Genomic DNA, 87,473 nt, shown 5'->3' on the forward strand with positions numbered 1-87,473 from the left:
CCGGTGACCAAGGTCGGCATCGTCGGCGCGGGCCTGATGGCCTCGCAGATGGCGCTGCTGTTCGCCCGTCAGCTCAAGGTGCCGGTGGTGCTCACCGACATCGACCAGGCGCGGGTCGACAAGGGCGTGTCCTACGTGCACGCCGAGATCGACAAGCTCGCCGCCAAGGGGCGGCTGTCGGCCGACGGCGCGAACCGGCTCAAGGCCCTGGTCGGCGGCTCGCTGGACAAGGCGGCCTTCGCCGACGCGGACTTCGTCATCGAGGCCGTGTTCGAGGAGATGAAAGTCAAGCAGCAGGTGTTCGCCGAGGTCGAGGCGCACGTCAGCGAGACCTGCGTGCTGGCGACGAACACCTCGTCGCTGTCGATCACCGAGATGGCGTTCCGCCTGAAGCACCCCGAGCGGGTCGTCGGCTTCCACTTCTTCAACCCGGTCGCGGTCATGCCGCTGCTGGAGATCGTCCGCGCCGAGCGCACCGACGACGCCACCCTGGCGACGGCGTTCTCGGTGGGCAAGTCGCTGAAGAAGTCCTGCGTGCTGGTCAAGGACGCCCCGGCGTTCGTGGTCAACCGCCTGCTGACCCGCTTCATGGGCGAGATCATCCGCGCGGTGGACGAGGGCACGCCGTTCGAGGTCGCCGACAAGGCCACCGAGGACCTCGGCCTGCCGATGAGCCCGCTGGTGCTGCTGCAGCTCGTCGGCCCCGCCGTCGCCCTGCACGTCGCCGAGACGATGCACCGAGCCTTCCCCGACCGCTTCCCGGTGAGCGACAACATGAAGCGGTTCGTGGAGGCGGGCAAGACCGCGGTGTGGACGTGGGACGCGGCGGGCAACCAGACCGTCGACCCCGAGGTCGCCGCGCTCTGGCAGTTCGGCGACACCCCGCTGTCCTCCGACGAGGTGCGCCAGCGCGCGCTGGAGGGCGTCGCCGAGGAGATCCGCATCATGCTCGACGAGGGCGTGGTCGCCGAGGCCCAGGACATCGACCTGTGCATGATCCTCGGCGCTGGCTGGCCGTTCTGGATGGGCGGCGCGACGCCGTTCCTCGACCGCGAGGGCATCGCGGAGAAGGTCAACGGCAAGCCGTTCCTGGCCCCGGGCGTCGCCTCCGTCCCGGCCTGACCCGCTCCGCTGCCCCCGGTTCGCCTGAGCCGGGGGCAGCGGCGTGTTCGGCCCGGCTCCCCCAGCGGTGTCATCATGGGCCGGTGGCAGGCACCGTCCGGATCGGGACGTCGGGGTGGGTGTACCCGCCCTGGCGCGGTGTGTTCTACCCGAAGGGCGTGACGCAGAAGCGGGAGCTGGCCTACCTGGCCAGCCTGCTGGACTCCGTCGAGATCAACGGCTCCTTCTACTCCCTGCAGCGCCCCAGCAGCTACGAGTCCTGGCGGGACCAGACGCCCGACGACTTCGTGTTCGCGGTCAAGGGGTCGCGCTTCATCACCCACATGAAGCGCCTCCGGGACGCCGAGGCGGCCATGGCGAACTTCTTCGCCTCCGGCCTGCTCGCGCTCGGCCCCAAGCTCGGCCCGCTCCTCTGGCAGCTGCCCGCCACCTTCCCGTACGAGCGCGACGTCATCGAGGACTTCCTCAAGGCGCTCCCCCGCAGCACGGCCGAGGCCGCCCGCCTGGCCGCCAAGCACGACCACCGCGTCGACGGGCGCGCCCACACCACCACCGACGAGGACCGACCGCTGCGGCACGCCGTCGAGCCCCGCAACCCCGGCTTCACCTCCCCGGAGTTCACCGACCTGATGCGCGCGTACGGGACGGCCATCGTGGTCGCCGACGCCGCCGGGGACTGGCCCAACATCGAGGAGATCACCACCGACTTCGTCTACATCAGACTGCACGGCGACGAGGAGCTCTACACCAGCGGGTACACCGACGCCGCCCTCGACCGCTGGGCCGCCAAGATCCGCCGCTGGCTGCGGCACGGCGACGTCTACGCCTACTTCGACAACGACGCCAAGGTCCGCGCCCCCGTCGACGCGCAGGCCCTCAAGGCCCGCCTCACCCCGCCCGCATGACGGGGAGGCGGACGGTCACCACCAGCCCGCCACCCGGCACCGCCTCCGCGGTGACCCGCCCGCCGTGGGCGCGCACGACCGCCCGCACGATCGACAGCCCCAGGCCCGTGCCCGTCTGCGCGGTCCGGTCGACCCCGCCCCGGCGGAACGGCTCGAACAGCTCCCCCACCCGCTCGGGGGCGACCACCGCGCCGGACGATGCGACCCGCAGCACGCTCCACTGTGGATCGTGACTGGTCCTGACCTCGATCCAGCCGCCGTCGTGGTTGTGCCGCACGGCGTTCTCCAGCAGGTTCCCCGCCACCCGCTCCAGCAGCGGCGCGTCGCCGATGACCGGGGCGGGGGCGGTGTGGAAGGTCGCGGTGACCGCCCGCGCGTCGGCCTCGGCGCGGATGGCGCGCCACGCGCTGGCGACCACGGCAGCCAGGTCGACCGGACCGGTGGCCCCGACGCCCAGGCCGTCCGTGCGGGCCAGCACCAGCAGCGCCTCCACCAGCCTGCCCGCCTTCAGCGTCGCGGTCCTGGCCACGTCGCCCATCCGCCGCAGCTCGTCGACGGAGGCGTCCGGGTCGGCCAGGGTCACGTCCAGCTCGGTGCGGATCACCGCGAGCGGCGTGCGCAGCTCGTGGCTGGCGTTGGCGACGAACTGGCGCTGCGCGGCGAAGGCCGCCTGCAGCCGGTCGAGCATCGCGTCGAAGGTGGCGGCCAGCTCGGCGACCTCGTCGCGGGGGCCGCGGTGGTTGATGCGCTGGCCGAGCGACTCCACCGACAGCCGGTGCGCGGTCGCCGTCACCTCGCGCAGCGGGCGCAGCACCCGGCCGGTGACGACCCACGACAGCAGCGCCGTCGCCGTCACCACGCACACGAACGCCACGGACCCGGCCAGCAGCAGCCGGTCGCGGGCGTCGTCGGCCAGCGCGTCGGCCAGCTTGTCTGCCGTCACCGGGACGCCGCCGACCAGCACCGTCTCCCCCGGCGGCAGCGAGGGCACCGAGGCGACCACGCCACCGGCGAGCACCCAGCCCAGCCACAGCAGCAGCGCGCTGACCACCGCGACCAGCAGCGTGGCCAGCAGCGTGATCCGCGTCCGCAGCCCCACCTACTTCGCCGCGCGCACGCGGTACCCGGACCCGACGACGGTGTCGATCAGGCCCGGATCGCCCAGCTTCTTGCGCAGGGTCATCACCGTGACGCGCACGGTGGTGGTGAACGGGTCGGCGTTCTCGTCCCACACCCGTTCCAGCAGTTCCTCGCTGCTCACCACGGACCCGCGCGCGGAGAGCAGGACCTCCAGCACGCCGAACTCCTTGCGGGTCAGCTCCACCGGCTGCCCCGCCCTGGTCACCGTGCGGCGGGCCGGGTCGAGCTCCAGATCGCCCGCGACCAGCACCGGCGGGGTCACCGGGGTCGCGCGGCGGGCCAGGGCGCGCACGCGCGCGACCAGCTCGGGGAAGGCGAACGGCTTGGCCAGGTAGTCGTCGGCGCCCAGGGACAGGCCCTCGACCCGGTCGGCGACGGCGTCGCTGGCGGTCAGCATGAGGACCCTGGTGAGCGCGCCGGAGGCGACGATCTCCCGGCACAGCTCGTCGCCGTGCATGCCGGGCAGGTCGCGGTCGAGGACGACGACGTCGTAGCGGGTGATGCTCGCCTTCTCGTGGCCCTCGTTCCCGTCGAGCGCGACGTCCACGGCCATGCCCTCGCGCCGCAGGCCGCGGGCGATGGCCTCGGCCAGGGGCTCCTCGTCCTCCACGATCAGAATTCGCACCCCACAAAGGTGCCACACCTGCCGCGGGACCGTCCGGTTTGGGCATGATCGGGGACATGAAGCTGCGTGCGGCGCGCGACGAGGTGGCCCGGCAGTCCCGGCGGCTGGCCGCCGAGGGCATGGTGCTGGGGACGGCGGGCAACGTCAGCGCCCGCGACGGCGACCTCGTCGCGATCACCCCGACCGGGATCCGGCTGGCCGAGGCGCGGGCCGAGCAGATCACCGTCGTCGACCTCGACGGGACGGTGGTCGACGGCGCCCTGGCCCCGACCTCGGAGCTGGACCTGCACCTGGGCGTCTACCGGCGGTACCGGGCGGGCGCGGTCGTGCACACGCACGCCCCCATGGCCACCGCGCTCTCCCTGGTCCTCGACGAGCTGCCGTGCGTGCACTACCAGCTGATGGAGCTGGGCGGCACCGTCCGCGTCGCGCCCTACCGCACCTTCGGCACCCCGGAACTCGCCGACGCGGTGCTCGACGCGCTGGACGGCAGGACGGCGGCGCTCATGGCCAACCACGGCGCCCTGACCCACGGCGCGGACCTGGCGACGGCGACCGAGCGCGCGCTGCTGCTGGAGTGGGGCTGCACGCTCTACTGGCGCGCGGCGGCCATCGGCGCTCCCCGCACCCTCAGCCGGGCCGAGCGCGCCGAGTACGACGAGCAGGTGACCCGGCTCGCGTACGGCCGCACGCGCGAACTCTGATGTCCGCATCGTGACCGTCGTCCCGTTTCCGACAATACGGGCACGGCTATACAGTTGATTTCGGCAATTCCAATCCCCGAAACCCGCTGTTCACCTAGTGGTAAGGTCAACTTGACCGAGGGGAAAGGTGTCGTGCCGTGTCGACCCAGCACGCTGAATTATCATTACCATCCGTAGTTGATCAGCTACTTGACGTCTCCACGTTCGACCGGTTGTCCGGCATGTTGTCGGGCATCCCGTATGTGAAAGTCGTGATCGACAAAGTCACGAACAGCATTCATTTCCTCGACGAGGCGGCGCGCCTGCTGCACGTCCAGTACATCGCCAAGCACATTCTCGATCTTCCCCCCGGCGAGATCGAACGGATCTTGGACGCGTTCAACCACAGCGTCATGCGCGCGCCGGATCGCCGCTTCTACCTGGCCACCCTTGGCCAGTACGAGCGCGGCGGCTCCCCCTTCTACGCGCTGGAGACGACCGAGGTCGACACGATGTCGGCCGACATGGCGCGCGACCTGTACGAGCGGGTACGGCGCAGCGTCGTCGGCCCGCCGGTGTTCTTCAAGCCCGCGAACCACCTGCAGGAGCGATTCGTCGCGCTAATTCCGCCGGACGAGCTGCCCCGGGTGCACGCCACTGAATTGTATGCGTCCTCACCTTTTGTCCCGCTTCGTCCCGGACGCGCCCACGGCCGTTTGCGCGCATTCGGGAGCGAGGCGGAATACCGCGCCGCGGAACCGCTGCGCTGGTTCGACATCGTCGTCATGGACCGCGTTCCCGAGGACATCCCGAGGGTGTCCGGAATTCTCAACTCCGCGCACACCACGCCGCTGTCGCACACGAACATCCTCGCCCGCGGCTGGGACATCCCCAACGCCGTCCAGCTCGGCGTCCTCGACACCATCGCGCGCGACGGGCTCGACGGCGCCTGGGTCGTCTACGAGGTCGATCCCGCCCAGCCGTCGGTCCGGCTGAGCCGCGGCGAGCCGCTGCCCGTCGACGCGGGCCCGCCACGTCGGGCGGTGGTGGTGCCGGTGGCCGACACCGCGCACGACGAGATCGCCCCGCTCGACCGGATCGGCATCGCCGACGCCGTCCGCTACGGCACCAAGGCCGCGCACGTCGGCGAGGTCGCGCGCGTGCTGCGGGACGGTTCCGACCGGCTGCTCGGCTACTACGAGCGGCCCCGCCCCCCGCGCCCGAACCTGCTGGCCCACCTCGCCCGGCTCCTCGACGAGCCGCGGCCGGACGCGCTCGCCGACGCCGCGAACCGCCTGCTGCGCGAGACGCTGTCCGTCCCGCCGGGCATCGCGCTGCCGTTCGGGACCGCGAACACCGACGATCTGGGCGCCCGCGTCGCCGCGGCGCTCGCCCACCACGTCGGCCCCGGCCCGTACGCGGTGCGCAGCTCGTCCGACGCCGAGGACCTGCCCGGCTTCTCCGCGGCGGGCATCTACGAGTCGCTGACCGGCGTCGCCGCCGAGGACGTGCCCGCCGCCATCGCCAGGGTGCGGGCGTCGCTGCGCTCCCCGCGCGCGACCCGGCTGCGCCGCGAGGCGGGCATCGCCGACGCGCACATGGCCGTGATCGTGCAGCGGCAGGTGCACGGCGACCTCGGCGGCGTCATGGTGACCGCGAACCCGGTCCAGCCCGCCGACATCCGCGGCGTGTTCCTCAACATCTCCCCGCGCTCGGTCGAGGACGTCGTCTCCGGCGCGGCCCTGCCGATCGAGCACGTCTACAACACGATGGAGGGCGGCGGGCGGACGCTGTCCCTCGGCGCATTCCAGTCCGATGTGGACGACACGGTGAAGCCGCTGCTGGCCCGGCTCGCGCTCGCGGGCAGGCTGCTGCAGGCGCACTTCGCCGACGGCGACCAGCCGGTGGACGTGGAGTGGGTGGCCGCCGACGGGCGCGCGCACCTGGTCCAGATCAGACCGTTCGGGGGCTGAGCGCATGCGGTCCACCCGCCTGCGCGGCGACGCCGTCGCGCGCGTGATCCGGGTCAACGCCGGGTTCAACTTCTGCTTCGGGCTGCTCTGGTGGCTGCCGGTCTTCTACGCCTACCAGCGCGACGCCGGTCTCGCCGACAGCGAGATCTTCGGCATCCAGAGCATCTACTACGTGGCGTTCTGCCTGCTGGAGATCCCCACCGGCATGCTCGCCGACCGCTTCGACTACCGCCGGTTCCTCGGCGCGGGCGCGGCCGTGCTGCTCGTGGCGAACCTCGTGCCCGTCGCGTGGCCGACCTACGCGGGGTTCCTGGCGCACTTCCTGCTCATCGCGCTGGCCCGGTCGCTGGTCTCCGGCGCGTGCAGCGCCTACCTGTACGAGTACCTGGACCGCAGCGGCGCCAAGGAGCGCTACCGCGACGCCGAGGGCAAGGCGCGGTCGGCGAGCCTGGTCGGCCGAGTTGTGTGCTGGCCGTTCGTCGGGCTGCTCATGCAGGTCGAGCACACCCTGCCGTACTGGCTGAGCGCGGCCAGCGCGGCGGGCGCGTGCTGGCTCGCCCTGCGGCTGCCCGCGCTGCCCGACCCGGTCCACGGGGCGCTCGGCGGACCGAGGGCCGCGCGGCCGGTGTGGTCGGCGCTGCCGCAGGCCTTCGCCGCGCTGCGCCGCGGCCGCGTCCTGCTGCTGATCATGGTGCAGGGGGTCGCGGTCTTCACGCTGGTGCGGGTGTTCCAGGTCAACCTGGCCCAGCCGATCCTCGCCGAGAAGGAGGTGCCGCTCGGGGTCTACGGCGCGATCTTCGCCGGGATGACGCTGCTGGAGTCGCTGGGCGCGGCGCGCACGGGATGGCTGCGCGGACGGCTGTCCGACCGGACCGCGGTGTTCCTGCTGACCGTCGCCATGGCAGCGTGCCTCGCGCTGGCCGTGCCTGCCGAAATGGTCGGGACCGTCGCCATCCTCGGCGTGTTCTCGCTGGTCTCCGGGCTGTCCTACCCGATCCAGCGCACGCTGGTGAACGACGCGATCACCGACTCCCGGCACCGGGCGACGATGCTGTCCGCGGAATCGATCATCGACCGGGCGGTGTGCGCCCTGGTCGTCCTCGCGCTCGGCGGCTACCTCGACGCCGGGGCGCTGGGCGCGTTCCTGGTGCACACCGCGATCGCCACCGCGGTGCTGATGGCGGTCGTCGCCGTCGCGCTGCGGCACGTCAGGGGGACCCGATGAGCACCCCGATGATCGCCATCGCCGACCCGTACTCCTCCGCGCACCGGATCGCCCCGGCGTTCCGCGCCCGGGGCGTGCGGGCGATCGCGCTGCGCACCGCGTTCACCCTGCCCGACACCGCGCGGTCCACTTGGGACCCCGGGCAGTTCGACCACATCATCGACGCCACCGCGCCGCTGGAGCGGGTGCGCGAGCGGCTGGCCGCGCTGCACCCCATCCGCATCCTGCCGGGCAGCGAGACCGGCGTGCGCATCGCCGACGAGCTGACCAGCGCGCTGCTGCCGGAGACCGGCAACGTCGCCGCGCTGGCCGCCGCCCGCCACGACAAGTGGCAGACCGGGCTGGCCGTCATCGACGCGGGCCTGCCCGCGCTGGCGCAGCTCGCCACGTCCGACGCCGACGAGCTCGCCCGCTGGCGCACGGCCAACGGCCTCGACGGCGAGCCGATCGTCCTCAAACCCGTGCACAGCGCGGGCGCGGACAGCGTCCACCTGGTCGCCCCGCACGCCGACCCGCGGCCGACGTTCGCCAGCATCCTCGGCGGGCGCAACCGGATGGGCCGCCGCGACGACGTCGTCCTCGCCCAGGAGTTCGCCCGCGGCGTCGAGTACGCCGTGGACACCTACTCCGCCGACGGCGCGCACGCGGTGGTCATGGTCAGCGTCTACACCAAGCACGCCGTGGGCGACCGGCTCGGCATCTACGAGTCCGTGCGGTGCCTGCCCCACGACGCGCCGGAGACCGCCGAGCTGGCCGACTACGTGCGCGCCGTCCTCGACGTCGTCGGGCTGCGCAACGGCAGCGCGCACGTCGAGGTCATGCGCACCGCGCGGGGACCGCGCCTGATCGAGGTCAACGCCCGCACCGCGGGCAACCCGCTGCCGGAGATGACCAGGCTGGCCACCGGCGCCGACCAGATCGACCACTGCGTCCGCCACGTCGTGGACGGCGTGGCCGGGCCCCGCGACTACCGCATGGACCGGCACGTGACCGCGGCGTTCCTCTCCAGCCCCCGCACGGGCGTCGTGGCCGATGCCGGGCCGCTGGAGGCGCTGGCCGACCTGCGCACGTGCGTGGGCATGCACCTCACGGCACGCTCCGGCGAGCGCGTCGACCGCACGGTCGACGTGTTCACCAGCATCGGCCGCGTGCTGCTCGCGGGCGACGACCCGGACGCGGTCGCCGCCGACTACGCGCGGGTGCGCGCTGCCGAGCGGCGACTCGTGGTCGGCTAGTGGAGGCGTTCGTGCGCGGCCTGGTCCGCCGAGCCGCGCACGATCAGGTCCGACGCCCACCCGGTCACCCGGCGCGCCACGTCCTGGGCGGTCAGGCCGATCCGGGACAGCACCTCGTCGCGGGTGCCCTGCTCGTGGAAGGCGTTCGGGATGCCGAGGTCGCGCAGCGGGACGTCCACATCGGAGTCGCGCAGCAGCGCGGCGAGCGACCAGCCGAAGCCGCCGTGGCGGCCGCAGTCCTCGACGGTGACGACCAGCTTGTGCTCGGCGGCCAGCCCGGCCAGCTCGACCGGGGCCGGGGTCACCCAGCGCGGGTCGACGACCGTCACGCCGATGCCCTCGGCGGCCAGCCGGTCGGCGGCGGCCATGCCCAGCCCGGCGAACGAGCCGACGGTCACCAGCAGCACGTCCTTGCTCTCGCCCGGCTCGCGCAGGATGTCCACCGACCCGCGCCGCGCCACGGCGGGGATGTCGTCGGCGACGGCGGCCTTCGGGAAGCGCAGCACCGACGGCCCGTCGTCGATCGCCACGGCCTCGCGCAGCTCCGCGCGCAGCGTGGCGGCGTCGCGCGGGGCGGCGATGCGGATGCCCGGGATCATGCCCAGCATCGACAGGTCCCACATGCCGTGGTGGCTCGCGCCGTCCGGGCCGGTGATGCCCGCGCGGTCCAGCACGACGGTGACCGGGAGCCGGTGCAGGGCCACGTCCATCAGCATCTGGTCGAAGGCGCGGTTGAGGAACGTCGAGTAGATCGCCACGACCGGGTGCAGCCCGGCCATCGCCAGCCCGGCCGCGGAGGTGACCGCGTGCTGCTCGGCGATGCCCACGTCGAAGCAGCGCTCGGGAAAGCGCTCGGCGAACGGCGCCAGCCCGGTGGAGCGCAGCATCGCCGCGGTGATCGCCACGACCTCGGGCCGCTCGGCGCCGACCTCGGCCAGCTCGTCGGCGAACACGTGCGTCCACGTGGTGCCCCTGGTCTTGCGCGGGGCGCCGGTGTCGGGGTCGATGGGGTCGGTTTGGTGCATCTGGTCGTACTCGTCGTTCTCGGCGAGCGGGTAGCCGTTGCCCTTGCGGGTCACGGCGTGCACCAGCACCGGGCCGCCGAAGTCGCGGGCGCGGCGCAGCGCGGACTCCATCGCCTCGATGTCGTGCCCGTCGACCGGGCCGAGGTACTTCAGGCCCAGGTCCTCGAACAGCACCTGCGGGCTCAGCGCGTCCTTGATCCCGCGCTTGGCCGCGTGCAGCGCGGCGTAGATCGGCTTGCCGACGACGGGCGTGCCCTGCAGCACCCGCTTGCCGCCCTCCAGCGCGCGCTCGTAGCCGGGACGCAGGCGCAGCGTGGTCAGGTGGTCGGCCAGGCCGCCGATGGTCGGCGAGTAGGAGCGGCCGTTGTCGTTGACGACGATGACGACGCTGCGCTCGCGGCCCGCGGCGATGTTGTTCAGCGCCTCCCAGCACATGCCGCCGGTGAGCGCGCCGTCGCCGACCACGGCCACCACGGTGCGCTGCTCGCCGCGCAGCTCGAACGCCTTGGCCATGCCATCGGCGTAGGACAGCGCGGTGGAGGCGTGGCTGTTCTCGACGAGGTCGTGCTCGCTCTCGGCGCGGCACGGGTAGCCGGACACGCCGCCCTGCTGGCGCAGGTCGTCGAAGGCCGTGCGGCGGCCGGTGAGGATCTTGTGCACGTAGCCCTGGTGGCCGACGTCATAGATGATCGGGTCGCGCGGGGAGTCGAACACCCGGTGCAGCGCGATCGTCAGCTCCACCACGCCCAGGTTCGGTCCGAGATGACCACCCACCCGGGTGACCTTGTCGACCAGGAACGAGCGGATCTCGACGGCCAGCCGGTCCAGCTCCTCGTGGGTGAACCGCCGCAGGTCGGCCGGTCCGTGCACGGTGTCCAGCAGCGTCACCGAGTCGTCACCTCGTCTTTCGCGCGTTCGAGCGGTCGTCCGGTCAGTCTACGAGTGCGCCGTCTTGGCGTGCCGGGCCGTCACACACGATCACCGGACGCCGATTGCTCCCGTTGGGTATGGTTTGCCCGCACGTGAGGGGGAAGGGTTTGCCGGTGGGGGACGAGCAGGTGTCCGAGCCGAAGATGGCGATGGACGAGGCCGAGCTGAACCGTCTGACCAAGCAGGTCGGCCGCGCGATGGTCGCCGTCGCCGGTCCGCGCTGGCAGAAGGTGCGCGCGGAGTACCGCTCCGTCGGCCGCCACGTCGAGGTCGACCTGATCGTGACCGGCGCGGACGGCGAGCCGGTGTCCGTGCGCCCGCCGACGGAGATGGTCGAGGGCCTGCGCACGCTGCGCGGCGGCATGTACCGCCCCGGACGCGGCACCTGGATCTCCGCGGTCTACGAGATCGAGCCGCCCGGCGACTACACGGTGGAGTTCGAGCCCGACGTCGAGCCGACGTGGCGCAGGGTCCCGCCGCCGATCGGCTTCATCGACGAGCTGCGCTTCTTCCCCCGTGAGGATTCCCACATCCCGAACTGGCTCCGCGAGCGCGTGACGCCGCCCGGACCGGTGCCGCCCCAGGGCCCCGTGCCGCCCCGGCCCGGTCCCCCGCCTCCGGGCGCCCCGATGCCGCATCCCGGTCCTCCGCAGCCCAACCAGGGACCCCCGCCGCCCGGACAGCCGCACCCCGGCCCCGGACACCCGGGACAGCCCGGTCCGCACCACCCCGGCCCCCAGCATCCCGGCCACGGCCAGCCGCCCGGTCCGCACCAGCCCCACCCAGGCCAGCCCGGCCCCTGGCCGCCCGGTCCCGGCCAGCCCGGCCCGATGCCGCCGCGCGGCCCCGTGCCGCCCCCCGGCGGCCCGCAGGGCCCGCCCGCGCCGCCGCAGGGCCCGCCCACGCCGCCGTGGGGCACGCCGGGCCAGCCGTCCCCGCCTGGCTGGACCCCGCCCGCGCGCTAGCGGCTGAACAGCGCCACGCACTCCACGTGGTGCGTCATGGGGAACGCGTCGAAGGCGCGCAGTGCGCGCAGCTCGTAGCCGTGGCCCGCGAACAGCGCCACGTCCCTGGCCAAGGCGGCCGGGTCGCACGCGACGTACACCACGCGGGCGGGGCAGCGCGCCGCGATCGCGTCCACGACCGCCGAGCCCGCGCCCTTGCGCGGCGGGTCGAGGACGACCACGTCCGGGTCGGGCAGCGCCTCGGCCGCCAGCACGTCCTCCACCTTGCCCGCGAACACCCGCACCGCGGGCAGGTCAGCCAGGTTCTCCGCGCCGCGCTCGGCCGCCGAGCGGTCGGACTCGACCGCCACCACGGAGCCGTCCGGCCCGGCCTGCTCCGCCAGCACCGCGGCGAACAGGCCCGCGCCCGCGTACAGGTCCCAAGCGCAGCCGCCGGACGGAGTGGCGGCCCACTGGCCGACGACCTCGGCCAGGATGTCGGCGGCGTCCGGGTGCACCTGCCAGAACCCGTGCGCGTCGATGCGCCAGTCCCGCCTCGCCGCGCGTTCCACCGCCTCGGACGAGCCCAGCACGCGCGAGCCGGACGCGATGTGCGTGCGGCCCGTGGAGTCCACCGAGACCGCCACCTCGGCGCCCGGCGTCCACGTGCGGGTCACGACCTCGTCGACCGTCCCCGGGGCGGCGATCACGCAGTACGACACCGGGATGACCCGGTGGCTGCGGTGCGCGCGGAACCCCACCCGCCCCTGGCGGTCCACCGCCATCCGCGCCCGGGTCCGCCAGTCGCCCAGCCCGCCCGGCAGCTCCTCCACCTCGACCGGCCACTCGACCTTGGCCAGCCGCGACAGCTGCTCCGCGACGACCGCGGCCTTCAACGCGCGCTGCGTCGGGCCGTCCGCGTGCTGCCAGTCGCAGCCCCCGCACCCGCCCGGCACGGCGTACCCGCACGGCGGCGTGACCCGGCCCGGCGCCGCCGACAGCACCTCGACGGCGTCGCCCCGGCAGAACGACCCGCCCTTGTCCTCGGTGATCGCCACGACGACCCGCTCGCCCGGCAGCGCGTGCCGGACGAACACCACCCGGCCCTCCACCCGCGCGACGCAGTGCCCGCCGTGGGCGACCGCGCCCACCTCGGCCTCGACGCGCCTGCCGGTCCAGTCGGTCACTTGCGCTCCTCATCACCGGTGAGCCCGCGCCGGACGGCGCCGGGGGTCACGCTGTCCCATTCGGGCACCTTGCTCGACGACGCCAGCTGCCACGGCACGCTCGTCACCATCACCCCGGGCTGGAACAGCAGCCTGCCCTTGAGCCGCAGCGCGCTCTGGTTGTGCAGGAACTGCTCCCACCAGTGCCCGACCACATACTCCGGGATGAACACCGTCACCACATCACGCGGGTTGTCCGTGCGCACGCGGCGCACGTAGTCCAGCACCGGCTTGGTGATCTCCCGGTACGGCGACTCGATCACCTTGAGCGGGACGGTGAAGTCCTCCTTGTCCCATTCGGCCACCAGCCTGCGCGTGTCCAGGTCGTCCACGTTGACCGTGACGGCCTCCAGCACGTCCGGCCGCGTCGCCCGCGCGTACGCCAGGGCGCGCTTGGTGGGCAGGTGCAGTTTGGACACCAGCACGATCGCGTGCACCCGCGACGGCAGCACCGACGGCCGCTGGGCCTCCGCCTTGTCCAGCTCGTCGCTGACCCGGTCGTAGTGGCGGCGGATGGCGGTCATCAGCGCGTACAGCGCCGTCATCGCCACGATCGCGATCCACGCGCCCGCCATGAACTTGGTGATCAGCACGACGATCAGCACGGACGCGGTCATGAACAGCCCGAACGCGTTAATCGCCTGCGAGCGCCGCATCCGCCGCCGCTTGGCGGGGTCGTCCTCGGTGGACAGCAGCCGGTTCCAGTGCCGGATCATGCCGGTCTGGCTCATGGTGAACGAGACGAACACGCCCACGATGTAGAGCTGGATGAGCTTGGTGACCTCGGCGTCGAACGCCACGACCAGGATGATCGCGAACCCGGCCAGGCCGACGATGCCGTTGGAGAAGGCCAGCCGGTCGCCCCGGGTGTGCAGCTGGCGGGGCAGGTAGCGGTCCTGGGCCAGGATCGAGCCCAGCACCGGGAAGCCGTTGAACGCGGTGTTGGCCGCGAGCACGAGGATGAGCGCGGTCACCACGGTCACGAAGAAGAACCCGGGCCGGAAGTCGCTGAACACCGCGTCGGCGATCTGGGCGACCATCGTCTTCTGCTCGTAGCCCTCGGGCGCGCCGATGAGCTGGGTCTCCGGGTGCTCGGCGACCTTCACCCCGGTGAACTGCGCCAGGACGATCAGCCCCATCAGCATGGTGACGGCGATCAGCCCCATGGCCAGCAGCGTGCTCGCCGCGTTGCGCGACTTCGGCTTCCGGAACGCGGGCACGCCGTTGCTGATCGCCTCGACGCCCGTCAGCGCAGCGCAGCCGGAGGAGAAGGCGCGCAGCACGAGGAAGGCCAGGAGCAGGCCGGTCAGCTCGCCGTGGTCGGCCCGGATGCCGAACCCGGCGCTCTCGGCGGGCATCTCCTCCCCGACGACCAGCGCCCGGTACAGCCCGAAGCCGATCATGCCCAGGATGCCGACCATGAACGCGTAGGTCGGGATGGCGAACGCCGTCCCCGACTCGCGGATGCCGCGCAGGTTGACCGCGGTCAGCAGCACGATCGCGGCGACGGCGAACTCGACCTTGTGCGTGGCCACGAACGGCACGGCCGAGCCGATGGTGGCCGCCGCCGACGCGATCGACACGGCCACGGTGAGCACGTAGTCCACCAACAGCGCGCTGGCCACCGTCAGCCCGGCCTGCCTGCCCAGGTTGACCGTGGTGACCTCGTAGTCGCCCCCGCCGGACGGGTAGGCGTGCACGTTCTGGCGGTAGCTGGCCACCACCGCGAGCATCACGACCGCGACCACGATCCCCACCCAGGGCGCGAACGTGTACGCCGACAGACCCGCGACCGAGAGCATCAGGAAGATCTCCTCGGGCGCGTACGCCACCGAGGACATCGCGTCGGAGGCGAACACCGGCAGGGCGATGCGCTTGGGCAGCAGCGTGTGGGCCAGCCGGTCGCTGCGGAATGGCCGTCCGACGAGCAGCCGTTTCGCCGCCGTGGAGAACTTGGACACGGGTGCAGAGGGTATGCCGTCGGTGGCCCGCGCCCACGTCGGCACCGGTAGGTTCTGCGGTGTCGCCGGATGGGGACGTGACAGACGCTAGGAGAGACACCGTGCACGTGGTGATCATGGGCTGCGGCCGGGTGGGGGCCTCGATGGCCGCCGCCCTGGAGCGCCTGGACCACACCGTCGCCGTCATCGACCGCGACCACCAGGCGTTCCGCAGGCTGGGCCCGGACTTCCACGGCCAGCAGGTCGTCGGCGTCGGCTACGACCGCGGGGTGCTCATCGAGGCGGGCGTGGAGCGGGCGGGGGCGTTCGCGGCCGTGTCCAGCGGCGACAACTCCAACATCATCTCCGCGCGGGTCGCGCGGGAGACCTTCGGCGTCGAGCACGTCGTGGCCCGCATCTACGACCCCAAGCGCGCCGAGGTCTACGAGCGGCTCGGGATCCCGACCGTGGCCACCGTGCCGTGGACGACCGACCGCCTGCTGCGCACCCTGCTGCCCGACGGCGTCGCCTCGGCGTGGCGGGACCCCACGGGCAAGGTCGCGCTGCTGAACGTGCCGGTGCACGAGGACTGGGTGGGCCGCAGCGTCCGCGACTTCCAGGGCGCGACCGGCGCGCGCGTCGCGTTCATCATGCGCTTCGGCAGCGGGATCCTGCCGACGGCGAAGACCGTCATCCAGGCGGACGACCAGGTGTACGTGGCCGCGCTCTCGGGCACGGTCAGCGACGTGACGGCCGCGGCCGCCGCGCCGCCGGAGGAGGGCAGCTGATGCGGGTCGCGATCGCCGGGGCCGGTGCTGTCGGCCGCTCCATCGCCCAGGAGCTGGTGGCGGGCGAGCACCAGGTCATGCTCATCGAGCGGGACTCGGCCCAGTTCGAGCCGCACACCGTCGACCAGGCCGAGTGGGTGCTCGCCGACGCCTGCGAGCTGGCCTCGCTCGAGGAGGCTGGCCTGCAGCTGTGCGACGTCGTCATCGCCGCGACCGGCGACGACAAGGTCAACCTGGTCGTGTCGCTGCTGGCCAAGACCGAGTTCGCGGTCAAGCGCGTCGTGGCCAGGGTGAACAACCCGGCCAACGAGTGGCTGTTCACCGCGGCGTGGGGTGTCGACGTCGCCGTGTCCACCCCACGCGTGCTGGCGGCGATGGTCGAGGAGGCGGTGAGCGTCGGCGGGCTGGTGCAGCTGCTGACCCTGCGCCAGGGCCAGGCCAACCTCGTCGAGATGACGCTGCCGGACGACACCCCCTGGGCGGGTCGCCCGGTCCGCGACGTGAAGCTGCCGCGCGACGCCGCCCTGGTGACGATCCTGCGCGGCGGACGGGTCATCGTCCCGCAGGCCGACGACTCGCTGGAGGCGGGCGACGAGCTGCTGTTCGTCGCCTCCGCCGCCGTCGAGCCGCAGATCAGGGCGGCATTCGCGCAGATCTGACCGGGTGGGTCAGCGCTGCTCGACCCGCAGCCTGGCGATGCGCTCCGGGGTGGGCCAGCGCACGTTGGTCGCCCAGCCCAGCTTCTCGAAGATCCAGATGAGCCGGGCGGAGATGTCCAGCTGGCCGGGCAGCACGCCGTGGCGGGCGCTGGTCGGGTCGGCGTGGTGGGTGTTGTGCCACGACTCGCCGAAGCTGATCAGCGCGAGCGGCCAGACGTTGGCGGCGCGGTCGCGCGAGCGGAACGGGCGTTCGCCCAACATGTGGCAGATCGAGTTCACCGACCACGTGACGTGGTGCAGCAGCGCGATCCGGATGATGCCCGCCCAGAAGAAGGCGGTGAGCGCGCCCTGCCACGACCAGGTCACCAGGCCGCCGATCATGGCCGGGGCCAGCAGGCTGACCACGGTGAGCACCGGGAACAGCCGGTCGACGCGCTGCAGGTCCTCGTCGGCGAGCAGGTCGGGGGCGAAGCGCTCGGCGTTGGTGCGGTCGCGGTCGAACATCCAGCCCATGTGCGCGTGCCAGAAGCCGCGCATGACGGCGATGGGGCCGGTGCCGAACAGCCACGGCGAGTGCGGGTCGCCCTCCTTGTCGGAGAACGCGTGGTGGCGCCGGTGGTCGGCGACCCAGTCCACGACGGAGCCCTGCGCGGACATGCCGCCCGCCACGGCCAGCGCGATCTTGAGGCCGCGGTTGGGGCGGAACGAGCCGTGGGTGAACAGCCGGTGGTAGCCCACCGTGACACCCAGGCCGGTGATCACGAAGAAGACCGCGCCGATCGCGATGTCGGACCAGCCCAGCCCCCATCCCCATGCGAACGGGACGGCGGCTGCCACCGCCACCAGCGGGATGAGCAGGAACAGGTACACGCTGACCTGCTCAGTGGTGCCGCGGCGCCTGCCGAGCAGCGGTTTGGGCGCGGGCGGCGGCGGTGGCGGTTTGAGTGCTGCGGTCAATGGTCACCTCTCGGGTCAGGACGTCTCCCCCAAGACGGTTCCTACGGTTACGTAACCGTAAGTCTACGGGCGTGAAGTGACCGCGAGGGAATACGGGCGGAAAATTTCTAGGCCGGGTCGGCGTACTTGGCGCGCAGCCGGGCCTCGACGTCGGCGTCGGTCTCCTCGGCGGCCTCGCGCTCCTTCTGCCGCGCGGTGGCCTTGCGCACGGCCCACACGGTGACGGCGAGCGCGACCGCGAACAGCGGGTAGCCCATGGCGAGCTTGGCGAAGGCCAGCCAGCCGGTGAGGTCCTCGTCGTAGAGCCACTTCTGCACGACGAACCGGGCGGCGAACACCGCGACGAAGGTCAGCGTGGCCAGGTCGTAGGCGCGGCGCGAGACGGGGTCGGTGCGCCAGCTCTGCCCGAGGCCGTTGAGCGCTGACCAGATGACGCCGACCAGCGGCCTGCGGATGAGGACCGACAGCAGGAACACGCCGCCGTAGATGAGGGCGGTCCAGATGCCGAAGAGGAAGAAGCCCTTGGCGTCGCCGGTCTGGTGGGCGATGAACACCGCGATGCCGACGCCGAAGAACCCGGAGATGGCGGGCTGCAGCCGCTCCTTGCGGACCACCCTGACCACGGTGATCACCGCGGCGGCGCCGAGCGCGGACCAGATCGCCGGGTTGAGCCCGAAGAAGGCGTTGGCCAGCACGAAGACGATGACCGGGACGCTGGAGTAGATCAGGCCGCTGATGCCGCCCATCTGCTCGAGCAGCGTCTCCTGCCGCTCCTCGGTCTGATCCTTGTCTTCCTCGGGGGCGGGAGTAGTCATGGGCCCTTCGCGGATCAGGTAGTGGCCAGCAGTTCGTAGTACGGGTTGTAGAGAACCTTGCGACCGTCGCGGACTGCGATCCTACCCCGAGCCTTCACGGTCCTGCCGGGTTCGATGCCGGGGATGCGCCGCCTGCCCAGCCAGACCAGGGTGACGCCGTCGGTGCCGTCGAACAGCTCGGCCTCCAGGGTGGCGACCGCGTCGCGCGGGGAGAGCTCCACGCTGCGGAGCCTGCCGCAGAGCGTGACCTCGTCGCCGGAGGCGCAGTCACAGGCTCGTCGGGCCCCCTGCGCGGCCGACTGCGTCGAGAGGTCGTCCGCGTCCAGCTCGGCCACGTCGGTGGTGAGCCGTTTGACGAGGCGGTGCCACGCCCCGTCCCCCTTGTTGCCCATGGCTGATCCGCTCTCTGGTGGGGTCGGCCCCGACTGCACGACCCGTGCACAATCAGCCTAACCATGTGGGGTACGAGTGCCACAAGGAAAAGGGCGTGAGTGTGACCCAGCCGCCGACCGCCGTGCTGCTGCCGGGGACCGGTTCCGACGAGATCTTCGTCCGGTCCGTCTTCGAGGTGCCGGTGTCCGCGCTGGGTGCCCGTCTGCTGCCGCCCGCGCCCGTCCCGGGGACCGGACTCGCGGAAGCCTACCTGACCTGCCTGGACGCCGCGGCACGGACCGCCCCGGTGATCGCGGGCGGCATCTCCTTCGGCGCGCACCTGGCGGCCGCGTGGGCGGTGCGCAACCCCACGCGCTGCGCGGGCCTGCTGCTCGCCCTGCCCGCGTGGGAGGGCGAGCCCGACGGCGCCCCGGCGGCCGTCGCCGCCCGCCACAGCGCCGCGGACATCCGCGCCCGAGGCACCGCAGCGGCACTGGCGTCAGCCATCGAGGGGACCCCCGAATGGCTGGCGACCGAACTGTCCCGCGCCTGGCCCCGCTACGGCGACGGCCTGGCAGCCTCCCTGGAGACCGCCGCCGCCTACCCGGCCCCCACGCTCGCCGAACTCAAGACCCTCGACATCCCCGCAGGCGTCACCTGCTTCGTCGGCGACCCCATCCACCCGGAGTCCGTCGCCCAGTCCTGGGCCGACGCCCTCCCCAGAGCCGTCCTGACCGCGGTCCGCCTGGAGGTCATGGGCGCCGACGTCGAGGCCCTGGGCCGCGCCACCGTCCTGGCCCTCCTCCGCTCGCTGGCCGGCTAACCCTCCACCGCCAACGCGGGTGCCCTGGCGCCGGCACGGCCTACCGGTGCCCGCCCCGGTCCGCAGGCGGCCTGCCGGTGAACGCCCCGTCGCTGAGCGCCCTGTCGGTGGGAGGCCCGTCTATGAGCGCCCTGTCGCGAGCGGCCCGTCGATGGGCCGCCGTCGATAGGTGCCCTGGCGGTGGGCGTTTCGCTGGCTAGCGCTCCGCGGTGGCCAGGGCGCCGCCGAGGCCGATCATCGTCAGGCCGGTGGCCAGGCGTTGCCAGAGGCGCCAGCGGGGCATGGCGGCCAGCTTCGCGCTGATCGCGCCCGCACCCAGCGCGACGAGCACGTCCACCGTGACGGCCATGGCCACCGCGATGGCGCCGAGTAACAGGAAGACCAGGGGCGCGGGCGCCGTCTCCGGATGGACGAAGTGCGGCAGGAACGCCAGGAAGAACAGCGCCGTCTTCGGGTTCAGCACCTCGCTGAGGAACCCCTGCACGACCACCGAGCGGTTGTGCGCCTCCACGTCGGCGACCACCTCATCGGACCCGCGCAACGCCCGGATCCCCAGATAGACGAGGTACGCCGCGCCGAGGTACTTCACCACCGTGAACGCGGGCGCCGACGCCGCCAGCAGCGCCGACAGCCCGACCGCCGCCGCGGCGACGTGCATCAGCGCGCCGAGCCCGTTCCCCAGCACCGAGCGCATCCCGACCGCTCGCCCGCCGCTGAGGCTGCGGGCCAGCACGTACAGCACGCCCGGCCCGGGCAGCACGGCGAAGAGCGCGGACGCGCCCAAGAACAGCAACCACTCGTTGGCGGTAGGCACCTCGAACCCCCAGCTCCCGGGGCGGGACCGGACTCCCGCCTCCGCCTTCGAGGCTAATCAGGCCCGAGGCCGTCCCGAAAGGGCGGCCCCGGGCCTGTGGACAACTCAGGCCTGCTGCTCCTGCGCCTGCGCGATGTGCTCGGCGATCGCCTGCGGCAGCTCCAGCGGCAGCGGCGTGCGCACCGGCATCGGCTGAGCGCCGCGGACCACGATCGTCCGGCGCAGCAGTTCGCGCAGCGCCTTCGCGCTGTGGTCGGCCAGCTGGGGCGGGCCGGCCACGACGCCGCGGAGCATCCAGCGCGGGCCGTCGATGCCGACGAAGCGCAGGGCGGCCTCGCCCATGGTGGCTGCCAGCTCCTGGCCCCAGTCGCCCACGGTGCTGTGCACCTTGGCGCCGTCGGCGCGCAGTTGGTCTGCCAGTTCGCCGCACACCTCGCGCCACAGCCCGCCGGAGCGGGGGGCGGCGTAGGCGGTGATGGTGAGCTGGCCGATCTGGGTCAGCACGTGCACGGCGCGCACCGGGCCCGCGGGGTCCATCTCCACCTGCAGCTGCGCGCCGTCGGGCACCGGGAAGCGGACGGCGCCCAGGTCGAGGCGCGGCATGTCGTCCTCGGGGGCGTCGTCGACGTCGTAGGGGCCGTCGGTCAGGTCGGCGTGCTCGACCGGGGTCTCCTCGACCTCCTCGACCACCGGCGCGGGCTCCTCGACGTCCCTGCGGCGCTTGCGCCCGAACAGTGCCACTTACTCCTCCGTCCCGTGCCGACCGCCGAGCACCGCGTGCCCGCCGGTCGAACCGTAGCCACCCGCGCCGCGCTCGGTCTCGGTCAGCGCGGGCACCTCCCGGAATACCGCGTGCTCCACGCGCTGCACAACCAGTTGCGCTATCCGGTCACCCCGTCGGAGCGAGATCGGCGCGCGCGGGTCGTGGTTGACCAGGCACACCTTGATCTCGCCCCGGTAGCCCGAGTCGATCGTGCCGGGGGTGTTGACCACGCTGAGGCCCGTCCGGGCGGCCAGTCCCGAGCGCGGGTGCACGAACCCGGCGTACCCGTCGGGCAGGGCGATCGCGATCCCGGTGCCGACCAGCACCCGCTCCCCCGGGCCGATGACCACGTCCGACGTGGTCACCAGGTCCGCACCGGCGTCCCCGGGCCGGGCGTAGCCGGGCAGCGGGACACCCGGATCGAGCCGGGTGAGCAGGACCTCGACGCTGGGCACGAGCGGCGAGACTACCCTGGAGCCGTGGACGACCGATCGCGCACCGTCACCCAGCGCACCGGACACGCCGAGCGGCTGTACGTGACCTGGTACTGGTGGCCGCTGCCGCTGACGGCGGCCGCGCTGCTGGCCGCCGAGGTGCACATGGGCTACCCCGGTCTGCGCGCTTGGCTGCCCTACGCCGTGCTGATCCCCCTGGCCGTGCTGGCCGTGTGGAGCGCGGGCCGCTCCCGCGTCGCCGTCGAGGACGGCGAGCTGCGGGTGGGCGAGGCGCGCCTGCCGCTGGAGTTCGTCGGGGAGGTCGAGGTGTTCCCCGCGCGCAGCAAGCGGGCGGCCCTGGGTCCGAATCTGGACCCGGCCGCCTACCTGGTGCACAAGGGCTGGGTCGGCCCCCTTGTCCGGGTCCGGGTCGACGATCCGGCCGACCCGACCCCGTACTGGTTGTTCAGCACCCGCCACCCCGAGCGCGTGGTCGCCGCGCTCGGGAGGTAGCGGCCGCCCGCGCGCCCCCGGCGCGCACGGACTCACACGCAGTCGCGGCAGACGTAGAGCCCGTTGTTCTCCTCCGCCAGCCTGCTGCGGTGGTGAACGAGGAAACACTTGGAACAGGTGAACTCGTCGGCCTGCTTCGGGACGACGCGGACCGTCAGGTCCTCGCCCGACAGTGCCGACAGGTCGGCCCCGGGCAGCTCATAGCTCTCCGCGGTGTCCGACTCGTCCACGTCGACGACGCCGGATTGCGTCTCGTTCCGCCGCGCCTTGAGCTCCTCGAGGGAGTCCTCGGCGAGGTCATCTGCCTCGCTACGGCGTGGTGCGTCGTAGTCGGTCGCCATCTTCCTTCACCCCTGCGGTCCTTCAGGATGTAAGTCGTGCCGCTGGAGAACGTTCCAGCGCCCCGGTTTGTGCCCGCCCATCGCGTGACGGGCGTCTCGCCCGCCCGTCCCCGGTCGGACCGATCTTTCGGGATCGATTCGGCGTGCCGGTGGAGACGACAGAGCGCGCAGAGGGTAGCCCATCCCCCTCGGGCACACGCATCGGATTAGCAACAGCGGGTTTGGCGGTGGCAGTCCAGTGGCACCCGGACACCACCCGCCCGGGTGGGAGGGTGTTGCCGCCGCCTCGCCCGCGTGGTGCGATCACGATCGGAGGGTCACTGTACGCCATCGGACAATCGCTCCCGGCAATGACAGGGCCGTGATAGCGGCCGATTGTCACAGGAGCGTTGCACCGGGGCGGCCGGTTGGCCCGACGATCTTGGAAACCAATAGGCTGAGCAGCAGCGATCAGCTCTGATCGCGGTGCCGATCCGGGGGTGGTGCGCATGGACGGGGTGAGAAGAGTGCAGGCGGCTCCTCGCTACCGCAAACGGCGCCCGGTGCCCGCCCTGGTCTTCCTCGCCGTGCTGGCGATGGCGGCCGGTCTGGTGTGGATGCAGGTGCTGGAGGACGCGGGCGCCGAGCGCGCCGACGCGCGGACCTGTCCGGCGTCCCCGCTGCCCGCCGAGGCGCTGGCCGGGCTCGCCGAGCCGATGGGCGAGGTGCTTCCGCACACCGCTCTGGACGACACCACGCCCGCGCCCGCGCGCACGGCCCTGGTGCGCGTGCTCAACGCCAGCGGCCAGAACCGGCAGGCGACGGCGGTGTCCGAGGCGCTGAGCGAGCTGGGCTTCTCGAAGCTGGCCGAGCCGAAGAACGACATGCTGTACCCGGAGGGGACGCTGGCCTGCTACGGCCAGATCCGCTTCGGACAGAAGGGCGTCTCGGCGGCCCGCACGCTCAGCATCCTCGTCCCGTGCGCGGAGCTGGTCCGCGACAACCGCCAGGACGCCACCGTCGACCTCGCCGTCGGCCAGCGCTTCGGCCACGTGACCCCGCGGCCGGAGGGCCGCGAGGTGCTGGACCAGCTGGCCCAGTGGACGTCGCAGAGCAGCGGCCAGGGCGGACTGCAGGGCGAGTCCGCCGGGCCGGACATCGACGGGCAGCTCATGGCGGCCGCGCGCGACGTGCGCTGCTAGCCCATCCCGGCTCGCGCGCACGCCGCGCGCAGCGGCGCCGCGATGGCCGGGGACGCGACGAAGATCGCGTCGTCGCCCAGCTCGTGCTGCCCCGGCAGCAGCACGACCGCGCCCGCCTCCCGGGCGATGAGCGCGCCCGCGGCCCAGTCCCAAGGCGACAGCCCGCGCTCGACGTAGGCGTCCACCCAGCCCGCCGCGACCGCGCACAGGTCGAGCGCGGCCGAGCCGCCCCTGCGGATGTCGCGGACCACGCCCAGCAGCTCGGCGACCACGGCGGCGTGCCGGACGCGCCGCTCCCGGTCGTAGGTGAACCCGGTGGCCAGCAGCGTCAGGTCCAGTGACGCGGGCTCGGAGACGCGCAGCGGGACGCCGTCCAGCCACGCCCCGCGCCCGCGCGCAGCGGTCCAGCACCGGCCGCTCACCGGCTCCACCACGGCCCCGGCGACGGACTCGCCGTCGACCTGGGCGGCGACGGACACGCAGTGCCACGGGTGGCCGTAGAGGTAGTTGACGGTGCCGTCGATGGGGTCGACGACCCAGGTGACGCCCGCGCCCGCCGTGCCGCCCGCCTCCTCGCCGAACACGGCGTCCTCCGGGCGCAGCTCGGCCAGCCGGGACCGGACGAGCGCCTCGGCCGCGGTGTCGCCCGCGGTCACGACGTCGGTCGCCGTGGATTTGGTGGTCACCTCGCGCACGGCGTCCGCGCGCACCGTCCGGGCCAGCTCGGCGGCCTCCTTGGCGACTGTCAACGCGATGTCGGCCAGTTCCTGTTCCGTGATACCCACCCGGCTATCGGACCACAGCCGCGTCTCACCAGCTAATCTCTGCGGCAACGTGGTTCTGAATCGATTAGAAAGGACCAGCGCCGATGGCAGAGGCAGCCCGCGGCTTCGGAGTGGATGTCGGCGGGTCCGGCATCAAGGGCGGCGTCGTCGACCTCGCGGCTGGCAGGCTCGTGGGGGACCGGCACCGGATCGACACCCCGCAGCCGTCGACCCCGGACGCGGTCGCCGACGTGGTGGCCGAGATCGTCGCCGGGTTCGGCTGGGAGGGCCCGGTCGGCGTGACGCTGCCCGCGGTGGTCAAGCGCGGGGTCGCCCACACCGCGGCCAACATCGACAAGTCCTGGATCGGCACCGACGCGGCCGCGCTGTTCGCCAAGCGCCTCGACCGCAGGCCGAACGAGGTGGTCGTGCTCAACGACGCCGACGCGGCGGGCATGGCCGAGATCCGCTACGGCTGGCCCGGCGACCAGAGCGGCGTCGTCGTGCTGCTGACCTTCGGCACCGGGATCGGCACCGCGCTGTTCCTCGACGGCAGGTTGGTCCCAAACACCGAGTTCGGCCACCTGGAGGTCGACGGCCACGACGCCGAGACCAGGGCGGCCGCCTCGGTGAAGGACGAGGAGGAGCTCACCTGGGAGCAGTGGGCCCCTCGGGTGTCCCGCTACATCAACGCCCTCGAGGACCTGATCTGGCCGGACCTGATCATCGTCGGCGGCGGGGTCAGCAAGAAGGCCGACAAGTGGGTGCCGATGCTCGACGTGCGCACCAAGGTCGTCGCCGCCGAACTGCGCAACACGGCCGGGATCGTGGGCGCCGCGACGGCGGCAGCCGAACGGGAGGGGTGACGGGCGCGGCCGGGCCGCTGGCGGACGCAGCGCCCGGCCTGCCGAACCCGGGGGGACCGGGCCGCGACTGAGCACGATCACGCACGAAAAGCGCGGTGTCCGCCCGACGCAACCACCACGGTTGAGTCCGGGGACGCGGACCGGTCGCTACAATGGAACACGGCCCTCCCGCAGGGCTCTCCCCGAACTCCGGCAGTGACCACGCTTGATCAGGCGTATCCGCGTGGGAACTGCCGTGATGGACCGTTCTGAAAGGGCGTACGTGGCAGCCGCACGAACCGCAACCCGACGCTCCACGGCGTCGGCGAGCACCGCCAAGACGACCAAGGGCGCACCGGCTTCGGACGAGGAGCTGCAGGACGCCGCTGGGACCAAGACGACGGCGAAGAAGGCCGCCAAGCCCCGGGCGCCCAAGAAGGCCGCCGCGCCCAAAGCGGGCGCGAAGGCAGGCCCCAAGAAGGCCGTCGACGGGCCCGACGGCGAAGAGCCCGAGGACCTGGACAACCCCGACCTGTCCGACCTCGAGGAGGTCGAGGTCGACCCGGTCGACGAGACCGTCGACGCCGTCGAGGTCAAGGAAGACGACAAGCCCGAGAAGGACGGCGACTTCGTCTGGGACGAGGAGGAGTCCGAGGCGCTGCGGCAGGCCCGCAAGGACGCCGAGCTCACCGCCTCGGCCGACTCCGTCCGCGCCTACCTCAAGCAGATCGGCAAGGTCGCGCTGCTGAACGCGGAGGAGGAGGTGGAGCTGGCCAAGCGCATCGAGGCCGGGCTCTACGCCGCCGAGCGCGTGCGCAAGGCCGAGGACGAGAACGAGAAGCTCCAGCCGCAGATGCGCCGCGACCTGCGGTGGATCATCCGCGACGGCGAGCGCGCCAAGAACCACCTGCTCGAGGCCAACCTGCGGCTCGTGGTGTCGCTGGCCAAGCGCTACACCGGCCGCGGCATGGCGTTCCTGGACCTGATCCAGGAGGGCAACCTCGGCCTGATCCGCGCGGTGGAGAAGTTCGACTACACCAAGGGCTACAAGTTCTCCACGTACGCCACGTGGTGGATCCGCCAGGCGATCACCCGCGCGATGGCCGACCAGGCCCGCACCATCCGCATCCCGGTGCACATGGTCGAGGTCATCAACAAGCTCGGCCGCATCCAGCGCGAGCTGCTCCAGGACCTCGGGCGCGAGCCCACCCCGGAGGAGCTGGCCAAGGAAATGGACATCACCCCGGAGAAGGTGCTGGAGATCCAGCAGTACGCCCGGGAGCCCATTTCCCTCGACCAGACCATCGGCGACGAGGGCGACAGCCAGCTCGGCGACTTCATCGAGGACTCCGAGGCCGTCGTCGCGGTGGACGCGGTGTCGTTCACGCTGCTGCAGGACCAGCTCCAGTCGGTGCTGGCGACGCTGTCCGAGCGCGAGGCGGGCGTCGTCCGCCTGCGCTTCGGCCTCACCGACGGCCAGCCGCGCACCCTGGACGAGATCGGCCAGGTCTACGGCGTGACGCGGGAGCGCATCCGCCAGATCGAGTCGAAGACGATGTCCAAGCTGCGCCACCCGTCGCGCTCGCAGGTCCTGCGCGACTACCTCGAATAGGACTAGGACCACGACGAAGGGCCGCCCACGGTTGTGGGCGGCCCTTCGTGTTCGCCACGGGCCGTAGCGCCGTCGGAGCGCCGCGCGATGATCCAGGCGACTGGCTTGGAGGTCGCCATGGCGCGCGTGGTCGTGATCGCCGCGGTCCTGTTCCTGCTCGCCGCGCCCGCGGCCGCGCAGGAGGTGGAGATCGCCATCGTGGGCGGCGACGAGCCCGTCCTCGTCTCGACGGAGCCCGTCGCGGTGGAGGTCGTGAACAACAGCCTCCGGGACGTCGCGGTGACCGTCGAGGCGAGCGCGATGTCCGACAAGCAGACCGCGGTCAAGATCGACGTCGCCGCGCCGACGGCGATCCCGGCCGCCGGGTCGATCCGGGTCTCCCTGACCGCGCGCGACACGCTGGCCGACGGGGCCACCGGGTGGCTGGTGGTGCGGACCGACACCGCGATCGCGCGCCGCGCCATCACCGTCGGCGGCGAGGAGACGGCCGTGACGGCCTGGTCGACCGACTGGACGCGCTGGACGGGCCTGGAGGGCGACACGCTGCCCGGCCGGATCCCCGCCACCTGCGCCGACGAGACCGCGACCGCCACGCTCGTCTCCGGCGACAACACCGCCAGGCTGACCGCCACGTGCGTCGACGGCGCGTACTCGCTCGCCATGTCCGACATCGAGGCCGCCGGGCCGTCGCTGGGCTCCGGGGAGTACACCGGCACCCTCGACCTGGGCGAGTCGGCGGTCGAGGTCACCGTGAAGCGGTCGGCGCCGGTCCTGCTCGCCGTCGCGCTGCTGCTCGGCGGGACGCTCGTGGCCCTCGGCGCGCAGACCTGGATCGCCGACCGGCGCCCGATCAGTCAGCGGCGCAGGGAGGTCGAGCGGATCATCCCGCCCGAGGAGGGCATCGCGAACAGCGTCGTCGGTTCGGCCAAGGTGGACATCGACACCCGGCTGCGGAACATCCGACCCGGCGGGAAGGTGCGCCGGTACCTGCTGTTCTGGCTCCCCTGGCCGGACGGCTTCGCCACGGCGCGGCTGGCGGCCGTCGACACCGAGATCGCCCGGCTGACGTCGATCGTCGAGCGGCACCAGGCCTATCGGGACGGTCTGGCCACCCTGGCCGCGAACCGCGACGTCCTGGACCGCCGGGCGCCCGGCATGCGCGCGCGGCTCGACCGCCTCGCCGCTCCCCCGGCCGATCTCGACCCCGCCGAGCTCGCCGAGCACATCACCGACGCCGAGCACGCGGACGCGCTCGTGCGGGTCGCCGAGGAGCTGGACAGCCTGTGGGCGGCCATCGACAACCCCGCTCCCGGCACGGCCCAGTGGCACGTGGAGGCCGCGCACCTGCAGTTCCGGGTGCTGCGCGCCGGGCTGGCCCGGCTGACCCGCCCGGCCGAGGTCACCGGCCTGCGCGACCAGCTGGCCACCGCCGTCACGCTGGCCGACCGGCTGCGGCCGGACGCCGAGGGCGTGCGACCCGAGGTGGGGATCGCGACGGACGCGCCCGCCCTGGGCGTCGGCAGCGGCGTGGTCGACCGGGTGCGGCGGTTCGTCGTCGCCCTGGCGGGCAAGGCGGACCGGCTGGCCCTCCGGGACGCCGCGGTGGCGGTGGTCGTCGGGCTGGTGGCCTTGTGGGGCGGTCTGTCCGCGCTGTACGTCGGCACGGTGTGGGGCAGCGTCTGGGATCTGGTCACCGCGGCGGTCTGGGGGTTCGGCGCGGTGACCGTGGCGGCACCCTTGGTGACGGCGCTCAAGCGCGTGGGGTCGACGACCCGGGAATGAGCAAGCAGACATCCGGGTGAATCGCGCGGCTCCTGTGTGCTCCGCCACCGTTCGCCCGTGGTGAACACGAGCCGACGCCAGCGTGCCGGGATCTTGGTAGCGGTCCGTAGTTTTGCCTGGACCTGGGCATTCACGCGTGTTTGAGAGTGCGTTAAGGAACCGTGACGTGGTCATGTCCAGGCATTGGGAACACTGCCATCCGCCCGTGCGTCTGTAAGAGTAGGAAGTGCGAGCACGGCGGCAACCGTGTCCGCACCGATGGGCGCCGGAGCCACCCGGCGCCGGGACGGAGGGAGAACTCCGATGACGACCACGACGCTCACCCGCCCCGAGCTGACCGCTGCCGACCGCTGCGACCGGTGTGGCGCCGCCGCGAAGGTCCGCGCCGTTCTCCCCTCCGGGGGCGAGCTGCTGTTCTGCAACCACCACGCGCGCGCTCACGAGGACCGCCTGCGCGAGATGTCGGCACAGCTCGAGGGCTGAACCTCTCCTTACGTCCACCGGCCGGCCCATGCTCGCGGAAAGCGCGAGCCTGGGTCGGCCTCTTCATCTCCCGGGGGCCGACCCCCGGCAACCCCGACCCAGCGACGAAGCCAGTCTCCACGGAGCCGCTGACCCTCCGCTGATCACACGGCGCCCAGCACCGTCTCGAAGGCCAGCTCGGCAGCGCCGATCAGCTTGCAGTCGGCGCCCATGGTGGAGGCGAGGATGCGCGTCCCGCCGATCGCCCTGCTCACCAGGCTGCGCCGCCCGACCTCGTCGCCGACCCGCTTGACCAGCGGCACCGGCAGCGACGTGAAGAGATCGCCCAGCACGACCAGTTCGGGGCTGAACGCGTTGACGACGTTGACCAGCCCCAGCACCAGCCACTCGCTGAACTCGGCCAGCTTGCGCTCGGCCTCGGCGGGCGCGGCCGACAGCGCCCGCAGCTCGGCCACCACGGCGCCGCGCGGCGAGCCCTCCGGCAGGTCCAGCGCCCGGCAGAGCGCGACCTCGCCGACCTCGGTCTCCCAGCAGCCGCGGCTGCCGCAGTAGCAGTGCCGCCCGGTCGGGTTGACCACCATGTGGCCCAGCTCGCCGACGTAGCCCGCGGTGCCGCTGAGCGTCGCGCCGTCGGAGATCACGCCGCCGCCGACGCCGATGTCCGCCGAGACGTACACCGCGTCCAGCGAGCCCCGCGCCACCCCGCGCAGGTGCTCGGCCAGCGCGGCGATCTCGGCGTCGTTGCCCACCCGGATCGGGATGCCCAGCGCGGCGCCGAGGCGGTCGCCCAGCGGCACCCCGGTCCACTGCAGGTTCGGCGCCTCGTGCACGAACCCGTCGGAGCGGCGCACGACGCCGGGCACGGAAACGCCCGCGGCGATCGTGCGCACGCCCAGCTCGTCGGCCAGCACCCGCATCGACTCGATGATGTGGGTGATCACCTCGTCGGGCTCGCGGGCCTTGCCGCGCAGGTTCCAGCTGTTGCGGCCGAGCATCTCCCCGCCGAGTCCGACCAGGGCCATGGCGACCTGCTCGACCCGGATGTCCACGGCCAGCACCACCGCGGCCAGCGGCTGCGGCAGCACCAGCAGCGACGGCCTGCCCGCGCCGGAGCGGGCCCTGGGGACCCGCTCCTCCACGACGCCGGTCTCGGCGAGCCCGTCGACCAGGGCCTTGATCGTGCTGCGGTTGAGGCCGAGCTCGGTGGCCAGCGCGGCCCGGGTGGTCGGCCCCTCGATGTGCAGGCGGCGCAGCAGCGCCGTGCGGTTGTGCCTGCGCACCTCGTCGGGTCGCGCGCCCGCCGTCGGTGTGCTGGTCACGTCCGTCTCCTCCTGCTACCTGCTCGCCACCGCCGCCCGCCTGCGGGAAAGCGCGTCCACGGTCGCCGCGAGCAACAGTACGAGGCCGGTCACGATGTTGACCACCGCGGCCGGTTGCTCCAACAGGCCGAGTCCGTTCTCCACGGTCGCCAGGACCAGACCGCCGACCACGGCGTGGAACACCTTGCCGCGCCCGCCGAACAGCGACGTGCCGCCGATGACCGCGGCGCCGACGGCGAACAGCAGCGTGTTGAGCCCGCCTGCCTGCGGGTCGACCGAGCCGACCTTGGACGAGTACACGATCGCACCGATCGCCGCCGCCGACGACGCGACCACGAAGACGCTGGCCCGGATCTTGCTCACATTGATGCCCGCGCGCCGGGCGGCCTCGGCGTTGCCGCCCACGGCGTAGATGTGGCGGCCGTAGCGCGTGCGGTTGAGCACGTAGGTGCCGATGACCAGCAGCGCGAGGATGATCGGGACGACGTAGGGCACGCCCTCGATGACCACGGCGTCGTTGGGCGAGCGGTTGAGGCACAGCGCCCAGGTCGACAGCGCGCCGATCACCGCGACCGCGCCGACCTTGGCGGCCACGACCGGCGTCGGCGGGGTGACCAGGCCGCGGTTGGACCGCACGAAGTGCTCGCCGAGCACGACGGCGGCGTACCCGCCCGCGGCGACGACGAACAGCAGCCAGCTCCCCCACACCGGGAGGTTGCCGTTGGCCACGGCGAACAGCGTCGGCTGCGTGCCGATGCCGAACACGCCGCCCTCGCCGATGAACTGCAGGATCACGCCCTGCCACGTGATGAACAGCGCCAGCGTCACCACGAACGACGGCATGCCGATCTTGGACACCAGGAACCCGGTGATCACGCCGATGGCCGCGCCGACCGACAGGGCCAGCAGCATCTCGATCCACGGGTTCGGCGGCGCGCCGATCGCGGCGATGACGACCGCGACGGCGGCGAACCCGGCGCCCGCCCAGATCCGCATGAGCACGGCGAGCGCGATGGCCACGATCAGGCCGCCGACGAAGACGTAGAAGACCGTGTTGCCCATGCCGCCGAGCAGGTTGCCCGAGCGGACGTAGTGCATGGCCATCACCGCGGCGCACACGCCGGACGCGGTGCCCGCCGACAGGTCGATCTCGCCGAGCAGCAGGACGAACACCAGCCCCATGGCGATGATCATCTTGCCTGCGCCCTGGGCGAGCAGGTTGGCGACGTTGTCGAGGGTGAGGAAGTAGTCCGACAGCAGCGCGAACACGAGCACCAGGGCGACCAGGCCGAGCACGGCGGGCAGGGAGCCGAGGTCGCCGCCGCGCAGCCGGGCGGCGTAGTCGCGCACGGCCTCGGCGGTGGACTGCTTGGTGGTGTCGATGCCGAAGTCGGAGATGGCGCTCTCCTTCTTCGCGGCGACGGGGGTGTCTGTCATGGGTGGCTCCGGCTCAGACGGTCGCGGTCTCGGGGCGGGCCAGGCCCAGCTCCCCGGACCGGCCCGCGGTGATCAGCTCGACGACCTGGGCGTGGGTGACGTCCCTGGTCGGCACCTCGGCGACCATGCGGCCGAGGTAGAGGGTGGCGATGCGGTCGGCGACCTCGAAGACGTCGGCCATGTTGTGGCTGATCAGGACGACGCCGAGGCCCTGCTCGGCCAGCCTGCGCACGAGGTCGAGCACCTGCCGGGTCTGCGCGACGCCGAGCGCGGCGGTGGGCTCGTCGAGCAGCACGACCTTGCTGTCCCAGAGGACGGCCTTGGCGATGGCGACCGTCTGGCGCTGTCCGCCGGACAGCGCGGAGACGGGCGTGCGGACGGACTTGACGGTGCGCACCGACAGCGAGGCGAGCGTCTCGCGCGCCGCGCGCTCCATGTCGGCCTCGTCGAGCAGCCACGCCCCGCCGCGCTCGCGGCCGAGGAACATGTTCTGCACGATGTCGAGGTTGTCGGCCAGCGCGAGGTCCTGGTAGACGACCTCGATGCCCAGCTCCGCGGCGTCGCGGGGGCCGTGGATGTGCGCGACCTGGCCGTTGAACCGGACCTCGCCGCCGTCGATGGGGTGGATGCCCGCGATGCACTTGACCAAAGTGGACTTGCCAGCGCCGTTGTCGCCGACGAGCGCGGTGACCTCGCCCGCGCGGACGGTGAAGTCCACGTCGTGCAGCACGTGGACGGGCCCGAAGCTCTTGTTGAGCCCGGTGATCTCAAGGATGGGTTCGCTCATTGCCCGGATCTCCCTGGGGGCCGTCCCCCGGCTCCGCGCCGGGGGACGGCCGTCGGACTAGCTGATGCCCAGCTCGGTGCAGACCTGCTTGAGGTCGCCGCCGCAGATGTCGGCGGCGGGGACGTAGCCCTCGTCGACGACCTGCTTGACGTTCTCCTTGGTGATCAGGATCGGGTCGAGCAGCACGGACTTGACCGGGCGCTTGCCCACCGGGTCGTCGCTGGTCTGCTTGGCGATCGCGTCGGCGGCGGCGGTGTCGCCCTTGGCCAGCGCGGCGGCGAGCTTGGCGGTGTGCTCGGCCTCCAGCTTGATCGGCTTGAAGACGGTCATGTGCTGGTCGCCGCGCAGGATGGCCATCAGGCCGTCCGGGGTGGCGTCCTGGCCGGTGACCGGGACCTTGCCGTTGAGGCCGTTCTTGCGCAGGACGTTGATGACCGCGCCCGCGAGCCCGTCGTTGGCGGCGACGACGCCGTCGACCTTGCCGCCGTTGGCGGTCAGGATCTGCTCGAAGGTGACGCCGCCCTTCTGGTTGTCCCAGCCGTCGATGGCCTGCTCGCGGACGAGCTTGAGGGCGCCGGAGTCGTACAGCGGCTGCAGGATGTTCTTCTGCCCCTGGGTGAACAGGGTCGCGTTGTTGTCGGTCGGGGCGCCCTCGATCATGATGACCTCGGCGCCCTTCTTGTCCTTGAGCGCCTCGGAGAGGCCCTTGCCCTGCAGCTCGCCGACCTTCACGTTGTCGAAGGAGACGTAGTAGTCCGACGAGCCGCCGAGGTTGAGCCGGTCGTAGTCGATGGTCGGGATGCCCCGCGCCTTCGCCTTCGCCGCGACGGAGGCGCCCACCTCGCTGTTGATCGAGGCGATGACCAGGACCTTCACGCCCTGGCTGATCATGCTGTCGGCGAGCGTGGTGAACTTCTGCACGTCGCCCTGCGCGTTCTGCACGTCCGCGTCGAGGCCCTCGGCCGCCATGGCGGCCTCGATCATCGGCTTGTCGAAGCCCTCCCAGCGCGCGGAGGACGCGGTCTCCGGCAGGATGACGCCGACCTTGACGCCCTCCCCGCCGCCCGGCGCCTGCGTCGTGGACTGCCCCGGATCGGTCGTGTTCGCCTGGTTGGCCCCGCAGGCCGTCATGGCGAGGGACACCCCGAGTCCCGCCGCCACCAGCGCCAGAGTCTTGCTGCGCATCGCTGTCCCTTCCACACTGATCCCGCGTGTGCCGCCGGGCCCGGGCGACCGTCGGGTGAAATGTTGTGCGGCACAACATATGCCGCCGAGGTGCGTGCGGCAAACCACACTGACTCGATTCAGACGCCTTCCGTCGGACACGGTTTGGCAACGCTCTCGACATTCCAGGATCATCTGTAGCGCATCGGCGACGGCCTGGCTACGCAGAGTTGACCACCAGGCCGGGATCTTCCTGGGCACCGACTTATGCGCGGGTCGAGGCCGGGGGTACCGCGAGCGGGCGGTCAGATCACCAGGACCGCAGGGTCGCGATGCGCTCCTCCAGCTGCTCCACCGTCGCCATCGCGGTGGGCGGGCCGCCGCAGATGCGGCGGAGTTCGTTGTGCAGGGCGCCGTGGGACTTGCCGGTGCGGTGGTGGGCCATGCCGACCAACGCGTTCAGCTCCTTGCGCAGGGCGGCAAGGCGTTCGGCGACGTTCTGCGGGCGCGGCGGCGGGGGCGGCGCGGCCGGGGCCGACGCCGCGGCCTGGGACCGGGCGGCCACCTGGTCCTCCTGCCGCTTGCGCAGCAGCGCGCGCACCTGGTCGGGCTCCAGCAGTCCGGGCAGGCCCAGGTACTCCTGCTCCTCGTCGGAGCCGGAGAACGCTGCCGTGCCGAACGACGAGCCGTCGTAGATCACCTGGTCGAGCTCGGCGGAGGCGCCGAGGGCGGTGAACGCCTTCTCCTCCTCGCCCGGCTCGTCCTTGGTGCGGTTGGCGTCGGCGAGGAGGTTGTCCTCCCAGCCGTCGTTCTCGCGGTGGGGCTTGCCGAGGACGTGGTCGCGCTCGGCCTCCAGCTGGCTGGCGAGGTCCAGCAGCACCGGCACCGACGGCAGGAACACGCTCGCGGTCTCCCCCGGCCGCCGCGCCCGCACGTAGCGGCCGATGGCCTGGGCGAAGAACAGCGGCGTCGACGCCGAGGTCGCGTACACGCCGACCGACAGGCGCGGGACGTCGACGCCCTCGGAGACCATCCGGACCGCGACCAGCCAGCGCGACGTCGACGCGGAGAACTCCGCGATGCGGCCGGAGGCCTTCGGGTCGTCGGAGAGGACCAGCGTCGGGTCCTCCCCGGTGATCGAGGCGAGGATCTTGGCGTACGCCCTGGCCGACTCCTGGTCGGAGGCGATCACCAGCCCGCCTGCGTCCGGCACGTTCTGCCGGACCTGGGACAGCCGGACGTCGGCCGCGCCGAGCACCGACGGGATCCACTCCCCCGCCGGGTCCAGCGCCGTGCGCCACGCGCGGGCGGTCTGCTCCGCCGTCATCGGCTCGCCGAGCCGCGCGGTGAACTCCTCGCCCGCGCTCGTGCGCCAGGACGCCTCGCCGGAGTAGGCCAGGAAGATCACCGGCCGGACGACGCCGTCGCGCAGCGCGTCGGCGTAGCCGTAGGTGTGGTCGGCGCGGCTGCGCATGAACCCGGCGCCGTCGGGCTCGTACTCGACGAACGGGATCGGCGAGTCGTCGCTGCGGAACGGCGTGCCGGTCAGGGCCAGGCGCCGCACGGCGGGGGTGAACGCCTCGCGGACGGCCTCGCCCCAGCTCTTGGCGTCGCCGCCGTGGTGGATCTCGTCGAGGATCACCAGGGTCTTGAACTGCTCGGTGCGCACCCTGTGCAGCGACGGGTGCGCCGCGACCTGCGCGTAGGTGACGGCGACGCCGCGGAAGTCGCGGGAGGTCGCGCCCATGGAGTTGGTGAAGTTCGAGTCGATCGCGATGCCCGCCAGCGCGGCGGACTCGGCCCACTGGTGCTTGAGGTGCTCGGTCGGGGCCACGATCACGACCCGCTCGACCGTCCGGTCGGCCAGCAGCTCGGCGGCGATGCGCAGGCCGAACACCGTCTTGCCCGCGCCGGGCGTCGCCACGGCGAGGAAGTCCTTCGGCCTGCGGGTGAGGTACTTGGTCAGCGCGCGCCGCTGCCAGTCGCGCAGCGGACGGGCGGCCGGGGCCGCCGTGGTGTCCGGTTCCGCTTCTGCCCGGGTCACGCCGCTCCTCTCCGGTTGTGCCCAGACCCCCCGGACACGACAACGCCCTCAGCGGAGTCCGACGAGGGCACCCGAGAGACTACCCGGGCCGGGGCGGACACGCGGACCGGAGTTTGCCCGGTAGTCGGGCCGAACGGCCGCGGATGGGACATGCTTGTCACCGAGATGACCACTCAGGCAGCCATCCCGATGCAGGTCGCGCGGCGTCGCGGCCTCCTGCGGCACACGCTGTCCAAGGCATGGCACGGCAACCTGTTCTCCGAGGCGGCTGAGGCGGCGTTCTGGCAGGTCCTCTCGCTCCCGCCGCTGCTGCTCGGGCTGCTGGGCATGCTCGGCTTCGTCGCCGACTGGCTCGGCCAGGACGTCACGCGCGCCGTCGAGGCCGACATCATCGAGATCTCGCGGACGGCGTTCAGCGAGAGCGTCGTGACCCAGATCATCCAGCCTACGGTCTCGGACATCCTGACCGTCGGGCGCGGCGAGATCGTCTCCGTGGGATTCCTCATATCGCTGTGGGCGGGCTCGTCGGCGATGTCGTCGTTCGTCGACGCGATCACGGTCGCGCACGGCCAGAACGGGGTCCGTGGCGATGTGTGGCAGCGCGTGTTCGCGCTGTTGCTCTACATGGCCAGCCTGGTGCTGCTGATCATCGGCCTGCCGGTGCTGGCGCTGGGCCCGGACATCCTGCCCAACCTGTTCCCGGCGTCCTGGCAGCCGACGATCGCCACCTGGCTGGACATCGCCTACTACCCCGCGATCGGCGTGATCCTCGTGCTGGCGCTGGCGACGCTGTACAAGCTCGCGCTGCCCCGGAAGCTGCCGTGGCACCGCGGCCTGCCGGGCGCGGCGCTGGCGATGGTGGTGTTCCTGGCGTCGAGCATCGGCCTGCGCCTCTACATCGGCTGGATCACCACCACCGGCTACACCTACGGCGCGCTGGCGACCCCGATCGCGTTCCTGCTGTTCGCCTTCTTCATCGGCCTGGCCATCACCCTCGGCGCGTACTTCAACGCCGCGATCCAGGACATGTGGCCCGCGAAGATGACCAAGCGCCAACGCCGCAAGTGGCGCCGCCTGGAGATGGAACGGGCCAACGAGCGCAGGCGCGAGGAGGAGAAGGGCAAGGCCTGGCAGCCCGACAGCCCACCCCCGAACGCCGCACCTCCGAACACCGCACTCCCGAGTGCCACACCCCCCAACGCCACACCCCCGAACACCCCACCTCCGACCGCCACGCCCCCCAACGCCACGCGTGCGGACGCCACGCCCCCCAACGGCACGCCGCCCGCCACTGCGGACCGCTCGCCCACTCCGCCCCCGAACCGCACGCCCCAGCCACCCCACGCGAGTGCCCAGCCGCCCCGGCCGACGGGCTGGGACCGCGGCCCCGTCCCGCCGAACCCGCCCTACAGGCAGGGCGCACCGCGCAGGCAACCACCTGGACAAGACTGGAGCGGCCCCGCCCCAAGCCGCAGGCACCACGACTCGGACTGAGCCGGTCACGCTCCCGCGACTGCCCCCGACCGCGCGGGTCGTCGGGGCTGGCCCGAACCGCGCACATCACCTGGCGGTTCCAGTCCCGCCGCACCGCATCGGTGCCGCAGTGGTCGAGCCGGATCGGGGCTCAGCCGCGGGCCATCGACCCGGGCCGTGGCGGCCCGGGCGTCAGCAGGCGATTTCCTACGGCTTCATCCGCTCGTAGATCTTCTTGCACTCCGGGCAGACCGGCGAGCCGGGCTTCGGGGACTTGGTGACCGGGAAGACCTCACCGCACAGCGCCACGACCATGGTCCCCATGACCGCGCTTTCCACGACCTTGTCCTTGCGGACGTAGTGGAACATCTTCGGCGTGTCATCGCCCGTGCTGTCGGTGCCCTCCGGACGGGTGTCGACCTCGGGGAGGGTCTGGGTGGGTGCGCTCACCCCTCAATGATGCCTCAACCCGGGATGCACCGACCCCCGGCCATCACCCATGATGACCCGTCGTGAGCATCGAACTTTCCGCCGAGGTCGCCGCCGCGGTGGCCGACGGCACGCCCGTGGTCGCCCTGGAGAGCACGCTGCTGGCCCACGGCCTGCCCGCTGGCCGCAACCACGAGGTGGGGGTCCGCCTCGAGGAGACCGTCCGGGCGGCGGGCGCGGTCCCGGCGACCATCGCCGTGCTGGACGGCACGGCCCGGGTCGGGCTGTCGGCGGACGAGCTGGCCCGGGTGTGCGGGTCGGACATGCTGAAGCTGTCCCTGCGCGACCTCGGCCCCGCGTTCGCCATGCGGCGGGACGGCGCGACCACCGTGGCCAGCACCGCGGCGCTGGCGCACCGGGCCGGGATCTGCATGTTCGCCACCGGCGGGCTCGGCGGCGTGCACCTGGCGATGCCCGGCGAGCAGGCCTGGGACATCTCCGCCGACCTCGACGTCCTCGCCGCCACGCCGGTCACCGTCGTCTGCTCCGGGGTGAAGTCCGTCCTGGACATCGCCGCGACCGTCGAGGTGCTGGAGACCCGCTCGGTGCCCGTCCTGGGCTACCGCACCGACCACTTCCCCGCCTTCTACCGGCGCGAGTCCGCCTTCGGCGTGCCGTGGCGGGTCGACACGCCCGAGGAGGCCGCCGCGGTCATCGCCGCGCACGGCGAGACCGGGTCGAGCGGGGTCCTGCTGGTCAACCCGGTGCCCACCGAGTTCGAGATGGACACCGACCTGCACCACCGCCTGCTGACCGACGGCATGGCGCTGCTGCGCGAGCGCGGTGTGCGCGGCAAGGACGTCACCCCCGTGCTGCTGGAGCACTTCCACACCGCCAGCGGCGGCGTGAGCCTGACGGCCAACATCGAGCTGGTCGCCGCCAACACGCGGGTCGCCGCCGAGGTCGCGGTCGCTCAGTCCCGGCGGTAGAGGCGGGCGATCACGTCCTCGATCTCCGGCTCCTGCACCGACAGGTCCCGCAGCGGCACGGCCTGGGCGAGCGCGGCGACGACCTCGCCCGCCGTCGCGCCGTCGAGGGCGAGCCGGACCCGGCGCCCGTCGTTCTCCACGGCGGTGACCTGCGCGCCCGGCAGCGTCAGGCCGGGCCAGGCAGCGTCGAGGTCGGCGACGATCTCGCGGCGGGAGCCGTAGCGGGCGTGCAGCTCGTCCAGGGAGCCGTCGTGCACGACGCGGCCGTGGTCGATCACCACCAGCCGCCTGCACAGCTTCTCGATGTCGGCGAGGTCGTGCGTGGTGAGCACGATGGTGGCCTCGCCTGCCGCGTGGACCTCGGCGAGGAACTCGCGCACGGCCTGCTTGCTGAGCACGTCCAGGCCGATCGTGGGCTCGTCGAGGAACAGCACCTCGGGACCGTGCAGCAGGGCGGCGGTCAGCTCGCCGCGCATGCGCTGGCCGAGGGAGAGCTGGCGGACCGGGGTCTGGGCGAATTCGTCGAGCCCCAGCAGCGCCGTGCACCGCTTGAGGCGGGCGGCGTGGTCGGCGGCGGGGACCTTGTAGATGTGGCGCAGCAGGCTGAACGACTCGGCCAGCGGCAGGTCCCACCACAGCTGCGAGCGCTGCCCGAACACCACGCCGATGCGCCGGGCCAGGGTGACCCGCTGGGCGACCGGCTCCAGCCCGCACACCCGCGCCCGGCCCGCGCTCGGGGTGAGCACGCCGGTCAGCATCTTGAGCGTTGTCGACTTGCCCGCGCCGTTGGGTCCGATGTAGCCGAGGATCTCGCCGCGCCCGATCGCCAGGTCGACTCCGTCCACAGCGGACACGACGTGCTTCTCGCGGCGGAATCGGCCGACCTTGCGGCGCACGGTGAAGTCCTTGCGCAGGCCCGTTGCTTCGATGATCACGATCCGGTGCTCCGGTAGTGGCGGATGCCGACCCGCCACAGCGCGGTGGCGGCGAGGACGGCGATCATGGCGGTGAGCGGGGAGCACCAGCGCAGCCAGTCGGGCACGCCCATCGGGTCGGGCCGGTCCAGCAGGGCCAGTGCGGGCAGGTACGCCACGAAGGCGAACCCGATGCCGAAGGCGAAGAAGCGGCCGAAGAAGCCGCCGCCGTACATCGTGAGCGGGTAGGAGGTGAAGTCGCGGCCGCCGTAGGTGAAGGCGTTGGCGACCTCGCCGGACTCCACCCACCAGAACGCGACCGTCGCGCCGATGATGAACAGGCAGCCGAACATGACCGCCCCGGTCAGCGGCGTGACCACGGCGAGCAGGACCCGGGCGGGATTCCAGTCGATGTCGGCCACGGCGAGGCCGAGGCCGTAGACGACCATGCCCTGCACGACCCGCCCGACGCGGCGGGGCGCGAAGTTGACCGCCAGGAGCTGGGCCAGCGCGGACAGCGGGCGCAGCAGGAGCGCGTCGAACCCGCCGGAGCGGACCAGCTCGCGCAGCCGCTCGGCGTTGCCGAACACGGCGTCGGCGATGGCGAACGCGAGCGCGGAGAGCCCGGCGATGAGCAGCACGGCCGGGCCGCCGAAGCCGCCGAGCCCACCGCTCACCGAGAACAGGACGAACACCGTGGCGATGTCGAGCGCGCTGATCAGCGTGCTCGCGGCCAGGTCGATCGCGAAGGACATCCGGTACTGCGTCTGGCTGCGGATCTGCGCCCGCACGATGTGGAGGTAGACGCCGAGGTCAGCCACCCTGCACCACCAGCTTCCGCGTCGCGCGCCGCTGCACGGCCCCGCACAGCGCCAGCAGGACCACGGCCCAGAAGACCTGGCCCGCCAGGATGAGCAGGGGGTCGCCGCGGCCGACGGCGATGTCGGCGGTGGCCTGCAGCAGCGACGGGAACGGCGTGCCGACCCAGAGCACGACGCGCAGCCACTCGGGCAGGACGGTCAGCGGGAAGTACAGGCCGCTGCCCACCGTGGACAGCATGCCCCACGCCGCGACCGCGCCCCGGGTGTCGAGCAGCCAGAAGGCGGTCAGGCCGATCAGGTACCGGCCCCCGAACCCGACCACGGCCGCGGCGACGATGGAGAGCACGACCAGGGCATAGGTGAGCGGATTCCGGGGCAGGTGCATCTCGAAGAACACCAGGCCCGCCGCGATCGGGACGGTGAACCGGGTCAGCATCGCGAACCCGGCGCGGCCGATGTCGGTCCACAAGTACGTCCACAGTGGATTGATCGGGCGGAACAGGTCGGTCACCACGTCCCCGGTGCGCACGCGTTCGGCGATGTCGAGCGGGACCCACATGTTGACCACGGCGAGCATTCCCTGGCCGAGCCAGACATAAGTGACGAGTTGGGCGCTGTCGTAGCCGCGCAGCAGCCCGCCAGCGCTCGCGGCGACGGAGAGCATGATGTAGCAGCGCAGGAAGCCGAACACGATGTTGGTGAACGTGCCCGCGAAGGTCGCCTGGCGGTAGGTGGCGTATCGGCGGAAGCCCGCGGTGATCAGGGCCCACGACGCGCGCGGCACAGCGAAACGCCTCCTCGGCATGCCTGGAAGGGGATGACCACAGCGGGAACGGGCCCGACTCGCGGGCCGGGTAGCTTTCTACCGCATGGCGGCGCGCCGCGCAGCCCATTTCGATCGAGGGAGACGGATGCGCGTCGTGGTGGTGGGCGACACCGCTCTGGACATCGTGGCCCGGCCGGACGGCGAGGTGCGCCACGGCCACGACACCCGCGCGTCGATCGCGCTCACCGCGGGCGGCGCGGGCGCGAACACCGCGGCGTGGCTGGCCCACCTGGGCGCCGAGGTGACCCTGGTGTCGCGGGTCGGCACGGACGCGGCGGCCGGGCAGGTCCGGGCCGACCTGACCGCGTTGGGCGTGCGGTGCGCGTTCACCGAGGACCCGGACGCGAGCACCGGCTGCGTCGTCGTCCTGGTCGACGGCGACGGGCAGCGCAGCATGCTGCCCGACCGGGGCGCCAACGCCCGGCTGCGGCCGTCCGATTTGTCCCCCGATGTGCTGTCCGGGGCGGCGCATCTGCACCTGTCCGGCTATGTGCTGCTCGACGAGTCCTCGCGGGAGGCCGGACTGCACGCCTTGGCCGCCGCTCGGGCCGCGGGCCTGACCACGTCCGTGGACCCGCAGGCCGCGGCCTTGATCGAGGACGCGGCGACGTTCCTGGAGTGGGTGCGCGGGGTCGACCTGCTGCTGCCCAACGCCGACGAGATGGCGGTGCTGGGCGCGGACGTGCTGAAGTCCGTCCGCGCGGTCGCCGCCACGGCGGGCAGCGGCGGGGCGAGCTGGCTGGACGCGTCCGGGACCGTGCGCGTGCCCGCCGTCGCCGCGGACTGCGTCGACTCGACCGGGGCTGGCGACGCGTTCGACGCCGGGGTGCTCACGGCATGGCTGGGCGGGGCCGGCCCGAGGGCGGCCCTGGCCGCCGGTGTCGCGGCGGGCGCGGCGGCGGTGAGCCGGGTCGGCGCGCAGCCGGTCGCCCGGCTCAGCCGTCGATGACCTGCCGGGGCCCGCTCTCCAGCGCCTTGGCCTCGCGCCGGTAGCGGTTGACCGTCTCGGCCTTGCGCGGCGGCCGGTCGTTGGCGATGAGCACCGCGACCCACGGCAGCGGGATGGACAGGGCGACGAAGCCCAGCGCCAACCACCACGTCTCGTGGAACACGCCCGCCAGGATCAGGCAGGGCACGCGCAGCGACATCATGACCATGTATTTGCGCTTGCGCGCGGCGAACTGGTCCTCGTACGAGGGCTCGGCCTCGGTGATCAGTACCGCGGTGTCGTCCCTGTCCGGAGTCTTCACGACACCACCTCCGCGTCAATGGTGCCACCTCGGCATGGCAGTTGGGCCATCCGGGTAGAGATGTATGGGGAAATCCAGGGGCACCGGTAGAAACGAGGAATGACGCTCGACATGGTCGAGACCCGACCGCGGGCGCTGCCCCCGCGCCCGGACACCCCGGCTGGCCGGTTGCGCCACCGGGTGACCGAGGCCAACCTGCTGCGGCACGTGTCCGGCCCGCAGCGGGTCCTCGACGTGGCCGGTGGCGGCGGCAGCGAGGCGGTCCGGCTGGCGCTGGCAGGCCACGAGGTCACCGTGCTCGACCCGGCGGGCGCGATGCTGTGCTCGGCGAAGGCCCGCGCCGAGGAACAGGGCGTGTCCGACCGCGTGCACATCGTCCAGGCCGCCGCCGAGGACGCCCCCGAGCTGTTCGGCGAGCACGACTTCGACGTCGCCCTCTGCCACAACCTCGTGCACTTCGCCGACGACCGCATGGCCCTGCTGCGGGCGCTGGCCGCTCCGGTGCGTGAGGGCGGGTTGCTCTCCGTGCTCGCCCCCAACCCGGCGGCCGCGCCCCTCTACGCCGCGCTCAAGCGCCACGACATCGCCCGCGCGTTGGCCGAGGTCGACGCGGACGCGTGCACCGCCGACGACGTCCGGGCGGACCTGGCGGCCGTGGGCGCCGACGTCATCGCCCACTACGGCGTGAGCTGCGTCGCCGGGTACCTCCCCGCGGAGGAGCTGACCGCCGAGGTGGAGGAGCTGGAGCTGGCGCTGTCCACGCGTCAGCCGTACGTGCTGACCGCCCGTTACTTCCACCTGGTCGCCCGCGTGTGATCATGCCCCGGTGAGGGCCGTTGCCGCCCGGGTGACCCGGGCATCTGTTGTCGTCGACGGGTCGGTCGTGGGCCGCATCGATGAGCCGGGGCTGCTCGTATTGCTGGGCGTGCATGTCGATGATGGGCCGGACAAGGTCGAGACCATGGCCCGCAAACTGCACGAGCTGCGCGTCCTGCGGGACGAGGAGTCGTGCGCCAGCATCGGCGCGCCGCTGTTGGTCGTCAGCCAGTTCACCCTCTACGCCGCGACCCGGAAGGGCCGCAGGCCGTCCTGGACGGAGGCCGCCCGGCCCGAGCAGGCCGAGCCGTTGGTGGACGCGGTCGTCGCCGAGCTGCGCTCCCGGGGCGCGCGGGTGGAGACCGGCCGGTTCGGCGCGATGATGTCCGTGGAGAGCGTCAACGACGGTCCCTTCACGGTCATCGTGGAGGTTTGACCGGTTTCCCCTGTCCCGGGTGGACGGTCGCGGATTTCTCAGCGAAACCTCAGTTAAAGCTGAACAACCCCCAGGTCACGGGGACCGTCATCACAGTGTGGGCGGGAACGAAATGCCACCCGCGCACGTTGGGAGAGACAGAACCACCGCGACAGGGGGAGGAGCACCATGACGATCCCGCACCAGCGCGAGCCGGAAGTGGCCTACGAGGCGGCGGACCTGGACGCGCAGGGCCCGGCAGCCGACCTGGTCCGCGTCTACCTGAACGGGATCGGCCGGACCGCGCTGCTCAGTGCCGAGGAGGAGGTCGAGCTGGCCAAGCGCATCGAGGCGGGGGTCTTCGCGCAGCACATGCTCGACACCGCCCCGGAGCTCGCGGACGACCGCCGCGGCGAGCTGCGCGCCCTGGTCCGCGACGGCCACCGGGCGAAGAACCACCTGCTGGAGGCCAACCTGCGGCTGGTGGTGTCGCTGGCCAAGCGCTACACCGGCCGCGGCATGCCGCTGCTGGACCTGATCCAGGAGGGCAACCTCGGCCTGATCCGCGCGGTGGAGAAGTTCGACTACACCAAGGGGTTCAAGTTCTCCACGTACGCCACGTGGTGGATCCGCCAGGCCATCACCAGGGGCATGGCCGACCAGGGCCGCACCATCCGCCTCCCCGTCCACCTCGTCGAGCAGGTGAACAAGCTGGCGCGCATCAAGCGCGACCTGCACCAGCAGCTCGGCCGCGACGCGACGACGGAGGAACTGGCGCGTGAGGCGGGCATCGCCCCGGAGAAGGTCGCCGACCTCCTCGACCACGCCCGCGACCCGGTGAGCCTGGACATGCCCGTCGGCACCGAGGAGGACGCCCCCCTCGGCGACTTCATCGAGGACGGCGAGGCCACCGACGCCGAGACGGTTGTGATCTCCGGCCTCCTCCAGGAGGACATGCGCCGCGTCCTGGGCACCCTCGACGACCGCGAGCAGTCCGTCATCCGCCTCCGCTACGGCCTCGACGACGGCCAACCCCGCACCCTCGACCAAATCGGCAAGCGCTTCGGCCTCTCCCGCGAACGAGTCCGCCAGATCGAGCGCGAGGTCATGAGCAAGCTGCGCCAGGGCGAGCGAGCCGAAAAACTCCGCGCCTACGCCAGCTAGCCAGACAACACCGACCCGCCGAGTGCCGAGCGCAGAGCAGCCACACCCAAGATTGGGCTAGACAACACCGCACCCAATCCGGGTTTGAAGCAGCGCAACCACCCACGAACCGCAACACGCGAGCCACCCCTGTCCGATGGGGTGGACCCGCATTCGTGGGGAGCGAAGCGTCGCTACCCTCGCTCGGGCGCGGACGGCTTGCCCGCTCCGCCGCTTCTCCGCGCCCGCGACGCTTCGCTTAGGGGCCCCGCGAATGCGGGTCCACCCCATCGGACCCCCAAATCAACTCGCGAAGCGCGTCACATGACACTCGGGGCCGGTCGAGCACGACCGGCCCCGACGTCTATGCACCCCAACTCACGCAGGGCAACTGCAAATGACTCTGAGTAAGCAGGGCTAAGCGACACGCCCCGACCAAGCGGAACGGCCCCGAGGTGACCAATCCGAGCCAGCCCGGAGCACCCCGACAGGGCGCCAGGTTGGCCCCCTCAGCACCAACGTCAGACCGCCTCCAGGGAAGAAATTCCGTCCCCCGAGGCAACCTCCCCCCGCTCAGCTACGTCACTCATATAGACGCGTTGACATGTGACCGCCATCACCGGCACTGTCTACCAATCGACTTCGCGAGGAGGGCCTGCGGGCTCGGCCTCGCTGCGGCGGGAGGTCGGGGCGGCCGGGGGCCGCCCCGGCCTTCCGACTTTCCGGGGTCCGATTCGCCCGGTCGTTCCACGGCAGCGGACGGGAACCGTCCGGGGTCGGGAATCACACGGAGACGGCGTCTTCCCCGCCTGCCGTAGGCGGTACGTTCAGGGGCATTCCCCGGACGCGCGCAAGGGAGCCGCTGCACCGTGACCACCACGACGAGTTTCGACTACACCGACGTCCTCCCCCTCGGCCCGGACACCGCCACCGAGTACCGGTTGGTCAGCCCGGACGGGGTCAGGGTGGTCGAGGCGGCGGGTCGGCGATTCCTCGAGATCGAGCCCGCAGCGCTCACCGCCCTCGCCAAAGAGGCGATCAAGGACATCCAGCACCTGCTCCGCACCTCCCACCTCGCCCAGCTGCGCGCCATCGTCGACGACCCCGAGGCCAGCGGGAACGACCGGTTCGTGGCGATGGACCTGCTCCGCAACGCCTGCATCGCCGCAGGCGGCGTGCTGCCCATGTGCCAGGACACCGGGACCGCGATCGTCATGGGCAAGCGGACCGAGAGCGTCCTCACCGGGGGCGGCGACGAGCAGGCGATCGCGCAGGGCGTGTTCGAGGCCTACCAGGAGCTCAACCTCCGCTACTCGCAGATGGCGCCCGTCACCTTCTGGGACGAGAAGAACACCGGGACGAACCTGCCCGCGCAGATCGACATCCACACCAAGCCGGGCACCGACCCCGTCTACGAGTTCCTCTTCATGGCCAAGGGCGGTGGGTCCGCCAACAAGACCTTCCTCTACCAGGAGACGAAGGCCGTCCTGAACCCGAAGCGCCTCGCCGCCTTCCTCGACGAGAAGCTGCGCGGCCTCGGCACTGCCGCGTGCCCGCCCTACCACCTGGCGATCGTGGTCGGCGGCCTGTCCGCCGAGCAGAACCTGAAGGTGGCCAAGCTGGCCTCCGCCCGCTACCTCGACACCCTGCCGACCGAGGGCTCCGCGCTCGGCCACGGCTTCCGGGACCTCGACCTGGAGCAGCAGGTGCTGGCGATGACCCGCGAGTTCGGCATCGGCGCGCAGTTCGGCGGCAAGTACTTCTGCCACGACGTGCGCGTCATCCGCCTGCCCCGGCACGGCGCGTCCTGCCCGGTCGGGATCGCGGTGAGCTGCTCGGCCGACCGGCAGGCCAAGGCCAGGATCACCCCGGACGGCGTCTTCCTCGAGCAGCTCGAGCGCGACCCGGCCCGGTTCCTGCCCGACGTGCAGGGCGAGGACCTGTCCGACGAGGTCGTGCGCATCGACCTCACCCGCCCGATGGACGAGATCCGGGCCACGCTGTCGCGGCTGCCGGTCAAGACGCGGCTGTCGCTGTCCGGGCCGCTGGTGGTGGCGCGCGACATCGCGCACGCCAAGATCAAGGAGCGGCTGGACGCGGGCGAGCCGATGCCGCAGTACCTGCGCGACCACCCGGTCTACTACGCGGGCCCGGCCAAGACCCCCGACGGCTACGCCTCCGGCTCGTTCGGGCCCACCACCGCGGGGCGCATGGACTCCTACGTGGAGCAGTTCCAGGCCGCGGGCGGCTCCATGGTGATGCTCGCCAAGGGCAACCGCTCCAAGCAGGTCACCGACTCCTGCCAGCGGCACGGCGGGTTCTACCTGGGCTCCATCGGCGGCCCCGCGGCCCGGCTGGCGCAGGACTGCATCAAGAAGGTCGACGTCCTGGAGTACGCGGAGCTGGGCATGGAGGCCGTCTGGCGGATCGAGGTCGAGGACTTCCCCGCGTTCGTCGTGGTCGACGACAAGGGCAACGACTTCTTCGCCGGGACCGCCCAGCCGACCCTGCAGATCTCCTTCAAGCGCTGACGGGAAAGGGCCCGCTCACCGGGTGAGCGGGCCCTTGTCCGTCGGTGCTTACGTGAGCGGCGCCCCGCGGGCGGCCATCCACGGAACCGGGTTGATCTTGCGGCTGCCGTCCGCCCACACCTCGAAGTGCAGGTGCGGACCGGTCGACTGGCCGCGGTTGCCCATGGTGGCGATCTGCTGGCCCGCGGCGACCTTCGCGCCGTTGCTGACCAGGATCTCGTTCACGTGGCCGTACACCGTCACGGTGCCGTCGTTGTGCTGGACGCGCACCCACAGGCCGAAGCCGCTGGCCGGGCCCGCGTCGATGACCCTGCCCGCCGCGGCGGACCGGATCGGCGTGCCGATGCTGTTGGCGATGTCGACGCCGTAGTGGGTGGTGCCCCAGCGGGCGCCGAAGCCGGAGGTGAACCGGCCGACGGTGGGCTTGACCCACGCGCGCGCCTTGGCCGTGGTCGCCGCCTTCTTCCGCTCGGCCGCCTTCTTGCGCTCGGCGACCTTCTTGCGCTCCGCGGCCTCGCGCGCCTTGGCCTCCTCGGCCTTCTTGCGCTTGGCCTCGGCGATGCGCTCCTTCTCGGCCGCCAGCGCCTTGCGCTGGCGCTCGCGGGCCGCCTCGGCCCGCTTCACCTGGGCCAGCTCGGCGGCGGCCGTCTGGACGCGCTGGGGGTACGAGCGGACCTCTGCCGCGGCGGGCTCGGTCGTGAAGGCCATGCGGAGGACTTCGCTGACTGTCGAGTCGGGCTGCGAGGCCGCCGGAGCGGACAGCAGCGGGGTCCCGACTGCGACGGCGAGGCCCGCCGCGACGGCCGTGGCCGCCAAGTGGCCCTTGGGGAACGTGGACTTCTTGCGGTGTTTGCCCTCCGTGCGCTGCACGGGGGCGTTCTGGCTATGGCCCTCGATGGGCATTGGGGAGTGCCTTCCGTCTCGGGGAGGTCCGGACGGGCTCCGGGCGGGGGATCCCAGGCGACACGCGGCGGGGGAACCGACATGCCACACGCTCGTGACCGAACCGTGACGAACGTCGAGACGCTAACCATGCGCAATCGATAAGGCAAACAATCTGTGACCTGGCTCAATTTGCGCAGGTCACAGCGCGCGACCGGGTGAAGATCGGTTACTCAGCGTGCGTTAAGCATCGGCGGGAGATCGTCCGCCAGGAGACGCGAAGGCGTTTCACCGCACTGACCTGGCATAAGTCCGCCCCCGCTGACTTCGGCTCGGCCGGAGTCGACGGGGGCGGGGAGATCGGCGGGACGGACACTTCACGGGGCGACCCGGTCACCAGTGCGGTGACCAGGGTCACGTTTCACGAACCGGTCGTCAGGACAACCACGCGGTCCCCCAGCGCGTCCGCGAGGGACACCGCGACGGGCACCGGCGTGACCACCTGGGCGCACGCCTGACCCTCGGGCCCGCCCTGCGGCTGGGCCATCGGACCGAGGGCCAGCGTCACCTTGGCGCCGTCGGTCGAGACGACCTTCGCCTCCATGGGCGTGCACGGGGTCGGCGCGACCGCGAACAGCTGCAGCGTGCGGCCGTCCTCGGACACCCAGACGCGGTCGTCCTCGTGGAGGTCGGAGGGCGTCGTCTTGTTCTCCACCTGGTCGGGCGGGAGGACGGTGTAGCCGGGGGGCGCCACGACGCCGGAGGGGCCGCTGGTGAGCGCCGGGCGCGTCGGGTCGGCGGAGCCGCTGGGCGGGGCGACCGTGGGCGTGGGCTTGGTCGGCATCGTGAGCGACGGCGAGCCCTCGCCCACCGGGATCTCCGGGGTGCCGCCCGCCTGCCGCTCGCCGCACGCGGTCGCGGTCAGCAGGACCAGCAGGACAGCGGGGATAAGGGAACGCTTCATAACCAGAGGACGGTAGTCGGACCGCGGCGCGTTGCAGGTCGGGACAAATCCTCAGTTTTCGGACCCCGGACAAGGCGGTGCCCCTGGTCGGCGGGGCAGTCCGACCAGGGGCACGGGTCAACGGGGGACTAGGACTTGCGCTGCTCGGTGGTGATGACGACCTCGCGCTCGCCCAGCGGCTCCTTGAGCTCGGCGGTCACCGTCACATACCGGATGTCCATCGTGCAGACCTCCGCCTTCGCGGGCGTGGTCTCGACGATGGTGACCGCCACCTTCTCCGCGGTCTGCTCCGTCACCTCCGCGCTGGCCTTGCCGCAGCCGCCCTCCTGGGCGCCGAGGCCGAGCGTGGCGCCGCCGTCGGCGGTCCACACCTCGACCGGGTACCCCTCGGGCAGCGCCGCGGTCTCCAGCTGCGCGTCCGGGACCGGGGTCGAGCCCGCAGGCGGGATGCGGCCGGACTGGTCGGCCGGGTCGTCCGCGGGCGCTGACTGGGCGGGTGGGACCGGCGCCTGCTCCGGCGCGGACTGCGGTTCTGCGCAGGCCGTCGCCAACGCGAGCAGGGCGGTCCCGACGAGGATGCCGATACGTCGGGTCATGGACTCAGGACGGAATGGCACCGTGCCGGGGTTGCACGGCGGCGCGCGGGACGACCGAGATCTCCCGGCCCGCGAGCACTCCCCCGCACTCCGAGCAGCGCAGCAGCACCGAGAACGGGTGCTCCGAGCCGCGGTGGCGGAAGATCACCGCGGGCCCCTCCGGGGCGATGAACCAGCGCTGGCCCCACTCGATCGCCGTCATCACGACCGGGAAGAACGCGCGCCCCTTGTCGGTGAGCCGGTACTCCGAGCGGTCGGGCCGGTTCTCGCCGTCGACCGTCCGCAGCACGCCGATGGCCTGGAACCGGCGCAGGCGGTCGGCGATGACGGTGGCTGGCGCGCCCAGGCGCCGCTGGAACTCGGAGAACCGGTGCGCGCCGAGGTAGGCAGCGCCCATCATCGCCGCGGACCAGCGGTTGCCGACGAGCACGCGGGTGTGCGGGAAGAACCCGGGGCCCAGGGTCGACGAGCCGCTGGAGCGCCGCCGCAGAGTGGTGTTGGGCGCGGACCTCGGCCACGACCCGCTGGGGCCGAACTCGCCGGTGACCTCGCGCGGCTCGACGGTCTCCCCGCAGGTCGAGCAGGCCATCAGCGGGTCGAAGGCGCGGCCGCAGCGGTGGTGGACCATGACCGGGACGGGCTCGGCCTGCCCGTGCGCCCAGCCGCCCTCCCAGGCGCAGATCGTGGCCATCATCGGCCACAGCGACATCCCGCGCGGGGTGAGCCGGTACTCGTGGCGCAGCGGCTTGTCGGCGTAGGGGGCCATGTCGAAGATCCCGACCTCGCAGATGCGGCGCAGCCGCGCGGTGAGCACGGCGGTCGAGATCGGCAGCAGCTCCTGCCACTGGTGGAACCGGGTGACGCCGTCGGTGAGGGCGTAGCGCAGGATCAGCAGCGTCCATTCGTCCGCGGTGACGCCGATGGCCCACGCGATGGCGTTGTCGCCACCGGCGCCCAGCCGGGTCGGCTCATCCGGCGGATGGATCATGACGCCCCTAGCGGGTCGTCCGTGGCGCGCCACCCGGGCAGCGTCGCCCCCGCCGCCCACGTGCTGTGCGTGCCGCTGCTGACGCGCTCGGGCAGCGCCACCCTGGCGATCGGGCCGTCGCCGACGCGCGCGGCGTCGAACACCAGGCACTCCGAGCGGTCGGCCGTCATGTCCGTGGTCATCGTGATCAGGTATCCGTCGTCCTCGTCGCTGGCCCCGACCCGAGGCGCGACGGCCGTCTCGCTGCCGAACACCCCAGGGCCGTAGCGGTACCGGTCCTCGGCGCCGGTGCGCACGTCGTGGCGGACCAGGCCGTCGAACAGGAACCAGCCGGGCGCGCCGGTCGAGGCGTAGGCGTAGCGGTACGACCGACCCGCGCAGCCGGGGTTGATCATACCGAACTCGGTGATCGACTCGCTGAGCCGTTCTTCCCTCACTGTGCCGGTGGCGAGGTTCAGCCGCCACCGGTGCAGCCGGGTCTGCATCCCATCCAGCGACAACATGCGGAACACGCGGGCGTAGCGCCGGTCGCCGGGGAAAGTGCCGCCCCGGGCCTCCGGGTCGCCCTGGAAGAACCCGTCCAGGACGATCTCGTCGCCCTCCTCGTAGGCGTTGACCCAGTGCAGGACGTAGGTCGGCGCGGCCTCGAACCAGCGCACCCGCGTGCCCCGGCGCGGGACGACGCCCAGGCGCAGGGGCAGGTCCGGGTGGAAGCGGGCGACGTGGCGGCCCGCGGCCAGGGCCTGCGGGTCCCAGAACAGCGGGCAGTCGTTAAGGATGGCGTAGTTCTCGGTGTAGGCCATGTCGTGCGGCAGGCGCGGGCCGGGCAGCTCGACCGGGGTGTGGTGCACGAGCCGGTCGTCGGCGTCGATGACGCCGTAGTGCAGGTAGGGCTCGTCCTTGCCGTAGCTGAAGAACAACATCTCGCCGGTGTCGGGGATGACCTTGGGGTGCGCGGACACGCCCCGGGCCGGGAAGTCACCGTGCCAAGTGGACTTGCCGAGGTCGTCGAGGGTGAGCGGGTCGAGCCGGTAGAGCTCGCCGCACTGGTAGAAGCTGGTCAGCGCCACCCCGGCGTGCACGACGATGTCGGTGCTGGACGCGTCCTTCATCCGCCCGCGCGCGCCCCACCCGTCCGGGCGCAAGGCCACCTCCGGCCTCTCGGCGACGCCCGCCCACAGCGCGCGCCCGGCCTCCTGCTCGGCGCGGAACCCGTCGGTGCGCACGAAGCGGTTGCGGTAGAACGCCTTGCCGTCCCGGAAGCCGACCAGATGGACCATCGCGTCCCCGTCGAACGGGTGGTAGTCGCTGATGGCCGGGTGCACGGGGTTCTCGGTGTTGCGCAGGTAGACGCCGTCGAGGTCGGCCGGGATCTCGCCGACGACCGGCAGGTCGACGGCCGCGCGCTCGACCGTCTGCGGCCGCCACGGCCCGCTGCGGTAGGGGTGGTCGTCGCCGTCGGGCAGGGTGCTGAGCACTCGGCCGATGATCTCCACGTCCACTGAGGACTCCCGGGGGTCGCGGTCGGGCACCTCAGACTACAACTAGCGAAGTCAGCAGGCCAGGGCCTACTCGCCAGGGGCGCGCAGCCTGCGGGGACCGGTGTCGTGCCGGGACGGCGGCGGGCCGACGGTGACCCGGCCGCCGGTCACGAACGCGCCTGCCGAGGAGGCCAGCACCGGCTCGAGGGCGAGCTCGCGGACCTCGGGGACGTCCTCGGCCAGCGCGGCCACCCGCAGCACGAGGTCGGACAGGGCGGCCAGGTCGGCGGGCTCCCCGCCGCCGTACCCCGCCAGCAGCGGGGCGGCCTTGGGCGCGCGGACGATGGCCTCGGCGTCGGTGTCGGTGAGCGGGAGGGCGCGGTAGGCGCGGTCGCCGAGCAGGTCGCTGATGAGACCGGCGAGGCCGAAGGACACCAGGGTGCCGAACGACGGGTCGTCCTGCAGCCCGATGGTGCAGGAGATCCCCTTGGGCGCCATGCGCTGCACGTACACCTCGTCCACACCGGACACCTGCCGGAGTTCGGCGTACGCGTTGCGGATGCCGTCCTCTGTGGTCAGGTCGAGCCGGACGCCGACGAGGTCGCTGCGCCTGCGGAACTGCCTGCTCGCCGTCTTCATCACCACCGGAAGCCCCAGCGCGGCCGCCGCGGCGACGGCCGAGGAGGCGTCGGCGACGACCCGGAACGGCATGACCGGGATGCCGTACGCCGCCAGCAGGGCGATCACCTGGGCGTCGGCCAGCTCCACCTCCGCCCCGTCCGACGCCGACAGGGCGGCGGTGACGATGGACGCCGCCGCGGGCTGGTCGAGGCCCTCGGGCCGCACGAGGTGGCCGCGCGGTGTCGAGCGCCAGCGCGCGTAGTTCGTCGCCCGGGCCAGCGCCAGCACGGCCCGCTCCGGGCTGGGATAGCTCGGGATGGAGCCCTTGCCGGGCGCGCCGTCCGGGCCGGGCACGGCCAGCGACGCCGGGATGCCCTCGGCGGCCAGGAACGTCGACACGATCGGCTTGGTCTCCTCGACCTCGGCCGCGGCCTCGCGCAGCGCCCGGGCGTAGGCCGTGCCGGGGATCGTCAGCGGCGGCACGAAGACCACGACCAGCGCGTCGACGTCCGGGCGGCGCAGCGTGCGGGCCACGGCGTCGGCGAAGACGTCCGGCCCGGCCTGCGCGCCGACGTCGACCGGGTCGTCGGCCAGGGTCAGCCCCTGGGCGAGCGCGGCGTCGGCGGCCAGCACGCCGATGGCCGAGGAGTTGCCGACGACCGCCACCCGCTCGCCAGCGGGAAGCGGCTGGTGGGCCAGCAGCAGGGCCGTGTCGAACAGCTGCGCGATCGACTCGACCCGGATGACGCCCGCCTGCTCGAACAGCGCCTGCACGCTCGCCTCGTCCACCGCGACGCCGGTCGCCGCCAGCGCGGGCAGCACGGTGTTGCGGCCGGACTTGACCGCCACGATCGGCTTGCGCCGCCCGAGCCGCCGGGCCAGCCGGGCGAACTTGCGCGGGTTGCCGAAGGACTCCAGGTACAGCAGCACGACGTCGGTGTTGGCGTCGGTCTCCCAGTATTGCAGCAGGTCGTTGCCGGACACGTCGGCCCGGTTGCCCGCGCTGACGAAGGTCGACAGGCCCAGCCCGCGCGCGGCGGCGTCGGCGAGGATCGCGGTGCCCAGCGCGCCGGACTGGCAGAAGAAGCCGGTGCGGCCGGGGCCGGGCAGCGTGGGCGCGAGTGTCGCGTTGAGACGGACGGTCGGGTCGAGGTTGACCACGCCGAGGGCGTTCGGGCCGACCACGCGCATGCCGTGCGCGCGGGCCGCCCCCACCATCCTGCGCTCGGCGCCGCGTCCGTCCGGGCCGGTCTCGCCGAAACCCGACGTCACCACGACGAGGTTCGTCACGCCCTTGGCCAGGCAGGCGTCCAGCACCTCGTCCACCCCCGACGCCGGGATGGCGACGACGGCGAGGTCCACCGGGTCGGGGATGTCGAGCACCGACGGATAGGCCCGCACGCCGCGCACGGACGGGTGCTCGGCGTTGACCGGGAACACCGGACCGGCGAAGTCGGCGGCCAGCAGGTTGGAGAACACCGCGTACCCGATCTTGGTCGGGTCGGTCGACGCGCCGATCACCGCGACCGACCTCGGGTGCAGCAGGTTGTGGACGCTGCGCGCCTCCGCGGCCTGCTCGCGCGCCCTGGCCACGGCGACGGCGGCCTCGGTCGGGTCGATGGCGAACTCCAGGTGCAGCACGCCCTCGTCGAACTCCCGGCTGACCTGGTAGCCCGCGTCCCGGAACACCCGCACCATCTGGGCGTTCTCGGCCAGCACCTCGGCCTCGAACTTGGCCAGCCCGCGCTCGCGCGCCGCGGCGGCGAGGTGCTCCAGCAGGATCGAGCCGAGCCCCCGGCCCTGGTGGGCGTCCTCGACGACGAAGGCGACCTCGGCGGAGTCCTGGCCGTTGAGCCGCTCGTAGCGGCCGACGGCGATGATGTCGTCGCCGAGCAGGGCGATGAACGCGACCCGGTCGTGGTGGTCGACCGTGCTGAAGCGGCGCAGGTCCTTGTCGGGGATGCGCGGGTACGGGCCGAAGTAGCGGAAGTAGCGGGTGCGCTCGGAGAGCCGCCCGTGGAAGGCGCGCAGCGCCTCGGCGTCGGTGGGCACGATGGGGCGCAGGTGCACGGTGCCGCCGTCGGACAGCACCACATCGGCTTCCCAGCGGCGCGGGTAGTCGAACGGGTCCACGGGCACCTCCTCAGTCGCGCGGGTCGTCCGGGTCGAGGCCGTGCAGGGGGAAGATCGCGTGCCGGACGTCGCGGATCACCGCGTCCACCGGGTCGCTCATGCCCCCGCTCCACGCGTCGAAGGTCGCGTCGGCGCCGTCGGACATGGTGAGCGGGAGGTCAGCGCGCGGGGCGACCTTGCGCACCGTGGTCAGCCACTCCGTGGGCACGCGCGTGCCGGGGTCGACGTCGCGGTCGAGGACGGCGGCGATCAGATGGGTCCACGACCGGGGGACGACGCGCAGCAGCTGGTAGCCCCCGCCGCCGGTGGCCAGCCACTTGCCGCCCGCGTACCGCTCGGCGAGGTCGCGCAGCGCCAGGTAGGTGGCGCGGTGGCCGTCGACGGACAGCGACAGGTCCGCCAGCGGGTCCTCGGCGTGGGTGTCCACTCCGCACTGGGTGACCAGCACCTGCGGCCGGAACGCGCCGAGCAGGGACGGCACGACGGCGTGGAAGGCCCGCTGCCAGGCCGGGTCCCGGGTGCCCGGCGGCAGCGGGATGTTGACCGACGTCCCCTGCGCGGCGCCCGCGCCCAGCTCGGTGACCGAGCCGGTGCCCGGCCACAGCGTCGCCGGGTGCTGGTGCAGGGACACGGTGAGCACGCGCGGGTCGTCGTAGAAGGCGGCCTGCACGCCGTCGCCGTGGTGCACGTCGACATCGATGTAGGCGATGCGCTCGAAGCCGTTGTCCAGCAACCAGGAGATGGCGACGGAGCAGTCGTTGTAGACGCAGAACCCGGCCGCGTGGTCGCGCATGGCGTGGTGGAGGCCGCCCGCGATGCTGACGGCGCGGTCGGCGGTCCCCTCGGCGATCACCCGCGCGGCGAGCAGCGTCCCGCCGACGACGAGCGCGGACGCGGCGTGCATCCGGTCGAACACCGGGTTGTCGGGGGTGCCGAGCCCGTGCCCGACGTCCCACCCGACGGTGGGGGCCTGGCGGACGGCGTCGACGTAGGGCATGTCGTGCGCGCGGGCCAGGTCCGGGTCGTCGGCGGGCTCGGGCGCCAGCGTGGTGACGTCGTCCAGCAGGCCGAGGGAGCGCGCCAGCCGCATGGTGAGTTCCAGGCGGATGGGGTTGAACGGGTGATCGCCGCCCAGGTCGTAGCCGAGCAGAGCGGAGTCCCAGACAACGGCGGCGCGGTCACCCATGGGAAAACCATAGGCCCTGACCGGCGATCGGCTCCTACGCTGGCCTCGTGACCCCGATCATCGTGCCGTTCCACCACGACGAACGCCTGCCCGCCGACAGCCTCCCCGTCACCGGCGAGACGGTCGCGCCGGACCTGCCCGACGGCGAGCTCTGGCCCCGACTGGTCGCGCTGCACTCCGCGGTGGCGGACACGGTGGCCGGGCGCATCGGCTCCGGCGGCGTCCCGACCGTCGTCTCCGGCGACTGCCTGGTCGCGCTCGGCACCCTCGCGGGCACGCAGCGCGCCGGGCTGGACCCCGCGGTCGTCTGGTTCGACGCGCACGGCGACCTGCACACGATGAGCAGCTCGACCTCGGGCTACCTGGGCGGCATGGCCCTGCGCCTGGCCATGGGCGCCGAAGCGGTCACCGCGCCGCTGGGCCTGCTGCCGCTGGCCGAGGAGCGCGCGCTCCTGGTCGACGCCCGCGACCTCGACCCCGCCGAGGCGGACTTCCTGCGCACGGGCGGCGTCACCCGCGTCGAGGTCGACGACGTCGCCCAGGACGTGCTCCCGGACGGCCCGCTCGTGCTGCACGTGGACCTCGACGTGGTCGACGCCGACGAGCTGACCGGCATGAAGTTCCCGGCCCCCGGCGGCCCGTCCGGCGACCGGGTCGTGCGCGCGGTGCGGCGGGTGCTGGACACCGGCCGCGTGGTCGCCGTCGACATCGCCTGCCCGTGGCACCCGGCGCGCGACGCCGACGAGGCGGCCGCCCGCGCGCGACTGCTCGCCGCGCTGGAGCCTTCGCGGCTCTAGTCCGCGTCCGTCGCTACGGCTCGGACCCGGTGGCGACCGGGCGGTCGGGGTCGACGCACCAGTGCGACCAGGAACCCGCGTAGAGCGCGGCAGGCGCCGTCGGGCTGGTGATTCCCGCCGCCTCCAGGGCCAGGACGACCGACGCGGCCGAGACACCGGAGCCGCAGTACGCCCCGACGGGCGTGCCCGCTGTCACTCCCAGCGCGGTGTACCGCTCGGCCAGTTCGGCGGGCGGGCGCCAGCGGCCGTCCGGGTCGGTGTTCGCGGCGAAGGGCGCGTTGAGCGCGCCCGGGATGTGGCCCGCGCGCGGATCGATCGGCTCGACGTCGCCCCGGTAGCGCTCGGGGGCGCGGGCGTCCAGCAGGACGCCGTCGCGGGCCAGCGCGGCGGCCTCGTCGGCGTCGAGCACGGGCATGCCGCCGGGGCGGACGGTCAGGTCGCCGGGCTCCGGGCTCTCCTCGCCCACGCTGACGGGGAGTCCGGCGGCGGTCCACGCCGCGTAGCCGCCGTCGAGGACGGCGACCCGGTCGTGGCCCGCCCAGCGCAGCAGCCACCACGCGCGGGCCGCCGCCATGGCATTGTCGGTGTCGTAGACGACGACCGGGTGGTCAGCGCGCACGCCCGCGGCCCGCAGCGCGCGTTCGAGCACCGCGGGCTCGGGCAGCGGGTGGCGGCCGCCGGGCCCGGGCGGGGCGGCCAGTTCGGTGTCCAGATCGAGGTAGGCCGCCCCGGGCAGGTGGCCAGCCAGGTACTCCGGGCGACCGGGCGGCCCGCCCAGCCGCCAGCGCACATCGAGCAGGACGGGTGCCAGTGGACCGTCCAGCAGGGACACGAGTTCGGCCGGGGTCACCAGGGGTGCGCTCACGCGCACCATCCTGCCCGAGCCGGGGCCGGGTCGGTTCTGTCAACGATTAAGATGTAAGGGGACGAAGGGGAACGCGGCCGTGAACGAGCTCATCGACACCACCGAGATGTACCTCCGGACCATCTACGAGCTGGAAGAGGAGGGCGTCGTCCCCCTGCGTGCCCGCATCGCCGAACGCCTGGGCCAGAGCGGCCCGACGGTCAGCCAGACGGTGGGCCGCATGGAGCGTGACGGTCTGGTCATCGTCGCCGGTGACCGGCACCTGGAGCTCACCGACCACGGCCGGTCCCTCGCCATCGCGGTCATGCGCAAGCACCGCCTGGCCGAGCGCCTGCTGGTCGACGTGATCGGCCTGGAGTGGGAGCAGGTCCACGCCGAGGCGTGCCGCTGGGAGCACGTGATGAGCGAGGCCGTCGAGCGCAAGCTGGTCAAGCTGCTCGGCCACCCCACCACGTCCCCGTACGGCAACCCGATCCCCGGCCTCGACGAGCTGGGCGAGGGCGACCCCGCCCCGCCGGTGGAGGCGGGGCTCATGCGCATCGACGAGGTCGCCCGCCGCGGCGGCGGCCGGGTCGAGGTGCGCCGCATCGCCGAGCACATCCAGCCCGACTCCGAGCTGATGTCCGACCTCAAGCGCGCGGGCATCATCCCGGGCCACACGGTCAGCGTCGGCGCGACCCGGGGCGACACGACCAGCATCGAGGTCACCGGCGACGTGGGCGTGGGCGGCAGCTTCTCCCCCGCCGTCCTGCACGCCGTGCTGGCGCTGCCGAGGTGAGTCGCGCCGCCGACCTGGATGGCGTCAGCGCCACCCAGGCAGACCGCGCTGCCACCGCGTTCCGCCACCGCCACGGCCGCGACCCGCACGGCGTGTGGTCCGCGCCCGGGCGGGTGAACCTCATCGGCGAGCACACCGACTACAACGACGGCTACGTCCTGCCGTTCGCGCTGCCGTTCCGCTGCGCCGTCGCGGCCGCCCCGCGCGCCGACGGCGTGCTCGCCGTCACCACCGTCGGCGACGACGGCGTGCCGCGCGCCGCCGAGCCGGTCGCCGTGGCCGACCTCGAACCGGGCCGGGTGAGCGGGTGGGCCGCGTTCCCCAGCGGCGTCGCCTGGTCGCTGCGCGGCGAGGGCGTCCTCGGCGGCGCGAACCTGGTGATCGCGGGCGACGTGCCGACCGGTGCGGGCCTGTCCTCCTCGCACGCCCTGCAATGCGCGGTCGCGCTGGCGCTGCTCGGCATGGCCGACCGCGCCCCCGGCGCCAACGACGGCCCCACCCTGGACGAGGTCGCCCGCTGGGTGCAGCGCTCGGAGAACGACTTCGTCGGCGCGCCGACCGGCCTGCTCGACCAGACCGCGTCGCTGCGCTGCGTCGCCGGGCACGCGCTGTTCCTCGACGTGCGCTCCGGCGCGGGCGAGCAGGTGCCCTTCGACGCCGCCGCGGCCGGTCTGGCGGTGCTCGTGGTCGACACCCGGGCCAAGCACTCCCTGGCCGACTCCGCCTACGGCGAGCGCCGCGCCGCCTGCGAACGCGCCGCCGCCGCGCTGGGCGTCCCCGCCCTGCGCGACGCGGCCCTGGCCGACCTCGACCGGCTGCCCGACGACCTGGTCCCCCAGGCACGGCACGTGATCACCGAGAACCAGCGCGTGCTGGACACCGTCGCCCTGCTGCGCGCGGGCGGGCTCGGGCGGATCGGCCCGCACCTGACCGCGTCGCACACCAGCCTCCGCGACGACTACCGCGTGTCCTGCCTGGAGCTGGACGTCGCGGTGGACGCGGCGCTCGAGGCGGGCGCCCTCGGTGCGAGGATGACCGGCGGCGGCTTCGGCGGCTCGGCCATCGCGCTCGTCCACGCGGACCGGGTCGCGGACGTGCGCGCGGCCGTGCGGACGGCGTACGCGAGGCGGTCGCTGACCGAGCCCCGCTTGTTCACCGCGGCCCCCGCCGCTGGCGCGGGCCGCGACTACTAGGAAGGCGAGACCCACCGTGAAGTTGCTCGTGACCGGCGGCGCCGGATACGTCGGCAGCGTCTGCGCCGCGCGCCTGGTCGAGGCGGGCCACGAGGTCGTGGTGGTCGACGACCTGTCGACCGGCCACGAGGACGCGGTCCCCGACGGCGCCCGGTTCGTGCGCGCCGACATCGCCGACGCGGCCCCGGCGCTGCTCGCCGAGGGCTTCGACGGCGTGCTGCACTTCGCCGCCAAGTCCCTCGTCGGCGAGTCGATGCAGGACCCGGCGAAGTACTGGTCGGGCAACGTGGTCACCTCCCTGAAGTTGCTGGACGCCATGCGGGCGGCGGGCACCCCACGGCTCGTCTTCTCCTCCACGGCCGCCACCTACGGCGAGCCGGACGCGGTCCCGATCCCCGAGACCGCCCCGACCCGCCCCACGAACACCTACGGCGCCACGAAGCTGGCGATCGACCACGCGATCACCTCCTACGCCGCCGCCCACGGCCTGGCCGCGGTCAGCCTGCGCTACTTCAACGTCGCGGGCGCGTACGGCCGCTACGGCGAGCGCCACACCACCGAGACCCACCTCATCCCGATCGTGCTGCAGGTCGCCTCCGGCAAGCGCGAGAAGCTCTCGATCTACGGCGACGACTACCCCACCGCCGACGGCACCTGCGTGCGCGACTACATCCACGTGGTGGACCTCGCCGACGCCCACCAACTCGCCCTGGAGCACGCCGAGACGGGCAGCCACCGCATCTTCAACCTCGGCAGCGGCACCGGCTTCTCCAACCGCGAGGTCGTCCAGACCTGCCGCGAGATCACCGGCCACCCGATCCCGACCGAGTTCGCCCCCCGCAGGCCCGGTGACCCAGCAGTGCTGGTGGCCTCCTCAGCCGCCGCAACCACCCACCTAGGCTGGAAACCCGAACGCACCGCCCTCCCCCAAATCATCACCGACGCGTGGGAGTTCACCCAGACCCACCTGGCCTAGCCACTCGCGTGGCCGATCGGACCCGGTCGGGGTGATGGCCTGATGGTGGTGGAGGCGAAGGGAACCCGCCGACCCACACAGCCGAGCAACGGCCACAGCGACCGACGCCCGAGGTGCCACCGACGGTGAAGCCAGCGACCACCACACTCCGCACTGGCTGCAACGGGGTGCGACGAGCCGACCGGTCGCTCCGGGAACGACCGGCAGGTCCTAGCCCGCGCGGACGAACCAACAGATTCAACCCGCAAGGCCGAACCGGATCGTGCCTAAGTGGACCGAGGCTGGCATGGTCGAGGCTGGGCCGACCCAGGCCCCGCTGCCCTGGTCGGGCGGCAAGGTTGGACTGCCCGGGTTTGGCCGGGCCGGGTCCGGCAGCTCGGTGTCGACAGCCTGAGTCCGGCAGACCGTCGAGCAGGCCGGGTTTCGTCAGACCAGGTCCGGCAGACCGAGTCCGGCAAACCGAGTCCGGCAAACCGAGTCCGGCAGACCGGGTCCGGTAGACCGGGTCCGGCAGACCGGGTGTGGCTGACCTCGACCAAAGACGACGTGATCCCCACGTCCAAGTCCAGCGGACCCGGGTTCGGCAAACCGGGTGTGGGCTGTCCAAGGTTGGGTTGCCCGGGTTCGGCGAGCCGGGTTCGGCGAGCCGGGTTGCTCGGGCCCCGGGTGGGCGGGCCCTGGTGAATGGGCCTGGGTGGGCGGCCGGTTGCGGTTGGCTTTGGCGGCGGCTGGCGTTTGGCCTTGCGCCTCGCCCGGGTGGTCGCGCGTTTCCTAGGCATCACCTGCCTTCAAGAGGATGTTGCGTAGTTCCAGTGGGGTCATGGCTCCGTCCAAGGCGGCTGTGAGGAGGCCTGCGAGGGTGTGGCCGGGGCAGGCTTGCAGGGCTACGTCCAAGGCGACTCGGGCTAGGGAGCCGTTGCCGCGGAGGTAGGCCGAGACCGCGAGGAGGCATGCGGGTTCGGCTCGGTCGGGGGCGGGGAGGGCGCGGGTCAGGTAGGTCCACAGGCGTTCGCCTGCTGCGGCGCGGGGAGTCACGGCGATCAGTTGGCAGTGGCCTCGGGTTTCGGTGTCGTACAGGGCCGTTGCGAGGTCTACCAGTGTGTCCTCGTCCAGTTGGGGAAGGTCGGTCGCCGGTGGGGCGTGGACGTGGTACATGTCGAGGACGATGTCGTCGTAGTGGGCGATGGGGTCCTCGTCCGGCTCGACCTCGAAGATGTCCAGGGCTTTGTCCACTACGGACTTGTCCGGGAGGGAGCCTGATCGTGCGTCGATCAGGAGTTCGCGGCGTTCCAGGACTTCGGGGGGATCCGGGGTGAGGGTGGCCGCCAGGGCCTCCCGGCTGGCGTACTTCACCGCGCCGCGGACGAGCATGCCGACGCCCAGGGCGGAGGTGTCGGGGTCGGGGACCGTGCCGCCGCAGCCGCGGTGGTTGTAGCAGCACCACTGCAGGCCGCGTTCGATCTCCGGGACCCAGACGATGTGGTCGACCGGGATCTCCACCTTGCGGAAGGCCCGGCGGAGTTCGGTGACCAGGGGGCGGTGGGGCAGCAGGTCCGGGGGACTACCCGAGCCGCCCACCACGACCGCCACCGCGCGTTCCGCGCCGTGGGACGCGGACAGGGCCGCCAGGTGGTCGGCGACTTGGGCGCGATAGCGCTGCGGTGGCAGGTCGATGCGCAGTATCGCGCCGATACCGGCGTCGACCATGGTGATCAGGACGAGGGAGTCGGTGGGGTGGAAGCCCAGCAGGTGCGGGATCGCGGCCACCAGCTCGCCGCCGTCGTCGAGGGGAAGGGTCGGGTCGAGTGCTGTCGTCATGCTTCCACTGTGGCCGCCCGGATCCCAAGCGCGTCAGGGGAACCCGGCCGCCTGTGGATAACCGTCCCCTGTGGAAGGATCGGCCCGGCGCACCGGGCCGATCCGTATCCTGTTCAGCCGCAGTGCTCGAACGGACTGGCGTAGGACGCCGACCCCACCGAGCCGCCCCACTTCACGCACTTGCTGGCGGCCGACTTGACCACCGGCCCCGCGTAGTAGGAGAACGAGCCGGAATCCGTCGTCCGCGTCCCGCCCTGCACCTCGAGGAAGGCCGACACCGGCGAGGGCGATCCGACCGACACGTGCTTGATCGTGGCCACGCAGTTGTAGCCCGACTTGTACAACAGGTACACGCGCCCCGCCGTCCCCAGCGCGGCCGAGTCGATCACCGAGTAGCCGCTGCCGCAGACCTCTTCGGGCGTGTACGGGTTGCCGCCGCCGGAACAGTTCTGGCTCGTGTAGTTCTTCGTCCCCCAGTAGTACGCCTGCACGCCGTTGAAGACGATCTTCTGCGCCACGCCGTTGAGCCGCTGCTCGAAGTGCAGGTGGGGGCCGCTCGACCCGCCGGTCGAGCCGACGTTGCCGATCGTCTGGCCGCGGGTGACCGACTGGCCGACCGAGACGCGCTGGCTGGACAGGTGGGCATACCTGCTGCGCCAGCCGTTGCCGTGGTCGATCTCGATCCAGCGGCCGTAGCTGGTGGCCCCGGTGTTCTCCACCCGGCTCACCCGCCCGCCCGCGCTGGCCACGACCGGGTCGCCGTCGTCGTTGGTGCGGTTGAAATCGATGGCGTTGGCGGGGCTGTGGTTGGTCCGGGTCTGCCCGGACCACACCTGCCCGCAGGGGAAGGGCAACTGGAACGCGGGCGCCGCCGCGGCGACGTTCGCCCCGGTGAGGAGGAACGCCGCCGTCAGGACGACGGCGCCCGCGATGGATAACAGTCTGCTCATCAGCCACCTCCGATAACTCGCGAAGACAGCCGATCCGACCACGGAGGACCCGGTTTGTGGAAGACCTTCCAAGCAATCCGACGGTGGGCAGATTTCCAACAGTGGGTTAACCGAGGGCGTCGTGCAGCGCCGAGCGGCCGCCGACGACCGGCAGCGTGACGGCGCTGCGCCCGAGGTCGACGGTGAATTCCGCGCCTGGCCTGGGCCGCAGCGTGTAGTCGTGGTCGCTGGACAGGACAACGACGCCGAGGCTGTGTCCGGCGCGGAAGACGTAGTCGTCGGGCATGAAGTTCACCCGGATGTTGTAAGCGTGGCCGGGCTTGACCGGCGACGTCCGCCATTCCGAGTGCCGGTTCTGCGGGTCGGCCCAGCCGCGCGTGACGACCTTGACCGAGCCGTCGGGCGCCCGGTCGACCAGCAGCGCGGTCACGTTCGCCGCCGGGCGGCTGAACGACAGCCGCAGGTCCGCCCGGACGGTCCCGCTGATCCGCAGGTCGGTGGCCAGCGCCCCGGTCGCGTAGGACAGCCGGTGCGGGGACGTCGCCGCGGCGGCGAGGTCCTCGGCACGCTTGGTCGCGTCGTCGACCACCGTCTCGCGGCCCTTGCCCCTGCGCACCGCCAGCCCACCGGTGGTGTCGCCGCCCGCGGTCGGGTGCACGGTCACCGGGCGCGTCCCCGGCGCGGGCCACTCGGCCTCCTCGGCCCACGTGCGGTCCTCGCGCTGGATCGTGGACTTGTTCTCCCTCTCCACGCCGTTGTCGACGTCGTACAGGTAGTGCGACATCCACCGGTTCAGCAGCACCAGCCACGCGTCGCGGTTGACGTTGTACGGGTCGGAGTGGCCGAACTGGTGCAGCCAGATGCGGTGCTCGACGCCGTGGCGCTTGAGCAGCTCGTACCACTGCACGACCTGGCGCGTCTTCACGTTCCAGTCGTTGAGCCCGTGCACGGCCAGGACGGACGCCTCGACCTTGTGCACGTCGTTGAGGTAGTTGCGCTCGTCCCAGAAGTGGCTGTAGTCGCCGGTCACGCGGTCCTGCTCGGCCAGCAGCTCCTCGATGACCGGACGGCAGACGTCGCGGTCCTCCCGCGTGTAGACGTACTCGGCGAGCACGTCCGCGTCCTCTCCCTGGAAGCCGCCCGCGGCGACGACGGCGCCGTCGGAGCGGTAGTAGTCGTACCAGTTGGAGATGGCCGCGATGGGCACGATCGTCTCCAGCCCCTCCACGCCCGTGGAGGCGACGGCGTTGGGCAGGGTGCCGTTGTACGACACGCCCATCATGCCGACTTTGCCCGTGCTCCATTCGGCGGAGACGGCGGCGCCGCTCGCGTCCGCCCCTTCCGCGCGGCCGTTGAGCCAGTCCACGACGGAGCGCGCGCCGATGGTCTCGTTGCGGCCCCCCGTCGTGGGACACCCGGTGGACTTGCCGGTGCCCAGCGACTCTGCGTACACCACGGCGAACCCGCGCGCGGTGAAGTACTGCTCGTAGCGCCACGTGATCGCCGGGCTCGGCCCGACGGCCGAGACGATCTCGCCGCGACCGGCGTGCGGACGCGGCTTGCCCGGCACGTACAGCTCGACGTCGACGTTGTGGTTGGGGACGTCGTTGCCGCCGGAGTAGTAGGGACTGGCCTGGTAGACGACCGGCACCTTCATACCGGCCTCGGTCGCGCGCGGGCGGACGACCTCGACGTAGACCTTGTCGTCGTGCCCGTTGCGGTCGCTGTCCACGGGCGCGGTCACCCACAGCGACTCGCGGACGACGTCGGTCGGGCTGAACACGGGCTGTGCCTGCCCGTCGACGAAGACGGGGGCGGGCGGGTCCGCGTGCGCGGTGGCGGGCACCAGGGGCAGGCAGACCAGTGCGGCGATGACGGCGGATCGCGCGCGTCTCATATCGGTCTCCAAGTCGGCAGGGTACGACAGGAACGATCTGCACCCTCACGTTCGGCGACGGTCACTGTCAAGGGTCCGACCGGATGGTCCACTGAGGACCACCCGGAACGGGGTAGCCTCGGCGCGTGATCCGACTCGACGCCCCCATCGTGGCCGTGACCGTCTACCCCGGACAGGCCAGGGTGACCAGGCGCGGCCGGGTGAGCCTGCCGGGCGGGGACGCTCGCGTGCTGGTCACCGGCCTGCCCACACTGCTGCACCCCGACTCGGTGCGGGTCGCGGGCACGGGCGCGGCGACCGTGCTGGGCGTGGACGTCGCGCCGGAGCCGCACGCCCGCCCCACGACCGCGCCGGACCTGCGGGAGCGGGCCGACGCGCTGGACGCCGCGCTGGCCGAGATCGCCGACACCGACACCGTGCTCGGCACCCGCGCCGACCTGCTGGCGGGCGTCGCGCGCCGGTCGGCCACGGCCCTGGCGCAGGCCGTGGCCCGCGGCGAGGCGGACGCGGCCCGGGTGGCCGCCGCGGGCGAGGGGCTGGCGGGCGAGCTGGCCAGGGTGCTCGGCGAGCGCCGCGAGCTGGCCACGGCGCGCGAGCGGGTGCTGGAGGAGCGCGACGAGGTGCAGCGGTTGCTGGCCCAGCGCTCGTCCGACCCGGACCTGATGGCGGTCGCGGTCGACCTGTCCGGCGACGGCGACGTCGACCTGGAGGTGTCCTACGTCGTCGACGGCGCGAACTGGGAGTCCCGCTACGACGTGCGGCTCACCGGCGACCGGCTGACGCTGGCCTGGTTCGCCCTGGTCACGCAGCACACCGGGGAGGACTGGCCGGAGTGCGAGCTGGCGCTGTCCACCGCCCGCCCGACCGCGGGGGTGGCCGTGCCCGAGCTGTCCCCCTGGTTCCTCGACGTGCTCAGCCCCGTCGTGCCGATGCCCGCCGCGGCGGGCCCGAAGATGCGGGGCGGGTACGGCGCGGCGATGGCGATGCCCGCCCCCGCCGCGGTCGCGGCCGAGACCGCCGCCGTGGAACACGGCGTCACGGCGAACACCTACCGCCCGCGCCGTCCGGTCGCCGTGCCCGCCGACGGCTCGGCCCACCGGGCCACCGTGGCCGCGCTCGAGCTGGACGCCCGGGTCGACCACGTGACCGCACCGGTCCAGGGCCCGGAGGTCTACCTGCGGGCGACGGCGGTCAACACCAGCGAGCACACGCTGCGCCCGGGTCGGGCCGCGCTGTTCCACGACGCCGAGTACGTCGGCGCCACCCGGCTCGACGTCTGGGCGCCGGGCGAGGAGCTGGAGCTGGCCCTGGGCGTGGACGACCGGGTCCGGGTCGAGCGCGAGCTGGTGCGCCGCTCCACGGGCAAGGCCGTGCTCGGCGGGACCCGCAGGCTGGAGGCCGCGTACCGCACGACGGTGACCAACCACAGCCCGCGTCAGGCCCGCGTCGCGGTGGTCGACCAGGTCCCGGTCTCGCGCCACGAGTCGGTGGTCGTCCGCGACGTGACGCTGCGCCCGGAACCGGCCGAGCGCGACGAGCTCGGCCGCGTGACCTGGCGTCTGGACCTGGCCCCCGGCGCCAGCGCGGACCTCGATCTCGCGGTGCGGGTGGACGTCGCCAAGGGCGTCGACCTGCGGGGCTGGCGGGACTAGCAGCTCACCCCGCCGAGCACCGCCCGGCAGGTGACCGCAGCGGTGTCGTTGGCCGGGTTGACGTCCCCCGGCGTCGAACTGACCCTGGTCAGGACCACGTCGCCGGTGCCGGACGCCAGGAAGGCGGCCGAGAGGCGGACGGTGCGGGTGGCCGTCGCGCCGCTGGTCAGCGCGCCGATGTCGCAGGTCACGGTCCTGGCCCGGGTGTCGACGACGCAGTCCGGGGCCACCGGGGAGCGCAGGAACGACGGGTAGGTCAGCCGCAGCCGGGCCGCGGTGAACGCGCCGTCGGCGGTGGCCGACAGGGTGAACGTGACACCGCTCGCGGTCAGGCCGACCCGCAGGTCGGCGCGGATCTCGGTGGTGTTGCGCAGGATCGAGACGTGGTTGCCGAAGGAGTTGGCGGCCACGATGTCGGCCACCCCATCCCCGGTGAGGTCCGCAGCCCGGACGCCCTGGGCGCCCGGCCCCGCGGGCAGGTCCGACCGGGCGGCGAGGGTGCCGTCGCCGACGCCCAGGAGCACCGAGACCGAGCCGGACACCGCGTTGGCGACGGCCAGGTCGGGCCGACCGTCGCCGTTGAGGTCGGCGACGGCGACCCCGCGCGGCGACTGGCCCACCGGGTAGGCCACGCGCGCGGCGAAGGTGCCGTCGCCGCGACCGCGCAGCACCGAGGCGGTGGCCCCGGCGGCGTCCGCCGTCACCAGGTCCGTCCGCCCGTCGGCGTCGAGGTCGGCGGCCGCCACGGCGAACGGCTGCGCGCCCGCGGCCACGACGGTGTGCGGGGCGAACCCGCCACCGCCGACCCCGCGCAGCACCGACACGCTGTTCACGCCGACGTTGGCCACGGCCAGGTCCGGGACCTGGTCGCCGTCCAGCCGGGCGATCACCACCCCGAACGACGTGCCCGCGACGGCGTGGTGGACGGGCGCGGCGAAGGCGCCGTCGCCGCGGCCCGCCATGACCGAGACCGTCGGGGCGCCGACGTTGGCGGTGACCACGTCGGCGCGGCCGTCTCCGGTGACGTCGCCCACCGCCATGCCCTGCGGGATCGGGCCGCTGGCGAACCCGCGCGGGGCGCCGAGCGTCCCGTCGCCGTTGCCGCGCAGCACGGCGACCACGCCAGCGACGTTGTCGGTGGCCAGCACGTCCGGCCTGCCGTCCCCGGTCACGTCGGCGACGGCGACGTCCGACAGGCTCCGCCCCGCCGGGTATGACACCGCAGGCGCGGCCCCTGACCCGGTGGTGACCAGCACGGACACCGTGCCCGCGCTGGCGTCGGCAGTGACGGTGTCCAGGTCGCCGTCGCCGTCGAGGTCACCGAGGGCCACGCGGAACGGGTTGCTGCCCGTGGGGTGGTCCACCGCGCCCGCGAACCGGGCGGGCGGGGGCGCGGCGGAGGCCGACGGCCCGACGACGGCGGACACCGCGATCCCGGACACCAACAACACCACTGCGCGGCGCATCCACGACCTCCCTGGGGATTCCCCAGGGGAGTCGTCGCGGGCGCGACCGGGTTTCTAGGCCGATCGAGTGGATCAGGGGGCCAGCGCCGCCATGACGTCCTCGGCGCGGCGCATCGACTCGGCGGGGTCGGCGTCCGGGGAGCCGATCGACGGGTCGAAGTTGAGGTCGACGAACACCTCGGTGACCCCCTGCGCGGCGAGGTCGCCCAGGTCGGCGCGGATCTGCTCGAGCGAGCCGGTCAGCGGCTTGCGCCGCTCCCCCACCACGACGACGCCCCGGCACACCATGCGCAGGGCGGCCGGGTCGCGGCCCGCGTCGGCGGCGGCCGCGCGCACGACCTCGATCGACGCGCCGATCTCGGCGAGGTCGGCGCGGCTGCTGCTCACCCAGCCGTCGGCCATCCGGCCCGCGCGGCGCAGCGCGGCCTCGGCCGTGCCGCCGAGCAGGACCGGCGGGCCGCCGGGCTGCACCGGGCGCGGGTCCATGCTGGTCGGCGGCACCGTGTAGAACTCGCCGGAGTGCTCGACGACCGGGTCGGTCCAGAAGCGGCGCAGCAGGGGCAGGTACTCCTCGGCGCGCCTGCCCCGGGCCCGCCGGTCGGCGCCGACGGCGATGTACTCCTCCTCGGCCCACCCGATGCCCAGGCCGGCGTCGAGGCGGCCGCCGCTGAGCACGTCGAGGGTCCCGAGCTGCTTGGCCAGCAGCGGCGGGGCGAAGAACGGCAGGTTCACCACCGCGACGCCCAGGCGCACGCGCGAGGTCCGCGCGGCGAGGTAGGCGAGCACGGACACCGGGTCGAGCACGCTGCGGTACATCGGCCCCCAGTTCCCGTCGGGCGGGGAGAGCAGGCGCTGGAACGTCCACAGCGAGTGGTACCCCAGTTCCTCCGACCGCACGGCGACGCGGTCGATGTTGTCCGGGGTGGCCCAGGAGCCCGACACGGGCGCGGCGAAACCGATGTGCACGCCGGTCACGCTACCGCCGCGCTGGTCAGCGCGCCGATGGCAGACTGGCGGGCATGACGAACACGGACGACCCCTACCTCTGGCTGGAGGGTGTGACCGACACCGACGCCCTCGCCTGGGTCCGGGAGCGCAACGCCGAGACCACGGCCGCGCTCACCGACGGCGCGCGGTTCGCCGCGATCGAGCGGGAGATCCGGGAGGTGCTCGACGCCGACGACCGCATCCCGTACCCGCGCAGGCGCGGCGAGTACCTCTACAACTTCTGGCAGGACGCCGAGAACCCCCGCGGCGTCTGGCGGCGCACGACCCCGGAGTCCTTCCGCACCGACTCCCCGGAGTGGGAGGTGCTGCTCGACGTGGACGCGCTCGGCGCGGCCGAGGGCGAGAACTGGGTGTGGAAGGGCGCGAGCGTGCTGCGCCCGGACTACCACCTGGCCCTGGTGGAGCTCTCCCGCGGCGGCGCGGACGCCACCGTCGTCCGCGAGTTCGACCTGCGCACCCGCGAGTTCGTCACCGACGGCTTCGTCCTCCCCGAGGCCAAGACCCGCATCGGCTGGATCGACGCCGACCACGTCTACGTCGGCACCGACTTCGGCGAGGGCTCGCTGACCACCTCCGGCTACGCCCGGGTCATGAAGCGCTGGCGGCGCGGGACCCCGGTCGAGGAGGCCGAGGTGGTGTTCGAGGGCAAGCCGGAGGACGTCAGCGCCTTCGCCTACCGCGACCACACCCCCGGTTTCGTGCGCGACTTCGTCGGCCGCTCCCCGGACTTCTTCACCAGCGAGGAGTTCCTGCTCAAGCCCAACGGCGACCTCGTGCGCATCGAGGTGCCGGACGACGCGTCGACGTCGGTGCACCGGGAGTGGCTGCTGATCCACCCGCGCACGGCGTGGACGGTCGGCGACACCACCTACCCCGCGGGCTCGCTGCTGGCCACCGACTTCGACGCCTTCCTGGCGGGCGGGCGCGAGATCGCGGTCGTCTTCGAGCCGGACGCGCACACGTCGCTGCAGGGCTGGTCGTGGACGAGGAACCACCTGATCCTCACCGAACTGCGCGACGTCAAGACCCGGCTCGAGGTGCTGACGCCGGGCGAGTGGACGCGCGCGGAGCTGCCCGGCGCGCCCGAGGTCGGCTCGGCGCACATCATCGACACCGACCCGGACGCCGACGACGAGTACTTCCTCGACTCCAGCGGCTACCTGCAGCCGACCACGCTGATCCACGGCACGGTCGGCGGGACCGCCGAGGTCGTCAAGCAGGCCCCCGCGCTGTTCGACACCGACGGCCTCACCGTCGAGCAGCACTTCGCCACCTCCGACGACGGCACGAAGGTCCCCTACTTCGTGGTGTCGGACGGCACCCCCGGCCCGACCCTGCTCTACGGCTACGGCGGCTTCGAGGTCTCGCTGACCCCCGGCTACAACGCGGCCATGGGCCGCGCGTGGCTCGCGCGCGGCGGGACCTACGTGGTGGCCAACATCCGCGGCGGCGGCGAGTACGGGCCCGACTGGCACCGCGCCGCGCTGCGGGAGAACCGGATGCGCGCCTACGAGGACTTCGCGTCGGTGGCCCGCGACCTGGTCGCCCGCGGCGTGACGCCGCCGGGCAGGCTGGCGATGCAGGGCGGCAGCAACGGCGGTCTGCTCGCGGGCGTCATGCTGACCCGCTACCCGGAGCTGTTCGGCGCGGTCGTGTGCCAGGTGCCGCTGCTCGACATGAGCCGCTACCACGTGCTGCTCGCGGGCGCGTCCTGGATGGCCGAGTGGGGCGACCCCGACGACCCGGCCGACTGGTCGTACCTGCGGGAGTACTCGCCGTACCACTTGGTCCAAAGTGGACGCGAGTACCCGCCGGTGCTGTTCGTCACGTCGACCCGCGACGACCGGGTGCACCCCGGGCACGCCCGCAAGATGGCCGCGCGCATGCGCGAGCAGGGGCACGCGCCGATGTACTACGAGAACATCGAGGGCGGCCACGGCGCCGCGGCCGACAACGCGCAGCGCGCCTTCATGTCCGCCCTGGCTTGGGAGTTCCTGCTGCGTTCGTTGTCGTAGCCGCTGGGTACAGTCACCGGCGTGTTGGCGTTGCACTGCCTCGGCACGGCCGACGGCCAGGTCGTGCTCTGGGCCGAGGACTCCGCGCGGCCCGATCGCCGACCGGGCAAGGCCGCGCGGGGCGCCGTCGAGCACCCGTTCGCGGTCCCGGGCGCCGAACTCGCCGAGCGCCTGGGCGTCGAGGGGACGGAGCTGACGGTGCGGGCACTGCTGCCGTCGCACCCGTCGGCCCCGCTGCCCTCGCCGGAGCTGGTGCGCGACCCGCTGGCGACGGCGGCCGCCCAGCGCGGCGCCGTGCGGCTGCGGCCGTGGCTGGTCGGCGGGCTGGCCACCACGGCCGCCGTGCCCGAGCCCGACGACGTCCGCCTCGGCGCGAGCGCGCGCTACCTGGCCGCGCTGCGGGAGTTCGCCGAGGACCTGGTCGGCCGGGGCCGGGTGCTGCCCGCGGTGACGTCGTCCGGCCATGCCCGGTGGCGGCCCGCGCCCACCGGGGCGGACTCCGCGCGGCTGGCCCGGCTGCGCGAGGCCATGCCGCCCGCGCTGCGCGCGCAGCAGGTCGGCGGCGACGGCCTGCCCGCGGGCACCGTGCTCAGCTCGGTCCTGGACACCCTGGTCGACACGATCGCCCGGCAGCGCATCGGCGATCTCGACCTCGCGCCCGGCGGCCTGGTCGGCGACCAGGCGGCCGCCGTCACGCACGCGCTGCTCTCGGGCCTGTCCGGCGACCCGACCATGGGCACGCCCGCCCTGCCGACCGAACGGCTGGCGAGCGCGCTCACCACGTGGCGGGCGAGCGCCGCGCACGACGGCCCGGTGCGCGCGTGCTTCCGGCTGCACTCCCCCGACGGCGACGAGACCTGGGCCGTGGAGTTCCTGCTCCAGGCCGCCGACGACCCCAGCGTGCTGGTGCCCGCCAGCGAGGTCTGGAACGGCGGGCCGAACGTGCTGCGCCGCTGGGTCGCCCAGCCTGCCGACCTGCTGCTGGCCGAGCTGGGACGGGCGGGCCGGATCATCCCGGAGATCGACGACGCCCTGCACGACACGCACCCGACCGGCCTCGCGCTCGACACCGCGGGCGCGCACGCGTTCCTCACCCGCGCGGGCGAGCTGGACCAGGCCGGGTTCGGCGTCCTGCTGCCGTCGTGGTGGCAGACCGCGGCCGCCGAGGTCGGGCTCAAGCTGACCACCACCAGCCCGGGCACGCCGGGCGTGGTCTCCGGCAAGAGCGGGATGGGCCGCGACGAGCTGGTCCAGTACCGCTGGGACATGGCCGTCGGCGAGTCCACGCTCACCGCGGCCGAGCTGAAGGCGCTGGCCGACGCGAAGGTGCCCCTGGTGCGGGTGCGCGGCCGGTGGGTGCACCTCGACCAGCGCAGGCTCGCCGCCGGTCTGGAGTTCATCCGGCGCTCGGCGGAGGGCAGCACGAGCGCGGGCAACATCATGGCGCTGGCCGCGCTGCCGCCCGACGACCCGCTGCTGCCCGCGCCCGTGGTCGGCATCGACGGCGACGGCTGGCTCGCCGACCTGCTCAACGGCCGCATGGAGGCTCGGCTCGAACCGGTGAAGGCGCCCGCCGGGTTCGGCGCGGACCTGCGGCCGTACCAGGAGCGCGGCCTGGCCTGGATGGCCTTCCTCGACCGGCTGGGCATGGGCGCGTGCCTCGCCGACGACATGGGCCTGGGCAAGACGGTGCAGCTGCTGGCGCTGGAGGCGCTGGCCCGCGCCGACGCCGAGCGCCCGCCGACGCTGCTGGTCTGCCCGATGTCGCTGGTCGGCAACTGGCAGCGGGAGGCCGCCAAGTTCGCCCCCGACCTGCGCGTGCACGTCCACCACGGAAGCAGCCGGGGCAGGCTCGACGAGGTCGACGCCGACCTGGTGATCACCACCTACAACCTGCTCGCCCGCGACAGCGCCCGGTTCGCCGAGCGCGAGTGGGACCGCGTGGTGCTGGACGAGGCGCAGAACATCAAGAACAGCGCCTCCCGGCAGTCCCGCGCCGCGCGGTCGATCCCGGCCCGCCACCGGATCGCGCTGACCGGGACGCCGGTGGAGAACCGGCTGGCGGAGCTGTGGTCCATCATGGACTTCGCCAACCCCGGCCTGCTCGGGTCCGTGCACCGGTTCCGGGCGCGCTTCGCCGTGCCGATCGAGCGCTACCACGACGAGGACGCCGCCACCCGGCTGCGGCGGGTCACCGGGCCGTTCGTGCTGCGCCGCGTCAAGACCGACCCGACGATCATCAGCGACCTGCCCGACAAGGTCGAGATGAAGCAGCTGTGCAACCTCACCGCCGAGCAGGCCTCGCTCTACCAGGCCGTCGTCGACGACATGCTGCTCAAAGTGGACGAGTCCGAAGGCGTGCAGCGCAAGGGCCTGGTGCTGTCGACGATCACCCGGCTCAAGCAGGTGTGCAACCACCCGGCCCAGTACCTCGGCGACGGCTCGCGCATCGCCGGTCGCTCCGGCAAGCTCGCCCGGCTGGAGGAGACGCTGGAGGAGGTCATCGCCGACGGCGACAAGGCGCTGGTGTTCACCCAGTTCGCCGCGTTCGGCGGGATGCTGGTGCCGCACCTGGCCGCGCGGTTCGACACCGAGGTGCTGTTCCTGCACGGCGGTGTCGCCAAAGCGCGGCGGGACGCCATGGTCGAGCGGTTCCAGTCCGGCGACGGGCCCTCGATCTTCCTGCTGTCGCTCAAGGCGGGCGGCACCGGCCTGACGCTGACCGCCGCCAACCACGTCATCCACCTGGACCGGTGGTGGAACCCGGCGGTGGAGGACCAGGCCACCGACCGGGCCTTCCGCATCGGCCAGCGCCGCGACGTCCAGGTGCGCAAGCTGATGTGCATCGGCACGCTGGAGGAGAAGATCGACGCGATGATCGAGCGCAAGAAGGCGCTCGCGCGGCTCGCCGTCGGCACCGGTGAGGACTGGCTGACGGAGCTGTCGACCGAGGAGCTGCGCGAGGTCGTCTCGCTGTCCGCGGAGGTCGTCATTGAGTGAGGACGAGTGGTGGCGCGACGCGCCCACCCGCACGATCAAGGTCGAGAACGGCCTGCGCGCCCGCAGCACGCGCGGCGACATCGCGCGCACGTGGTGGTCGCGGCGGTTCATCGAGGTGCTGGAGGAGCTCGGCCTCGGCGGCAGGCTGGAGCGCGGCAAGCGCTACGCCCGGCAGGGGCAGGTCGTGAGCATGTCGCTGTCGCCGAGCATCGTCGTCGCCACCGTGCAGGGCTCGCGACCGGCGCCGTACCGGGTCAAGATCGGGGTCAAGGCCTTCACCGCCGACCAGTGGGCGCAGGTGGAGCAAGCGCTTGCGGGGCGGGCGCTGTACCTGGCCAAGCTGCTCGCGGGCGAGATGCCGACCGGGATCGAGGAGGTGTTCGAGGGCATCGGGCTGCGGCTGTTCCCGAACTCCTTCGCCGAGTTCTCCATGGAGTGCTCGTGCCCGGACTGGGAGGTGCCGTGCAAGCACCTCGCGGCGACCTGCTACCTGCTCGCCGAGTCCTTCGACACCGACCCGTTCGAGATCCTGGCCTGGCGCGGGCGGTCCCGCCAGGACCTGCTCGACAGCCTGCGCGCCCGTCGCGGCGGACCCGCGGTGGCCCCCGAACCGGGCCCCGACCCGCTGCCGGACGACCCGGCCGCGTTCTGGGCAGCGGGCTCGGTGCCGCCCGCGCCCGCGCCGCCCGCCCCGGGCGCGCCGGGGGCCGTGCTCGACCGGCTTGACCCGCTGCCGGTGCTGCTGCGGGGCAGGCCGCTGACGGAGTACCTGCGCCCCGCGTACCGGGCGTTCGCGGAGGAAGCGTGACGGCACTGTCGACGCGGGTGCGCGTCATCGCCGAGGAACTGGTGCGCCGCAAGGGAACCGTCGCGCCCATCGACGTGCTGACCGGGCTGGGGTGGCTGTCGGCGCGGACGGTGGAGTCGTGGCGGCAGGGCCGCGTGCCCCGACTGGACGCGGTCGCCGCCGTACCGCCCGAACGGCTCGCGGAGGCGGTCGGACTGTTGCGCGAGTGGGCGTCGGCGCGCGGGCTCCATTCGTCCGAAGTGGACTACGTCGCCGCCACGCTGGACGCGCGGCCCCTGCGCTTCGGCGACGACGACCGGCCGTTCCGCACGCATTGGACCGACCCCGACCTCTCCCCCGCCCGGCGCGCCCGGATCGAGGCTAAGGCGAAGGCCGTGCCGGACCCGGTCGCGCTGCGGCCGGACAAGCGCTGGCACTGCTCGCTGTGCCGGGAGACCGGCGACTTCCACTTCGTCGAGGACGACCTGCCGGTCTGCCTGGCCTGCGCGGACATGGACCACCTCGTGTTCCTGCCGTCCGGGGACGCGGCGCTGACCCGGCGGGCGCGCGCGGCCAGCGGGCTCGCCGCGGTGGTCATGACCTGGCACAAGCCGCGCAAACGCTTCATCAGGTGCGGCACCCTGGTCGAACGGGCCGCGCTGGAGACCGCCGAGGAGCAGTGCCTGGCCGACGAGGACGCGCGCGAGCGCAGGCGCGTCCGCGACCGGGCCCGCCGCGAGCTGCAGGACCTCGCGTTCACCGCGGCCTTCTCGGACCGGATCGCGGAGCTGTTCCCCGGCCTGGCCGCGGCCCGCGCCCAGGCGATCGCCGAGCACGCGAGCGTGCGCAGCAGCGGCCGGGTCGGCCGCTCGGCGGCGGGGCAGGCGCTGGACGAGCACGCCGTCACGCTGGCCGTCGTCGCCGCCATCCGGCACGAGGAGACCGACTACGACGCGATGCTCATGGCCGGGGTGCCGCGCGCGGTCGCGCGCGAGCGCATCCGGGAGAGGGTGGACGCGGTGCTGACCCGCTGGCGTCAGGCGACGCTGGACGGCGACGCCGACCAGGTGTCGCAGTCGGCGGTGGACTCGCCCGCATAGCCCGCCTTCGCCCAGAGCAGCTGGTTGTTGGCGCTGCCGTGGCTGTCGGAGTCCTCGACGTAGGCGAACCCGGCCACGGCGGCCTCGGCGGTGTCGGCGTCGATGTCCCCGCGATCCCGGGCGGCGGCGAGGAACAGCCCGGCGAAGCAGTTGGCCTGCAGCTCGACCCGGCGGGACAGCTCCAGCTCCTCCTGCTCCTCCGCGGCCCGCTCCCGCCGCTCGGCGGTGCCGAGGATGCCAGCGAGCGCCTGCACGTGGTGGCCGTACTCGTGGGCGAGGACGGCCAGGTGCAGGCCCGCGTCGTCGGCGGCGTCGTCGAGCAGCCGGGCGCGCGGCATGGAGATGACCTCGTCGCCGGCGCAGTAGAAGGCGACCGCCTCGTCCTCGTCGGGCGCGAACCCGCACTCGCCGCGGGGGTTGTCCGCCACGGTCAGCTCGGGCGAGCGGACGGGCTTGCCTGCCGCCTCCAGCGGCTTGGCCCAGGCCTGGTCGAGGCAGCCGATGGCCTGGCGGTAGTACGCCTCCAGCCCGGCCGAGTCCGTCCTGAGCTCGGGGAGGTCGCACGCGACCTGCGCCAACGGCGAGCCGGGGCGCATCAGCGGATTGCGCGCGAGCGTGTCGAGCGTCGCCTGCGCCTGCCCCTCCTTGGGCACGACCTCCGCGTCGACCGAGGTCGCGTACCCGTGGACGAGGGTGGTGAACCCTCCCGAGCTGGCCCGCCCGACCACCGCGATGAGCAGCACCCCGACGAGCACCATGGCGAAGATCGCCACCAACGCGAACGGCGAGTTGCGCCGCTCCGGCCCCGCCTGGACCACCTGCACGGGCGCGATCGGCCGCCACCCGCCCGGATCACTCATCCCTCACCCCCAGGCCCGATCGGGGAATCCTACTAGGTCCCGAGGACGACGAGCGCACGAGAAAGGGGGAGCCCGACCAGCGGACTCCCCCTCTTCGCGACGGCTAGCTGCAGCCCGAGGTCGAGCCGCAGCCCTCGCAGACGTAGCAGGAGCCTGCGGGGCGCATCTTGGTGCCGCAGGTCATGCACAGGGGGGCGTCGGCCGCCTTGCCCAGGTGCAGTTCCAGCAGTTCCGTCGAGCTGTGCGCCTCGTGGGTCTCCTCTGCGGGCTCGATGGCCGCGCGCGGGGTCGCGTCGACCGAGGTGCGCAGGCCCTCCAGGTCCACATCAGACTGTCCGCTGTAGTCGTTGGCGACCTGCGCGGCGCGCTCGTCGGCGGTGAAGATGCCGAGTTGGGCGCGCTTGTCGTAGGGCAGGTAGTCCAGCGCCAGGCGGCGGAACAGGTAGTCCAGGACGCTGGTGGCGATGCGCACGTCCGGGTCGTCGGTCATGCCCGCTGGCTCGAAGCGCAGGTTCTGGAACTTCGAGACGTAGAACTCCAGCGGGATGCCGTACTGCAGGCCGACCGAGATCGACATGGAGAACGCGTCCATCACGCCTGCCAGGGTGGAGCCCTGCTTGCCCAGCTTGACGAAGATCTCGCCGAGGCCGTCGTCGGGGTAGGAGCCCGCGTGCAGGTAGCCCTCCGCGCCGCCGACGGTGAACGACACCGTCTGCGACGGGCGCTTCTTCGGCAGGCGCTTGCGCACCGGGCGGTACTCGACGACCTTCTCCGGCTCGGCCGCGCCCTTGGCGCCCTTGCCCGCCGACAGCGGCTGGCCGACCTTGCAGTTGTCGCGGTAGATCGCCAGCGCCTTGAGGCCCAGCTTCCAGCCCTGGAAGTAGATCTCCTCGACCTCCTCCACGGTCGCCGTCTCCGGCATGTTGACCGTCTTGGAGATCGCGCCGGAGATGAACGGCTGCACCGCGGCCATCATCCGGACGTGGCCCATCGGCGCGATGGAGCGCTCGCCCATGGCGCAGTCGAAGACCTCGTAGTGCTCCGGGCGCAGGCCCGGCGCGTCGACGACGTGGCCGTGCTCGGCGATGTACTCCACGATCGCCTCGACCTGCTCGCCCTGGTAGCCCAGCGAGGTCAGCGCGCGCGGCACGGTCTGGTTGACGATCTGCATGGAGCCGCCGCCGACCAGCTTCTTGAACTTGACCAGCGCCAGGTCCGGCTCGATACCGGTGGTGTCGCAGTCCATCATCAGGCCGATGGTGCCGGTCGGGGCGAGCACGCTGGCCTGGGCGTTGCGCCAGCCGTTGCGCGCGCCCACCTCCAGCGCGGTCTGCCACTCGCGCGTCGCCACGCGGTGCACCGCGGCGTCGTTCTTGTGGTAGGTCCGCACGAGGTCGTTGGCCGCGGCGTGCTTGCGCATGACCCGCTGGTGGCCCTCGGCGTTGCGGGCGTAGCCCTCGTACGGGCCGACGACCCCGGCGAGCTCGGCGGAGCGCCGGTAGGCGGCGCCCGTCATCAGCGAGGTGATCGCCGCGGCCAGCGCGCGGCCGCCGTCGGAGTCGTAGGCGTGGCCGGTCGCCATCAGCAGCGCGCCGATGTTGGCGTAGCCGATGCCCAGCTGGCGGAACCGGCGCGTGGTCTCGGCGATCGGCTCGGTCGGGAAGTCGGCGAAGCAGATGGAGATGTCCATCGCGGTGATGACCAGCTCGACGGCCTTGACGAAGGTCTCGGCGTCGAACGAGCCGTCGTCGGCGAGGAACTTCATCAGGTTCAGCGACGCCAGGTTGCAGCTGGAGTTGTCCAGGTGCATGTACTCGCTGCACGGGTTCGACGCGGTGATCCGCCCGGACTCCGGGCAGGTGTGCCAGTCGTTGATCGTGTCGTCGTACTGGATGCCCGGGTCGGCGCACTCCCACGCGGCCTTCGCCAGCTTGCCGAACAGGCCCTTGGCGTCGACGTGCTCGATGACCTCGCCGGTGGTCCGCGACCGCAGCCCGAACCGGCCCGAGGACTCCACCGCGTGCATGAACTCGTCCGACACGCGCACGGAGTTGTTCGCGTTCTGGTACTGCACGGAGGTGATGTCGGACCCGCCGAGGTCCATGTCGAAGCCCGCGTCGCGCAGGACGCGGATCTTCTCCTCCTCGCGCGCCTTGGTCTCGATGAACTCCTCGACGTCGGGGTGGTCGACGTCGAGCACGACCATCTTCGCCGCGCGGCGGGTCGCCCCGCCGGACTTGATGGTGCCCGCGGACGCGTCGGCGCCGCGCATGAACGACACCGGGCCGGACGCGGTGCCGCCGGAGGACAGCAGCTCCTTGGACGAGCGGATGCGGGAGAGGTTCAGGCCCGCGCCCGAGCCGCCCTTGAAGATCAGACCCTCTTCCTTGTACCAGTTGAGGATCGAGTCCATCGTGTCGTCGACGGCCAGGATGAAGCAGGCCGAGACCTGCTGCGGGGAGCTGGTGCCGACGTTGAACCAGACCGGGGAGTTGAAGCTGAAGACCTGGTGCAGCAGCATCCAGGTCAGCTCGTGCTCGAAGACCTCGGCGTCGGTGTCGGTGGCGAAGTAGCCGTGCTTGACGCCCGCCTCGGTGTAGGACTTCACCACGCGGTCGATGAGCTGGCGCAGCGAGTGCTCGCGGACCGGGGTGCCCACGGCGCCGCGGAAGTACTTGCTGGTGACGATGTTGGTCGCGTTGACCGACCAGAAGTCGGGGAACTCGACACCGCGCTGCTCGAAGTTGACCGAGCCGTCGCGCCAGTTGGTCATGACGACGTCGCGGTGCTCCCAGGTCACCTCGTCGTAGGGGTGCACCCCCTCGGTCGTGTAGACCCGCCGCACGCGCAGCCCCGGCCGTGCTGTGTCCGCAGGCGTCCCCACGGTCTCGGTCATGACAACTCCCTCGTGAACTGTGGCCACGTCCGGGCTCCCCGTCCGATGCGGCCTGGTCTGCTTGTGTGCCCCGCGCTGGGGCCGTAGACGCTTATTCGCCATCACCGCGCGCCGCCTCCCGCGCCATCACGGCGCGGAGGTCGGCGATCTCCTTCTCGAAGTCCTCGACTGAGGAAAAGCTCCTGTAGACCGAGGCGAACCGCAGGTAGGCCACCTCGTCCAGTTCGCGCAGCGGCCCGAGGATGGCCAGCCCCACCTCGTGGCTGGGCACCTCGGCCGGTCCGGTCGCGCGGATGGTCTCCTCCACGCGCTGGGCCAGCTGCTGCAGCTGGTCCTCGTCCACCGGCCTGCCCTGACAGGCCCTGCGCACGCCGCGCACGACCTTCTCCCGGCTGAACGGCTCGGTGACGCCCGACCGCTTCACCACGGCCAGCACCGCCTCCTCGACGGTGGTGAACCGGCGGCTGCACGCCGCGCACGACCGCCGCCTGCGGATGACCTGGCCCTCGTCGACCTCGCGCGAGTCGACGACCCGGGAGTCCGGGTGCCTGCAGAACGGACACCGCATATCCGACTCCTCCTCGCCACTCGGTCGGCCCAGTCCGGCGACCACGCTTGGTGATCAATCTGTGGACAACACCCGGGGGCGAGGTGGATAACCGACCCCAACCTGTGGACAAACTACAGCGGTGTAACCCCAAGATGTTGGGGTTGAACCTATGCCTGAGGGGCAGATGTTGGCAACTCGAGGCGTGTCCGGCGTGTCGCGGCCGCGACGAGGCCCGCCACCAGCGCAAATACCCGCGGCGGAGATCAAGCAACTGGGTGACCACACAACGTCACTCGTTCGGGCGAAGCACAACGGAAGAACGTGCTATGGGAACAACGCGCGCGGCGGCGTGAGTATGCCCTGACGAGCATGATCGCCCGAGGCGGCCTCGACGGCGACCGAGGCCGGAGCGCGCCCGGGATACCCGGATCGACCGGGCTTGTGATTCAGCTAACAGTCTAGCCGCGCGCGGCGGGCACGGTGAGCGGCTGACCGGGGACGACGGCGGCGTCGGGGAGGCCGTTGAGCTCGCGGATGCGGTCCACCACGGCGGCCACGTCGCTGCCCGGCGCGCTCCGCCGGGCGATGTCCGACAGGGTCTCGCCGGGCGCGACGTAGACCGTCGTCGTCGTGGCGGGCACCGTCGACTCGGCCAGCGAACCGGCGTACGCACCGAAGCCGTACACCAGCGCCGCGACCGCGGCCGCCGCCGCCACCAGGACCGTGACCGGCATGGATGAGCGGCGCGGGGCGCAGTCGGCCGCCGCGACGACGTGCGGCGCGTCGACCGGGCGCCGCCTGGTCGGCGGCCGCAGCCTGCCCCGGCCCGCCCCGCGCGCGGGGACCAGGTGCCGCGTCGAGGACTCGGTGGTCAGCGTCGCCGCCATGGCAACCTCCTCGAACTCCCGTTCGATCGAACGTCCGTGCGAATGTGTACCACCTCAGGGCCGAGGATTTCCAGACCTGACCGGCGTGTCGCTCGAACAGGTGTTTGATCTCCGCAGGTCATAGGACTACCGTCGACACAGGACATGATCGCCGGGGCGGTCCCGGCACAACCTGGAGGACAGCGCAGTGGCAGGCACGAACGGACGCACCCCCGCAGACACCCCGAAGCGCAAGCCCGCGGTGCGCGGCACGGTGCGCAAGTTCCCCGAGCCGGATTCGGAAAGCGCTGAACTCCCGCTTCGCCAGCGCCAGGTGCTCGAGGTCATCCGGTCATGGGTCCAGCGCTTCGGCTACCCGCCCAGCGTGCGCGAGATAGGCGAGGCCGTGGGGCTGACGTCCACCTCGTCGGTGGCCTACCAGCTGCGAGCGCTGGAGGAGAAGGGCTACCTGCGCCGCGACCCGAACCGCCCGCGCGCGATCGGCGTCCTGCCCGCCGACGCCACGCCCGCCCAGCTGCGCGGCGACGAGCCCGCCGAGCCCGACAGCGGCCCGCGCCCGGCCTACGTGCCGGTGCTGGGCCGCATCGCCGCCGGTGGCCCGATCCTGGCCGAGCAGGCCATCGAGGACGTCTTCCCGCTGCCCAAGGAGCTGGTCGGCGAGGGCTCGCTGTTCATGCTCAAGGTCGCGGGCGACTCGATGATCGACGCCGCCATCGCCAACGACGACTGGGTCGTCGTGCGCCAGCAGCCCAACGCCGACAACGGCGACATCGTCGCCGCCATGATCGACGGCGAGGCGACGGTGAAGACCTTCAAGCGCCGCGACGGGCACGCCTGGCTGCTGCCGCAGAACGACGCCTACGAGCCCATCCCGGGCGACGAGGCGACGATCCTGGGCAAGGTCGTGGCGGTGCTGCGGCGGCTCTAGGCGCGCTTGCGGGTGGCCCTGCGGTGCATGAACAGCAGCAGGGCCCCGACCGCGACGGCGGTGACGCCGATCGCGGGGATCGTGGCCAGACCGTCGTCCTCGACCACGGGCGCGGCGGTCTGCCCCGGTTCCGGCTCAGGCGTCGCCTCGGTCGTGGGCGGCGCCTCCTCGGCCGTGACGGTCACCCCGGACACGGTCCGCACGGTGCTGCCCTCGCCTTCCGACATCGACACCAGCGTGCCGTCCGGCTCGATGGCGATGGCCTCGCCCTGCGGCTCGTTCGGCAGCGGGACGCGGACCGGCTCGCGCTTCAGCGCGGCGAGGATGTCCCCGTCGGGGGCGGCGTAGAGGTAGGCGTCCGTGTAGGTGCGCAGCGCGACGACCGTCCCGTCCGGACTCACCGCTCCCCCGGTCACCAGCACCGAGCCCACGGACGCGGGCACCGGGCCGCCCTGGGTGTCGGTCGGGCGCAGGGTGAGCGAGCCGACGTGCTCCAGCGCCGTCGGACCAGGGCTGGTCAGCTTCTTGGCGGGCCGGTAGATGTCGGCGGTGCCGAACGGGTTCTTGGTCACCAGGTGGGGCACGCCGTCGCGGGAGAGCAGCAGCGCCTCGGAGTCCTTCGGACCGTCCGGATAGGTCACCCGGTGCACCGTCGACTTGCCGCCCGGGGTCAGGGAGATCAGGGCGACGGTCTTGCGGTCCTTGTCGTTGTCGCCGGTGTCGGAGAGCCACAGCGTGCCGTCCGCGGCGCGGGCGAGGTCCTCGACGTCGTAGGGGTCCGTCGGCCCGGTGATGACGTCCGCGACCGTGCAGTCGCGGTCGAGGACGTAGACGGTGGACGCGCGGCCGCCGTCGTTGACGACGTACCAGTGCTCGCCGTCAGCGGCCACACCGGACACCTCGGCCAGCCGATCGTCCGTGAGCGCGCACTGGTCCTCCTGCGCGGCCGCGCCGGGAGCGCCCAGCACCGACAGCGCCCCCATGAGTGCCAGGGTCAACACAACCCGCACCGCCACCTCCCCGTGTCCACACCACGGTAGCGGGGAAACGCCGTCGGCCCCGGAGGTTCTCCGGGGCCGACAGGTCGTCAGGCGGGTCAGGCGATCGAGCGGTCCACGACGAAGGCCGCCAGCACGCCCGCGAGGTCGGGCCGGACCCGGGCCCGCACGTGCGTGCCGACCTCGGTGTGCTCGGTGGAGAGCACCTCGCCCTCGCGGTGGATTCGGGCCACCAGCTCGCCGCGCTCGTACGGGACGAGCACGTCCAGCTCCCGGTTCGGCCGGGGCAGCAGCTCCGCGAGCCGCTCGCGCAGCTCGTCGACGCCCGCCCCGGTGTGCGCGGAGACGAACACCGCGTCCGGGATCAGGTGCCGCAGCCGGGCGATGGCCAGGTCGCCCGCGGCGTCGGTCTTGTTGACCACCACCAGCTCGGGCGGCATCGGCGTGTCGTGCTTCTGCCCGATCTCGCCGAGCACCTCGCGCACCGCGTTGATCTGCCACTCCGGCATCGGGTCGGAGCCGTCGACCACGTGCAGCACGAGGTCGGCGTCGGCCACCTCGTCCAGCGTGGTGCGGAACGCCTCCACCAGCTGGTGCGGCAGGTGCCGCACGAAGCCGACGGTGTCGGTCAGCGTGTAGGTGCGCCCGTCCGGGGTCTCGGCGCGCCGGGTGGTCGCGTCGAGGGTGGCGAACAGCGCGTCCTCCACCAGCACACCCGCGCCGGTCAGCGCGTTGAGCAGGCTGGACTTGCCCGCGTTGGTGTAGCCGGCGATGGCCACGCTGGGCACCTCGTTGGCCACGCGGCGCCCGCGCTTGGTGGCCCGGACCGTGCCCATGCCCTTGATCTCGCGGCGGAGCTTGGCGATGCGGGCGTGGATGCGCCTGCGGTCGGTCTCCAGCTTGGTCTCACCGGGACCGCGCAGACCCACACCGCCGCCAGCGCCGCCTGCGCGGCCACCGGCCTGCCGGGACAGCGTCTGGCCCCAGCCGCGCAGCCTGGGCAGCAGGTACTGCAGTTGGGCGAGCTCGACCTGGGTCTTGCCCTCCTTGGACCGGGCGTGCTGGGCGAAGATGTCCAGGATCAGCGCGGTGCGGTCGATGACCTTGACCTTGAGCCGGGCCTCCAGCTGCTGCAGCTGGGACGGCGAGAGCTCACCGTCGCAGATCACCGTGTCCGCGCCGGTCGCGGCGACGATGTCGCCGAGCTCGCGGACCTTGCCCGAGCCGATGTAGGTGGCCGGGTCCGGCTTGTCGCGCCGCTGCACGAGGCCCTCGAGGACCTGCGAGCCCGCGGTCTCGGCCAGGCGGGCCAGCTCGGCCAGCGACGCCTCGGACGCCAGCGCCGACCCCTCGGTCCACACCCCGACGAGCACGACCCGCTCCAGGCGGAGCTGGCGGTACTCGACCTCGGTGATGTCCTCGAGTTCGGTGGACAGCCCGGCGACGCGCCGCAGCGACGACCGCTCCTCCAGTTCGAGTTCACCGAGGGAGAGGTCAGCCGGACCGTGGGGAAAGCCACCATTGCGGAAGTCACCGTCGTCTGGCTGAATGAATTCCTCTGTCACTAGGTGAACACGTCCTTCGCGGTCGGTGCCGGTCTGTTCCGGCGTTGTTTCCATAGTCGCACGTGATGACGCCTAATGGGACTGAATTATTCCCCCGGGTAGAACGACACGTAGATGCCCGTGCGGGGTTGACCGGGCTCCAGGGGGCGTGCCGCGAAGTCGTCGAGCACGTCCTGGATGCGCCGCATCAGCTCCTCCCGGCCCGCCTCGTCGACCTGCACGACCAGGCGGGACTGCAGCAACTCGGCGAAGTCGGCCTCGCCGACCTCGGCCAGGTACGCCTGCAGCATCGCCTCGGCCACCTCGCGGTTGCCCCGGCCCGGGTTGTCGATCCGCCAGGAACGCCCGGTCGAGCGGTAGGGGATTTCCCGCGCCCCCCGGTTGCCGCGCCGCACGGGCAGCGCTTCGAGGAATCCGGCGTCGACGAGTTTGCGCACGTGGTGGAGCGTGGTCGCCGGATCGCGGTCGAGCTGGGTAGCGATCTCCCGGTTGGTCAGCGGGCGCTGGTGGGTCATCCGGATGATCCGCAGCCGCACGGCCGAGCCGAGCACGGCCACGTCGACCGGCGTCGCGGGCGTGCGGGCGGGGTTCTCTTCGCTCACAGCCACCCACTCTACGGCGGCGGGGCAAAGTGATTGACACATTCCAATCACTGCCGCCATCATGCTGCCCATGGCCAGCACCCTGCGTCACCACGCCGACTTCCGCCGTCTCTGGGCGGGTGACACGATCGCCCAGGTCGGCACGCACGTGGGCCTCGTCGTGCTCCCCCTGCTGGCCGTCGGCCTGCTCAACGCGTCGGCGTTCCAGATGGGCCTGCTGACGGCCGCGGAGCACGCCGCGTTCCTGCTGCTGGGGCTGCCCGCCGGGGCATGGGTGGACCGGGTGCGGCGCAGGCCGCTGATGATCCGGATGGACCTCGCCAGGGCCGCCCTGCTGGCCACGGTGCCGCTCGCCTGGTGGATGGACGCGCTCACGTTCACCCAGCTGGTGGTCGTCGCGCTGCTGGTGGGCACGTGCACGGTGTTCTTCGACGTCGGCTACCAGTCCTACCTGCCGTCGCTGGTGGGCAGGCAGCACCTGGTCGAGGGCAACGCCAAGCTGCAGGCCAGCCACTCCGTCGCGTTCACGACCGGCCCGGCGCTGGGCGGCGGGCTGGCCCAGCTGGTCGGCACCGCGGTGGCGCTGCTGACCACAGGCCTGGGCTACCTCGCCTCGGCGCTGTTCCTGAGCCGGATCCGCACGGTCGAGCCCGAACCGGTCCGACCGGCGCGGCGGGACCTGCGGGCCGAGGTGATGGAGGGCCTGCGGTTCGTCGTCCGCAACCGCTACCTGCGCCCGATGGTCAGCTGCACGGCGACGTGGAACCTGTTCGGCGGGGTCCAGAACGCGGTGCTGATCCTGTTCCTGGTCACCCAGGTCGGCCTGACCGAGGGCGCGGTCGGCCTGGTGGTGGGCCTGGCGGGGGTCGGCGGCATCGTGGGGGCGCTCGTGGCCGCCCGCGTCAACCGGGCGATCGGGCAGGCCAGGGCCATCTGGGTCGTCCAGGTCGTCAGCGCCCCGTTCGGCCTGCTGCTGCCCATGGCCGCCCCGGGCTGGCCGCTGGTGGTCGCCGTGGCGGGCACCGTCGTCGTCTCGGTGTGCGTGGTGGTCTACAACGTCGCCCAGGTCAGCTTCCGCCAGACGATCTGCCCGGACCACCTGCTGGGCCGGATGAACGCCAGCGTCCGCTTCCTCGTCTGGGGCTCGCTGCCCCTGGGCGGCCTCCTCGGCGGCGTGCTGGGCGAGCTGATCGGCCTGCGCCCGACGCTGTGGGTGGCCGCGTCCGGGTGCGGCCTGGCCTCGCTGTGGGTGCTCCTGTCGCCGCTGCGCGGGCTGCGCGACCTGCCGGAGGAGCACCGGACCGAGACCGTCGGCTGACACGGCCGTGGGCCGCCCCGGTCGGGGCGGCCCACGGTCGGCGTGCTCAGCGGGTGGCGACGGCCTGCTCGGCGGCGGCCAGCCACTCCCGCCACTGGGCGGCCTGCGCCTCGGCCTGCTCGGCGCGGCGCTTGTCGCCCGCGGCGCGGGCCTTGGCCGCCTGGGCCTCGAACTGCTCGACCCGCTCGCGGAACTGCGCGGCCCTGGCCTCGGCCTCCGGGTCGGTCCGCCGCCACTGCGCGTCGGCGGCGGTGCGGACCTTCTCCTCGACGGCGCGGAGCCTGCCCTCCAGCTCGCGGATGCGCTCGCGCGGGACCTTGCCGATCTCCTCCCAGCGCTCCTGGATGCGGTGCAACTGCGCGCGCGCCGCCTCCAGATCGCCCTGCGGGTTGATCTTCTCGGCCTCGGCGAGCAGCTCCTCCTTGCGCTTGGCGTTCTC

At 72.7% G+C, this 87,473-nt stretch carries 78 protein-coding genes (1 of these 78 only partly in view); 34 read left to right on the forward strand and 44 right to left on the reverse strand.

Annotated elements, in window-relative coordinates:
- Positions 1 to 1,122, forward strand: the 3' portion of a protein-coding gene (locus IEY98_RS25765; RefSeq protein ID WP_373292460.1) for a 3-hydroxyacyl-CoA dehydrogenase NAD-binding domain-containing protein. The gene continues 984 nt to the left of window position 1, outside the view; 1,122 of the gene's 2,106 nt are visible here — the last part of the coding sequence; its start codon lies off the left edge, out of view; it ends in the stop codon at positions 1,120 to 1,122.
- A gap of 83 nt (positions 1,123 to 1,205) precedes the next feature.
- A complete protein-coding gene (locus IEY98_RS25770) occupies positions 1,206 to 2,027 on the forward strand; it encodes a DUF72 domain-containing protein (protein WP_229787440.1) in 822 nt (273 codons plus the stop codon).
- On the opposite strand, the gene IEY98_RS25775 is transcribed toward IEY98_RS25770, so the two are convergent.
- Together IEY98_RS25775 and IEY98_RS25780 are read right to left on the reverse strand one after the other, a co-directional pair.
- Complete coding sequence (locus IEY98_RS25775; protein ID WP_189213207.1) at positions 2,011 to 3,126, reverse strand: sensor histidine kinase; 1,116 nt, start codon at positions 3,124 to 3,126, stop codon at positions 2,011 to 2,013. The two genes, IEY98_RS25770 and IEY98_RS25775, sit on opposite strands and share 17 nt — an antisense overlap.
- A complete protein-coding gene (locus IEY98_RS25780; RefSeq protein WP_189213208.1) occupies positions 3,127 to 3,792 on the reverse strand; it encodes a response regulator transcription factor in 666 nt (221 codons plus the stop codon). It abuts the gene before it with no gap.
- A gap of 56 nt (positions 3,793 to 3,848) precedes the next feature.
- On the opposite strand from IEY98_RS25780, the gene IEY98_RS25785 reads away from it, so the two are divergent.
- The 4 genes from IEY98_RS25785 to IEY98_RS25800 all read left to right on the forward strand — a co-directional run bounded on the left by IEY98_RS25785 (position 3,849) and on the right by IEY98_RS25800 (position 8,908).
- The gene (locus IEY98_RS25785; RefSeq protein WP_189213209.1) at positions 3,849 to 4,496 is read left to right on the forward strand and encodes a class II aldolase/adducin family protein; all 648 of its coding nucleotides are present in this window, start codon (positions 3,849 to 3,851) and stop codon (positions 4,494 to 4,496) included.
- Positions 4,497 to 4,747: 251 nt separating this feature from the next.
- On the forward strand, positions 4,748 to 6,448 hold the full coding sequence (locus IEY98_RS25790; protein ID WP_229787441.1) for a PEP/pyruvate-binding domain-containing protein: 1,701 nt from the start codon (positions 4,748 to 4,750) through the stop codon (positions 6,446 to 6,448).
- A gap of 4 nt (positions 6,449 to 6,452) precedes the next feature.
- Complete coding sequence (locus IEY98_RS25795; protein ID WP_189213210.1) at positions 6,453 to 7,673, forward strand: MFS transporter; 1,221 nt, start codon at positions 6,453 to 6,455, stop codon at positions 7,671 to 7,673.
- Entirely contained in the window at positions 7,670 to 8,908 is a 1,239-nt protein-coding gene (locus IEY98_RS25800; protein ID WP_189213211.1) for an ATP-grasp domain-containing protein, read from the forward strand. Before IEY98_RS25795 ends, IEY98_RS25800 begins: the two co-directional genes overlap by 4 nt.
- Here IEY98_RS25800 and dxs read toward each other — a convergent pair.
- Positions 8,905 to 10,821: a 1-deoxy-D-xylulose-5-phosphate synthase gene (gene dxs / locus IEY98_RS25805; RefSeq protein ID WP_189213212.1), complete on the reverse strand. Its 1,917-nt coding sequence runs from the start codon at positions 10,819 to 10,821 to the stop codon at positions 8,905 to 8,907. The genes IEY98_RS25800 and dxs overlap by 4 nt on opposite strands.
- A gap of 155 nt (positions 10,822 to 10,976) precedes the next feature.
- Between dxs and IEY98_RS25810 the strand changes: the two genes are divergently transcribed.
- Complete coding sequence (locus IEY98_RS25810; RefSeq protein WP_189213213.1) at positions 10,977 to 11,828, forward strand: hypothetical protein; 852 nt, start codon at positions 10,977 to 10,979, stop codon at positions 11,826 to 11,828.
- On the opposite strand, the gene IEY98_RS25815 is transcribed toward IEY98_RS25810, so the two are convergent.
- Positions 11,825 to 12,994, reverse strand: a complete 1,170-nt coding sequence (locus IEY98_RS25815) for a class I SAM-dependent RNA methyltransferase (RefSeq protein ID WP_189213214.1) — start codon at positions 12,992 to 12,994, stop codon at positions 11,825 to 11,827. The genes IEY98_RS25810 and IEY98_RS25815 overlap by 4 nt on opposite strands.
- Positions 12,991 to 14,994: an APC family permease gene (locus tag IEY98_RS25820; RefSeq protein ID WP_189213215.1), complete on the reverse strand. Its 2,004-nt coding sequence runs from the start codon at positions 14,992 to 14,994 to the stop codon at positions 12,991 to 12,993. Before IEY98_RS25820 ends, IEY98_RS25815 begins: the two co-directional genes overlap by 4 nt.
- Positions 14,995 to 15,095: 101 nt before the next feature.
- Here IEY98_RS25820 and IEY98_RS25825 point away from each other — a divergent pair, with 101 nt between their 5' ends.
- A complete protein-coding gene (locus tag IEY98_RS25825) occupies positions 15,096 to 15,761 on the forward strand; it encodes a potassium channel family protein (protein ID WP_189213216.1) in 666 nt (221 codons plus the stop codon).
- Entirely contained in the window at positions 15,761 to 16,420 is a 660-nt protein-coding gene (locus IEY98_RS25830) for a potassium channel family protein (RefSeq protein WP_189213217.1), read from the forward strand. The genes IEY98_RS25825 and IEY98_RS25830 overlap by 1 nt, the downstream gene beginning before the upstream one ends.
- Positions 16,421 to 16,429: 9 nt before the next feature.
- On the opposite strand, the gene IEY98_RS25835 is transcribed toward IEY98_RS25830, so the two are convergent.
- The 3 genes from IEY98_RS25835 to IEY98_RS25845 form a co-directional block, all read right to left on the reverse strand.
- Positions 16,430 to 17,377, reverse strand: coding sequence for an acyl-CoA desaturase (locus tag IEY98_RS25835; RefSeq protein ID WP_189213218.1), 948 nt, complete (start codon positions 17,375 to 17,377; stop codon positions 16,430 to 16,432).
- A gap of 107 nt (positions 17,378 to 17,484) precedes the next feature.
- A complete protein-coding gene (locus tag IEY98_RS25840; protein WP_189213219.1) occupies positions 17,485 to 18,192 on the reverse strand; it encodes a DUF3159 domain-containing protein in 708 nt (235 codons plus the stop codon).
- A 14-nt stretch (positions 18,193 to 18,206) separates the two neighbouring features.
- Positions 18,207 to 18,584, reverse strand: coding sequence for an OB-fold nucleic acid binding domain-containing protein (locus tag IEY98_RS25845; protein WP_189213220.1), 378 nt, complete (start codon positions 18,582 to 18,584; stop codon positions 18,207 to 18,209).
- Positions 18,585 to 18,679: 95 nt separating this feature from the next.
- On the opposite strand from IEY98_RS25845, the gene IEY98_RS25850 reads away from it, so the two are divergent.
- Positions 18,680 to 19,387: an alpha/beta fold hydrolase gene (locus tag IEY98_RS25850; protein WP_229787443.1), complete on the forward strand. Its 708-nt coding sequence runs from the start codon at positions 18,680 to 18,682 to the stop codon at positions 19,385 to 19,387.
- 196 nt (positions 19,388 to 19,583) lie between these two features.
- Here IEY98_RS25850 and IEY98_RS25855 read toward each other — a convergent pair whose 3' ends face one another.
- The 3 genes from IEY98_RS25855 to dut form a co-directional block, all read right to left on the reverse strand.
- Positions 19,584 to 20,201: a LysE family translocator gene (locus tag IEY98_RS25855; RefSeq protein ID WP_189213221.1), complete on the reverse strand. Its 618-nt coding sequence runs from the start codon at positions 20,199 to 20,201 to the stop codon at positions 19,584 to 19,586.
- Between the two features lie 105 nt (positions 20,202 to 20,306).
- Positions 20,307 to 20,942, reverse strand: coding sequence for a DUF3710 domain-containing protein (locus IEY98_RS25860; RefSeq protein WP_189213222.1), 636 nt, complete (start codon positions 20,940 to 20,942; stop codon positions 20,307 to 20,309).
- Entirely contained in the window at positions 20,943 to 21,419 is a 477-nt protein-coding gene (gene dut, locus IEY98_RS25865) for a dUTP diphosphatase (protein WP_189213223.1), read from the reverse strand. It abuts the gene before it with no gap.
- 24 nt (positions 21,420 to 21,443) lie between these two features.
- Here dut and IEY98_RS25870 point away from each other — a divergent pair, with 24 nt between their 5' ends.
- The gene (locus IEY98_RS25870; RefSeq protein ID WP_189213224.1) at positions 21,444 to 21,911 is read left to right on the forward strand and encodes a DUF3093 domain-containing protein; all 468 of its coding nucleotides are present in this window, start codon (positions 21,444 to 21,446) and stop codon (positions 21,909 to 21,911) included.
- A 32-nt stretch (positions 21,912 to 21,943) separates the two neighbouring features.
- On the opposite strand, the gene IEY98_RS25875 is transcribed toward IEY98_RS25870, so the two are convergent.
- Positions 21,944 to 22,252, reverse strand: a complete 309-nt coding sequence (locus tag IEY98_RS25875; protein WP_189213225.1) for a DUF4193 domain-containing protein — start codon at positions 22,250 to 22,252, stop codon at positions 21,944 to 21,946.
- Between the two features lie 506 nt (positions 22,253 to 22,758).
- Between IEY98_RS25875 and cei the strand changes: the two genes are divergently transcribed.
- Entirely contained in the window at positions 22,759 to 23,433 is a 675-nt protein-coding gene (gene cei, locus IEY98_RS25880) for an envelope integrity protein Cei (protein ID WP_229787445.1), read from the forward strand.
- Here the strand turns inward: cei and IEY98_RS25885 are convergent.
- The gene (locus tag IEY98_RS25885) at positions 23,430 to 24,218 is read right to left on the reverse strand and encodes an inositol monophosphatase family protein (RefSeq protein ID WP_229787447.1); all 789 of its coding nucleotides are present in this window, start codon (positions 24,216 to 24,218) and stop codon (positions 23,430 to 23,432) included. The two genes, cei and IEY98_RS25885, sit on opposite strands and share 4 nt — an antisense overlap.
- Before the next feature lie 83 nt (positions 24,219 to 24,301).
- Between IEY98_RS25885 and ppgK the strand changes: the two genes are divergently transcribed.
- The 4 genes from ppgK (at position 24,302) to IEY98_RS25905 (ending at position 28,919) form a co-directional block, all read left to right on the forward strand.
- Positions 24,302 to 25,063 carry a polyphosphate--glucose phosphotransferase gene (gene ppgK / locus IEY98_RS25890; RefSeq protein ID WP_189213227.1) on the forward strand — a complete coding sequence of 254 codons (762 nt, stop codon included), beginning with the start codon at positions 24,302 to 24,304 and terminating at the stop codon, positions 25,061 to 25,063.
- 262 nt (positions 25,064 to 25,325) lie between these two features.
- On the forward strand, positions 25,326 to 26,654 hold the full coding sequence (locus IEY98_RS25895; protein ID WP_229787449.1) for an RNA polymerase sigma factor: 1,329 nt from the start codon (positions 25,326 to 25,328) through the stop codon (positions 26,652 to 26,654).
- 117 nt (positions 26,655 to 26,771) lie between these two features.
- Positions 26,772 to 28,436, forward strand: coding sequence for a hypothetical protein (locus tag IEY98_RS25900; protein WP_189213229.1), 1,665 nt, complete (start codon positions 26,772 to 26,774; stop codon positions 28,434 to 28,436).
- 303 nt (positions 28,437 to 28,739) lie between these two features.
- Positions 28,740 to 28,919 (forward strand): DUF7455 domain-containing protein, encoded by a 180-nt coding sequence (locus tag IEY98_RS25905; protein WP_189213230.1) that lies wholly within the window; start codon positions 28,740 to 28,742, stop codon positions 28,917 to 28,919.
- Positions 28,920 to 29,062: 143 nt separating this feature from the next.
- Here IEY98_RS25905 and IEY98_RS25910 read toward each other — a convergent pair whose 3' ends face one another.
- The 5 genes from IEY98_RS25910 to IEY98_RS25930 all read right to left on the reverse strand — a co-directional run bounded on the left by IEY98_RS25910 (position 29,063) and on the right by IEY98_RS25930 (position 35,670).
- Positions 29,063 to 30,238 (reverse strand): ROK family transcriptional regulator, encoded by a 1,176-nt coding sequence (locus IEY98_RS25910; RefSeq protein WP_229787450.1) that lies wholly within the window; start codon positions 30,236 to 30,238, stop codon positions 29,063 to 29,065.
- Positions 30,239 to 30,253: 15 nt separating this feature from the next.
- Complete coding sequence (locus IEY98_RS25915) at positions 30,254 to 31,675, reverse strand: sugar ABC transporter permease (RefSeq protein WP_189213231.1); 1,422 nt, start codon at positions 31,673 to 31,675, stop codon at positions 30,254 to 30,256.
- Between the two features lie 13 nt (positions 31,676 to 31,688).
- Positions 31,689 to 32,462, reverse strand: a complete 774-nt coding sequence (locus tag IEY98_RS25920) for an ATP-binding cassette domain-containing protein (RefSeq protein WP_189213232.1) — start codon at positions 32,460 to 32,462, stop codon at positions 31,689 to 31,691.
- A gap of 57 nt (positions 32,463 to 32,519) precedes the next feature.
- Positions 32,520 to 33,647 carry a sugar ABC transporter substrate-binding protein gene (locus IEY98_RS25925; protein ID WP_189213233.1) on the reverse strand — a complete coding sequence of 376 codons (1,128 nt, stop codon included), beginning with the start codon at positions 33,645 to 33,647 and terminating at the stop codon, positions 32,520 to 32,522.
- A 289-nt stretch (positions 33,648 to 33,936) separates the two neighbouring features.
- Entirely contained in the window at positions 33,937 to 35,670 is a 1,734-nt protein-coding gene (locus tag IEY98_RS25930; protein ID WP_189213234.1) for a DEAD/DEAH box helicase, read from the reverse strand.
- Positions 35,671 to 35,835: 165 nt separating this feature from the next.
- On the opposite strand from IEY98_RS25930, the gene IEY98_RS25935 reads away from it, so the two are divergent.
- Positions 35,836 to 37,164 (forward strand): YihY/virulence factor BrkB family protein, encoded by a 1,329-nt coding sequence (locus IEY98_RS25935; protein ID WP_229787452.1) that lies wholly within the window; start codon positions 35,836 to 35,838, stop codon positions 37,162 to 37,164.
- A gap of 186 nt (positions 37,165 to 37,350) precedes the next feature.
- Here IEY98_RS25935 and IEY98_RS25940 read toward each other — a convergent pair whose 3' ends face one another.
- Positions 37,351 to 37,593 (reverse strand): DUF3039 domain-containing protein, encoded by a 243-nt coding sequence (locus IEY98_RS25940; RefSeq protein ID WP_189213235.1) that lies wholly within the window; start codon positions 37,591 to 37,593, stop codon positions 37,351 to 37,353.
- A gap of 62 nt (positions 37,594 to 37,655) precedes the next feature.
- Here IEY98_RS25940 and IEY98_RS25945 point away from each other — a divergent pair, with 62 nt between their 5' ends.
- Positions 37,656 to 38,561 carry a pseudouridine-5'-phosphate glycosidase gene (locus IEY98_RS25945; protein ID WP_189213236.1) on the forward strand — a complete coding sequence of 302 codons (906 nt, stop codon included), beginning with the start codon at positions 37,656 to 37,658 and terminating at the stop codon, positions 38,559 to 38,561.
- Here the strand turns inward: IEY98_RS25945 and IEY98_RS25950 are convergent.
- From IEY98_RS25950 to IEY98_RS25960, 3 genes are read right to left on the reverse strand one after another with little or no spacing between them, the layout of a single operon-like run.
- Positions 38,546 to 39,496: an ABC transporter ATP-binding protein gene (locus IEY98_RS25950; RefSeq protein WP_229787454.1), complete on the reverse strand. Its 951-nt coding sequence runs from the start codon at positions 39,494 to 39,496 to the stop codon at positions 38,546 to 38,548. The two genes, IEY98_RS25945 and IEY98_RS25950, sit on opposite strands and share 16 nt — an antisense overlap.
- Complete coding sequence (locus IEY98_RS25955; RefSeq protein ID WP_229787456.1) at positions 39,493 to 40,296, reverse strand: ABC transporter permease; 804 nt, start codon at positions 40,294 to 40,296, stop codon at positions 39,493 to 39,495. The genes IEY98_RS25950 and IEY98_RS25955 overlap by 4 nt, the downstream gene beginning before the upstream one ends.
- The gene (locus tag IEY98_RS25960; RefSeq protein WP_189213237.1) at positions 40,289 to 41,101 is read right to left on the reverse strand and encodes an ABC transporter permease; all 813 of its coding nucleotides are present in this window, start codon (positions 41,099 to 41,101) and stop codon (positions 40,289 to 40,291) included. The genes IEY98_RS25955 and IEY98_RS25960 overlap by 8 nt, the downstream gene beginning before the upstream one ends.
- 106 nt (positions 41,102 to 41,207) lie before the next feature.
- On the opposite strand from IEY98_RS25960, the gene IEY98_RS25965 reads away from it, so the two are divergent.
- A complete protein-coding gene (locus tag IEY98_RS25965; protein ID WP_189213238.1) occupies positions 41,208 to 42,071 on the forward strand; it encodes a carbohydrate kinase family protein in 864 nt (287 codons plus the stop codon).
- On the opposite strand, the gene IEY98_RS25970 is transcribed toward IEY98_RS25965, so the two are convergent.
- Entirely contained in the window at positions 42,058 to 42,372 is a 315-nt protein-coding gene (locus IEY98_RS25970) for a DUF3099 domain-containing protein (RefSeq protein WP_189213239.1), read from the reverse strand. The two genes, IEY98_RS25965 and IEY98_RS25970, sit on opposite strands and share 14 nt — an antisense overlap.
- Positions 42,373 to 42,471: 99 nt before the next feature.
- Here IEY98_RS25970 and IEY98_RS25975 point away from each other — a divergent pair, with 99 nt between their 5' ends.
- From IEY98_RS25975 to IEY98_RS25990, 4 genes are all read left to right on the forward strand, one after another.
- On the forward strand, positions 42,472 to 43,188 hold the full coding sequence (locus tag IEY98_RS25975) for a methyltransferase domain-containing protein (RefSeq protein WP_189213240.1): 717 nt from the start codon (positions 42,472 to 42,474) through the stop codon (positions 43,186 to 43,188).
- A 10-nt stretch (positions 43,189 to 43,198) separates the two neighbouring features.
- On the forward strand, positions 43,199 to 43,624 hold the full coding sequence (gene dtd, locus IEY98_RS25980; protein ID WP_189213241.1) for a D-aminoacyl-tRNA deacylase: 426 nt from the start codon (positions 43,199 to 43,201) through the stop codon (positions 43,622 to 43,624).
- Positions 43,625 to 43,792: 168 nt separating this feature from the next.
- Complete coding sequence (locus IEY98_RS25985) at positions 43,793 to 44,767, forward strand: sigma-70 family RNA polymerase sigma factor (RefSeq protein ID WP_189213242.1); 975 nt, start codon at positions 43,793 to 43,795, stop codon at positions 44,765 to 44,767.
- 848 nt (positions 44,768 to 45,615) lie between these two features.
- On the forward strand, positions 45,616 to 47,277 hold the full coding sequence (locus IEY98_RS25990; RefSeq protein WP_189213243.1) for a fumarate hydratase: 1,662 nt from the start codon (positions 45,616 to 45,618) through the stop codon (positions 47,275 to 47,277).
- Between the two features lie 48 nt (positions 47,278 to 47,325).
- On the opposite strand, the gene IEY98_RS25995 is transcribed toward IEY98_RS25990, so the two are convergent.
- From IEY98_RS25995 to IEY98_RS26025, 7 genes are all read right to left on the reverse strand, one after another.
- The gene (locus IEY98_RS25995) at positions 47,326 to 48,147 is read right to left on the reverse strand and encodes a M23 family metallopeptidase (protein ID WP_229787459.1); all 822 of its coding nucleotides are present in this window, start codon (positions 48,145 to 48,147) and stop codon (positions 47,326 to 47,328) included.
- A gap of 433 nt (positions 48,148 to 48,580) precedes the next feature.
- Entirely contained in the window at positions 48,581 to 49,123 is a 543-nt protein-coding gene (locus IEY98_RS26000; protein ID WP_189213245.1) for a hypothetical protein, read from the reverse strand.
- Between the two features lie 128 nt (positions 49,124 to 49,251).
- Positions 49,252 to 49,719, reverse strand: coding sequence for a hypothetical protein (locus tag IEY98_RS26005; RefSeq protein WP_189213246.1), 468 nt, complete (start codon positions 49,717 to 49,719; stop codon positions 49,252 to 49,254).
- 4 nt (positions 49,720 to 49,723) lie between these two features.
- Positions 49,724 to 50,707 carry a winged helix-turn-helix transcriptional regulator gene (locus IEY98_RS26010; protein WP_189213247.1) on the reverse strand — a complete coding sequence of 328 codons (984 nt, stop codon included), beginning with the start codon at positions 50,705 to 50,707 and terminating at the stop codon, positions 49,724 to 49,726.
- Complete coding sequence (locus IEY98_RS26015) at positions 50,704 to 52,239, reverse strand: carotenoid oxygenase family protein (protein ID WP_229787461.1); 1,536 nt, start codon at positions 52,237 to 52,239, stop codon at positions 50,704 to 50,706. The genes IEY98_RS26010 and IEY98_RS26015 overlap by 4 nt, the downstream gene beginning before the upstream one ends.
- Before the next feature lie 36 nt (positions 52,240 to 52,275).
- Complete coding sequence (locus tag IEY98_RS26020) at positions 52,276 to 54,942, reverse strand: bifunctional acetate--CoA ligase family protein/GNAT family N-acetyltransferase (protein WP_189213248.1); 2,667 nt, start codon at positions 54,940 to 54,942, stop codon at positions 52,276 to 52,278.
- A 10-nt stretch (positions 54,943 to 54,952) separates the two neighbouring features.
- Positions 54,953 to 56,128: an acetoin utilization protein AcuC gene (locus tag IEY98_RS26025; RefSeq protein WP_189213249.1), complete on the reverse strand. Its 1,176-nt coding sequence runs from the start codon at positions 56,126 to 56,128 to the stop codon at positions 54,953 to 54,955.
- 47 nt (positions 56,129 to 56,175) lie between these two features.
- Here IEY98_RS26025 and IEY98_RS26030 point away from each other — a divergent pair, with 47 nt between their 5' ends.
- Positions 56,176 to 56,925, forward strand: a complete 750-nt coding sequence (locus IEY98_RS26030) for an arginase family protein (RefSeq protein WP_229787463.1) — start codon at positions 56,176 to 56,178, stop codon at positions 56,923 to 56,925.
- Positions 56,926 to 56,938: 13 nt separating this feature from the next.
- On the opposite strand, the gene IEY98_RS26035 is transcribed toward IEY98_RS26030, so the two are convergent.
- Positions 56,939 to 57,790, reverse strand: a complete 852-nt coding sequence (locus IEY98_RS26035) for a sulfurtransferase (protein ID WP_229787465.1) — start codon at positions 57,788 to 57,790, stop codon at positions 56,939 to 56,941.
- A gap of 79 nt (positions 57,791 to 57,869) precedes the next feature.
- Between IEY98_RS26035 and IEY98_RS26040 the strand changes: the two genes are divergently transcribed.
- The 3 genes from IEY98_RS26040 to galE are packed head-to-tail and all read left to right on the forward strand — an operon-like array spanning position 57,870 to position 60,737.
- Positions 57,870 to 58,568: an iron-dependent transcriptional repressor DtxR gene (locus IEY98_RS26040; RefSeq protein WP_189213251.1), complete on the forward strand. Its 699-nt coding sequence runs from the start codon at positions 57,870 to 57,872 to the stop codon at positions 58,566 to 58,568.
- Positions 58,565 to 59,761 (forward strand): galactokinase, encoded by a 1,197-nt coding sequence (gene galK / locus IEY98_RS26045; protein ID WP_229787467.1) that lies wholly within the window; start codon positions 58,565 to 58,567, stop codon positions 59,759 to 59,761. Before IEY98_RS26040 ends, galK begins: the two co-directional genes overlap by 4 nt.
- Positions 59,762 to 59,777: 16 nt before the next feature.
- On the forward strand, positions 59,778 to 60,737 hold the full coding sequence (gene galE / locus IEY98_RS26050) for a UDP-glucose 4-epimerase GalE (RefSeq protein WP_189213252.1): 960 nt from the start codon (positions 59,778 to 59,780) through the stop codon (positions 60,735 to 60,737).
- A gap of 771 nt (positions 60,738 to 61,508) precedes the next feature.
- On the opposite strand, the gene IEY98_RS26055 is transcribed toward galE, so the two are convergent.
- The 3 genes from IEY98_RS26055 to IEY98_RS26065 form a co-directional block, all read right to left on the reverse strand.
- Positions 61,509 to 62,555, reverse strand: coding sequence for a DUF4192 domain-containing protein (locus tag IEY98_RS26055; protein ID WP_189213253.1), 1,047 nt, complete (start codon positions 62,553 to 62,555; stop codon positions 61,509 to 61,511).
- A 113-nt stretch (positions 62,556 to 62,668) separates the two neighbouring features.
- Positions 62,669 to 63,505 carry a M23 family metallopeptidase gene (locus tag IEY98_RS26060; protein ID WP_189213254.1) on the reverse strand — a complete coding sequence of 279 codons (837 nt, stop codon included), beginning with the start codon at positions 63,503 to 63,505 and terminating at the stop codon, positions 62,669 to 62,671.
- 106 nt (positions 63,506 to 63,611) lie between these two features.
- Positions 63,612 to 65,402, reverse strand: a complete 1,791-nt coding sequence (locus IEY98_RS26065; protein WP_189213255.1) for a Xaa-Pro dipeptidyl-peptidase — start codon at positions 65,400 to 65,402, stop codon at positions 63,612 to 63,614.
- A gap of 125 nt (positions 65,403 to 65,527) precedes the next feature.
- Here IEY98_RS26065 and IEY98_RS26070 point away from each other — a divergent pair, with 125 nt between their 5' ends.
- The gene (locus IEY98_RS26070) at positions 65,528 to 67,054 is read left to right on the forward strand and encodes a mucoidy inhibitor MuiA family protein (protein ID WP_229787469.1); all 1,527 of its coding nucleotides are present in this window, start codon (positions 65,528 to 65,530) and stop codon (positions 67,052 to 67,054) included.
- Here IEY98_RS26070 and IEY98_RS26075 read toward each other — a convergent pair.
- Together IEY98_RS26075 and IEY98_RS26080 are read right to left on the reverse strand one after the other, a co-directional pair.
- A complete protein-coding gene (locus IEY98_RS26075) occupies positions 67,051 to 68,520 on the reverse strand; it encodes an FG-GAP-like repeat-containing protein (protein ID WP_189213256.1) in 1,470 nt (489 codons plus the stop codon). The two genes, IEY98_RS26070 and IEY98_RS26075, sit on opposite strands and share 4 nt — an antisense overlap.
- A 72-nt stretch (positions 68,521 to 68,592) precedes the next feature.
- Positions 68,593 to 69,486, reverse strand: coding sequence for an LLM class flavin-dependent oxidoreductase (locus tag IEY98_RS26080; RefSeq protein WP_189213257.1), 894 nt, complete (start codon positions 69,484 to 69,486; stop codon positions 68,593 to 68,595).
- A 53-nt stretch (positions 69,487 to 69,539) separates the two neighbouring features.
- Here IEY98_RS26080 and IEY98_RS26085 point away from each other — a divergent pair, with 53 nt between their 5' ends.
- The 4 genes from IEY98_RS26085 to IEY98_RS26100 are packed head-to-tail and all read left to right on the forward strand — an operon-like array spanning position 69,540 to position 76,430.
- Entirely contained in the window at positions 69,540 to 71,543 is a 2,004-nt protein-coding gene (locus IEY98_RS26085; protein ID WP_189213258.1) for a prolyl oligopeptidase family serine peptidase, read from the forward strand.
- 21 nt (positions 71,544 to 71,564) lie between these two features.
- On the forward strand, positions 71,565 to 74,543 hold the full coding sequence (locus tag IEY98_RS26090) for a DEAD/DEAH box helicase (RefSeq protein ID WP_189213259.1): 2,979 nt from the start codon (positions 71,565 to 71,567) through the stop codon (positions 74,541 to 74,543).
- Positions 74,536 to 75,351 carry an SWIM zinc finger family protein gene (locus tag IEY98_RS26095; protein ID WP_189213260.1) on the forward strand — a complete coding sequence of 272 codons (816 nt, stop codon included), beginning with the start codon at positions 74,536 to 74,538 and terminating at the stop codon, positions 75,349 to 75,351. The genes IEY98_RS26090 and IEY98_RS26095 overlap by 8 nt, the downstream gene beginning before the upstream one ends.
- Positions 75,348 to 76,430: a DUF2293 domain-containing protein gene (locus IEY98_RS26100; RefSeq protein WP_189213261.1), complete on the forward strand. Its 1,083-nt coding sequence runs from the start codon at positions 75,348 to 75,350 to the stop codon at positions 76,428 to 76,430. Before IEY98_RS26095 ends, IEY98_RS26100 begins: the two co-directional genes overlap by 4 nt.
- Here IEY98_RS26100 and IEY98_RS26105 read toward each other — a convergent pair.
- From IEY98_RS26105 to IEY98_RS32885, 4 genes are all read right to left on the reverse strand, one after another.
- Positions 76,367 to 77,290, reverse strand: coding sequence for a neutral zinc metallopeptidase (locus IEY98_RS26105; protein ID WP_189213262.1), 924 nt, complete (start codon positions 77,288 to 77,290; stop codon positions 76,367 to 76,369). The genes IEY98_RS26100 and IEY98_RS26105 overlap by 64 nt on opposite strands.
- Before the next feature lie 103 nt (positions 77,291 to 77,393).
- Positions 77,394 to 80,186, reverse strand: a complete 2,793-nt coding sequence (locus tag IEY98_RS26110) for a vitamin B12-dependent ribonucleotide reductase (protein WP_189213263.1) — start codon at positions 80,184 to 80,186, stop codon at positions 77,394 to 77,396.
- A 91-nt stretch (positions 80,187 to 80,277) separates the two neighbouring features.
- Positions 80,278 to 80,754, reverse strand: a complete 477-nt coding sequence (gene nrdR / locus IEY98_RS26115; protein ID WP_189213264.1) for a transcriptional regulator NrdR — start codon at positions 80,752 to 80,754, stop codon at positions 80,278 to 80,280.
- 440 nt (positions 80,755 to 81,194) lie between these two features.
- Positions 81,195 to 81,623, reverse strand: a complete 429-nt coding sequence (locus IEY98_RS32885; RefSeq protein WP_229787471.1) for a LysM peptidoglycan-binding domain-containing protein — start codon at positions 81,621 to 81,623, stop codon at positions 81,195 to 81,197.
- Positions 81,624 to 81,864: 241 nt separating this feature from the next.
- Between IEY98_RS32885 and lexA the strand changes: the two genes are divergently transcribed.
- On the forward strand, positions 81,865 to 82,551 hold the full coding sequence (gene lexA / locus IEY98_RS26125; RefSeq protein WP_229787498.1) for a transcriptional repressor LexA: 687 nt from the start codon (positions 81,865 to 81,867) through the stop codon (positions 82,549 to 82,551).
- Here lexA and IEY98_RS26130 read toward each other — a convergent pair.
- The 3 genes from IEY98_RS26130 to IEY98_RS26140 form a co-directional block, all read right to left on the reverse strand.
- Positions 82,548 to 83,561 carry a hypothetical protein gene (locus IEY98_RS26130; protein ID WP_229787473.1) on the reverse strand — a complete coding sequence of 338 codons (1,014 nt, stop codon included), beginning with the start codon at positions 83,559 to 83,561 and terminating at the stop codon, positions 82,548 to 82,550. The two genes, lexA and IEY98_RS26130, sit on opposite strands and share 4 nt — an antisense overlap.
- 86 nt (positions 83,562 to 83,647) lie before the next feature.
- The gene (gene hflX, locus IEY98_RS26135) at positions 83,648 to 85,099 is read right to left on the reverse strand and encodes a GTPase HflX (RefSeq protein WP_373292465.1); all 1,452 of its coding nucleotides are present in this window, start codon (positions 85,097 to 85,099) and stop codon (positions 83,648 to 83,650) included.
- Between the two features lie 101 nt (positions 85,100 to 85,200).
- Entirely contained in the window at positions 85,201 to 85,716 is a 516-nt protein-coding gene (locus IEY98_RS26140; protein WP_258906571.1) for an ArsR/SmtB family transcription factor, read from the reverse strand.
- A 70-nt stretch (positions 85,717 to 85,786) separates the two neighbouring features.
- Here IEY98_RS26140 and IEY98_RS26145 point away from each other — a divergent pair, with 70 nt between their 5' ends.
- Positions 85,787 to 87,034 carry an MFS transporter gene (locus IEY98_RS26145; RefSeq protein WP_189213268.1) on the forward strand — a complete coding sequence of 416 codons (1,248 nt, stop codon included), beginning with the start codon at positions 85,787 to 85,789 and terminating at the stop codon, positions 87,032 to 87,034.
- A 46-nt stretch (positions 87,035 to 87,080) separates the two neighbouring features.
- Here the strand turns inward: IEY98_RS26145 and IEY98_RS26150 are convergent.
- The coding region (locus IEY98_RS26150; RefSeq protein WP_189213269.1) for a DUF349 domain-containing protein at positions 87,081 to 87,473 on the reverse strand (393 nt) is incomplete at its 5' end.

Origin of the sequence: Actinokineospora fastidiosa (assembly GCF_014648415.1) — a bacterium.
Taxonomy (GTDB): Bacteria; Actinomycetota; Actinomycetes; order Mycobacteriales; family Pseudonocardiaceae; genus Actinokineospora; species Actinokineospora fastidiosa.

Coding starts and splice junctions, on each gene's coding strand:
- IEY98_RS25785 (WP_189213209.1), top strand. CDS start 3,849: ATGAAGCTGCGTGCGGCGCGCGACGAGGTGGCCCGGCAGTCCCGGCGG.
- IEY98_RS25795 (WP_189213210.1), top strand. CDS start 6,453: ATGCGGTCCACCCGCCTGCGCGGCGACGCCGTCGCGCGCGTGATCCGG.
- IEY98_RS25800 (WP_189213211.1), top strand. CDS start 7,670: ATGAGCACCCCGATGATCGCCATCGCCGACCCGTACTCCTCCGCGCAC.
- IEY98_RS25830 (WP_189213217.1), top strand. CDS start 15,761: ATGCGGGTCGCGATCGCCGGGGCCGGTGCTGTCGGCCGCTCCATCGCC.
- IEY98_RS25840 (WP_189213219.1), bottom strand. CDS start 18,192: ATGACTACTCCCGCCCCCGAGGAAGACAAGGATCAGACCGAGGAGCGG.
- IEY98_RS25845 (WP_189213220.1), bottom strand. CDS start 18,584: ATGGGCAACAAGGGGGACGGGGCGTGGCACCGCCTCGTCAAACGGCTC.
- IEY98_RS25875 (WP_189213225.1), bottom strand. CDS start 22,252: ATGGCGACCGACTACGACGCACCACGCCGTAGCGAGGCAGATGACCTC.
- ppgK (WP_189213227.1), top strand. CDS start 24,302: ATGGCAGAGGCAGCCCGCGGCTTCGGAGTGGATGTCGGCGGGTCCGGC.
- IEY98_RS25900 (WP_189213229.1), top strand. CDS start 26,772: ATGGCGCGCGTGGTCGTGATCGCCGCGGTCCTGTTCCTGCTCGCCGCG.
- IEY98_RS25905 (WP_189213230.1), top strand. CDS start 28,740: ATGACGACCACGACGCTCACCCGCCCCGAGCTGACCGCTGCCGACCGC.
- IEY98_RS25915 (WP_189213231.1), bottom strand. CDS start 31,675: ATGACAGACACCCCCGTCGCCGCGAAGAAGGAGAGCGCCATCTCCGAC.
- IEY98_RS25920 (WP_189213232.1), bottom strand. CDS start 32,462: ATGAGCGAACCCATCCTTGAGATCACCGGGCTCAACAAGAGCTTCGGG.
- IEY98_RS25925 (WP_189213233.1), bottom strand. CDS start 33,647: ATGCGCAGCAAGACTCTGGCGCTGGTGGCGGCGGGACTCGGGGTGTCC.
- IEY98_RS25935 (WP_229787452.1), top strand. CDS start 35,836: ATGACCACTCAGGCAGCCATCCCGATGCAGGTCGCGCGGCGTCGCGGC.
- IEY98_RS25960 (WP_189213237.1), bottom strand. CDS start 41,101: ATGCCGAGGAGGCGTTTCGCTGTGCCGCGCGCGTCGTGGGCCCTGATC.
- IEY98_RS25965 (WP_189213238.1), top strand. CDS start 41,208: ATGCGCGTCGTGGTGGTGGGCGACACCGCTCTGGACATCGTGGCCCGG.
- IEY98_RS25975 (WP_189213240.1), top strand. CDS start 42,472: ATGACGCTCGACATGGTCGAGACCCGACCGCGGGCGCTGCCCCCGCGC.
- IEY98_RS25985 (WP_189213242.1), top strand. CDS start 43,793: ATGACGATCCCGCACCAGCGCGAGCCGGAAGTGGCCTACGAGGCGGCG.
- IEY98_RS26000 (WP_189213245.1), bottom strand. CDS start 49,123: ATGAAGCGTTCCCTTATCCCCGCTGTCCTGCTGGTCCTGCTGACCGCG.
- IEY98_RS26005 (WP_189213246.1), bottom strand. CDS start 49,719: ATGACCCGACGTATCGGCATCCTCGTCGGGACCGCCCTGCTCGCGTTG.
- IEY98_RS26010 (WP_189213247.1), bottom strand. CDS start 50,707: ATGATCCATCCGCCGGATGAGCCGACCCGGCTGGGCGCCGGTGGCGAC.
- IEY98_RS26025 (WP_189213249.1), bottom strand. CDS start 56,128: ATGGGTGACCGCGCCGCCGTTGTCTGGGACTCCGCTCTGCTCGGCTAC.
- IEY98_RS26055 (WP_189213253.1), bottom strand. CDS start 62,555: ATGACGACAGCACTCGACCCGACCCTTCCCCTCGACGACGGCGGCGAG.
- IEY98_RS26060 (WP_189213254.1), bottom strand. CDS start 63,505: ATGAGCAGACTGTTATCCATCGCGGGCGCCGTCGTCCTGACGGCGGCG.
- IEY98_RS26065 (WP_189213255.1), bottom strand. CDS start 65,402: ATGAGACGCGCGCGATCCGCCGTCATCGCCGCACTGGTCTGCCTGCCC.
- IEY98_RS26075 (WP_189213256.1), bottom strand. CDS start 68,520: ATGCGCCGCGCAGTGGTGTTGTTGGTGTCCGGGATCGCGGTGTCCGCC.
- IEY98_RS26085 (WP_189213258.1), top strand. CDS start 69,540: ATGACGAACACGGACGACCCCTACCTCTGGCTGGAGGGTGTGACCGAC.
- IEY98_RS26105 (WP_189213262.1), bottom strand. CDS start 77,290: ATGAGTGATCCGGGCGGGTGGCGGCCGATCGCGCCCGTGCAGGTGGTC.
- IEY98_RS26110 (WP_189213263.1), bottom strand. CDS start 80,186: ATGACCGAGACCGTGGGGACGCCTGCGGACACAGCACGGCCGGGGCTG.
- nrdR (WP_189213264.1), bottom strand. CDS start 80,754: ATGCGGTGTCCGTTCTGCAGGCACCCGGACTCCCGGGTCGTCGACTCG.
- IEY98_RS32885 (WP_229787471.1), bottom strand. CDS start 81,623: ATGGCGGCGACGCTGACCACCGAGTCCTCGACGCGGCACCTGGTCCCC.
- IEY98_RS26145 (WP_189213268.1), top strand. CDS start 85,787: ATGGCCAGCACCCTGCGTCACCACGCCGACTTCCGCCGTCTCTGGGCG.